The organism is Streptomyces sp. NPDC002619 (assembly GCF_042889305.1).
Classification (GTDB): domain Bacteria; phylum Actinomycetota; class Actinomycetes; order Streptomycetales; family Streptomycetaceae; genus Streptomyces.
Genome location: NZ_JBIAQV010000001.1, coordinates 741,964 through 835,503, shown reverse-complemented (window position 1 = coordinate 835,503; position 93,540 = coordinate 741,964). Strand labels below are relative to the sequence as shown.

The window sequence follows — 93,540 nt, the reverse complement described above, 5'->3', positions numbered from 1 at the left end:
GACCCTCAGCAAGTCCTATCGTTGCAGCTCAGGGGCACTTTCTGCTTTCTCGACCACCTGCCGGACGGAACCCCTCATGAAAGCCCGAGGCTAGAGGCGCATTGGGGATCGAACGTGCCATGGACATACGAACGACGCCTGGTCGGAAGGATCCTGACCAGGCGTCACACGTGTTTCGTTCGTCTCAGTCGTGCCTCAGTCGTTGGGGACCACGGGGTAGCGCGGCTCGTTCTCGGTCATCTGCCGCAGCGCGTCCTTGCGTTCGCGCTTGGAGAGCCGGTCGATGTAGAGGTAGCCGTACAGGTGGTCGGTCTCGTGCTGCAAACACCGGGCGAAGTAGCCGGTGCCGCGCACCTTGATCGGGTTGCCCTTCTCGTCCTGCCCGGTGACCTCGGCGTAGTCGGGGCGGGCGAGCGGCGCGTAGGCCGTCGGCACGGACAGGCAGCCCTCGTTGCTCTCGTCCAGGTGACGCTTGTCGGCGGGCAGTTCGACCAGCCTGGGGTTGCAGACCACGCCGACGTGCCTGGTGCCCTCGTCGTCCTGACAGTCGTAGACGAAGACCTTCAGGTCGACGCCGATCTGATTGGCGGCCAGGCCCACGCCCTCGGCGGTGCGCTGGCTGGCGAACATGTCCGCGATCAGCTGCTCGAGCTCCGCGCCGAACTCGGTGACGTCCTTGCACTCCTTGTGCAGCACCGGGTTGCCGACGACCGTGATCGGCCGCGAGGTGCCCCGCTCGCGCCAGGCGAGCTCGCGCTCGTCCGTGTCCACGATGTCGATGACGAAGCCTTCGTCGTCCACGGGAAGCACGCCCGCGTGCTGCTGATCGGTGTCCTGCTGCGCCATGACCGACGTATGCCTTCCTGCAAGTCTTGGAAAAATCTGCGGGTACAGCCTAGTCGGGGTACCTGCGGGGAGACGGCTCAGCAGACCTCTTCCAGATCCCGCCAGTCCCGGGAATCAGGGCTGTCCGCGACCCACCCGTCCAGCAGTCCCCGCACCAGCGAGGCGGGCGCGGCAACGCCACACTCCCGCTCCGGCACCCACAGCTGCCCGTCGGTGCGGTGACCGAGCGGCCCGGGGTGGCCCGGCTCGCTGTGGTCGTGCGGGTCGAGGTGCACGCCGTCGCCCTCGTCGGACGGCATGCGCGACTCGGAGCACATACGGCACAGCAGCCGCACCGACGACGACCAGTCCTCGGCGGCGAAGCCGGCGTCGGCCGCGAGCTGCTCCAGCGCGTCACGGTCGGCCTCGGTGGCGGCCTCCAGGAGGACCACCCAGGTGGGGACGGGCGAGGGCGCCCACAGCTCGATCTCGTCGAAGACGGGGTAGGCGTGCCCGGCGGCGGTGGTCCGCTCACCGTGGGGCACCCCGTCGTGCAGCACGACCTCGCCCCAGCGTCGCCCGGACGAGGGAAGCGGAATGGACAGCACCTCGATCCGCGCGGGATCGAGCCGCCGGCCCCACACGACCTCGGCCTCGCCCTCCGGTGACATGCGTACGGCCGCGCTGCCCAGCTCCATGCCGGTCGGCTCCCCGGCGGCGGTGGCGCCGCCCGGCACCCGCAGCCCGTAGGCCTGCCAGGCACGACGGGCCAGCGGCCAGTCCTGCAGTGCGGTGGCGGCGATGCCGACGTTCCACCAGTCGGGCGCCCCGGCCTCCCGGTCGAGCAGCGCGACGGCGCGCAGTCCGGCCGCGCGGGCCTGCTCCCAGTCGTGCCGGAACTTGTGCAGCAGCGCGAGGTTGAACCAGGACTCCGACAGCCAGGGCTCCAGGTCGGCGGCGCGTGTCAGCAGCTCGCCGGCGTCCTCGTACCGGCCGTCGCCGATGAGCGTGAACGCCCGGTCGGTGGCCTGCCGCCAGGAGGCGGAGGGCCGGTGCCGTCCCTTGCCGAAGATCCTCACGATTCCCGCCTGCCAGTTCCAGTTCCGCTCAGTGGGCTGGCTTGTGCCCCCGGACACCCTCTCCCTCGCATCCAACCACGTACGGTGGGAAGGCCGCTCATTACCCATGGGTTACCCAGCCAGGGGCAGGCTAAGGCCGCCCCACGACAGGACCCGGGCGAGCGACTCGACGACCTCGGGCGCGTAGTCCCCGGCCGCCCCCAGCCGCAGCTCCTCCAGGGCCTTGAGCGGTCCGCCAGGCCCGGCGTCGCGCGCCTTCTCCTCGTAGGCGTTCACGGCCCGGACGATCCGCGCGGCCAGCGGCTGCTCCGGGTAGGGGTCGGCCAGCCGCTCCACGACCACGGCGACCGCGGCGTCCACCCCGGTCTGCCGTACGACGGCGCCGCCGAGCAGCGCGATACGGCGCTGTTCGCCCAGTGGCAGTACGGCCGTGGCGCCGGCCGGCACCGGGTCGACCAGGCTCAGCTGGCCGATGTCGTGCATCAGGGCGGCGTACTCCAGCACGGTCAGTTCGGGCCCGGACAGCCCGAGGTCGCGGCCGACGGCCTGGCTGAGGGCGGCGACACGGCGGGCGTGCCCGGCCGGGGTGTAGCCGGCGACCTCGGTGGCCCGGGCGAGGGAGGCGATGGTCTGCCGGTAGGTGGCGCGCACGGCGGCGTACCGGCGCAGCGAGAGCTGGGTGAGCAGCAGCGGCAGACAGAACACGGGCAGCGCCCACAGTCCGACGACGGCGACCGCGAGCGCCATCACGGCGCCGGTCGCGCACACCGCGGTCCCGATTCCGATCAGCGCGCGCAGCTCGTCGCGCAGCAGCGGGCCGAACGGCCACCCGGTGCGGGAGTGCGCCAGCGCCGCGGCGAGCACGGCGTCGCACAGGGCGGTGAGGACGAGGAGCGCGAGGAGCATGAGGGCGTAGGCGGGGCCGCTCCACGTCTCGAACACGCCCTCGTTGTGGAGGGGTTGGAAGCAGACGGCGGCGAAGCCGACGGTGAGGACACGCCGTGCCATGTCGTCGGGCGTGGAGGTCCGGCCGTCCCAGATGTGCGGGACGCTGCCGAGCAGGGAGGCGACGAGGACGACGGTGACGACCTGGGCGACTGAGTGGTGGATCGGCCGGCCGGCGTTCTCGCCGAGCAGGGCGTACGACAGCGCCGCGGCGGCGGCCAGCGGTGCGGCCTCCTTGACCTGGGTGCCGCCGGGCCGACGGGCGATCTCACCGGCGGATATCAGAACCCCGAAGGCGAACGCGATGCCCGGTTCGACGAGCCCGGTCCAGAGGGTGACGGCGAGGGACCCGAGGGCGAGCAGCGCGGCACAGCCGTGCACCAGGTGGAGAGCGGTCACCGGCGCACTCCCCGCCCGCAGGAGTCGAAGGCGGCCCAAGCGCGCGCTACCGGCCCGACGCCGACCCGCCCCGAAGGCAGTCGTCCGCGCTCTCCCTCTCCTCCGGCGCGCGGCACGGCGCGCCGTCATCCGCGGGCCCCGGGTCTGCTGGGCACCGGACCCACCGGTCGTGCCGCGTGATCCGTCTCGTCGGCGGTCACGGCGGGGCGCCAGCCGTGCCGTTTCAGGGCATTGACCAGGGCACCGACCATCCGGGGGTCGAACTGCGCGCCCGCGCACCGCTCCAGTTCCGTCAGCGCCGTCGGGACGGGTCTGGCTCTGCTGTAGGAGCGCGTGGAGGTCATCGCGTCGAAGGCGTCGGCGACGGCCACCACCCGTGCGCATTCCGGGATCTGGGTCCCCACCAGGCCGTACGGATACCCGCTGCCGTCGAGTCGTTCGTGGTGGTGCAGGATCGCCGCCCGGGCCTCGCCGAGGAAGGAGATGCCGCGCACCATTTCGTGGCCGTACTCGGGATGCAGCTCGATCACGCGCCGCTCCTCGGGCGTGAGCGGTCCGTCCTTGCGCAGCAGCCGCGTAGGCACGCCCAGTTTGCCGACGTCGTGCAGGATCCCGGCGAACCGCAGCACCTCGACGCGTTCGTCGTCCATGCCCAACTCGCGGGCGATCATCACGGACGCCTGTCCGACGCGTTCGCTGTGCCCACGCGTGTAGCCGTCCTTGATGTCGACGGCCTGCACCAGCGCGCGGATCGTCGCCTGATGGGCCGCCCGCTCCCGGTGGTACTGCGCGAACACCCACCAGGACACACACATCGGCAGCAGCACGAGCAGGGCGGCGACCGGACCGAAGGGGCTGCGCCACAGCACGGCCATCATCAGCCCGGCAAGCCCGTGCGCCCCGATCGGGGCCAGGGACCTCGGCAGCAGCCCGCGCCACGCCCGCCCCGTCGGCACACGCTCGGCGAGCACAAGGACTCCGCCGTCGAGCACGGCGAGCACCAGGCAGAACGCCAGCACCGCGGCCCCGGCGGGCACGAGGGCGTAGGGGAAGTCGGAGGCGACGACCGCGTCCCGGCCGCCCAGCCCCCAGTGCACCCGCGCCGCGGCCCACACGGCCAGCGCCGACTGGGCGGCCCGCCAGATCCGCCGGATCAGCGGCGGCTGTGCGGGCCCGGCGAGCAGGATCCCCGGCAGGGGTACGAGGGCGGCGGCGGGCGGCGGCAGCAGAAACGCGCCGGCGAGCAGCACGGGGTAGAAGGTGCCCCCGAAGCGGCGCCGCACGACGTGCTCGCAGACCGCGTAGAGCGCGGCGAGGAGAGCGACCGCCCACCAGGGGGCGTGGCTGTGGGGCAGCGGCAGCAGACAGAGCAGCGCGAGAAGGCTGACACAGGCGACGTACACGCGGGCCCGCCCCGGTACCGCCTCCATGACGTCCCTCCCCCGACCATGGCATTCCAGGCTCCGGAGCCTAGGACGGCAGTCGGGGGGCGCGGGGGGCTATGTCCTCAGGATTAGCACGTTCGGGTGAAGACCGCGGACAACGAGGAGGTCAGGACTCCTGCGGTGTGGCCGTCACGTCGTGCTCGGGGACCGTCTGGCCGGAGCGGATCAGGTCGATCCGCCCCATGACCTTGGCACGCAGATCCGTCGGTACGTCGTCGTGGCCGCAGCACCGCTTGACCAGCTTCTTCACCGCCTGCTCGAGGCCGTACTTCTCCAGGCACGGCGAGCACTCTTCGAAGTGGTGCTGGAACTTGTCGCGATCGACGTCCGGCATCTCACTGTCGAGGAACTCGTACAAATGATCGAGTACCTCACTGCAGTCCGTCTCGTGCGGCTCTCCGCAGCTCATGAGCCCGAGCCTTTCGCTTCGTTCGACTCTCCGACGCCGGCCGGGACGAGCCCGCGCTCTCGGGCGTAGTCCTCGAGCATGCCGCGCAGTTGACGGCGGCCCCGGTGCAGCCGGGACATCACCGTACCGATGGGTGTCCCCATGATGTCCGCGATCTCCTTGTACGCAAAGCCCTCTACGTCCGCGAGATAGACGGCGATGCGGAACTCCTCGGGGATCGCCTGCAGCGCTTCCTTCACGTCCGAGTCGGGCAGGTGGTCCAGCGCCTGCGACTCGGCGGAGCGCAGACCGGTCGACATGTGCGACTCGGCACGCGCCAGCTGCCAGTCCTCGATCTCCTCGGCCGCGCTGCGCTGCGGTTCGCGCTGCTTCTTGCGGTACGAGTTGATGAAGGTGTTCGTCAGAATCCGGTACAGCCACGCCTTGAGGTTGGTGCCCTCACGGAACTGGTGGAAGGACGCGTACGCCTTCGCATACGTCTCCTGCACCAGATCCTCGGCGTCGGCCGGATTGCGCGTCATACGCAGCGCGGCCGAATACATCTGGTCGAGGAATTCGAGCGCGTCCCGCTCGAAGCGCGCGCTGCGCTCCGTGTTGGACTCAGCGCCGGCGCCCTGGCCCTCGGGCTGCTCCGCCTGGCCGTTGTCGGTCCCTGCGTCGGTCCCAGTGACCGGACCCACCTCCTCAAGATCCCGGGCAGGACCGAAACCGATCCCACTCGTTTCGGAGGATAGAACACGACCCGTGCCTGCCGCCCCTCGAATGGGAGCGGTCTTGGCCGCGTGCAGCACCGTCCACTCCAGGTCAGCGCTGCTACTGCGGCTCGGGCATGCGGTCGAACCCATGCGGCGACTTCCTTCCGACGACGTCGGTGCTGGAGCTTCAGCACTTGTGTGCGGAACAACAGTGCGGCCACCGCCCGCATTCCCGGCCGTTACCCGAGTGACGAGACCCACTGCACGACGCCCTCGGTGACGATCTCCAGCGCCCGGTCCTGTCCGATCTCCGCCCGTTTCGGCACGGCGAACCCGTGATCGCCGTACGGCACCTCGATCAGCTCGTAGTCCCCCTCTGGGAACTCCGCCGGCTTGCCGAAGGGATCGTTCCCGCCCTGCACCACGAGTGTGGGCACACCGGCGCCGAGCAGCTCGTCGGCGCGCGACTTCTCGGGCCTGCCCGGCGGATGCAGGGGGAAGCTGAGGGTGAGTACGGCGTGTGCGCCCAGCTCGGTGGCCGTACGGCAGGCCACGCGGGCGCCCGCGCTGCGCCCACCGGAGATCACGGGCAGTCCGCTCCCGGCCAGCACGGGCCAGACCCCGCGCCACCCCACGTCGAGCGTCTTCGGCGCGGGCGCGACCTTCTTCCCGGCCACCCGCCACGGCTGCTCGACAAGGCCGACGCTCACCCCGTGCCCGGGCAGCACCCCCGCGAGCGCCTGGAGGTCCCGTGTCTCGATCCCGCCGCCGGCGCCATGACTCACGGCCAGCAGGAGCCTGGGCTTCTTCGCCCTGTGCCAGGTGACGCGGGCGTCTCCGGCGTCCGTGGCGATGATCTCTGTCGTCACATCAGAAGAGTGTGCCCTCTTCGGGCCCCGCCAGCTCCTTGAGCAGCTCCGGGCTGTTGTTGCGGACATTGCTGACGGCCGCGGAGACGGCGTACGCGCGCATCAGGCCGGGCGGCGGCGGGGCCAGCAGCGCGCGCAGGTCGTCGGGGTCGGTCCGGGCCGGGTCCAGCCAGGCGTCCCAGCGGTCCGGGGTGAGCATCAGCGGCATCCGGGGGTGGATCTCGGCGAGGGTGTGCGGTCCCTCGGCGGGCGAGACGGCGAGGGGTGTCGTCTCCGCCTCGGTCGTGATCACCGAGCAGGTGACCCACCAGGCCTGCGGGTGGTCGTCGGGCAGGGTCTTGTCGCGCCAGAACTCGTACAGCCCGGCCATCGCGAACACCGACCCGTCGGCGGGCAGCACGAAGTACGGCTGCTTGCGCGGCCGCTTCTTCTTGCCCTCCTCCTCCAGATCCCGCTCCTGCTTGCCGGTGACCCACTCGTAGTAGCCGTCGGCGGGCAGGATGCAGCGCCGGGCGGCGAAGGCACGGCGGTACGACGGCTTCTCGTGCACGGTCTCGGCGCGTGCGTTGATCATCCGGGCACCGCCCTCGGGCGACTTGGCCCATGACGGCACGAGCCCCCACTTCAGTTTGCGCAGCTGGCGAACCGGCCGCGGGTCGTCCGCGTCCTTCACGGCACGGTCCAGGACGGCGTAGACCTCCTTCGTCGGAGCCACGTTGTAGTCGGGCTCCAGGGTCTCCTCGGGCTCCCACTTCTCGACCTCAAAGATTCCTGCGAGATCCTCGGGCCCACGACTCGCCGCATACCGTCCGCACATACGTGCCAGACTGCCAGGCCCACCCGTCGCCCGGCCACCACCCCCCAACGACGGCGCTGCGCGCCGACCCCTATTGAATCCAGGAGAGGGAGCGACCACCGAACATGGACTCCGCCGTCACCGCGCTGCCCGACCTCTGGGACCGGCTGTGGGGCACCCAGCCCGACCCCAACCTGTGGGTGGTCCTCGCCACCCTGGCCGCGGCCCTCGCCGTGGTCGTCCCGCACGCCCCGTGGCGTCTCTCGCGCAACGCCATCACCATCGCGCACGAGGGCGGCCACGGTCTGGTGGCCCTGCTCACCGGCCGCCAACTGACCGGGATTCGCCTGCACTCCGACACCAGCGGCCTCACGGTGAGCCGCGGCAAGCCGCACGGCGTCGGCATGATCCTGACGGCCGCCGCCGGCTACACCGCTCCCCCGCTCCTGGGCCTCGGCGCCGCCGCGCTGCTGGCCGCGGGCCACATCACGCTCCTGCTGTGGCTGGCCACGGCCCTCCTGGTCGCCATGCTGGTGATGATCCGCAACGCGTACGGCGCCCTGACCGTCGTCGTCACCGGCGGCACCTTCCTCCTGGTGTCCTGGCTCACCGGCCCGCAGGTCCAAGCGGCGTTCGCGTACGCGGTGGTGTGGTTCCTGCTGCTGGGCGGAGTCCGCCCGGCCTTCGAACTCCAGGCCAAGCGCAGGAGGGGCGGAGCGGGCGACTCGGACGCGGACCAGCTGTCGCGCCTCACGCACGCACCGGCGGGGTTGTGGCTGTTCCTGTTCCACGCGGTGTCGCTGTGCTCACTGATAGGCGGGGGCCGCTGGCTGCTGGAGGGATGAGGACATGCCTCGAAGGGGCGACGTCCTCAGGGGCGCGGGGCTGTGTCGATCTGCGGCTCCGCCGCGTGGGCGCGACCAGCCCCTACGGCGCCGCACCCGACAACGCAGCCCGAAAAACACGCACCCGCATCCGACAACGGCAGCCCACTAAAGTGGGGCCATGGTCCCGAACAACGCACACATCGCCCTATGGCCCGCCCCGCACGCGAGCGGAGCCGTCGACGCGACGGTCCACGTGCCCGGGTCCAAGTCCGTCACCAACCGCGGCCTCGTGCTCGCCGCCCTCGCCTCCGAACCCGGCTGGCTGCGCCGTCCCCTGCGCTCCCGCGACACCCTGCTGATGGCCGGTGCCCTGCGCGCCATGGGCGTCGACATCGAGGAGGGGGTGGGTCCGGACGGCTCCGGTGAGGCCTGGCGCGTGCTCCCCACGGGCCTGCACGGCCCCGCCACGGTCGATGTCGGCAACGCCGGCACCGTCATGCGCTTCCTCCCCCCGGTCGCCGCGCTGGCCGACGGTCCCGTCCGCTTCGACGGAGACCCGCGGTCGTACGAGCGCCCCCTGAACGGTGTGATCGACGCCCTGCGCGTACTCGGCGCCCGGATCGACGACGACGGCCGGGGCGCGCTGCCGCTGACCGTGCACGGCGGCGGTGCGCTGGACGGCGGACCGGTGTCGATCGACGCGTCCTCGTCGTCGCAGTTCGTGAGCGCCCTGCTCCTGTCCGGACCGCGCTTCAACCAGGGCATCGAGGTCCGCCACACCGGTGCCTCGCTGCCCTCCGTGCCGCACATCCGGATGACCGTGGACATGCTGCGCGCGGTCGGCGCCCAGGTGGACACCCCGGAGTCGGGCGGCGAGCCGAACGTCTGGCGGGTCACGCCGGGCGCCCTGCTCGGCCGGGACCTGACCATCGAGCCGGACCTGTCGAACGCCCAGCCGTTCCTGGCGGCGGCCCTGGTGACCGGCGGCAAGGTGATCGTTCCGGACTGGCCGGCGCGGACGACCCAGCCGGGTGACCGGCTGCGGGAGATCTTCACCGAAATGGGCGGTTCCTGCGCGCTGACCGAGTTCGGCCTGGAGTTCACCGGCTCCGGCGCGATCCACGGCATCGACGTCGACCTGGGTGACGTCGGCGAGCTGACTCCGGGCGTCGCGGCGGTCGCCGCCCTCGCGGACTCCCCCTCGACCCTGCGCGGCGTCTCCCATCTGCGGCTGCACGAGACGGACCGGCTCGCCGCGCTCACCAAGGAGATCAACGAGCTCGGCGGCGACGTCACCGAGACCGCCGACGGCCTGCACATCCGCCCTCGCCGGCTGCACGGCGGGATCTTCCACACGTACGAGGACCACCGCATGGCGACGGCCGGCGCGATCATCGGCCTCGCGGTCGAGGGCGTACAGATCGAGAACGTGGCGACGACGGCGAAGACGCTGCCCGAATTCCCCGACCTGTGGACCGGGATGCTCGGGGCATAGGGCCCCGGGGAGCACGCCATGCGCCGCTACGGCAAGCACACCGACGAGGACGACATCCGCACCCGCCCGAACCGCAAGGGCAACCGACCGCGTACGCATATCCGGCCCAAGCACGACGACGCCGCCGAGGGCATGGTCCTCACCGTCGACCGGGGCCGTCTGACCTGCCTCGTCGACGGCCGAACCGTCATGGCGATGAAGGCCCGAGAACTCGGCCGCAAGGCGGCGGTCGTGGGCGACCGGGTCGCCCTGGTCGGCGACCTGTCCGGCACGAAGGACTCGCTCGCGCGCATCGTCCGTATCGAGGAGCGGGCGTCGGTCCTGCGCCGTACCGCCGACGACGACGATCCGTTCGAGCGCGTGGTCGTCGCGAACGCCGACCAGCTCGCCATCGTCACCGCCCTCGCCGACCCGGAGCCCCGCCCCCGGCTGATCGACCGCTGCCTGGTCGCGGCGTACGACGGCGGCCTCGAGCCCCTCCTGGTCATGACCAAGTCGGACCTGGCCCCGCCGGACAAGCTCCTGGAGCTGTACGGCGACCTGGACATCCCGTACGTCGTCACCAGCCGCGAGGAGTTGGAGAACGGAGACGCGGCGGAGCGGGTCAGGGAACAGCTGGACGGCAAGGTCACCGCCTTCGTGGGCCACTCCGGCGTCGGCAAGACGACGCTGGTCAACGCGCTGGTCCCGCAGGACAGGCGCCGTATCACGGGGCATGTGAACGCGGTGACGGGCCGCGGTCGGCACACGACCACCTCCGCGCTGGCGCTGCCGCTGAGCGACGACGGGGGCTGGGTGATCGACACCCCGGGGGTACGGTCCTTCGGCCTCGCGCACATCGACCCGTTCCGGGTCATCAACGCCTTCCCCGACCTGGAACCCGGCACGGTCAACTGCCCGCGCGGGTGCAGTCACGACGAGCCGGACTGCGCACTGGACGAGTGGGTGGCCGAGGGCCACGCGGACCCGGCGCGGCTGTACTCCCTGCGTCGGCTGCTGCGCACGCGCGATCGGAAGGAAGGCGACTGACCTCAGCGGTGTTTGCGTGAGCAGCAGCATGGCAAGTGCATAATCGCACCGAGCCGCACGTACGGGAGGACACCACATGGCGTGGCTGCTGGTCATCGTGGCCGGACTGCTCGAGACCGGTTTCGCGGTGTGCCTCAAGCTGTCCCACGGCTTCACCCGGCTCTGGCCGACCGTCGCGTTCTGCGCGTTCGCCCTCGGAAGCTTCGGCCTGCTCACCCTGTCCCTGAAGAAGCTCGACGTCGGCCCCGCCTACGCGGTGTGGACCGGCATCGGCGCCGCGGGCACCGCGATCTACGGCATGATCTTCCTCGGCGACCTGGTGTCGACCCTGAAGCTCGTCTCGATCAGCCTGGTCATCATCGGCGTGATCGGTCTCCAGCTGTCGGGCTCGGCCCACTGAGAAGGTGGGCCGGCTGAAGAAGCAGCCGCTCACACCGATTGCCGGCCGAGGGCGCCCCGCACCAGTTCGGCGACCCCGCCCTCCGGCGGCGGAGCGGCCACGCAGGACAGGGCGAGCCGTACGACGAGCTCGCAGGAGCGGGCCAGTTCGGAGCCGTCGTACCGGGTGGCGCCGGGCAGGGAGAGGACGGCGACGGCCCGGTCCCGCACGATCTGCACGAAGTCGCCGGGCGACGGCAGGGGGCCGTCGGCCCGGCGCTGCGCCGGTACGGCGGAGGAGGACGGTACGGCCGAGAGCGTCGGCGACGGCAGCCCCTCGCTCCAGAAGCCGGTGAGCATGGCCCGGACCAGCGCGTTCTCCCGGGCGGCTGAGGCGGTCCACTCGGCGGTGGCGGCCAGCCGGTCACGGGGGTCGATGTACCCGGTCAGGGCCCGCTCGACGCCGGCGAGGTAGCCGTCGGCCTCCCTGCGCACGAGGGCCCGCGCGAGCCCTTCCTTGCTGCCGAACTCGTTGTAGAGGGTCTGCCGGGACACCCCGGCCGCCGCGGCCACGTCCACCATCCGCACGGCGGACCACGGCCGGCGCGTGAGCGCCGTATAGGCGGCGTCCAGAAGGGATTCCCGGGCAGCAGGCATCATCGCCTCCCTGGGGCGAGCGGCTCTGCGCCCAGATTTGACGCGCCCGTCACCACTGTCAAGGGTCTGGGAACCCCCGAAGCGACCCTTTCCGGCCACCAGGAGTTTCCGACGATCACGAGTTCCCGGCCACCAGGGTCCGGGTCGGCGCCGCGCGCCGGGACACACCGCGGCACGGCAGGCCGGATCGCGGCGGGTCGGCACGCGGTGCACGTCCGCGATCAGCGGCCGATCAGATCCGCTGCGCGTTCGGCGATGGCGTAGACCGTGGCATTGGTGTTGCCGGACACGATCGAGGGCATCACGGATCCGTCGGCGATCCACAGCCCACTGAATCCGTGCACTCGCAGATCGGAGTCCACGACGGACATGCCGTCGCTTCCCATCCGGCAGGTGCCCACCGGGTGGTAGGAGGACTCCATCGCAGCCTCGGCGTGGGCCCGTAGAGTCGCGTCATCCGGCGTCCGGTCGTGTGGTGGACGGCGTTGGCGATCGCGGCGGCACCGACCTGTCGGACCTCGCCCACGCCCTGGACGCCCAGCGCATTCGCGACACCGCCCTCGACCTCGACCTCGACCGCTCCGAGGTTCGGCATCGGGCGCATCCGCATGGACGGCGGCCAGGTCCCCGCTCGGCATCCCAGCCCCGTGTAGCCCCACCTCACCCCCGCCGGATACGGTTCATCACATGCCCGACTACCTCGACGACCTCCGCCTCGCGCACGTCCTCGCGGACGCGGCCGACGCCGCCACCATGGCCCGCTTCAAGGCCCTCGACCTCAAGGTCGAGACCAAGCCGGACATGACCCCCGTGAGTGAGGCGGACAAGGCCGCCGAGGAGCTCATCCGCGGCCAACTCCAGCGCGCCAGGCCCCGCGACGCGATCCTCGGCGAGGAGTACGGCATCGAGGGCACCGGCCCCCGCCGCTGGGTGATCGACCCGATCGACGGCACGAAGAACTACGTACGGGGCGTCCCCGTCTGGGCCACGCTGATCTCCCTGATGGAGGCGGGCGAGGGCGGCTACCAGCCCGTCGTCGGCCTCGCCTCCGCCCCCGCCCTCGGCCGCCGCTGGTGGGCGGCGAAGGGTCACGGCGCGTTCACGGGCCGCAGCCTGACCTCCGCCACCCGCATGCACGTCTCCCAGGTCTCCCGCCTCACGGACGCCTCCTTCGCCTACTCCTCGCTCTCCGGCTGGGAGGAGCAGGGCCGGCTGAACGGCTTCCTGGATCTCACCCGCGAGGTCTGGCGCACGCGCGCGTACGGCGACTTCTGGCCGTACATGATGGTCGCCGAGGGCTCGGTGGATCTGTGCGCGGAGCCGGAGCTGTCCCTGTGGGACATGGCCGCCAACGCGATCATCGTCACGGAGGCCGGCGGCACCTTCACCGGCCTCGACGGCCGCCCGGGCCCGCACAGCGGCAACGCGGCGGCGTCCAACGGCCCGCTCCACGACGAGCTGCTGGGATATCTCAACGAACGCTACTGACGCAGCTTGCGGCTTGATCTGCGGGTTTCCACCCTCGTCAGTCCCCCTGGGCCGTCGTGGGGCCGTCATCGGTGTCCGGGCCGCCATCGAAGGCCCGGTTCACCGCCTCCCGCGTGCGCTTCTCGCTGCTGGGCACCAGGTGCGTGTACGTCCGCAGAGTGAAGCCGGGATCGTGGTGCCCGACGTACTCCGACAGAGCCTTGATGCTCTCCCCCGCGTCCAGCAGCACAGACGCGTAGAAGTGCCTCAGGGCGTGCATCCCGTTCTCCCGGCCCCGCGTGATACCCACAGTGTCGAGAGCGGGCCACCACGCCACGCGGTTGAACACGACGCGTTTGACCGCACACCCCTCAATGTTGGCGAAGAGCGGGGAAGCGACCACCGGAGAGCCGTCGACCGACCGCCACGGCAGAGACACAGCCGTCGCTGCATGCCGAGCGATGTGGGCCTCCAGCGACCGCGCAACGCTCTTCAGGCAACGGGACGGTACGGGCCTTACCGCCCTTGGGCAGCGCGAACACCTGTCGTCCGGCGATGAGCTTGACCTGCCGGACGATGTGAACGACTCCTTCGGCGAAGTCCACGTCATCCACGGCCGAGCCGAGCACCTCCCCCTGTCGCATGCCGCACCTGCCGGGCCAAAGTCGCTACGCCGACCTCACGTCATCACCGTGCGTAGCCTGATTCGGCGGGCATGGACGACTCACCGCTGGGACGAACGCCCGAACCGCCGCCCCTGACCACACGCCTGTCCGCGCGGCCCCTCAATCACCTGAGATGTCTTTCCTCCGGGCCGTGACTCCTGGATGTACTGGTCGGCCCAGGCGCTGATGATGTGGGCGGTTCGTTGCGCTTGTCCTCGTACGGTCAGGAGATGGTCTGCTCCTTCGAGCGCGACGAAGCTTCGCGGGTGTCGTGCCTCGCGGAAGATCTCCCCGGCGTTGGCGATGTCGACGGTGCTGTCGGTAGGCGAATGCAGGACGAGTAGTGGCAGGTGCAACTCTCGTATCCGGTCGCGCAGGCGAGCATGGTGGACGTTGTCGACGAAAGCACGCTTGAGTACCAGGGTCCTCCCGCCGACGAACCACTCGTGCGACCCTTCACTGAGAACGCGATCCATGACCGCGTCGTACTGTTTCTCGACGTGGCTGGGGTCGACAGGTGCGCCGATCGTGGCGACCGCGCGGACGCCGGTTGCCTCGGCCGCTGCAGCGATGGCGGCGGTGCCTCCCCACGAGTGCCCCACCAGCAGGTCTGCTGGAGTCCCTCGCTCCGCCATCAGAGTTGCTGCACGGACGGTGTCCTGGACCTTGATGGTGAAGGAACCGTCCCCCCAGTCGCCGTCGGAGTCTCCGATCCCGAGGTTGTCGTAGCGCAGCATTCCGATCCCCTCGCGTGCCAGCTGCTTGCTGACGCGCGAGGCGGCCGGCGAGTTCTTGCCGAGTGTGAATCCGTGGACGAAGATTCCCCAGCCTCGGATCTCGCCGTCTGGCAGGTCGATCGCTCCGGCCAGTTCGGGGCCGACGATGCTCTTGAATCTCACTTCTTCAGTCATGTTGTGATCACCCGGCATGGACTGTTCGTGGGGTATTGGAGGTGAGGGCGACACCTGCTGGTGCCACGCGCGTGCTCCGAGCAGGAGAGCAGGGAGCGCGGCGCTTGTCGCTGTCGGCGCGTCAGACGGCCGGCTTCTGGACGGAGGTCGGCTTGGTGGCGAGCAGTGCAGTGATCTCATCGGCGAGATGCGGGCCGAGCTCGCCCCAGCCGTCCTTGTAGCCGTAGACGCCGGCCAGGGCGCGGGCGTCGTAGTCGCCGTGCATGATCTCGATGTCGGTAGCTGTGATGAGTGCCGGGTGGGCGACGCCGACGGCCGCCGAGACCTTCATCAGCTCCTTGCGCAGGGTGCGCAGGTAGACAGCGGCCCGGGTGGCCTTCGAGGTCGGGTCGAGGCCGCGGGCCAGCCACGGCTTCTGGGTGGCGACGCCGGTGGGGCACCTGTCGGTGTGGCACTTCTGCGACTGGATGCAGCCGATCGACAGCATCGCCTCACGGGCCACGTTGATCATGTCGGCACCCAGAGCGAAGGCGACCGCGGCGTTCTCGGGCAGGCCGAGCTTGCCGGAGCCGATGAAGGTCAGGTCGTCGGTCAGCCCCAGCTCGGCGAAGGTGGCGTAGACCCGGGAGAAGCCCATCCGGAACGGCAGCGACACCGAGTCGGTGAAGATCAGCGGCGCCGCCCCGGTGCCGCCCTCGCCGCCGTCGATGGTCACGAAGTCGACACCACGGTCACCACGCGCCATCAGCGTGGCCAGCTCCTGCCAGAAGTCCATCTCTCCCACCGCGCTCTTAACCCCGACCGGCAGACCGGTCTCGGTGGCGAGCAGCTCGACGAAGTCGAGCATCGAGTCGACGTCGCTGAACGCGGTGTGCCGCGACGGGGAGGCGCAGTCCTTGCCGGTCGGAATCCCGCGGATTTCGGCAATCTCCGGGGTCACCTTCGCGCCCGGCAGCATCCCGCCCAGCCCTGGCTTGGCGCCCTGGGAGAGCTTGATCTCTATCGCCTTGACCGGGGCGCCGGCGACCACATCCTTGAGCTTGTCGAGGTTGAAGCTGCCGTCCTCGTTGCGGCAGCCGAAGTACGCCGTACCGATCTGAAAGACGAGGTCGGCGCCGTTGCCGTGGTACGGCGAGAGGCCGCCCTCGCCCGTATTCTGCATCGTGCCCGCCAGCGCCGCCCCTTTGTTGAGCGCCGTGATCGCCGCGCCGGAGAGCGATCCGAAGCTCATCGCCGAGATGTTCACCACGCTCGCCGGTCGGAACGCCTTGGCGCGCCCTCGCGGCCCGCCCAGCACCTTGGCTGAGGGCAGCGGGGCCTGCGGGTCCTGCGCGTCGGGCAGCATGTCGGCGAACGTGCGCTGCTTCACGTATGCGTGCCCCTGCACGTGCTCGACGTCGACGTCGGTTCCGAACCCGAAGTAGTTGTTCTCCTCCTTCGCCGACGCATAGATCCAGGTGCGCTGGTCACGACTGAACGGGCGCTCCTCCTCGTTGGAAGTGACGACGTACTGCCGCAGCTCCGGCCCGATCATCTCCAACAGGTACCGGGCGTGCCCGATCACCGGGAAGTTCCGGAGCAGTGCGTGCTTCTTCTGGATGAGGTCGCGGGCGGCCACCAGCGCCAATGCTGTTGCGGTGGCCGCGCCGATGCTCCGGGCGCGCATGAACGTTCCTCTCCTCGATGCTCGACTCCATCGCCATGCGGTGGACGTCGTCGTGTTGGGCGGTGGGCGGTGGGCACGACCAAGCGGGTGTCGGCGTCCGTCGAAGAATGCGAAATGGAATCAAGAGGCCGCGCGGATAGGCATGTGGTCTGGGTCGGCGGTCCGGGCGTTCGTCCCAGCGGTGAGTTGTCCATGCCCGTCGGATCCGGCTACACACGGTGATGATCGTGTCGGCAAGGTCATTAAGGCTCAGCCACAGCGCTTCCAGCCGGTCGATGCCCTCGATGCTCGGGTCGGCAGCGAAGGCAGCGCCGTTGAGTGCGCCGGCCGAGGACGCCACTACGAGGTCGGGTCTGATCCCCGCCTGGGTGAGCGCCCTCAAGGCGCCGACCTGCGATGCGCACAGGCTGCCACCGCCTTGCAGCACGATCGCCACGGTGCCGGACGGCGCCGGCTCAGCCGTCGCGGGCGCGGCCGGCGCCCCGGCATCCCGTGGAACCTGGCACGGAGTCATCGCCGACCCCCCGGTTTGCACGGTACCCATGTCGCCTCCTTCCTCTTCGAACGACCATTCCGTTTTGCGGATCCCATCCTGCGACGGTGGCCGACCCCACGTCAAGACGAACATTCGTTTTCTTTGCACGATGGTCTCATGCCAAAAGTCACGGAGCAGTACCTCGTCGACCGGCGCCGGCACATCCTGGAGGCCGCCCACCGCTGCTTCCTGCGCAACGGCGGCTTCCAGGCCACCTCAATGCAGGAGCTACGGGCCCAAGCGCGCCAGCGAGCACGGGAATTGCCGATCAGCTCGTAGGCCGCCGGATGGGCCAGCTGACGAGCCGTTGTCTGGGCCGTCCCTGGCGATTGATGCTCGTGCCACAGCCGTGCCAGAAGGAGCGGGAACCACGGGGAGTCCGGGAGTCTGACGGGCGCTCAGGCCGACTGTCGCCAAGGCTAGGATTCTGCAGGTCAGTCACGATGCGGCCCCCACCTCGCCCCTAAAGCGGTGCTCACCCGCCGGCCAGCTCAAAGCGAGGGAGAGAAGCCGGCGGACTGGTCGAGGTGGAACGGTGAGCCCGTTCGAACGGGAACCCAACCCTGTCGTAGGGCGGACTCGATGGCGTCGGCGACATGGGAGGGAAGTACCGGGTTGCCCGGGCGTCCGAGCCAGTTGCCAGCGTGAGGGTGCTTGGTGATGACCACGAGAGTCGCCCCAGGATGATCCGCATGCTCCACGGCGCAAGTACATGGCGACCAGCAGAGGGCCTGACCGTAGGTGGGCCTGCGTCGCAGCCGCCAGCGGTAGATCGTGCCGCCGACGACTATGCGCCGTGATCCCTTGCGGCCCAGTGCCATGTATCCCCCTCGATGCCGACCGACAACGACAGAAGGCCACGGCATCTGAACTGGTCAGAGCCGTGGGCTTCTTCAGCCTCGTTGGTTAGCCAGAAGGCTGATCAGTACGAGCGCTATTGAGCGGCGCGATCCAGCTTTACTGAGCGGCGCGGTCCAGAGTCACCGAACGGCGCGATCCAGCGCTACGGAGCCGTACGGGACACCCGCGCGCACCCTCAGGCACTCACGCGCCCTCTTGTTGACCTCTGCTTTACCTGCCACTCTGAAAGGACCCTCACTTGTGAACTTGTGAATTACTGCACTAGTTCAGGAAAGCGTAGGAGGTGGCACCCGACCATGCTCGTCCGCGACGCCATGAGCACGGTGGTCCTCACCATCGGCCCCGCACATACCCTCCGCCAAGCAGCCGCCCTGATGTCCGCCCGCCGCGTGGGCGCGGCCGTCGTCCTCGACCCCGACGCGGGCGGCATCGGCATTCTGACCGAGCGCGACATCCTCAACTCCGTGGGCCTGGGCCAGAACCCTGACACGGAGCGCACCCATGCCCACACCACCAACGACGTCGTGTTCGCCGCTCCGACCTGGACCCTGGAGGAGGCGGCCCGCGCGATGGCGCACGGCGGCTTCCGGCATCTGATCGTCCTGGACCACGGTGAGCCCGTCGGCATCGTCTCGGTCCGCGACATCATCCGCTGCTGGGCCCCGGCACGTCAGCAGGTGCCGGCCTGAGGACGCCGGTGGGCCGGGCCCCGTGAGGGACCCGGCCCACCCGCCACGACAAACGGTCCAGCGCTGGAGTGTGTCAGCCGCGCGGGGCCCGGACCGCGGCCTCCAGCCGCTTGCCGAAGTCGGCGTCCGCCTTGCGGAAGTTGTCGATCGCGCGCTCGGCGATGTCGTCGCGCGACACCTTGGCGATGAAGCCGGCCAGGTTGTCGATCAGCCGGCCCTTCTCGTCCTCGGACATCAGCCGGTAGAGGTCGCCCGCCTGCACGAAGTCGTTGTCCTCGGCGTGCGCGGGCGCGGCGTGCTCACCGGTCCGACCACTGACCGTAGCGGCCTGCCACAGCGGCAGATCCGTCTGCACCGGCCCGCCGAAACTGTTCGGCTCGTAGTTCTTCGCACCCTTGTGGCGGCCGTCGTACAGGAAGCCGTCACGGGAGTGGGTGCGCGCCTCGGTGGCGTGCGGACGGTTCACCGGGAGGTGGTCGGCGTTGATGCCGACGCGGTAGCGGTGCGCGTCGCCGTACGCGAACAGGCGCCCCTGGAGCATCTTGTCGGGCGAGGGCCCGATGCCGGGCACGAAGTGAGCGGGGCTGAAAATGCTCTGCTCGACCTCGGCGAAGATGTTCTCCGGGTTGCGGTTGAGCTCCAGCTTGCCGATCTCGATGGGCGGGTAGTCCGCGTGCGGCCACACCTTGGTGAGGTCGAACGGGTTGAAGCGGTACGTCGCCGCGTCCGCCGCCGGCATGATCTGCACCTGCACGGTCCACGTCGGGAAGTCACCGCGTTCGATGGCCTCGCGCAGATCGCGCTGGTGGGAGTCGGGGTCCCCACCGGCGAGCCTGTTGGCCTCTTCCTGGGTGAGGTTCTTGATCCCCTGGTCGGTCTTGAAGTGGTACTTGACCCAGAAGACCTCGCCGGCCTCGTTGTTCCACTGGTAGGTGTGCGAGCCGTACCCGTTCATGTGCCGGTACGACGCCGGAATACCGCGGTCACCGAACAACCAGGTCACCTGGTGCGTGGACTCGGGCGAGAGCCCCCAGAAGTCCCAGACGTTGTCGGCTTCCTGGCTGCCCGTGTACGGGTCGCGCTTCTGGGTGTGGATGAAGTCGGGGAACTTGATGGCGTCCTTGATGAAGAACACCGGGGTGTTGTTGCCGACGAGGTCGTAGTTGCCCTCCTCGGTGTAGAACTTCAGCGCGAAGCCGCGGGGGTCGCGCACGGCGTCCGCGGCACCGAGGTTGCCCGCCACGGTGGAGAACCTGAGGAAGGTCTCGGTCTGCTTGCCGATCTCGGAGAGGAATTTGGCGCGCGTGTACGGCGTGACGTCGGCGGTGACCGTGAAGGTGCCGTAGGCGCCGGCGCCGCGGGCGTGCACGACGCGCTCCGGGATGCGCTCGCGGTTGAAGTGCGCCAGCTTCTCCAGGAGGAGCTGGTCCTGAACGAGCACAGGACCGCCGGCGCCCGCGGTCTCGCTGTTCTGATTGTCGGCCACCGGAGCACCGGCCTCCGTGGTGAGCGGTTCCTGCGTCACGTGCGCCTCCTGCGTCGCTTTCGAGCAATCCTGTCGCTTGGCCAAGTCAAACTCGATCCTACATTGGACTTAGTCCAAGTCAAGGAGAGCTCCAAAGTCACACCTGTTCAGAAAATGGTCCTCCTGCTGTTAGGCTTGAATGCATGAGTGACCTTCTGGAACGGCTGCGCGGACGTGGATGGCGGATGACCGCGCAGCGGCGCGTCGTGGCCGAGGTACTCGACGGCGAGCACGTCCATCTGACGGCCGACGAGGTCCACGCACGGGCCGTCGGCAAGCTGCCCGAGATCTCCCGGGCGACCGTCTACAACACGCTGGGTGAGCTGGTCTCCCTCGGTGAGGTTCTCGAGGTCGCCACCGACAAGCGCGCCAAGCGGTACGACCCGAACGCGCACCGGCCGCACCACCACCTGGTCTGCGCCCGCTGCGGCTCCATCCGGGACGTCCACCCGACCGGCAACCCGCTGGCCGACCTCCCCGACTCGGAACGCTTCGGCTTCACGGTCTCGGACGTCGAGGTGACGTACCGCGGCCTGTGCCCAAACTGCGCGAGCGCGTAGCGCACCACTCTTCACCAAGCCCCGGCACCGAAACGGCGCCGGGGCTTGGTGCTGCCCCGACCTGGACCAACACGAAAAACACCAGGGGCCGGAACCCATTCCTGGATTCCGGCCCCTGGCCTTCAGTAGCGGGGACAGGATTTGAACCTGCGACCTCTGGGTTATGAGCCCAGCGAGCTACCGAGCTGCTCCACCCCGCGTCGTTGAACTGAACGTTACGTGAAGGACGAGGACAGAAGCAAATCGGTTATCCGACGACTCCGCCGGAGGCACAGGCGACTCCGTCGCGGGCACAGGGAAGCCCTCGCCGGGGTGCAGTCACAGAGCCCCGCAGGGGTGCTGGGGCGAAGCCCCGCAGGGGCGGAGCCCTCATCGGGGTGGGGGCTAGGCCCCGCAGGGGCGCAGGGGACGCAGTCCCCACCGGCGTCCTGGGGCGGAGCCCCGCAGGGGCGCAGGGGCGCAGGGGACGCCCAGGGTCTGGCGCCGAGCCTCAGGGCGAGGGGACCTTTTCACCTACCGAGTCGGGCGGGTGGGTGGGCAAAGTCACCCGGCACCAACCTCACGCCGACAGTTCCTCCCGCAGAGCGTCCCGCAGCCGCTCCGCCCGCCCCGACACCTCCGCCGGCCCCAGCGACACCGCTCGCTCGGCCCACCGCTGCCCCTCCGCGAGCTCTCCACGCCGCGCGAACAGCAGGGCCAGCCGCAGCGCCGCCCGCCCGTGCCCCGCGTCAGCGGCCCGCTTCCACCACACCGCCGCCTCCGGCTCGCTCCCCTCCCGGGCCAGCAGCAGCCCCAGATTGAATGCCCCGTTCCGCGACCCGGCCTCCGCCGCCTCCCGGTACCACCGCGCCGCCTCCACGACGTCACCGCGCGCGGCGGCGTGCATCCCCACCCGCACTTGCGCCCGCCGGTGCCCCTGGGAGGCCGCCCGCTCGTACCACTCCTCGCACTCGGTCTTCTCGTGCACGGACTCACCAAGACCGTGCTCGGACACCGCGGGCCGCCGCGCGTCGAGCAGGGCGGCCAGCCGGTACGCCGCCTCCGCGTTCCCCGCGCCCGCCGCGCACCGCAGATGCCGCTCGGCCGTCTGCTCGTCGCCCTCTCGCAGCCGTGCCATGCCGACCTGCAACGCCGCCTCGGTGTGCCCGGCGGCCGCCGCACGCTCGTAGTACCGCAGCGCGACGTTGTCCTCGCCCCGCCCGGCGTACAGGATCCCGAGGTTGAACGCGGCGTCCACGCTCCCCGCCTCCGCCGCCTTGGAGAACCACGGCTCGGCCCCGCTGGCGTCGCCGCTGCCCAGCAGCAGGACCGCCAGCGCATTGGCCGCCTCCCGGTGCCCGGCGTACGCCGCCCGCCGGTACCACTGCTCGGCCTGCGCGGTCCGCCCCTGCTCGGCGCAGAGCAGCCCGAGGTTGTACGCCCCGTTGTCGTCCCCGGCGTCCATCGCCTCCCGGTACCACCGCTCGGCGGTCTGCGTCTCGCCGCGCTCGGCGTGCAGCGCGCCCAGCGCGTTCGCCGCGTTGCCGTCCCCCTCCTGCGCGGCCCGCAGCCACCACACGGCCGCGCTCTCGGTGTCCCCGGCGTCCCGCAGCAGGAACCCCAGCGCGCAGGCGGCCCGGGCCTCCCCGTCCTTGGCGGAGGTCAGATACCAGCGCCCGGCCTCCTTGAGCTGACCCCGCTTCTCCAGGATCGCCCCGAGGTGCAGCGCGGCCCGCCGGTGCCCGCGCGCGGCGGCCTGCCGGAACCACTGCTCGGCCTCCTCGACGGCGACCTCGACACCATTGTCGGACCCGGCTTCCCCCTCGGGTCCCACCGCGCGGTCAAGCGCACGCGCCAGCCGGTACGCCGCCTCCCGGTGCCCCCGCTCGGCGGCGGCCCGCATCCACTGCTCGGCGCCCGTGTCCCCGCGGTGTTCGAGCAGGTCGGCGAGCGCGTACGCGCCCAGCACATGTCCCTGCTCGGCGGACTGGCGCAGCCAGTACTCGGCGGCGGGCTCGTCCCCGCGCTCCCGGTGGTGCCGGCCCAGGGCGTGCGCGGCGGCCGCGGACCCGGCGACGGCGGCGATCCGCCACCATCCGGCGGCCTCGTCGGGGTAGCCGCGCTGGTGCAGGAGGACTCCGAGGTTGTTGGCGGCGGCACGGTCACCGGCAGCGGTGGCAGCACGCAGCTGGGGCTCGGCTCCGTCGAGATCGCCGCGGCGGAGCAGCATGGCCCCGAGCACGCTCATCGCCTCGACGTCACCGGCCTCGGCGGCGAGCCGCTGACGCACTTCCTCGGCAGCCTCGCCGGTCTCGTCCCGGTCGGAAGACGACACCAAGCCAGAAGACGGCACCAACCCGGAAGACTGCGCAAAGCCGGAAGGCTGCGCAAAACGCCCTGTCTCCAACAGAGTTGCCTTGTCCCCCATAACGTCCATAGTCGCACCACCTGCAACCTCGGTACACCCGGTATACCGCAGCCCGGGAGGTCACTTCAGCGTTTTGTCGACATGCCCACAGAACGACAAGTCAAACACACATCTCCCAAGTCCCCACGGCGGCACGGCGACCCGCACACCGGTACATCCGTTCGTCGCCCGTCCGCACACCACGAAGGCCCGGATCCAAGAGGATCCGGGCCTTCGACTTCAGTAGCGGGGACAGGATTTGAACCTGCGACCTCTGGGTTATGAGCCCAGCGAGCTACCGAGCTGCTCCACCCCGCGCCGTTGCTCGGCAACCGTATCACGGCACGGGGTGGCCTTGATCAACCGCTACCGGGACTGCCGCTGGGACTCGGGCTGCCGCTCGGGCTGGGACTGCTGCCGGCCCCGGAACCGCTGGTCTTGCTGCCGCCGGCGCCGGCGGCGGCCTGCGCCTCCGCGGCCCGCTTCAGCGCGGCCTCGAGGTCCTTCTGCGCCTTGGCGTACGCCTCCCAGTCGGGCTTCTTCAGCGCTTCCTGCCCGGCGTCGAACGCCTTCTGGGCGTCCTTCAGCGCCTCCTGGACCGTGGGATTGCCGGACGACGGGGGCGGGTTCCCGGTGCCCGTGTCCGGTGGCGGAGTGGTCGAACTACCCGTGCCGAAGACCTTGTTGAGCGCCTGATCGAGGGTGTCCTCGAAGGCGTAGCTGTTGCCGTAGCTCACCAGGACCTTCCGCAGCAGTGGGTACTTGAGTCCACCACCGCGTACGTAGACCGGCTCCACGTACAGCAGTCCTCCGTCGAGCGGCACCGCGAGCAGATTGCCGTACTCGACATCCGAATGACCTCGGCTCAGCAGGCTGATCGTCTCAGCGATGTCCTGCTCGGAGTTGAACTGGCTCTGGACCTGTTTGGGTCCGTTGACCGTCGTGTCCGTGGGCAGTTTCAGGATTCTGATCTTGCCGTAGTCGGACGTGCCCGCCTCGGAGTCGACCGCCATGAACGCGCTGAGGTTGTCCCGGCCGTTGGGCGTGAACGTCGTCGACAGCGAGAACGCCTGCGACGTCTGGTCCGGCATCTTCATGCTCAAGTAGTACGGCGGCACCGCGCTGCCCGACTTGTTGGACGGGTCGTCCGGCACCTGCCACACCTCGCTGCCGCTGAGGAACGTCTGCGCGTCCGTGACGTGGTAGCGGGTGAGCAGTTCGCGCTGGACCTTGAACAGGTCCTGCGGGTACCGGAGATGGGCCATCAGGGAGGCCGAGATGTCGGACCTGGGCTCGACCGTGCCGGGGAAGGCCTTCATCCAGGTCTTCAGGACCGGGTCCTGGGTGTCCCACTGGTAGAGCTTGACGTCGCCCGTGTACGCGTCGACAGTCGCCTTCACCGAGTTGCGGATGTAGTTGACCTGGTTCTGCTGGGCCACCACCGCGCGCGAGTTGTTGGTAGCGGTCAGCGAGTCGGCCGTCGTGTCACCCAGGGTCGTACGCGAGGCGTACGGATAGCCGTTGGTCGTCGTGTAGGCGTCGACGATCCACTGGATGCGGTGGTCCACGACCGCCGGATAGGCGTCCCCGTCGATGGTCAGCCAGGGGGCGACGGCCTCGACGCGCTGCTTGGGCGTGCGATTGTAGAGGATCCGCGAACCCTCGCCGATCGCACCGGAGTAGAGGATCTGCGGCTCGTTGAACGCCACCGCGTACGCCGCCCGGTTGATCGGGCTGGCGAGGTTGACGCCGCTCTTGCCCTGGTAGCTGGTCGTCTTCTCACCGCTGTCGTCGGAGTAGTCGATCTCCTTCTGGGGACCGCCGACGATGGAGTAGGTACTGGTCTTCTCGCCGTAGTAGACACGCTGCTCGTACGTGGGCAGGTCGCCCTTGGACGGCAGGTTGTACTCGGTGAAGACCGGGCGTCCCTCGGAGTCCGCCTCGGTGCCCTTGGCGGCGACCACGCCGTACCCGTGGGTGTAGCGGAAGTGGTCGTTGATCCAGTTGTTCTTCGGGATGCCATCGAGGTTCAGCTCGCGCAGACCGATGACCGTGTCCTGGGCCTTGCCGTCCTTGGCGTACCGGTCGACGTCGAGGTTGGTCGGGAACGCGTAGTAGTTCCGCATCTGCTGGAGCTGCTGGAACGTCGGCGAGACGATGTTCGGGTCCATGATCCGGATGCTCGCCGTGCCGCCGACGTCGCCCCGGAGCTCGGTCTTGTCCTTGGTGTCGCTCGTGCCCGCGTACTCGGTGACCTTCGTGTCGTCGATGCCGTAGGCCTCGCGAGTCGCCTTGAGGTTCTTCTGGACGTACGGCGCTTCCTTGGCCTGCTCGTTGGGCTGGACCTGGAACTTCTGGACGATCGCGGGGTACAGGCCGCCGATGAGGATCGCCGAGAGGACCATCAGGCCGAAGCCGATGACGGGCAGCTGCCAGGTGCGCCGCCACAGGGTGGCGAAGAACAGCAGCGCGCAGATGGCCGCGATGCAGAACAGGATCGTCTTGGCGGGCAGATAGGCGTTGGCGTCGACGTAGCGCAGGCCGGTCCAGTTGCCGGTCGCCTTGAAGTCGCTGGACTTGACGGCCAGTCCGTACCGGTCGAGCCAGTAGGCGACCGCCTTGAGGGCGACGAAGATGCCGATGAGCACCGACAGGTGCCCGGTGGCCGCGGCCGTGGCCCGCGCACCGGGGCTGGTGACGCGCAGCCCGCCGTACAGGTAGTGCGTCATCGCGGCGGCGATCACGGACAGGATCGCGGCGGCGAAGCCGAAGCCGAGCAGGAAGCGGTACCAGGGCAGGTCGAAGGCGTAGAAGGAGACGTCCAGGTGGAACTGGGGGTCCTTCTGGTGGAAGGGCACGCCGTTGACCCACATCAGCCAGGTCCGCCACTGGCTCGACGCGGAGGCACCAGCGATCAGACCCACCAGCGCGGTGACGCCGAACAGCAGCCATCTCTTGTACGGTGCGATGCCCATCCGGTAGCGGTCGAGGCTCTGCTGTTCCACGGACATGGCGCTCAGCGGGGGCCGCAGCCGGTGCGCGAGCCAGATGTTGAAGCCGACCGCGGCCGCCATGAGCAGACCGAAGACGAAGAACAGGCCGATCTTGGTCCACAGCGTGGTGGTGAACACCGACGAGTAGTGCACCGACCGGTACCACAGCCAGTCCGTCCAGAAGCCTGCGAACATGGTGAACGCCATGCCGAGGACGGCAAGAACGCCCAGTGTCATGAGCAGGGTCCGGGCACGCCGTGACGGGCGGCCCGCTCTGATCCGCGGCCCCGTCGGGCCTCCGCCGCGGTCCGGCATCTGGAATGCCAAGGTGCGCACCTCGAAGTTCGGTGATGGTTCGCTGTCGTTACGTCAGGCCCCCGTGTTCACGGGCCGTCCGCTGTGCCCCGTGATCCGGGCCCACACCTATGCAACTTACTCACCGTTTACTCGGTTCCCGATTCCGGCTATGAACGAGGCAGGATTGTGACCATGTCCAACACTCCCATGGCAGCGAGCCCGCTCACCCGGGCCGTACTCGAGATCGACGAGTACGCCTCCGGCCTCGGCTGGGACCAGCCCGCTCGCCTCTTCGCCCTCGTAGACACCGCGCGGCTGCGGACCCAGGAACCCTCGCTCGCGGCCCAGCTCGGCCTGCAGGACGAGCCCGAGACCACCGGTCTCACCCCGATCGAGCAGGACGAGATCCCCGCCGGCAAGGCGCTCGACGAGTTCCTCGGCACCATCGCCTGGCCCGACGCGGTGACCGGCTGCGCGCTCACGGTGGAGCGGCTGATGCTACCGCCGTCCGCCGAGGCCCAGGTCCCGGACGGGCTGAACGAGGCCGGGCTGGCGAAGTGGGTGGCAGACCATCCCGAGCGCCAGGAGGTCCGGATGACCGTCGCGGTCCTGCGCGACGGCACCCGTGAATCGGCCCTGCGGCTGCGTGAGAAGGACAGCCCGACGGAGGTCCTCACCGGCCCGGATCTGGTGCCCGGTCTCGCGGAGGCACTTACGGCGACGTTCGCCGACTGAAGCGTTCCGGCCTGGGTACTGCGATGGGGGCGCCCTCGGGTCCTGAGGGCGCCCCCAGCCACGTCACGGGTGCGGTCAGCCCTTGGTGGTGCACTTCGGCAGGGCGGCGGTGTCGCCGGTGCGGATGTCCTTCAGGGCGTCCAGGGCGTCGTTGATCGTCCTGACCTTGACGAGGGTGAGCCCGCCCGGGGTGTCCTTGGCTGCGGCCGCGCAGTTGTCGGCGGGCGTGAGGAAGTACTGGGCGCCCTTGCTGCGCGCGCCGACGGTCTTCATCTCGATGCCCCCGATCGGGCCGACGGTGCCGTCGTCGTCGATCGTGCCGGTGCCGGCGACGAACTTGCCGCCGGTGAGGTTGCCCGGGGTGAGCTTGTCGTAGATGCCGAGCGCGAACATCAGTCCGGCGCTGGGGCCGCCGACGTCGGCGAGCTTGATGTCGATGGTGAACGGAAACGTGTGATCGGTCCCGGCGGAGATCCCGACGATGGCTCGCTTGGCCCCGCTGTCGTCGGACGTCGCCGTGGTGATCGTCACGTCCTGGGTCTTGGTCGCCGTCCTGTTCGCCTTCTCGGCGGCCATCTGCTCCTTGACCGGGACGATGGTGAAGACGACGTCCTGCCCGGGCTTGTGCTTGGTGACGAGCTTGGCGACGTCGGAGGGCTGCTTCACGGCCGTGCCGTCCACGGCCTTGATGACGTCACCGGCGTGCAGCCGGCCCTGGGCCGGGGAGTCCTTGATGACGGTGGAGACGATCACCCAGGACTTCACCGGGACGTTCAGCTCCTTCAGGGCGGCGACCTTGGCGCTCTCCTGCGACTGGCTGAACTCCTCGGCGTTCTCCTGGGTGGACTGCTCCTCCGTCTTGCCGTCCGGGTAGAGCGTGGCGTGCGGCACGACCTTATTGTCGTGCGCGAGCCAGCCGTACACGGCCTCGACGAGGTTCATCCGGTAGTCCGCGCTGGTGACGCGGACGGTCGTCATGTTGAGGTGCCCGGACGTCGCGTACGTCTTGTGCCCGGAGATCTGCAGCACCGGCTCGCCGCCGTGCTCGCCGAGGGTGTTCACCGTCGGACCCGGGGACATCTCCGAATACGGCACGGGCGTGAGCACTCCCACGCACAGGAGCGCGATCAGCATCAGGGTGGAGGCGAGCATCGTCGCGGTGCGGCGTGGCATGCATCGACAGTACGGGACGGGTCTGTCAGCGCATCGTCAGGGCATCCCTGTCCCGCACGTCACGTGTGCGAGTGGGGCCTCTCCATGGCCTCGCGGAAGCGGGCATAGCCGTCCAGCTCGGGACCGTCACTCCGTACCTTGCGGGTCCGGTTGGCCCAACTGCCCCACAGGCCTGCGCCTATCGCGGCCACAAACGGAATGAGCAACCAGGCGAGTGCCGCCATGCCGACCTCCCAACCTTATGAGCGTCGCCAACTGACTGATCAGCAGATTAACCAGTCGCAGTGACAACGCTCACGGCAGGGGTGCGGTTACGCAACCGGAAAAACGGGTGAACTGTTCAGCAGGCGCCCACCCATTCCTCCGTACCGTCAGAAAATTTCTGATGTTTCCAGATCGGCACTTCGTGCTTGAGGTCGTCGATCAGCTTCCGGCAGGCCTCGAATGCCTCGCCCCGGTGCGGACACGACACCGCGACCACGACGGCGAGATCCCCGACCCGCAGATCCCCCACCCGGTGTACGGCGGCCAGCGCCCGGACCGGGTAGTCCGCGACGACCTTCTCGGCGATCCGACGCATCTCGGCCTCGGCACTGGGGTGACACGAATAGCCGAGCGCGTCGACGTCGGCGCCCGAGTCATGGTTGCGCACGGTCCCCACGAACAGCGCGATGCCGCCCGCCGCGTCGTCGCCCACGGCTTGGAACACCTCGTCGAGGGAGAGCGCGGTCTCCCGGACGGCGATCAGCTTGACGGGATCCTGCGCAGCCTGCTCACCGGGGTGGTCATTCATGGTTGCCATGCGTCCATCGTGCCGCACTTTTCGACCAACCGAGTCGGGTGGTGGGTGGGCGAGGACCGGGGTCCAGGGGGCGGCCACAGCGCCGGGCGTCGTGAAACCCCGGCCCACCTCAGATCCGTCGCCGAGCCTTCCGTGCGCGCCGTACCACCGCCGCCGCCCCCAGCAGCGCGACCGTCGCCCCCGCGGCCCCCGCCGCCGTCGCGTCCTTGCGGCCCAGCCGCCGCCCGGCGACCGTGTGCCGCCCAGACACCTCCTCCAGCAGCTCCGCGAGAACCTCCTCGTTGGTCCACCGCGGCCGCCACCCGGCTTCGTGCAGCCGGCTCCCGCTGACCACCCAGGGGTACATCGTGTAGGCCAGGTCACCCGCGGGCGACGGCGTGAGCCCGATCCGGTGCAGCCGGGCCGCCGCGCCGAGCGCGACCGCGGACGGCAGCTCCATCCGCCGGATCCCGCTGAGCTCCTCGACCTCCTCCTGCTCCAGCCACCCGTCGCACCCGACGGCCAGTTCGCCGTCGGCCTTCTCCAGCACGGCGTACTCCAGCGCACCGCACAGATCCTCGACGTGGCAGAACTGCCAGGCGGGCCGCGACCCGGCGACGACAAGGAGCCGGGGCGATTCGAAATACCTGGTCAGGGCGGTGTCGGTGCCGCCGACGAGCACCGCGGGACGGACGACCGTGACATTGAGGCCGGGATGCGCCCGGGGCGCGCGCCGGGCCAGTCGCTCGATCTCCAGCAGGTCGCCCACGCCCGTGGCCTCGGCCGTGGCCCGCAGCTCGGCGTCCTCCGACAGCGGCAGCTCGTTGTCCGGCAGCGCCCCGTAGACCATCGCGGAGGTGCACAGCACCACCCGGTGCACGCCGGCCGCCGCGGCCGCGGTCAGCACGGTCTGTGTCCCCCGTACGTTGTACGCCGTACGCGCCGCCGGGTCGCTCTCCAGGTCCAGGTCGAGCGCGAGGTGCACGACCACGTCCGCACCCCGCAGCTTCTCCGCGATCGCCGGGTCCCGCACGTCGAGGATGTGCCACTGCGCCGCCGCGCACTCCCCGCGCCGCTCGTCGATGGCGACGACCTGCCTGATCTCCTCGGATGCCGCCAGTCGCTCCGTGAGCAGCGCGCCGATCCCGGTCGCGGCGCCGGTGACCGCGACGACGGGCCCGCGCGCGGCAGGAGTGGTTGACTGGTTTCGCGCTGCGCGAACCTGCGGATCTGGGGAACTCACCGGGCGTCTCCAGCGGTTGTCTTCAGTACGGGCGCGAGCGACGCGTACGTACCAGGTGGCATCCATCCTGCCGCAGGCCAAGAGTCGGCGAAGCATCGAGGCCCGATCGGGTCATGGTGTCTACGCTGGGTGGTGTTGTCGGGCAGCCGTGCCGCCGGAAGAGCCGGTGGCCTTACCAGCCGAGGAACCCCGTGAGTGACACCCCATTCGGATTCGGCCTTCCGCCGGAGGAGCCGGACGACGGCGACGAGGGCAAGAAGAAGGACCAGGAGAGCGGCGGTGGTCAGGACCCGGCCAACCCGTTCGGATTCGGGCTGCCCGGCTTCGGCGGGCCCGGCGGCCCCGGCGGCGACAATCCGCTGGCCGCGATGTTCGGTTCACTGAACCCCACCGACCTGGGCGCCGCCTTCCAGCAGCTGGGCCAGATGCTCTCGTACGAGGGCGGCCCGGTGAACTGGGACATGGCCAAGCAGATCGCCCGCCAGACGGTCTCCCAGGGCACTTCCGACGGCGTCAAGGACGCGAGCATCGGCGCCGCCGAGCGCACCGCGGTCCAGGAGGCCGTCCGCCTGGCCGACCTGTGGCTGGACGACGCGACGTCCCTGCCGTCCGGCTCCGGCTCCGCCCTGGCCTGGTCCCTCGCGGAGTGGGTCGAGGCCACGCTGCCGGCCTGGAAGGAGCTGGTCGATCCGGTCGCCGAGCGCGTCGGCGCGGCCATGGGCGACGTCCTGCCGGAGGAGATGCAGGCCATGGCGGGCCCGCTGATCGGCATGATGCGCTCGATGGGCGGCGCCATGTTCGGCACGCAGATCGGGCAGGCCGTCGGCGTCCTCGCTGGCGAGGTCGTCGGCTCGACGGACATCGGGCTGCCGCTCGGCCCGGCCGGCAAGGCCGCGCTGCTGCCGGTGAACATCGAGGCGTTCGGCAAGGACCTGGGCGTGCCGAAGGAGGAGGTGCGGCTCTACCTCGCCCTGCGCGAGGCCGCCCACCAGCGTCTGTTCGCACACGTGCCGTGGCTGCGCTCGCACCTGTTCGGCGCGGTCGACGGGTACGCGCGCGGGATCAAGGTCGACACGGCCAAGCTCGAGGACGTGGTCGGCCAGTTCGACCCGCAGAACCCCGAGCAGTTGCAGGACGCCCTTCAGCAGGGGATGTTCCAGCCGGAGGACACGCCCGAGCAGAAGGCCGCCCTGGCCCGTCTGGAGACGGCTCTGGCGCTCGTCGAGGGCTGGGTGGACGCGGTGGTCCACGCGGCCGCGAAGCCGCGTCTGTCGTCCGCCGACGCCCTGCGCGAGACGCTGCGCCGCCGGCGCGCCACGGGTGGCCCCGCGGAGCAGACGTTCGCGACGCTGATCGGCCTGGAGCTGCGCCCGCGCCGCCTGCGCGACGCCTCCCGACTGTGGGCCTCGCTCACGGACGCGCGCGGTGTGGACGGCCGGGACGCCCTGTGGGCCCACCCGGACATGCTGCCGACGGCCACCGACCTGGACGACCCGGACGGCTTCGTGCACCGTGAGCAGCTGGACTTCTCCGAGCTGGACAAGATGCTCGGCGAGGCGGCGGGCGGCTCGGGCGAGAAGCCGAACCTGAAGAAGGACGACGAGGCCGAGGGCGACGACAGCGAGTGAGTCTGTACGACGACGCGGTCCTCACGCTGAAGACGTACGAGGGCCAGGACGAGTTGCGCCAGGCCTACCTCGACCACCTCGCGGCGCACCCGGACGGCATATGGAAGTCCTGCCACGCGGGACACGTCACGGCGAGCGCGCTGGTGATCGACCCCGAGCGCGGCCGGGTGCTGCTGACGCTGCACAAGAAGCTGAAGATGTGGCTCCAGATGGGCGGGCACTGCGAGCCGCAGGACGCCTCCCTCGCCGCGGCCGCCCTGCGTGAGGCCACGGAGGAGTCCGGAGTCGCGGGCCTGGCCCTGCTCCCGGGCGGGCCGGTGCGCCTGGACCGGCATCCGATCCCGCCGCCGTGCCACGTCCACCTCGACGTCCAGTACGCGGCCGTGGCCCCGCGGGACGCCGAGCACGCGATCAGCGACGAGTCCCTGGACGTGCGCTGGTTCGCCTACGACGAGGTGGCGGACGTGGCCGACGACTCGGTCGTACGACTGCTCGAGGCGACGCGCGCCCGACTGTGAACGTGTAAGGGGCGCCCGCAAATGGCAGGCGCCCCTTACGTCGGATTCCTGGACGCTCAGCTCCAGACGTTGCCCTGGTTCTGTGCGCGCGCCCCGTGCTGGCCCATGCCGAACTGCGCGGCGACGCCCTGGCCGATCTGGGCGTGCTGCGGCGGCAGCAACTCGCTGGGCTGGACGAGCGCATAACCGCTGCCCATGAAGCTCAGCTCCCAGCCCTCACCGGTGCTGCCGCGGCGCCGCCACACCCCGGAGGAATGCGTCTGGGCCTGCATCTGCACCCGCAGCCCGGTGGACCAGGCGACGATGGCGTCGGCGTCGCAGTTGACGTACTTGTCCGGCGTGACCTGCATCATCAGCGGGGCGCCCGAGGTCATCAGCGCGACCTTGCCGTGGCCGGTGATGTTGAGCTGGTACTTCCCGGACCCCGAGATGCCGTACAGGCTGTCGACGGCGATGACCTCGTGGTGCAGCGAGGAGTCCATGGCGAGGACGTAGCTGCTGTCGACCGTCAGCCCGTCCTGCTCGACGTCGACCACATGGACGTACTGCGCGAGGTTGGCGAAGTAGACCGTGCCCTGCCCGTGGCAGCGCATCAGGTCCAGGCCCTCGCCCGTGTACGCACGCGCGCGTGACTGGCTGTTGCTGCGGTACTCGGCGTCGAACTCGACGAGGCCCTGGTAGGCGACCATGGTGCCCTTGCGGGCGAGGATGTCGTCGTGGCCCCCGAGGGCGACACGGAGCATCTGCTTGTTCTGCAGGCTCCAGCGGTCCTGGGTCTGCGAGTCGTTGAAGGCGAAAAGCGGGCTCTGCATGGCGTTTCTGGCTCCCCCTCAGCCCCGGATCCGGAGGCGGTCGGTGCTGTCCTCGCTGGGCTGGACGACGACGATGCCCTGGCCGGAGAAGGCCATCTGGTAGGCCTCGCCGCTGCCCCGGCCGATCAACGACTGGGCCTTGAAGCTGCGCTTGCCCTTCACCTTGAGGTTCGGGGACCAGGCGACGAGCGCGTCCGGGTCCACGTACGTCTCGTCCTCGCCGCCGCCGCAGTCGACGACGATCGGCTTGCCCCGGGAGGTCAGCGCGACCCAGCCCTGTCCGGAGATCTTGGTGTTCCACAGGCCCTGGCCGGCGAACTTCGCCAGCCCCTTGACCCGCTCCACGCCCCAGGTGAGGTGGGCGTCGAAGGCGAGCAGGTTGGTGGCGTTGACGGAGATGCCGTCGCCGTTGAGGTTGATCACGACGACGTTCGCGCCGTAGTCGGCGAGGTAGAGCAGGCCGTCGCCGGAACACTTCATCAGCGGTGCGCCCTCGCCGGTGACCCAGTCGCGGGCGATCTGGCGCACGGCCGGCGGGTTGGGCTCGTACTGGACGAAGCCTTCGTAGGCGACCATCGAGCCCACGCGCGCGAGGAGGTCGTTTCCGGTCTGCATGGCGACCTTCAGCATGTGGTCGCCGTGGTTGTCCATGCGGGCGGCGACGGGTGCGGGGGCATAGCCCGCGAGCTGCTGGTTCATGACGGGCTCCCTCAGACCTCGTACGGCTGGACGACGATGAAGTTGCCGGGCGCGCCCCGGAACTGCAGGTTGATGCTCTCGCCGGTGTCGCCCGGGTAGGCGTTGCGGCGCATGCGGACCTGGCTGGAGACGATCACCTGGGAGGCCGCCGACCAGGCGACGACCGCGTTGCAGTCGGCGAACGTGGTGGGCGTGACGGGCAGGACGACGGGCGTGCCGTGCGTCTTGACGACGATGGTGCCGGTGCCCTGGAACTGCATCGTGAACAGGGCGCCTCCGGGGATGCCGTGTCCCTCGATGCGGCGGACCTCGTACTGGAGGCTCTCGTCGAAGGCGAGGACGTTCTCGGCGGAGACGCAGATCGCGTCGCCCTGGAGCTCGACGGGGTGCAGATGCGTGGCCTCTTCGGCGAGGAACACCTGGCCCTGGCCGGTGCAGCGCATCAGCTGCATCTCCTGGCCGGTCGCGTTGCCCACGATCCGGCCGGCGAAGCCCGCGCCCTTGTAGCCGAAGTCGACCTTGCCCTGGTAGAGCACCATGCTGCCCTGGCGCGCGAGGACGGGCTGGCCGCCGATGCCGAGGTCGACGCGGATGAGCTTGGAGTTCTGCTGCGTCCAGCGCTGCCCGGTGGGCGTCTCCTTGAACTTCTGGAGCGCGGCGCTCACACCGGCACCCTGGGGCGCGCCCTGCGGCATCCCGTAGGGGGCGGCCTGCTGGCCGGGGACCTGTCCGAACGGCGGCTGCTGGCCGTAGCCCGGAGGCGCGGTCGGCTGCCCGTAACCGGGGGGTGGCGTCGGGGCCTGCGGGGGCTGGCCGTAGCCCGGAGGCGCGGTCGGCTGCCCGTAACCGGGGGGTGGCGTCGGGGCCTGCGGGGGCTGGCCGTAGCCGGGAGGCATGGGGGCGCTCGGGGCGGCGGGCTGGCCGCCGTACGACTGCTGGGGCTGGCCGTAGGGCGCGGGGGCGGGAGCCGGGGGCGGCACCGTGCTGCCCGGGGGCGGGGTCAGCGGCGCGATGACGGTCGGCGCGGCGTGCACGTTGGGCACGGGCGCCGGCGTGGGGGCGGGGGGCGGCGTGAAGCCCTGCGGAGCGGGAGCGGGTACGGGGGCCGGAGCCGGTGCTGCCGGGGCGCCGAACGCGGGCGGGGCGAAGCCCGGAGTCGCGCCCGTCTGCGGCTGCTGCGGGGCCGGAGCGGGTGCCTCCTCCTCGAGCACCTCACCGCCGAAGTTCTTCAGCAGCGCATCGAGACCCCCGTCGAAGCCCTGGCCGACCGCGGCGAACCGCCACACGTCCTTCAGGTAGAAGTCGCCCAGCATCACGGCACGTTCGGTGGTGAACTCCGAGCCGTTGAAGGAGTACCGGGCCACTTCCTCGCCGCCGGCCACGATCCGGACGTATCCGGGGCTGATCTGCGACATCTGCCCGGCGCCGTCGAGGGTCGCCGTGAACGACAACTTGTGGATCTGCGGCGGGATCCGGTCCAGCGTGATCCGGAAGGACTCGGTGTCGCCCGCCTGGGCACCCAGCAACTGGACGGACTCCTCAGGGGACTTCGGCTGGTTGAAGAAGACGAAGTACCGGTCGTCCGAGAGACGTTCGTCGGCGTCGAGGCCGAAGCAGCTGATGTCGAAGGTCAGTCCGGGGCCGGAGATCTGTACACCTACGTACAGATCCGTACCCGCGGTGAGGTCACTGATCCTGGCCTTGTGGCCGCGTTGGAATTCCCTGGCCATGCGTAACGACCGTCCCCCATCCCGAATGTAAGTGCGTCGCGCCAGGCTAACGGCAAACCAGGACATCGGACGATGTCGGTACAGACCCGGTACACAACCGCGTTCCGCGTCGAGCGCGACTCTGCCCGGCGAGCGGGTCACTCGGTACGCGCACCGGGCAGATGGGGCAGACGATCGGCGGCGACCACTCCTTCGAGGTAGCCGCGGGCCCGCTCGGTGCGCGGGTACGCCTCCAGGAGTCGCCAGAAACGGGGGCCGTGTCCGGGCACCAGCAGATGCGCGAGTTCATGGCACAGCACATAGTCGACGACGTACTCGGGCATGCCCTGCAGCCGGTGCGAGAGCCGGATACTGCCCTCGGCCGGTGTGCACGAACCCCAGCGCGTGTTCTGGTTGGTGACCCAGCGCACCGAGGTGGGCCTGGCCCGGCCGCCGAAGTACTGGTCCGACAGCTGCTCCGCGCGCTCGGCCAGTTCTCTGTCGCCCAACACCCGCTTGCTCTCCTGGGCGGCCAGTTTGTCGAGCATGACGGTCACCCAGCGCTGCTCCTCCGCCTCGGACATCCGGGCGGGGATGAGCACGACGGTGCGATCGCCCTCGCGGTACGCGGAGACCGTCCGGCGTCGCCGGGCACTCCTGCGGACCTCGATCGCGCTCGCCCCCGAGCCGCTCGGCGGCTGGCTCGTCGTGCTGCGCTGTGGTTTTCCGGCGCGGTGCAGGGGTTCGGCGGGCACGCCCCGACGTTACCCGCTGCACATGGGGGAAGTCCCGGGTCCGGGACGGTTCGATGCCGATCCCCCACCATGCGCTTGATTTGTACGACAATTTCCCCCTGCCTGTGGACAACTTTCGGCAGCCGGCTCTCGCGCCGGGCATGCTGGCAGTCGTCGAGGGGACGTGACCGATTCCTCCGGCAAACACCGATGTTCCAGGACTTGCCCAGATCGAAGGGGGGACTGTCATGCATCCACTGGTGAAGCCGGCGCTCAGGCGCGGCTGGCGCGACCTCAACACCGTGCAGTTCGGGATGACTCCGGCGCACGCGATGACGCTCGGCCCGATGGACACGGCGACGGGCAGTTTCCTGGATCTGCTCGACGGCGCGCGGGGACTTCCGCTCCTGCGCGAGGAGGGGCGCCGCATGGACCTGCCCGACGGCCACGTCGACGCCCTGGTGGAGCGGCTGAGCCGGGCGGGACTGCTCGACGACACACTCGGCGGCGGTCCGGCCGCCGATGCCCTCCGCGAGAAGAAGGACACCCTCGACCGGCTGCGCCCCGACCTGGCGTCCCTCTCACTGATCTCACCCGAACCCGGCGGCGCGATCGGCCGCCTGGCGGCTCGCCGCGCCCTGCGCGTCCAGGTGAAAGGTGCGGGCCGCGTCGGCGCGCTGCTGGCCTCGCTGCTGTCGGGCGCGGGGGTGGGCGAGGTCGACGTGCGCGACGTCGGCCGTGTCGAGCCGTGGGACGTCGCGCCGGGCGGACTGCCCGTCGAGTCGGTCGGCGAGCGCAGGGACGAGGCCGCCCGCCAGGCCGTCCGCCGGGCGGCACCGGGCCGCCCTGCGCGCCGCGGCCGCTCCTCGACGCCGGATTCCGATGACCCCGGCTTCTCGCTGGTGATCTTCGCCCCGCGCGACGATGTCAGCGTGCACGCCCCGGACCCGTTCGCCGCCACCCCGCTCATCAGCTCCGGAACGCCGCATCTCTACGTCGGTGTCGTGGAGGGAACCGGAGTCGTGGGCCCCCTCGTCCTGCCGGGCGAGACGGGCTGCGCCGACTGTCTCCACCAGGACCGCACGGACCGGGACCCGGCGTGGCCGCGGCTGGTCACGCAGTGGCGTTCCGGGAAGGCGCGTCCGGTGCCACCCTGCGATCTCGCACTGGCGACGGCCGTCGCCGGGCTGGCGGCCGCCCATGCCCTCGCCTTCCTCGACGGAGAGTACCCGTCGAGCGTCGGCGCACGCTGGGAGGTATCCGTGCCTGGTCTGCACTGGCACGCGCGGCCCGTGTGGCCCCACCCGGCATGCCCGTGCGGCGCCGCGGAGAAAGGTGAGGAGGAACACTCCTCCACGGACGGGGAGCCACACGAGACAATGGCGGGGCAACGGCCGTCGACGGAGCTACCACGCACGGCGTACACGGCGCGGCCGGCTGGGACTTGGAGGGCGCATGTCTGATCTTCCCCGGAAGGCGGTCACCCGGACCGCCAAGCTCGCCGCGCTGCCGCTCGGCTTCGCCGGCCGGGCTACCTGGGGCCTGGGCAAGCGGATCGTGGGCGAGTCCGCGGAGATCGTCGGCCGCGAGCTGCAACAGCGCACCGCGGAGCAGTTGTTCAAGGTCCTCGGCGAGCTGAAGGGCGGTGCGATGAAGTTCGGGCAGGCCCTGTCCGTCTTCGAGTCGGCCCTGCCCGAGGAGGTCGCCGGCCCCTACCGTGCCGCGCTGACCAAGCTCCAGGACGCGGCACCGCCGATGCCGACCCGCACTGTGCACTCCGTGCTGGAGGAGCGGCTGGGGCCGGACTGGCGCGAGCTGTTCCTGGAGTTCGAGGACAAGCCCGCCGCAGCCGCCTCGATCGGACAGGTGCACCGGGCGGTGTGGCAGGACGGCCGTGAGGTGGCGGTCAAGGTGCAGTACCCCGGGGCGGGCGATGCCCTCCTGTCCGACCTCAGCCAACTGAGCCGCTTCGCCCGCCTGTTGGGGCCGCTCATTCCGGGAATAGACGTCAAACCACTGATCGCCGAGCTCCGCGACCGCGTCTCGGAGGAACTGGACTACGGGCTGGAGGCCCAGGCCCAGCAGGCGCACGCGGAGGAGTTCGCGGGCGATCCCGACGTCGTGGTCCCGGCGGTGGTGCACCAGTGCGAGCAGGTGCTGGTCACGGAGTGGATCGACGGGATCCCGCTCTCCGAGGTCATCACGGACGGCACCACCGGGCAGCGCGACCGCGCCGGCCAGCTCCTGGCCCGCTTCCTCTTCTCGGGCCCGGCCCGCACCGGCCTCCTGCACGCCGACCCGCACCCGGGCAACTTCCGCCTGCTGCCCGGCGACCCGGACGACGAGGACGACTGGCGCCTGGGCGTCCTGGACTTCGGCACCGTCGACCGCCTCCCCGGTGGCCTGCCGACACCGATCGGCGAGTCCCTGCGCATGACGCTGGACGGCGAGGCCGAGGCGGTCTACGAGATGCTTCGCGCCGAGGGCTTCGTCAAGGAGTCGATAGAGCTCGACCCGGAAACGGTCCTCGACTACCTGCTGCCGATCATCGAACCGGCCAGAGTGGACGAGTTCACCTTCTCCCGCACCTGGATGCGCAGCCAGGCGGCACGCATTGCCGACCCGCGCTCCCCTGCCTACCAGCTCGGCAAGCAGCTCAACCTGCCTCCGGCGTACCTCCTGATACACCGGGTGACCCTGAGCACCATCGGTGTCCTGTGCCAGCTGGGCGCGAGCGTACGGCTGCGGCAGGAGCTGGAGGAGTGGCTGCCGGGCTTCGTTCTGGAGGACGACCTGGACCTGGAGGACGAGGCACCGGCGGCGCAGGCATGACGGCGCGCGGGCAACCGCCGGATACCCGGCGTCTGTCCGCGCGGTTCACCACCAGGCCGAGTCCAGCCGCCCCTCGATCGCTCTGAGGTTTTCCCGGGCGCAGGTGTCGCAGAAGTAGTGAAGGACGCCGTTCTCCATGGAGCAGATCCAGGTGGGCCGTGGGCCCTCGGCCCGGACGCCGCAGCGGGCGCACACGAAGGGCTGGGGCTCGGTGGTGGAGCCGCCGTGGTCACTGTCTCCGGAAAGACTCGTCACTCGGTGACGATATCCCCGGGCCCGGTGGTTCGGCGGCACAACGCACCGCGGGGGCCGGTCCGTTCGGACGGACCGGCCCCCGCGGGGAAGTCATCGCCTCCCGAGGCCGGGAGGCCACCGCTTCAGGTGTGGTCGGCTACTGCATGACCGCCATGGCGAGCGCGCGGCGGGCACGCATCGAAGCGCGCTCCGCTCGGCGCTGCATCCGGCGGGCGGTTGCCAGGCGCACGGCCCGGCGTTCCCGCTCGGCCTCATGCAGCCGCTCGTGCATATGCGCACGAGCCAGGGCTTCTGGGATGAGTTGCATCTCGCGGGTCCTGTTCTGACGCGAGTCGGTCGCGCCGGTGGTGGTGACGTCTGGAGTCGCGGAGCCCGCGGGCTCGCTGGTGGACGGCTTCATCGGTGCCTGCTTCTTGGGGTCGTGCGTGACGGGACGGTCGATCGTTCCTGCGGTGTTCATGCCGTGACCGGGTTCTTGCGCGGGCGACCACGCGGCCGCTTCCGGGCGACGACGACACCCTGGACGAACAGCTCGCCACCCCAGACGCCCCAGGGCTCACGCCGCTCCTTGGCGCCCAGGAGGCAGGCCTCCATCAGCGGGCAGGTGCGGCAGAGGGACTTGGCGTACTCGACGTCTGCCGGCGACTCGGCGAAGAAGACCTCCGGGTCGTAGGAACGGCAGGGGACGGGTACGCCGAGGTTCTCGATGGCGTCGTCGAGCGCGGTGAGCGCGGTGAGCGGAGTCAAGGTGGAGTCCTCCGTGAGGCCGGGCGGGGGGATCGTTTCGGAAGGCGGTACGGACGGGACGTGCGCTTCGAGTTGCACGGTTCGTCTTCCTCGTCTGGTCGTTCCGGTCGGGTTGGACCGGGTGGCGGCTGGTACCGGGTTCTTTTCTTGTCCCGAGGCCCCTTCGCCCGTCGTCCAAGTTCTCTTGGACAAACAGAAGGGCCGCGGATCCCGGATGGGGTTCCGCGGCCCTGAAGGCGCCGGCCTGATCGATCAGGCTGGATCACTCCAGGGTTCTGGCCCACGGAAGGCCCACATCAGGTGGTGCTGCGTCGTCTGCTTCCGGAATCCGGCACCGGCTGCCGCAAAGGCATAGGCCTTGGCCCGTGCCACTACTGCTTCCAGCGCCTCGGTCGGTCGCTCATTGCGCTCACGGACGGGAAGACCCGCGAGAGACACGGAGGACGCCGGACGCACGGCACGAATGCCGGACAGACCGGTGCCCGGGTTCGAGGCGCCGAGCATGCACAGGGAGACGGCCGAGCGATCGCTCATTTTGGCCGCGCTGATGACGCTGGTCTTGATGCTGATCACTGAACTCGCCTCCTCTCGGCGTCTTGGGGACTGGGGTGAGCCAGCCCGCTCGGATATGCAAGTACAACACGGAATCAGGGCCTCCGAGAAGGCCCCCGTTTCCGTGCTTAGAACCTATGGGGATCGCTGGGGCATGCGCAAACTATTTTTTCGACGAGTTCGTATCAGTCGCCCTCGTCGGCTGCTGCAAGATCCCGGCCTGCGCAGATGGCCAGAACATCGGCCCCGTACCGGTTGAGTTTGCGCACTCCGACGCCCGGGATCCTGGCCAGTTCGGCGTCGTCCTCCGGGGCCGCCTCGGCAATGGCGATCAGGGTCTTGTCGGTGAAGACGCAGAAGGCCGGCTGGCCACTGCGCCCGGCCTGATCCGCACGCCACTCACGCAACCGCTCGTACAGGCCCTCGTCCATGTCGGACGGGCAGTCCTCACAGCGCATCAGCTTCATCTCACCGGCGTCGGTGAGCGTGCGACCGCACACCCGGCAGCGGGCCGGGGTGCGCTGGGTACGCCGCGGAGCGGCGGTGCCGCTGCTCACCTGGCCGCGCTCGACACCACCGGCGGCACCGGTGGCGGAGCGGCCGGCGGTGGCCGTGGAGCCGGGGCGCAGTCCGTCGAGGAAACGGCTGGGACGGCGGCTGGGACGGCCGCCCGGGGATCGAGCGAGCGCCCACGAGACATGAAGCCGTTCTCTGGCGCGGGTCACCCCGACGTAGAGGAGACGGCGCTCCTCCTCGACCTGCTCATCGGTCTTCGCGTAGGTGATCGGCATCATGCCCTCGGCGACACCGACCAGGAAGACGACGTCCCACTCCAGGCCCTTGGCCGAGTGCAGTGAGACGAGGGTGACGCCCTGGACGGTGGGGGCGTGCTGGGCGTTCGCCCGCTCGTCGAGCTCGGCGACGAAGTCGCTCAGCGTGGCACCGGCTCGAGCGGCGGAGAAGTCATGGGCGAGGCCGACCAGGGCGGCCAGGGATTCCCAGCGCTCTCTGACCGCGCCGGACCCGGCCGGGGGCACGCTGGTCCAGCCCTCCCCCGACAGGACCGCGCGCACCTGGGACGGCAGGTCCACGACGTCGTCCAGAAGGGAGTCGTTGCCTCCGAAGCGGGCCGCGCCGCGCAGGGCCATGCCGGCCTTGCGGACCTCGGGCCGGTCGAAGAACCGCTCGGCGCCGCGCAGCTGGTAGGGGACGCCGGCGTCGGCCAGGGCCTGCTCGTAGGTTTCGGACTGGGAGTTGGTGCGGAACAGGATCGCGATCTCACTGGCCGGCACCCCGGCGTCGATGAGCTCGCGGATGCGGCGGGCGGCACCCTCGGCTTCGGCGGGCTCGTCGGTGTACTCGGTGTAGACGGGTTCGGGGCCCGCGTCGCGCTGGGAGATCAGCTCGAGGCGGTGATCGGCGGCGCGGCCGTGGGCCTGGGCGAGCAGGCCGTTGGCGAGGCGCACGACCTGGGGGGTGGAGCGGTAGTCGCGGACCAGCTTGACGACCGTGGCGCCGGGGTGGCGGGTGCGGAAGTCGAGGAGATGGTCCGGGGTTGCTCCGGTGAACGAGTAGATCGTCTGGCTGGCGTCGCCGACGACGCACAGGCTGTCCCGCTCCCCGAGCCACAGCTCCAGCAGGCGCTGCTGGAGCGGGCTGACGTCCTGGTACTCGTCGACCACGAAGTGCTGGTACTGGGCGCGGATCTGCTCGGCGATGTCGTGCCGGTCCTGGAGGACCGCGACGGTGAGCAGCAGGACGTCCTCGAAGTCGATGACGGCGCGGTCGCGCTTGAGGTCCTCGTACACCGAGTAGATCTGGGCGATCTCGGCCGGATCGCGGGGGGCTTCGCGGCCGGCCTTGACGCCGGCGAGCGGATAGTCGGCGGGGACGGTCTGGGTGACCTTGGACCACTCGATCTCGGCGGTGACATCGCGTAGCTCACCACGGTCGAGGCGGATGCGGCAGGCGGCGGCTGCGTCCGCCACGAGCTGGATCTTGCGGTCGACGAGCCGGGGCATGGAGCCACCGATCGCTTTCGGCCAGAAGTACTGGAGCTGGCGCAGGGCCGCGGAGTGGAAGGTGCGGGCCTGTACGCCGTGGGCGCCGAGCTGACGCAGCCGTCCGCGCATCTCGCCGGCGGCTCGGTTGGTGAAGGTGACGGCGAGCACCGTAGCGGGCTGGAGGATGCCGGCGTGCACCCCGTAGGCGATGCGGTGGGTGATCGCCCGCGTCTTGCCCGTCCCGGCTCCGGCCAGCACGCACACCGGGCCGTGCAGGGCGGTGGCCACTTCGCGCTGCTCGGGGTCGAGCCCTTCGAGCACCGCGTCGGCCGAGTCCGGTGCCTGCGGGAAGAGGGGGGAGTGCGTTGCTGCTGTCACACCGCCATGCTGCCAGGTCGCCCGAGACGGCTGTGCCGGTTGTCCACAGGGAGACCCTCGCAGTCGTACTAATGCGGCAGGCGTCACGTCCCATGCGGCGGGCGTCATGTCCGACCGCATACCCCGGGTGGGAATGACGGCCCCATCGCGTACGTTCCCACCTTGGATCACCTTCCCCGAGCTGCCAGAGGAGCGCGAGCGAGATGCAGGGCACTGTGACGATGTACAGCACCACGTGGTGCGGCTACTGCCGCCGGCTGAAGACCCAGCTGGACCGCGAAGGCATCGCGTACACCGAGATCAACATCGAGCAGGACCCGGATTCCGCGGCGTTCGTGGAGAAGGCGAATGGCGGAAACCAGACGGTTCCGACCGTTCAGGTAGTTCCCTCCAACGGTGGTACTGAGGTCGTCATGACGAACCCGAGCCTTGCCCAGGTGAAGCAGGCGCTGGGCGCCTGACCCTCGCGATGCGCAACCCCCGACCAGCCTGACGCTGATCGGGGGTTTTGTGTGCCCTGGGGACCCCAGCAGCAGGACAAGGCCCGCCCTCGGCACGCCCGGTATCGGCTACCGCCGCGGTCGACAGGAGACCGTCATCACCCGAACTCCTGCACGTGTCCCACAGGGGCGCAAGAGACTGAGCACTCCACCTGGCGGCCGTCGCCAACAGAAGCTCTCAGCGCGCGAAAGCAGAGCCGCAGGTTCAGAGCGTGAGCACAGGCCGGGTGGAGAAATCCTCGCAAAGGTCTTCACCGTCCGGGCCATACACGAACTCGACCATGGATGGGTTGCGATTGGCGGTGGCCAGGGGCAGCCATGCCAGCATGCGACCGTAGCCGCCGCACACCGACTCGCCACCGTCCCCGCCGTGGACCGCAGTGGCGTCGCTCGTCAGCTCCGTACGGTAGGTGTCGTAGGCGATGCGTAGACCGAAGGCGCTCAGCTGGTTCTGCGGGCCTGTGCGGTCCCCGTAGGGGATGCGGTCGAGGGGGCAGTCGTTTCCCCACCGGAACAGGGTCTCTGCTCCAGCTCCGCAAGCGTGCTCCCACTCGTCGGAGCTCGGCATCCGCAGGCCCCGAGCCGCGAGAACAGCTGGCATGTCAGCAGGCAACTCGGTCAGGTTCTCGTCCTCCGCAGCCATGAGCACAGTGGCCAAAACGACGCTCCGGCGGGGGCTGAGCACCTGCGCGAGGTGGGCCCGCAGGTCGGATCCGTAGCCGAAGCCCTGTTCCAGGCTCTCGGCGTAGTCGGCAGTCTGCTGCAGGGTCGGCTGCCAGCTGTCCAGGTCGAAGCCGAGGGACACCGGCCCTCCGGGTATCAGAGCGAATTCCTGCTCGTTCCGCTCGATCCGGACGCGATGCAGCGGGGCACCGAGGTGCTCCGTGGTCTCGATGAGGGTCACCCGGCCATCCACCAAGCCAGCGGCCTGCTCGGCGACGCGGCGTGCGGTAGGCAGTTCGAAGGACCGCCACTGGTCGAGAGTGAGATCAGCGAGAGACATGGACCGCAGTGTTGCACGCAGGTCTGACACCCCTCGCGACCACCGCACTCCGGAGCTGGGCTGCGGTCGCGGAAGCCTCAGAGAGCGAGCAGCGGACGCCGGCGGCGGGCCGTCGCTGCCTTTCCTGATTCGGGATGCACCTGTGTACGCCTGCCTCAGGCGCTCTCGCCGAGGTGGCGGTACAGGGTGGCTCGTGACACCCCGAGAGCCTTGGCGATGGCGCTCACACTCTCGCCCTTCGCCTTCCTGGCGCGGGCCACAGTGAGTACGCCCTCATCGACCACGGTCGGCCGTCCGCCGGTACGCCCCTGTGCCTTGGCTGCGTCCAGTCCTGCGCGGGTGCGCTCCTTGATGAGGCTGCGCTCAAACTCCGCCATGGCTCCGACCACCTGAAGCATGAGGCGGCCGTCGGCCGTACCGGGGTCGATGTTGGCCAGCGCACCCGTGAGCACCTTGAACCCGATGCCGCGCTCTCGAAGGGTGTCGACCATGGTCACAAGGTCGATGAGCGACCGGGCGAAGCGGTCGAGCTTCCACACGCACAGAGTGTCGCCGGGTCTGGCGTAGTCCAGTGCGGCCGTGAGCTCTGGCCGGTTGGTGTTCTTCCCGCTGGCCTTGTCCTCGAAGATCCGGGCGCAGCCTGCGGCCGTCAGTCCGTCGTGCTGAAGCTGCGCTTCCTGGTCGTCGGTGGAGACGCGGGCGTAACCGATGAGCTGGCCAGTGATCGTGTTCGTCGTCATGGCCAGACCGTCTCAGAACTCGTCTCAATACGTCAAGCCCGAGGCGGAAGTTTCGAGACGGGTTTTGAACAGTGCTGCGCCCCCTTGCGGGGGCGCCTGCCGTCTCGTCTCACAAACCTTGGTTTTCGAGACGCCCGTTACTGGTTACGCTGCGCCACGGTCGGGCACTGCGCTCTGCCCTGTGATCGCAAGCGCTGCGCCCAGTGGATGGTGTCCCGCCGAATGGTGTAGCAGCGATCCCCTCTCATGACCCCCGGGCACCAAGCCGCTGAACAGCGGGGGGCATCAGGCGCTGCCGCGCCACTACACCGCTCTGCGGGACATGACCGAAGGAGGGGATGTTCGCGGCCCCTCAGTCGATGCAGAACTCGTTGCCCTCGATGTCCAGCATCGGGATGCACGAATCATTGCCGTCATACAGCGTTCGCACGTGTACCGCCCCGAGCGGGACCAGCCGTGCGCACTCGGCCTCAAGTGCTGCGAGGCGCTCTTCACCCACGAGTCCGGTGCCGACCCGCACGTCAAGATGCAGTCGGTTCTTGGCGGCCTTCCCTTCGGGGACGCGCTGGAAGTACAGTCGCGGACCCACGCCTGAGGGGTCAATGCAGGCAAACCATGCGTCCTGCTGCTCAGGTGGCTGTGAGCGCTTGAAATCGTCCCACGTGGCAAACCCCTCGGGTGGCGGCGGTACGACGTACCCCAACGCCTCGCACCAGAAACGGGCGAGGCGCTCAGGTTCTGCGCAGTCGAAGGTGACTTGGAACTTCTTGATCGACGTCACCGGGCCACCGTATTGGCGCGTGCTCTTCAGCGAAACCCCCAGGGTGCCATCGCCGCGCAGGCCGAGCGCCTTTCGTCAGCCGTCTTCCTGAAGGGCGGTCCACCGACAGCTACACCAACACACGGGACATGACCGCCCAGTGCGTTGCAGCAACGGGCGTGCGCCTGTCTGCCTGCCTGTCGCTGTGCTCCCGCGCGGCCTGCCAGTGGTGCGGCCTGCCAGCTGCTCACGCGGGCGCACAGCCGTTCGTGTGCCACGACGCGGGCCAGCCTGGCGACGGCGGAAGGGGTGGGGTATGACCCCTTGAGCCAGCCAAGAGGGACCGCCAGGTCTTACCGGCCAAGATTGCGCACGGTTTGAGGGGCGATTGAAGGGTGGTCAGTGCCGTCATGCGCCTGCAAAAGCGCAGGTCAACGACCGTGTGACGGAGTCATTCAGCGTCATACCACTGCTTCAAAGTGTTCCTCGCATCGCTGCTTCGAAGTGCTCATCGGTCAGTGCGTCGTACCCGTGCTCGGCGGCGAAGGCACGGATGCGGGCGAGTGGGGTGTCCGGGGCTGGTGGTTCGGTGGCCAGCTCGAAGCCGGTCACCTGGAGAGCGAACGCGAGGTCGTAGTCAGGGGTGCTGTCTGGATGGCTCATCGCGCCAGCGTAGCGAGGATGAGCCTGTGCGCGGCCTCATTTTGGGAGACGCCCCACATGCAGTGACCTGCGCTTTTCCCTTCCACGCCCTGTACATTTGCGGGTTCCCCGCCACGATCGCGGGGCCGATGTTGTCTCCGAGGAAGGGAAGCCCGAGATACAGGAACACGTATGGCGTCGTGCGCTGGTGCGCTCGAACATGAAGCACGCAGAGAAGTTGGTCGGCGTCGCCATGGCGTTGTACGCGCACTACGAGACGGGCGAGAACGTGTGCCCGTCGAACGGGACGATTGCCAGGGAACTCGGCTACGGCGGGAAGGCTCCAGAGCAGACGGTCAACAAGATCGTTGGCAGGCTGCGTAGGGCTGGCTGACTCACGAAGACAGGCAAGGTGCCGGACGGTCCGGTGATCTACCGGCTCACGTTGCCGAAGCAGGGGGGTATGGCTGAGGAGCCATACAACCTACCTACCTTCAAGAGCGACGGCGGTAGGAGTGAGGAGCCAACGGCGAAGAGCAAGCCGGTAGGCGAAGAGCGGCCCCCGGCAGGGGGCCGACAGGGCGAAGACGAAGAGCTCAAGCAGCCGGCGAAGGTGGGCCGCGGGAGCGGCCCCCAGAAGGAAGACGAAGGGGCTGGCTCCCTTGGGGGGCCTTCGGCCCCCTCCTTCTCCTTCGTAGACGTGGAGACGGTCAAGCAGAAGGAGCGCCGTCGACGCTGGTTTGGAGAGCCATACGCAGCTCCCTCGCCGGTGGACTTCAACTACAACGGCTTGACCGACCGGCTTCAAGAAGCAGGGCATGAGCCGCCGCCCTTCTGATCGGAAGACAGAAGGCCCCCAGGTCGGGGGCCTTCCTCAGTTGCTCAGCCTGCATCAGGCAGAGATCGCAACCATCTCGGTTCCCTCTGCTCCCTTGGCTTCCTCCTCAGCCTTCGCCCGCTGCGCTGCCCGTTCCGCATCGAAGTCCTCCCAGCGGCTGACGATCTCCCACTCCACACCCGTGAGCGGCTTCGGCTTCTCGTACGGCTTTCCGTGCAACGAGATCGGCATGATCGGTGAGAGCACCTGAGACGACTTGGAGGGCAGGTCCCAGTACGAGATGCCCTGTTGCTTGATGTTCTCGATCAGGTCGCCGGGATCGATGGCCAGGACGTCATGTCCGAAGTACGCCTTGACCTTGTGCTTCTTCAACCATTCACGCCGTTCGTCGACGCTCGACCGCTCCCACCACTCTGCGTAGCTCTCGCCCGTACCGGTCCACACGGTCACCGGCTTCGGCCCCTCCTGGTTGGTGACCTTCTCTCGGTCCTGGGCAAGGCCGGCGACCTGCGAGGCGTACGCGACGGCGCTGATCTCGTCCTGCTGGAGTTCCTTCAGGAGCTGGTTCATCTTGCCGTCGATCACGGCGAGCTTCGCCGCACGGCTGTCGTCGATCGTCGTCTTCGACTCCATGCGTTCCAGGTGGCCGATCTCACCCAACAGGGCTGACTCCAGCCAGGGGTACAAGTCCTCTGCCCAGAACCTCTGCTTCGGGCACGCCTGGATGCCTTTGGTCTTGCTGCCGTGGCAGCGGTATCGCTCCCGCTTGCCCTTGGCCGGGTCGCCCTTCACGAAGTACAGAGAGCTGCCGCACAGCATGCAAAACGTCACGCCCACCGTCGGCGACGTGGAGCCCTTCTGCTTCTTGTACGGCACCCGGGCAGCAGCTGGAGCGCGGCCCGCCGTACCTCGCCCCAGTGCAGTGCCGGGTCTTCCATGGGTATGCCCGCCGGACCGCGCTTCCCGCCACGCAGCAGCGCGAGAAGTCGGCTCGCGGGCAGACCGCATCCGCTGATCAGCCGGTCCAGGAGGGTCCGGTCGCGGGCCAGGCCCACGATCACCAGGCGGCCGCCGGGCGCCAGCAGCCGTACGCGGTGTTCCACCGCGTCCTCGAAACGGGTGTGGTGCACGACGGCGACCGCGCTGACGAGCTCGTACGCTCCCTCGTCGAGGGCGGTGGGGTCGAGGTAGTCCGCTTCCAGAAAGGTGACGTTCCGGGCCCGTCCCGCCCGGGCCGGCCGGATCATCTCCGTTGAGCGGTCCACGCCCGTCACGGCCCCCGTCCTGGTCGCGAGCTTGCCGGCCAGCAACCCGTCCCCGCAGCCGACGTCCAGGGCCCTGCGGCAGCCGTCCGGTACGGCGGCGACCACCGCGGGGTGGTAGTGGACGTTGTGGTTCCAGTACGGATCGGCGCTCACCGGCGCCGCCTCAGAAGGAGCTCCGTGTCGGCAGCGGCTTGCCGTACCAGAGCTCGATCAGGCGGGCCGCGATGGAGATGCCGTACGGGGGCAGGACCTCGCCGGACTCGAAGGCCGCGTGCAGCTCTTCTCTGGAGAACCAGCGGGCTTCGTGGATCTCGTCGCCGTCCACCTCGATGTCGGTCGAGGTGGCCTGTGCCATGAAGCCCAGCATGAGGCTGGACGGGAACGGCCAGGGCTGGCTGGCGACGTACTCGACCTGGCCGACGCTGATGCCGACCTCTTCGAAGACCTCGCGGCGCACCGTCTGCTCGATGGACTCGCCGGGTTCGACGAAGCCGGCGAGCGTCGAGAAGCGGCCCTCGGGCCAGTGGACCTGGCGGCCGAGCAGGATGCGGTCGTCCGCGTCGGTGACGGCCATGATCACGGCGGGGTCGGTGCGCGGGTAGTGCTCGGCACCGCAGGCGGGGCAGCGGCGGATGTGTCCGGCGGCGGCGATGACCGTGCGCTCGCCGCAGCGGGAGCAGAAACGGTGGGTGCGCTGCCAGTTCTCCAGGCCGACGGCGTGCACCATCAGGCCGACGTCCCGTGCCGACAGGAGCAGGCCCGCCTCGCGCAGGCCCGCCGCTCGGGCGGACTGGTCGATGCGGCCGGGCAGGGAGTCCTTCTGGAGCGCGAAGTAGCTGACGCCGTCCTCGTCGGTGCCCAGGAAGTAGCGGTGCGCCTCGGTGAGGGGGGCCTCGAAGGAGGGGGTCATGACGAGTTCGGTACGGCCGTCCGCCGTCTCGTCGATGAGGACCTGGCCGCCGGAGACCACGAAGCAGCGGGTTGTGGGGTGGCTCCAGGCCGCCGCGAGCCAGGCCTCGTCGAGCCGGTGGTGGGCGGCCCGGTCGATGCCGCTCGGGGCGGTGAGCGAAATGGGGCGATCGGCGGTGTGGTCGGTCCAGGTGGTCACGGGTGCTTCCAACTCCCCCATTGCAACGGTTTGTTTCGGCGGGTGGTTCAGCGGGACGTAGGGCGGGAGGGGACCGGGTCGGGCGCGGGCGGACCGTGCGGGGTAGTTCTTCCAGTGTGCCCCGCGCGCGGTGCCGCTCCGGACGGCGCCGGATCAGGGTGCATGGCGCCAGTTCTCGGCGAGGTCGGCCCACAGGTACGCGGTGGTCTCGACACCCTTGAGGAGCAGGCCGAGCTCGACCTTCTCGTTCGGTGCGTGCCAGCCGTCGGAGGGGACGGAGATGCCGAGGAAGAGGACGGGTGCGCCGAGGACCTCCTGGAGGTCGGCGGCCGGTCCGGAGCCGCCCTCGCGGGTGAAGCGGACCGGTGTCTGGAAGGCGCGGCCCATGGCACGGGTCACGGACTGGAGGGCGGGGTGGTCTAGCGGGGTCAGGCACGGGCGCGTGGCCGCGCCGAACACGATCTCGCAGCGGATGCCGGCGGGTACCTGGTCGGCGGCCCAGGCACGGACGGCCTTCTCGATGTGGTCGGGGTCCTGGTCGGCGACCAGCCGGAAGGACAGCTTCACCATCGCCGAGGACGGGATGATGGTCTTGCTGCCAGGCCCCTGGTAGCCGCCGCCGATGCCGTTGACCTCGGCGGTGGGGCGGGCCCAGATGCGCTCCAGGGTGGTGTGCCCGGCCTCGCCGTGGGTGGCGTGCGACTTGGCGGTGTTCAGCCACTGCTGCTCGTCGAAGGGCAGTTCGGCGAAGAGGGCTCGTTCGCGGTCGGTGAGTTCGACGATGCCGTCGTAGAAGCCGGGGATCGCCACGCGTGCGTGCTCGTCGTGCAGGGCGGCGACGAGGCGGGCGGCGGCGGTCGCCGGGTTGGGCACGGCGCCGCCGAAGGAGCCGGAGTGGATGTCCTGGTCTGGGCCGTGCAGCCGGATCTCGCACTCGGCGAGGCCGCGCATGCCGGTGCACACCGTGGGCGTGTTCTCGGACCACATGCCGGTGTCGGAGACGATCACGGCGTCGGCGGTGAGGCGGTCGGCGTGCTCCTCGACGAGGGCCCGGAAGTGCGGGGAGCCGGACTCCTCCTCGCCCTCGACGATCAGTTTCAGGTGGACGGCGGGGGCGGTGCGACCCGTGGCGGCGAGGTGGGCGCGGACGCCGAGTGTGTGGAAGAACACCTGGCCCTTGTCGTCGGCCGCCCCGCGCGCGTAGAGGCGGTTCTCCCGGACGACGGGCTCGAAGGGTTCGCTGTCCCAGCCGTCCTCGCGGGTGGCGGGCTGGACGTCGTGGTGGCCGTAGACGAGGACCGTGGGTGCCTCGGGGTCGTCGGCGGGCCACTCGGCGAAGATGGCCGGGGCGCCCGGGGTCTCCCAGACCTCGGTGGTCGGGAAGCCGGTCTCGGCGAGCTTGGCGGCGAGCCAGTCGGCGCTGCGTCGTACGTCGGGCGCGTGGTCGGGCTGGGCCGAAACGGAGGGAATGCGCAGCCACTCGGCGAGGTCGTCGAGGAAGGCGGCACGGTGCTGCTCGATGTACGCGCGGACAGCGCTGTCCGGGGTCTGGCTCATGGCATCGAGCCTATCGGCCCGTACCGACATCTTGATCGGGCGTTCGTCACACCTGGGCTTCGCCTGTGAGCAGCCTTTCGAGCGCGGTCCGGTCCGGGAGACCTTCGGGGCGTACGACCTCTCCGGTGCGCACGTACAGGAAGGCGACCGAGACCGACTCCGGTGGCACGCCCTGCTGCTCGGCCCAGCCGAGCCGGTAGATCCCGAGCTGGAGCGGGTCGGCGGTGCGGGTGCGGCTGGTCTTCCAGTCGACGATCTCGTACGTCGCCGCGTCGCCGTCGCCGTTCTTGTAGACGGCATCGATACGGCCCCGTACGACACGGCCGGCGAGGGTGAGCTGGAAGGGGACCTCGACGCGGTAGGGCGTGCGGTGGGCGTACTCGGTGCGTTCGAAGGCCTCCTTGAGGGCTTCGAGGTCGCGTTCGTCGGCGATCTCGGCCTCGCTGCCGGGCAGGTCCTCCGGCTCCAGCATCGGGAGCGTCAACTCTTCGAAGCGGGCCTCCACCCAGGCGTGGAACCGGGTGCCCCGGCGCGCGCCGGGTTGCGGAGGGCGCGGCAGGGGGCGCGCGAGTTCCTGCGCGAGTCCGTCCGGGTCCTCGGCCAGGCGCAGCAGCTGGGTGGCGGTGAGCGTGGTCGGCAGCGGTACGTCTGCGACGCTCTGCCGGGCGCGCAGGAGTTCGCCGGTGAGTGCGTCCAGGTCGCGGTCCCAGGAGGCGAGGGTGCGGGCCTCCTCGGGGGTGAGGGGGTCGCGCTCCGGCTCGGCGGGGTGAGGGCGCGCGGCGGGCGGCACGGTGGGGGCGGTTGCCTGGTGCGGGACGGTCGGTCGATCGGTGGTCCAGGTGTCCCAGTCGGCGGCGTCGTCGGCGAAAAATGCCTCTTCGGTGCCGGTCGGGTCGTGATCCAGGTGGGCCTCGTCGAAGGGGGGCATCTCGTCGTCCGGTGGCGGGGGCCAGTCCGGATCGTCGTGGCTGTCGGGGTCGTGGGTGGCTGACGGGTGGGTGTCCGCGTGGGAGGCGAGGTTCTCCAGATGGGCGAGGACCGTTTCGGCGGCGGCACGGCGGCGGGCCAGGGCGTCCGCGTCGAGGGGCAGCGGCCAGGCCTGCTCGGCGGTCGCCCAGTGCAGGGCGGGGTTCTCCTCGTCCTCCTCCGGGGCGTCCGCCCAGGCCTCGATCTCGCCGTACCCGGCGGCGCAGTGCTCGTACAGGGCGAGCAGGAAGTCGGAGGGGCCGCGGGGTTTCTTCTGGGTGGGCCCCCACCAGTGGCCGGAGCCCAGGAGCAGCGAGCGGGGGCGGGTGAAGGTGACGTAGCCGAGGCGCAGTTCCTCGGTGTGCTGGTGGTCCTTCATGGCCTCGTGGAAGGCCTTCATGCCCCGCGAGTCCCAGGCCTCGATGTCGGGCAGGGTGTCGGTGTCGCCGCGCAGGGCGTGCGGCAGCACCTTGGCCTGGGAGGTCCACTTCTCGCGGCCCTGGGTGCTGGGGAAGGTGCCGGTGACCAGGCCGGGGACGGCGACGATGTCCCACTCCAGGCCCTTCGACTTGTGCGCGGTGAGCACCTTGACGGTGTTCTCGCCGCCGGGGAGGGCGTTGTCGAGGCCCTTCTCGTACTGGGCGGCGGTGCGCAGGAAGCCGAGAAAGGCCAGCAGGGTGGCCTCGCCGTCGCCCGCGGCGAAGGAGGCGGCGACGTCCAGGAAGTTGGACAGTGTCTCGCGGCGGCGGGCGGCGAGCGCGTGCGGGGACGCCGAGAGTTCGACCTCGAGGCCGGTGACGGCGAGGACGCGGTACAGGACGTCCATCAGCGGGTCGGACAGGGAGCGGCGCAGTTCGCGCAGTTCGGCCGCCAGGCGGGCGAAGCGCACACGCGCGTCCGGGGAGAAGGGCAGCCCGTCGTCGTCCCCGTCGCCCTCCAGGGGGCTTTCCAGGAACGTGTCGAGGGCGTCCGCGAGCGAGATCACCTCGGACGGGTCGACCCCTTCCACGGCCTGGGCGAGTCGGTGGTCCGGGTCGTCGTCGGCCACGCGCGCGTGGGCCACGAGCAGGCGGGCGCGTCGGCCCAGCAGGGCGAGGTCGCGAGGTCCGATGCGCCAGCGCGGGCCGGTCAGCAGGCGGACCAGGGAGGCGTTGGCTCCGGGGTCCTGCAGAACTTCGCAGACGGCGACGAGGTCGGCGACCTCGGGCAGGTGCAGCAGCCCGGACAGTCCGACCACCTCGACGGGGACGTCCCGGGCGACCAGCGCTCCCTGGATCTCGGCGAAGTCGGTGGCCGTACGGCACAGAACGGCGATCTCACCGGGTGCCTTGCCGGTGCTCACCAGGTGCGCGACCGAGTCGGCGATCCAGTCGATCTCCTCGGAGTGGGTGCGCAACAGGGCGCAGCGGACCGTGCCGTCGCGCTCGGCGCCCGGGGCCGGGCGGAGTGCCTCCACGCCCGCGTGCATGGCGCGCAGGGGCTCGGCGAGGCCGTTGGCGAGGTCGAGGAGACGGCCGCCGCTGCGGCGGTTCTCGCTGAGGGCCTGGCGGGCGGCGGGGCTGCCGTCGGCGTGGGCGAAGTGCTCGGGGAAGTCGTCGAGGTTGGCGACGGAGGCGCCGCGCCAGCCGTAGATGGCCTGGCAGGGGTCGCCGACGGCGGTGACCGCATGGCCCGTGCCGCCGCCGAACAGGCCGGCCAAAAGGACGCGCTGCGCCACCGACGTGTCCTGGTACTCGTCGAGGAGGACGACGCGGAACTCGTCGCGCAGGATGCGGCCCACTTCGGGGATCCGGGCGAGCGTGGCGGAGAGGGCGATCTGGTCGCCGAAGTCGAGGAGGTCGCGTTCGCGCTTGACCGCGCGGTAGCGCAGCACCAGCTCGGCGAGTTCCCGACGGGCGGCGGCGATGTCGGGGACCTTGCGCAGGTCGGCGTTGCTGAGCCGGGTGCTCTCCAGGCTGTGCAGTAGATCGGCGTCCCAGGCGCGCAGGTCCTCGGGGCGTACGAGGTGTTCGGAGAGATCGGCGTCGAGGGCGAGCAGATCGCTGACCAGGTCGGCGAAGGAGCGTGTGAGGGCCGGGTAGGGGCCGGGGGCCTCGCGCAGCACGCGCGCGGCGAGCTGGTAGCGGGTGGCGTCGGCGAGCAGGCGGGAGGCCGGTTCGAGTCCGATGCGCAGGCCGTGGTCGGTGAGCAGGCGGCCCGCGAAGGCGTGGTAGGTGGAGATGACCGGTTCGCCCGGCGGGTTGTCCGGGTCGATGACGTCGGGGTCGGTGACGCCTGCCTTGATCAGCGCCTTGCGGACGCGCTCGGCGAGTTCACCGGCAGCCTTGTTGGTGAAGGTCAGGCCGAGGACCTGTTCGGGGGCGACCTGTCCGGTGCCGACCAGCCACACCACGCGCGCCGCCATCACCGTGGTCTTGCCCGAGCCGGCTCCGGCCACGATCACCTGCGGGGCGGGCGGCGCGGTGATGCAGGCCGTCTGCTCCGGGGTGAACGGGATACCGAGGAGCTCCTTGAGCTGCTCGGGGTCGGTGATGCGGGCAGGCATGTCGCAGAGGCTAGCTGCGGCCACTGACAGCGGGTGCCGGATCGTCGGCCGGGCCGGGAGAAGTACAGGTCAGCGCGAGTGGTGCGATGCGTCACGCGGGTCACTCGACCACGTGCTTGCCTTCCGGTCTGGCGCTGCACGAGGCCCGGAAGGCGCAGTGCGCGCAGTGCTGGCCCGCGGTGGGCGTGAACCGTTCGTCGAGGACCTTGCCGGCGGCGGTGGCCAGCAGGTCGCCGACCCACTCCCCCTCCAGCGGCTGCTGGGTCTGCACCTTGGGCATGGTCTCGCCGCCGTCGCGCTGGGCGGCGCCCTGCCTGAGGTGGACGAGTTCGGCGCCGCCGGGCTCGGGGCGTACGCCGTCGAAGGCGTCGTCGACGGCGCCCTCGCTGACGGCGAGCTGGTAGACGGCCAGTTGGGGATGGCGGGCCACCTCGGTCGCGCTGGGCGCCTGTTTGCCGGTCTTGAAGTCGACGACGTACGCGCGGCCCTCGCCGTCCTCCTCGACGCGGTCCATCTGGCCGCGGATGCGCACCTCGTAGTCGCCCGCTTCGAGGGTGACGTCGAAGTCGTGCTCACTCGCCACCGGCGTGCGCCCCGCGCGGGCCAGATTGGAGTCGACGTGCCACTTCAGGAAGCGTTCGAGCGCCACGCGCGCGTGTTCCTTCTCCTGCGCCGACTTCCAGGGCGCGTCGAAGGCGAGCGCGTTCCACACCGAGTCCAGGCGCTCCATCAGCACGGCGAGGTCGGCGGGGGTCCGACCGGAGGCGACCTCGTCGGCGAGGACGTGGACGACGTTGCCGAAGCCCTGGGCGGTGGTGGCGGGCGCGTCGGCCTTCACCTCGCGGCCCAGGAACCACTGCAGTGCGCAGGTGTTGGCGAGCTGGTCGAGGGCGCTGCCGGACAGCACGACGGGCTGGTCGCGGTTACGCAGGGGCACCTTGCTCTCGGTCGGCTCGAACATGCCCCACCAGCGGTAGGGGTGCGCGGACGGCACCAGGGGGCGGCCGTCCTCGTCGGCGAGTGCGGCCAGCCGGGCCAGGCGGTGGGCGGCGGCCTCCCGGAGCGGGGCGGACGCGCGCGGGTCGACGGTCGTGGCGCGCAGTTCGGCGACCAGCGCGGCCACGGACAGGGGGCGGCGGGGGCGGCCGGTGACGTCCTGGGGTTCGACGCCCAGTTCGGTGAGGAACCGGGAGGGCTGGTCGCCGTCGTCCGCGGGAGCCTTCACGGCGGTGACGACGAGGCGTTCACGCGCGCGTGTGGCGGCGACGTAGAAGAGGCGGCGTTCCTCGGCGAGCAGCGCGCCCGGGGTGAGCGGTTCGGCGAGTCCGTCGCGGCCGATACGGTCGGCCTCGAGCAGGGAACCGCGGCGGCGCAGGTCGGGCCACAGTCCCTCCTGGACGCCGGCGACGACGACCAGGCGCCACTCCAGGCCCTTGGCGCGATGCGCGGTCATGAGGCGTACGGCGTCGGGGCGTACGGCCCGCCCGGCGAGCGTGTCGGCGGCGATGTCCTCGGCGTCGATCTCCTCGAGGAAGTTGAGGGCGCCTCGGCCTCCGGTGCGCTCCTCCGCGCGCGCGGCGGTCGCGAACAGCGCGCACACGGCGTCCAGATCGCGGTCGGCGTTGCGGCCGGCCGCGCCGCCGCGCCGGGCGAGCCGCTCCAGGCGCCCGGGCCACGGTGTGCCGTTCCACAGGTCCCAGAGCGCCTCCTCGGCCGTACCGCCGTTCGCGAGGCGCTGTCGGGCCTTGCGCAGGAGGGCGCCGAGGCGCTGGGCTCCGCGCGCGTGGGCGGGGTCGTGCGTGACCAGCCGTTCCGGTTCGGCAAGCGCCCGTGTGAGCAGTTCGTCCGAGGGGGGCGGGAGCGCGTTGCCGCCGGCGCGCTCCTCCTCGCGCAGGGCGCGGCCGAGGCGGCGCAGATCGGCGGCGTCCATGCCGGCGAGGGGCGAGGTGAGCAGGGTGAGCGCGGTCTCGGTGTCGAGCCACGGCGGGGTGTCCGGGGCGGGCTCCGTATCGGCGGGGCGGCGTGCGGCTTCCGCCGTCGCGACCGCTCTGAGTGCGGTCAGCAGCGGTGCCACCGCCGGTTCGTGGCGCAGGGGCAGGTCGTCGCCGTCGATGTCCAGAGGCACGCCCGCCGCCGTGAGGGCGCGGCGGACCGCGGGGATGGTGTGGGCTCCGGCGCGCACCAGGACGGCCATTTCGCGCCAGGGGACGCCGTCCTCCAGGTGCGCCCTGCGGACGATGTCCGCGATGTTGTCGAGCTCCGTACCCGGGGTGGGGTAGGTGTGGACGTCGACGCGGCCACCGTCCCGTACCGGGGTGAGTTCGCGGTGGGCGCGGACCTTGTCGGCGGGCAGCCGGGTCAGGGGCATGCGCTGGGTCAGCAGGCGGGTCGCGGCCAGCAGGGCGGCGCCGGAGCGGCGTGAGGTGCGCAGGACCTCGACGGGGGCCGGACGGCCGTCCGCGCGCGGGAAGGCAGCCGGGAAGTCGAGGATGCCGTTCACGTCGGCGCCGCGGAACGTGTAGATCGACTGGTCGGGGTCGCCGAAGGCGACGAGGGTACGGCCGCCGCCCGCCAGGGCGTGCAGAAGCCGCACCTGGGCCGGGTCGGTGTCCTGGTACTCGTCGACGAACACGGCGTCGTACTGGCCGGCCAGCCGGTCGGCGACCTCCCGGCGGTGGGCCAGCAGCACCGCCCGGTGGACGAGTTCCGCGTAGTCGAGCACGCCCTGCATGTCGAGCACGTCCAGGTACTCGGCGAGGAACGCGGCCGCGGCCCGCCAGTCGGGGCGGCCGATCCGGCGGGCGAAGGAGTTCAGGGAGTCGGGACCGAGCCCCAGTTCGCGGCTGCGGGCGAGGACCGCCCGGACCTCGTCGGCGAACCCCCGGGTGGTCAGGCACGCGCGCAGTTCGTCCGGCCAGCGCACATGGGTCAGGCCGAGCCGCTCCAGGTCCGGCTGGCCCGCGAGCAGTTCGCGGACGGTGACGTCCTGCTCGGGGCCGGAGAGCAGGCGCAACGGCTCCACGAACAGCTCGCTGTCCTGGTGGGCGCGGACGAGGGCGTAGCAGTACGAATGGAAGGTGGTCGCCCGGGGCGCGCGGGCCGCACCGACGCGCAGGGCCATGCGGTCGCGGAGTTCGACGGCAGCCTTGCGGCTGAAGGTCAGCACCAGGATCCGCTCGGGGTCGGCACCGCGGGCGATCCGCGCGGCCACGGACTCGACGAGCGTGGTGGTCTTGCCGGTGCCGGGACCCGCGAGCACGAGAAGAGGTCCGGACCGGTGGTCAACCACCGCGCGCTGGGCAGCGTCCAGACGAGGGGGATCGGGTTCGGCCGGCGCAGTACGGACCAGTCGGTAAGCGACACGGTTCCCCTGCCGCACCTGGGGGTGCGGCAGGTGCCCGGTGGAGGAAGAGGAGCTCACGTGGTTCGCCGGTCCTGGTGCTTGTACTCGGGGCTGTCTCTGTCGGCGCCGTGCGCCGCCGTCGAGGGATGGTCGGGTGTTGCGTGGGCGGGCCCCGCTCGGGGAAGGCGGTGACCGCGAGGTGAACGGGACACGTGCAGCCGACGCTACGCCGACACCCGGGACGGAAGCAGGGCTTCCGCTTCTTCCCTCGCGGCGCTCGCGACACACGCGCCCCACGCGCCCCACGCGCCCCACGCCTCTCGAACGTACGGCATCTCCCGGACGTCCCCCGTGTCCCTCGTACGGGCCACAGGTTCCCCTCCTGGGCGTCCGATGGCGGAAGCTGTCAGGTGTGACCCTCCGCGCTCTCGCCGCCGTCCCATCTGGCCCGTTTCATGTCGACCCGGGGCAGATGGCCCTCGGCGGCTCTACTCGCCTCCTTCAGCGGGGTGCCCTCCGCGCGGTAGTGGCCGAGCGCCCGCAGCTCGTGCCCCGGGAGCAGGACCCCGTCGGCACGCACCACGCGCCACCACGGGACGGGGCCCCCGTAGAGGGCCATCACACGGCCGACCTGGCGCGGGCCTCCCTGCTCCAGCCACTCCGCGACATCGCCGTACGTCATGACCCGCCCGGGCGGGATCCGCTCGGCGACGTCGAGGACCCGCTCGGCATACTCCGGCAGCCCGTCCGCGTCCCCCTCCCGGGTTTCCTCCGGAAGCCTCTCCTCGCTCATTCGCCCCATCCTGCCGCACCCCACCGACAACGCGACGCCCGCGGCACCACGCCTCTCCCTCGCCCTTCAGCGGCGCTTGGGGCAGACTGTGCGCCCCCGCATGTGCACCCTGACACCCCCGCGTGTCGGTGGGGCATGCCACCATCGTGCGGGCGGTGACTGGTGATACGAGACCAAGAAGAGACGATGAAGCAGCAGGGCGTGCACCCCGAAGGTGCGGAGGGCACGTCCGACGCCGCGGCGCGCCCGGACACCGCCGACACGCACGCGAAGGACACCACCGAGAAGGACCCCGGCACCGAGGCCGCCGCGCCGGAGACGGACTGCGCGCAGGACCCGCACATCGACGAGGTCGAGGGCGACGAACCGCTCCTCCCCGCGCGCGTGCACCGTCCCTCCGACCTGATGCGGCTCCTGGTGGGCGTGCTCGCCATCGCAGTACTGCTGGCCATCGCGGCCTTCGCCCACGGCACCACCTCGGGCCTCGAACAGGACATCAACAAGGGCACCGGCCAGGCGCCCGACCTGCTGATCAAGATCGCGGGGCTGGCGTCCAGCATCGCGATCCTGCTGGTGCCGGTCGCGTTCGCCATCGAGCGGCTCATCAAGCGGGACGGGCTGCGTATCGCCGACGGCGTGCTCGCGGCCGTCCTCGCGCACGGAGTGACCCTCGCCACCGATCTGTGGGTCGCCAGAGCCGCCCCGGACTCGATCCAGGAGGCCCTCACCCAGCCCTCCCCCGGTGACATCCACGCCCTGACCGACCCGGTGCACGGCTACCTCGCGCCCGTCATCGCGTACATGACGGCCGTGGGGATGTCCCGCAGGCCACGCTGGCGTGCCGTGCTGTGGATCGTGCTGATGCTCGACGCGTTCTCCATGCTGGTCACCGGTTACACCACACCGTTCTCGATCATCCTGACGGTGCTCATCGGCTGGACCGTGGCCTACGGCACGCTGTATGCGGTCGGCTCCCCCAATGTCCGGCCCACGGGGCAGACCCTGCTGGCGGGCCTGCGGCACGTCGGCTTCCATCCAGTCGGCGCGGCCCGCGAGGAGGCCGCCGACAGCGAGAACGGCGACCGCGGGCGGCGCTACTTCGTCACCCTGGAGGACGGCCCGCCGCTGGACGTCACCGTGGTCGACCGGGAGCAGCAGGCCCAGGGCTTCTTCTACCGCGCGTGGCGCAACCTCACCCTGCGCGGCTTCGCCACCCGCAGCAGTCTCCAGTCCCTGCGCCAGGCGCTGGAGCAGGAGGCGCTGCTGGCGTACGCGGCGATCGCGGCCGGCGCCAACGCGCCCAAGCTGATCGCCACCTCCGAACTGGGCCCCGACGCCGTGATTCTCGTCTACGAGCACACCGGCGGGCGCACCCTGGACTCGCTGGCCGACGAGGACATCACCGACGAACTGCTGCACAACACCTGGCGCCAGGTGCGGGCCCTGCAGTCCCGGCGGATCGCGCACCGCAGGCTGGCAGGCGACGCAATTCTGGTGGATCGTTCCGGCGCGGTGATCCTCACCGACCTGCGCGGCGGCGAGATCGCGGCCGGTGATCTGCTGCTGCGCATGGACGTCGCCCAGCTGGTCACCACGCTGGGCCTGCGGGTCGGCGCCGAGCGCGCGGTGGCCTCCGCCGTCGGTGTCCTCGGCCCGGACGCCGTCGCCGGCTGCCTGCCGATGCTCCAGCCGATCGCCCTGACGCGCTCCACGCGCGCGACGCTGCGCAAACTAGCCCGGGAGCGGGCGCAGCGCGAGCGTGAGGCCGTACTGGAGGCCTCCCGGCAGGCGAAGCTCGCCCGGCTCGAGGAAGCGTCGGAGGACACGAGGCCCGCCCTCGAAAATCCCGACAAGAAGACGGTGCGCGCCGAACAGCGGGCCGAGAAGCGGGCCATCGACGAGGCTCTGGAGGAGGCCCGCGAGGAGGATCTGCTCACCCAGATCCGGCACCAGGTGCTGCGGATCAGGCCACAGGCCCCCGTGGAGCCGGCCCGCCTGGAGCGGGTGCGGCCGCGCACGCTGATCAGCTTCATCGCGGGCGCCATCGGCGCGTACTTCCTTCTGACGCAGCTCACGCACATCGAGTTCGGCACGCTGTTCGCTCAGGCCCAGTGGGGCTGGCTCATCGCGGCGGTGCTCTTCTCGGCGCTCAGCTATGTGGCGGCGGCCATGGCCCTGCTGGGCTTCGTGCCCGAGCGAGTGCCGTTCCTGCGGACCGTGGCCGCGCAGGTCGCCGGGTCGTTCGTGAAGATCGTGGCACCCGCCGCCGTCGGCGGTGTCGCCCTCAACACCCGCTTCCTGCAGCGCGCGGGCGTACGTCCCGGGCTCGCGGTGGCGAGCGTCGGCGCCTCACAGCTGTTCGGGCTCGGCTGCCACATCCTGATGCTGCTGTCGTTCGGCTATCTGACCGGCACGGAGAAGACGCCGTCGCTGTCGCCGTCCCGCACGGTCATCGCGGGTCTGCTGACGGTGGCCGTCCTGGTGCTCGTGGTGACCTCGGTGCCGTTCCTGCGGAAATTCCTCGTCACGCGCGTGCGGTCGCTGTTCGCGGGTGTCGTCCCGCGCATGCTCGACGTGCTCCAGCGGCCGCAGAAGCTGATCACCGGCATCGGCGGCATGCTGCTGCTCACCGCCTGCTTCGTGATGTGCCTGGACGCGTCGATCCGCGCGTTCGGCGACGACTCGACCTCCCTGAGCATCGCCAGCGTCGCGGTCGTCTTCCTCGCCGGCAACGCCCTGGGATCCGCTGCGCCGACCCCGGGCGGCGTGGGCGCGGTGGAGGCGACCCTGACGGTCGGCCTGATCGCCGTCGGCCTCCCCAAAGAGGTCGCCGCACCGGCCGTCCTGCTGTTCCGACTGCTCACCCTGTGGCTGCCGGTGCTGCCGGGCTGGCTGGCCTTCAACCACCTCTCGCGCAAGGGCGCCCTGTAGAGCCGTACCCCGTACGGCCCGCGCCCCGAGCGGCCCGCCGCGCGCGACCGCAGGATGGGATCATGCCGAACCCCTTCCGGATCCGCGCCGCCCTGACCGCCGCCGTCCTGCTGCCCTCCCTGCTCGCGGGCTGCGGCGACGGTGCCACGCACGGGGATCTGACAGCGCAGAAGCTGGACTGGAAGGACTGCCCGGCCCCGTCCGAGGCGGAGGGCAGCGGCAGCGCCCCGTCCCCGCTGCCGGGCGGCACCCCCTGGCAGTGCGCCACCCTGAAGGTGCCGCGCGACTGGAGCGACCCCAAGGGCGACACCATCGGCATCGCCCTGATCCGGGCCAGGGCGAGCGGCCCCGCGAGCAAGCGGATCGGCTCGCTCTTCTTCAACTTCGGCGGCCCCGGCGGCAGCGGGGTCACCACACTGCCCGCCTTCAGCGAGGACTACGCGAAGCTGCGTACCCGCTACGACCTGGTGAGCTTCGACCCGCGAGGGGTCGGCCGCAGTTCACCCGTCGAGTGCTTGAGCGACGCACAGCTCGACGTGTACTTCCAGCAGGACGCGACGCCCGACGACAGCGCCGAGCGCACCCAGCTCCTGGATCGCACCAAGAAGTTCAACTCGGCCTGCGAGAAGAACTCCGAGAAGATCCTGCCGCACGTACGGACCACCGACGCGGCCCGTGACATGGACCTGATGCGCCAGGTTCTGGGCGACTCCAAGCTGCATTACTTCGGCATCTCCTACGGCACCGAACTGGGCGGTGTCTACGCGCACTTGTTCCCCAAGAACGTCGGCCGGGCCGTGTTCGACGGCGTCGTCGACCCCACGCAGAACCCCGAGCAGGTCTCGCTCGAGCAGGCCAGGGGCTTTCAGCTCGCGCTCGACAACTTCGCCGAGGACTGCACGTCGAAGACCACCGAATGCCCGATCGGCGACACCCCGCAGGACGTCAAGGACCGCATCGCCAAACTGCTCGCGGATCTCGAGAAGAAGCCGATCCCTGGCATCTTCCCGCGCGAGCTCACGCAGACCGTCGCGACCAACGGGATCGCTCAGTCGCTCTACTCCAAGGACTTCTGGGAGTACCTCACCGAGGGCCTGCAGGAGGCGTACGACGGCGACGGCAAGATCCTGATGCTGCTGTCCGACTCGTTGAACGGCCGCAGCGCGAACGGCGAGTACAGCAACATCACCGCGGCGAACGTGGCCATCAACTGCTCGGACGAGAAGCAGCGGTACAGCGCAGGCTTCGTCCAGCAGAAGCTGCCCGAGTTCCGCGCCGCCTCCCCGCTGTTCGGTGACTATCTGGCCTGGGGCATGGTCACCTGCACCGACTGGGCGGTGCCCGGCGCCGCCGACCACCCCGACGTGAGCGCGCCGGGATCGGCGCCGATCCTGGTCGTGGGCAACACCGGCGATCCGGCGACGCCTTACGAGGGCGCGCGCAAGATGGTGGACGCCCTCGGCAAGGGCGTCGGCGTCGAGCTGACGTTCAAGGGGCAGGGGCACGGCTCCTACGACAGCAAGAACAAGTGCGTGCAGGGTGTGGTGAACGGCTATCTGCTGGACGGGAAGGTGCCCGCGGCCGGAACGGTCTGCTCCTGACCCGCTACGGATTTCCGGAAAAATCGCAGGTCAAAGGGTTATCCACAGGCCGCCACCGGCGCGGCTTGATCCGCCTACTATGGCCTGACCGCTCTCCGCGACCGATGTGCTGAGAGCTTGCGAGGGGGGTGCGCATGTCGCGTTTCGTACGGTGGGCGGCCGTGGTCGCCGCAGCGGCGCTGGTGGCCGGGTGCGGTGGCGGCTCGTCAGGTGGGGGCGGGGACAAGGGGAAGGACACGTCCGGCGCTCCGTCGGCGCCGCAGGCCGGCACGTCCGCCGTCGCCCTGCCCTCCTCACTCACGTCGCAGAAGCCCGACTGGGGCCGCTGCAAGGGCACGACGGACTCCGCCGCGCCGAGCGGCGACTGGCAGTGCGCGACGCTCAAGGTCCCGCTGGACTGGGCCAGGCCGGACGGCGCGACCATCGGCCTCGCGTTGATCCGGGCCCGCGCCACCGGGGGGGACCGCATCGGCTCGCTCCTCTTCAACTTCGGCGGGCCGGGCGGCTCGGGCGTGTCGACGATGTCGTACTACGCGGCCACGGTCTCCGAACTGCGCAAGCGGTACGACCTCGTGAGCTGGGACCCGCGCGGGGTCGGGGCCAGCGAGGGCATCCGCTGCCGCGCCGACCGGGACATCAGGGCGGCCGAGACGATCGACGCCACCCCGGACACCCCGGCCGAGGAGAAGGCGTACTTCCAGGACGCGACCGACTTCGGCAAGGGCTGTGAGCGGGCCGCCGGCAAGCTGATGGCCCACGTCTCGACGACCGACACGGCCCGCGACATGGACCTGATGCGCCAGGTCCTCGGCGACGCGCGGATGCACTACTTCGGCATCTCGTACGGCACCGAACTGGGCGGCGTCTACGCCCACTTGTTCCCGAAGAACGTGGGGCGGCTGATCCTCGACGCCGTGGTCGACCCGAGCGCCGACTCGGTGGGCCACGCCGAGAACCAGGCCAGGGGGTTCCAGCGGGCCCTCGACGACTACCTCAAGTCCACCGGCCAGGACCCGAAGCAGGGCTCACGGAAGATCGCCGCCCTGCTGAAGCGGATCGACGCCGAGCCCCTGCCCACCTCGTCCGGCCGGAAGCTGACCCAGAGCCTCGCGGTGACCGGCATCGTCCTGCCCCTGTACAGCAAGGCCGGCTGGCCGACGCTGACCAGCGCCCTGAACTCGGCGGAGCAGGGGGACGGTTCGCGACTGCTGTCGCTGGCCGACGAATACAACGACCGTGACTCCTCGGGTCACTACGGCACGACGACCCACGCGCAACGGGTCATATCGTGCTTGGACGACAAGCAGCGGCCCACGCTCGAGAAGACGAAAGGGCTGCTGCCGGAGTTCGAGAAGATCTCGCCGGTGTTCGGGGACTTCCTCGGCTGGGACACGGCCGGGTGGTGTCACGACTGGCCGGTGGCCGGGCAGTACGACACCCCGGAGGTGAGCGCACCGGGCGCGGCGCCGATCCTGCTGGTCGGCAACACCGGCGACCCGGCGACGCCGTACGAGGGTGCCCGCAGGATGGCCGACGAACTGGGCAAGGGCGTCGGTGTGGAGCTGACCTGGAAGGGCGAGGGACACGGGGCGTACGGCAACGGGAACGAGTGCGTGGACTCGACGGTGAACGCGTACCTGCTCAGCGGCACGGTGCCGAAGGACGGCAAGGTCTGCTCGTAGCGCCCGAGGCCCGCGCGGCACTCGGGGCAGCGGAAAGGGGCCCGGCACACCAGGTGCCGAGCCCCTCCGGGACCGGGGATGACTCGCGTCTAGTAGACCGGCTTGCTCGGCTCGATCTGGTTGACCCAGCCGATCACGCCGCCGCCGACGTGCACGGCGTCCGCGAAGCCCGCGGACTTCAGCACGGCGAGGACCTCGGCGCTGCGGACACCCGTCTTGCAGTGCAGGACGATCTTCTTGTCCTGCGGGAGGGTCTCCAGGGCGCTGCCCAGGAGGAACTCGTTCTTCGGGATCAGCTTGGCGCCCGGGATGGAGACGATCTCGTACTCGTTCTGCTCACGGACGTCGATGATCTCGATGTTCTCGCCGTCGTCGATCCACTCCTTGAGCTGCTTGGGAGTGATCGTGGAGCCGGCGGCCGCCGCCTGGGCCTCCTCGGACACGACGCCGCAGAAGGCCTCGTAGTCGATGAGTTCGGTGACGGTCGGGTTCTCGCCACAGACCGCGCAGTTGGGGTCCTTGCGGACCTTGACCTGGCGGTACTGCATCTCCAGGGCGTCGTAGATCATCAGTCGGCCGACCAGCGGCTCGCCGGTGCCTGTGAGGACCTTGATCGCCTCGGTGACCTGGATGGAGCCGATGGACGCGCACAGCACGCCCAGGACGCCGCCCTCGGCGCAGGAGGGGACCATGCCCGGGGGCGGGGGCTCCGGGTAGAGGCAGCGGTAGCAGGGGCCGTGCTCGGACCAGAAGACCGAGGCCTGGCCGTCGAAGCGGTAGATCGAGCCCCACACGTAGGGCTTGTTGAGCAGCACGCAGGCGTCGTTGACCAGGTAGCGGGTCGCGAAGTTGTCCGTACCGTCGACGATCAGGTCGTACTGGCTGAAGATGTCCATCACGTTGTCGGCCTCGAGCCGCTCCTCGTGAAGGATCACGTTCACGTAAGGGTTGATGCCCTTGACACTGTCGCGCGCCGACTCGGCCTTGGAGCGGCCGATGTCGGACTGACTGTGGATGATCTGGCGCTGCAGGTTCGACTCGTCGACCTCGTCGAACTCCACGATGCCGAGCGTACCGACGCCCGCCGCGGCCAGGTACATCAGCGCCGGCGAGCCCAGGCCGCCCGCGCCCACACAGAGCACCTTGGCGTTCTTCAGCCGCTTCTGCCCGTCCATCCCCACGTCGGGGATGATCAGGTGGCGGGAGTACCTGCGGACCTCGTCTACGGTGAGCTCAGAAGCTGGCTCGACCAGGGGTGGCAGCGACACGGGGACTCCGTTGGTCGGTCAATCACTACGTTTGTTCTCTCTGTAACACTGCCATGGCCTTCTTCATTCCGAGACACCCGTTCCGATCCGCGAGACGATTTCGTCCCAGTAACCGGGCATCGTCTCCCAGGGGTCGGTGCGGTCGGTGCGGTCGGTGCGGTCGGTGCGGTCGGTGCGGTCGGTGAAGTAGATCGTGGCGGCTCCCTGCCAGCGTGCGATGCGCAGTGCCTCGTCCAGGTGGCCGCGGGGAACGCCGTGCACGAAGTGGCAGAAGCGGTCGGGCGGATAGTCGGCGGTCCACTCGGCGACCTGCGACCAGCGGTACTCGGTCCAGGGGCCGGAGAAGGTCACCAACTGGTCGGCGTTCTCGGCGTAGCCCGCGTGGGGATGGCTGCCGTGGCCGAGGACGATGTGGGCGTCGTCCCGCAGCGCCCGCAGGGCGGTGACGGCCCGCCGGACCTCGGGGAGCGCCGTCCGTTCGGTGGGACAGCGGTCCAGGAGGAAGCCGTCGACCCGGTACCAGTCGACGTAGAGCCGCGCGTCGGTGAGGAGGTCGCCCACGGGCCGGGCGCCGTACGCCGTGTCGAGATGGCCGAGCACGCGGACGCCCGCGTTGCTCAGTCTGCCGGCCGCCTCCAGGCAGTGCGGGTCGGGGCGGCTGCCGGGTCCGCCCGCGACATTGAGGACGACCCAGTGCAGGGGTGTGCCGGGCCGGGTGAGTTCGGCCCACTCGGCAGGAGCGACGAGGGGGTGGGCGTAGCCGGGGATACCGAACGCGGTGCTGAAACCTGTGCTCGTGGTGCCCGGTTCGGCGCTGGTCAGATGCGGCATGCCGCCTCCATCCAGATGTCTGCGAGGGACTCTTCGAGGTTGATCCGGGGCCGCCAGCCGAGCCGGTCGCGTGCGGTGCGCACGTCGGCCTGCTGCCAGCTGCCGCAGCCGTCGGGGTACGGGTACGCGATCGGGGCCGCATGGTCGGATTCGCCGCGGGGGTGGCCGATGGATGTCCGTAGGGGGCCGGGAGGTCCGTCGAGTTCGTGCAGGGTGCCGCCGTATCCGGCGACGCGGGCGAGGACTGCGGCGGCGTCCCGGAGGCGGACGGCACGGCCCGAGCCGATGTTGATGACCCCCTGTGCGGCGGAGAGGGAGGCCGCGTGCACGGCGCGGGCCACGTCGCGAACGTCGATGAAGTCGCGCTGGGCGCCCAGGCCGGCGAGCTTGAGTTCGCCGTCGCCGGACTGCATGGCGCGGCGCATCGCCTCGGCGAGCCGGCCGAGCGGGGAGCCGGCCGGGGTGCCGGGTCCGGCGGGTGAGAACACCCTCAGGACGACGGCGTCCAGGCCGGCGCCCAGGACGAGTTCGGTGGCGGCGAGTTTACTGACGCCGTACGGGCCGCCGGGGCGGGGGACGGCGTCCTCGGCCGTGGAGGAGCCGGGCTGGCTCGGGCCGTACTCGGCGCTGCACCCGATCTGCACCAGACGGGCGCCGCAGCCGCTGCGGCGCAGGGCCTCGCAGACGGTGGCCACGGCGACGGTGTTGTGCCGGGTGAGTTCGCGGGCGCCGCCGCGGGTGGCGCCGGCGCAGTTGATGACGACGCCGGGGTGGACCGCGTCCAGGAAGCGGGTGAGCGCGCCGGGGCTGCCGCTGGCGAGGTCGAAGCGGACGTCGGCGTCGTCGCCGCGGCCGAGTGCGGTGAGCTGGACGGCCGGGTCGGCGAGCAGGCGGTCGGCGACGAAGCGGCCGAGGTAGCCGTTGGCTCCGATCAGCAGGACCCTCATCGGGCGGCTCCCGGGGTGTGCGCACCGGCTGCTCCGGTGGCTCCGGATGCTCCGGGTCGGGAGGTGGTCATCTGGTCTTCTCCTTCAAAGGGGTGATGCGGTTGCCTCCGGCGGTGGGGCCGAGCGCCTGCGGCAGGGGGCGGAAGCGGCCCTGAGCAGGGCTGCTGTGCGGCGGGGGCGGGTGCCACGGCGTGGGTGCGGTCCGGGCGGGTGCGGGCGGGTTCACGTCTGCTCTCCCGTCGGCGCGTGGGCCGAGGCCCGGGTCAGGGTGCGGGTCGCGTGGAACAGCAAAGTCAGGGCGGCTGCGGTGCAGGCGAGCGTCGGGACGCTGCCGGTGCCCCGGTTGTCCACGAGGGCCCGGACCGGTGCGGCGAGGAAGGAGCAGCCAGGGAGGTGGCCGGCGAGGACCAGGGCGGGCGCCAGTGCCTCGGCAGTGGCGGCCGCGGCGAGAGCGAGGGTGGCCGAGTGGGCCCGGTGGTGGACGGTGAGGAGGCGGGCGAGCAGGAGCAGGGCACCCAGGGCGAGGGTCTCGGGGTAGGCCGCGGGCTCGTCCAGGGCCGCGGCGGACAGGGCGGCGAGGGCCGCGAGGGCGCACAGGAACAAGGCGAACGCGCCGAGCAGCAACGGTTGTACGGCGGCGGAGAACTCCTCCAGGCCGCGGCTGGCCGTGAGCCTGCGGCGGGCGTGGGTGGCGAAGAGGTGGGCGCTCCAGGCCGCCGGGGGGCAGGAAAGGGTGAGGGCCAGGACGGGTGCGGCGGCCATGGGCCAGGGGCCGTCCGGGGTGCCGTTCGGCAGGGCGTCGGGGCCGCCCCCGACGGCGGCACCGAGCAGGCCGTCGCCGAGGAGGGCGTATCCGAGGAGCCACCAGGTCCATGCGTGTGTCGGCGTGGTGTGCCGCCACACGCGCGTGCCGGGGGGTGTGCCGAGCGGGCCCCGCCGGAGCGCCGCGCGCACGCCGAGACTCACGGCGAGGACACCGGTGGCGGCCACCAGGAAGCGGGTCCGGCCGTGGGTGAGATGCAAGCCGGCCACGGTTGCTGCGCACAGCACGCCTGGCAGGAGGGCGAGCAGGGCCCAGTCGGCGCGGGCCCGGGGAGCTTCGGTGGCTGTGGGCCGGGGGCGGGGTTCGCCGTCGTGGGGGACGCGCGCGTACATCTCCTCGGCGAGGGAGAAGACGTCGCGGTGGCGGAAGCGGGCGGCGGTGCGGTCGCTGACGCCGTGCGCCTCGAGTCCGGCCGCGATCTCCAGCGGGTCCACGGCGTGTTCGCACAGCTCGCGGTGACGGTGCATCAGCGACTTCACGGGGTCGGCAGCACCGCGTCGGCCGGCGGGCCTGCGGCCCTTGCCGTCCTCCGGGTCGGCCGTGAGCCTCGTCCGGACCGCAGCTCCGGCCTCGCTGGGGAGGCCGGGTTCGCAGGGGGACTCCGGTTTTCCGTGCGGCCCGTCGGCGAATTCCGGACCGTCGGCGAGTTCAGGACCATCGGTGGGTTCCGGACCATCCGCGAGTTCCCGGCCGTCCGTGAGCTCCGGACCGCCCGCGAGATCCCGGCCACCCGCAAGCCCCGAGCCGTCCACGAGATCCCGGCCACCCGCAAGCTCCGGACCGCCCGCAAGCCCCGGACCGCCCGCGAGATCCCGGCCACTCGCAAGCCCCGAGCCGTCCACGAGATCCCGGCCGCCCGCGAGTCCTGGGCCACCCGCGAACCCTGGGCCGTCCGCGAGTTCCGCGTCGCCCTCGACGGCCGACCGGCCTTCCGACTGCGCGTCCCACGCGTCGGGGCTGTCCAGGGTGTCCGAACGGTCGAGTTTTCCCAGGCCGCTCATCGCGCGCCCTCCGAGGTCGCGAGGCGTGTGGCCCGTACGGGGGTGTCTGAGGCTGCCCAGGTGGGGCCGCCGCGGGCGACGACGCGTGTCGGGGATCCGGTCCAGCGCCCCGGGATGTGGGCCTCGGCGGGGGTGGCAAACGGCAGGGGTTCGCCGGCGTCGTCGAGGACGACACGGCGAACGGGGCAGTGGGCGACGATCTCGAGGTAAATGCCGTGAAATGCCGTGATGTTCTGCTCGACGGTGAACAGTTCGAGCGCGCGGGCGCGGGCGGCCGCGCCCAGGCGCTCGCGGCGCTCCGGGTCGCGCAGCAGCGCCACGCACGACTCCGCGAGTGCCCGTGGATTGCGCGGGGGCACGACGAGGCCGGTGCCGCCGATGACCTCGACCACCGCGCCGACGTCCGTGGACACGGTCGCGCGGCCACAGAACATCGCCTCGACCAGGCTGATCGGGAAGCCCTCGACGACACTGGACAGGACGACCACGGCGCCCGAGGCGTAGGCGTCGGCGAGGGTCGGGGCCTCCGGGCCGCCGATCTCATCGAAGCTCACGGGGTTGTCGCCGACCGCGTGGACGCCCTCGGCCTCGTCCGGGAAGAGCTGTGCGGCGAGCGCCCTGCAGTGGCCCAGGTAGACGCGCCCCTCGGCGCCGGTCGGGGCGCCCAGGATCCGCAGCCGGGCCTTGGGTTCGGCCTTGCGCACCTCTGCGAAGGCGTGCAGCAGCGACACCAGGTCCTTGGCGGGCTCGACCCGGCCGACCCACACGAGCATGTCCGGGTCCCCGCCGTCCGGGGACTCGCCGGCCTCCGTGAAGCGGGACGCCTCCATGCCCGGGTGGACGGTGCGGATCTTGGTGCGGTCGGCGCCGCAGCGCTCCTGCCAGCGCCGGGCGTGCGCGTTGCCGGGCGTGACGATCGCGGCGCGCCGGTAGACCTCGCCGGCGAGTCCTCGGTGGAAGGCGGCGAGCAGGGCCCGTACGGACGGGGCGTCCTGGCCGGCACCGGCGGCGAGGTAGTGCGAGCGCAGTTGCACGCCGTACTCGGTCACCAGCAGGGGCACGCCGCAGAAGTGGCGGGCGAGCAGCCCGGGCAGGGCCGCCGGACCGCCGGCTGTCGCGTGGCACAGGTCGGCCGCGCCGAGGGCGTCGTCCGCGTACCAGTCGAGGGAGAGGGGGCGCAGGACGCGTTCGAGATGGGCGGCGACGGTGAGCAGTTCGGGTACGCGGGCCTCACGCGCGGCGCGCAGGGCACCGGGTGCGCGGCAGGCGCGCTCCAGGGCTCGTACGGCGGTTTCGGAGCGGAGCGCTCCCACCAGTCCGCCTTCGTCGCGGGCCAGTTCGGCGAGTCCGTACAACGCGCCGGCGAAACGGTCCGCCTGGTCGTCCGACCCGGCACACACGGCCCCGGCGAGCTCCGTATAGCACTCGGTGAAACGCCGTCGCGCACGGCGCCCGTAGCCGGCGCTGTCGGCCTCGGCGGTCCACAGCGGCGCCGTACGCACCCGGCTGACGTGCGGCGGGAGCGGAATCCAGCCCTCGTCCTCCTGTCGCCGGGTGCGGCTGAGCGCGTAGATGTCGAACTCGTGCTGCCCAAGCCCGCGTACGAGCCGGTCGCACCAGAGTCTGGCGTCACCGCTCACATACGGATAGCCACCCTCCGTAAGCAGTCCGATGCGCACGTGTGCACCCCCGATCTCCTGTATGGGGAGCCGCCGTTGTCCCGGCGGCTCGCAGCGGGACGAACGTAAGCGGACGGGGCGGTGGCGCGATGGACGGTTGTCCATCGCGCCACCAAAAGGGGTGAACGGTCGTAACTTTCCCGTGCGGGTCGCGTTCTGTCGCGCTAGGAGATCAGGCGCGTACGGATCGTCACATCCGGATGCTCTCCAGGCCTATGCCGCGGACAGTTCCCGCCGCACGGCCCGCCGTTGGGCCGCGACCTCGGGGTCGAGGGCGGGCACGGCGGCCAGGAGCTGCTTGCTGTAGGGGTCCTGCGGGGAGTCGTACACCTCGTCGGCGGGGCCGGACTCGACAATCCGGCCCCGGCGCATCACGGCGACCCGGTCACTGACCTGGCGGACGACGGCGAGGTCGTGCGCGACGAAGACCAGCGCCAGTCCGAGTTCCTGCTGCAACTCGCCGAGCAGGGCCACCACCTGGGCCTGCGTGGTGACGTCCAGCGCGGAGACGGGCTCGTCGCAGACAATGACGCGCGGGTCGGCCGCGAGCGCCCGCGCGATGCCCACGCGCTGGCGCTGTCCGCCGCTGAACTCGTGGGGGTAGCGGTCGTAGTGCGCCCCCTCGAGCCCCACGCGCTCCAGCAGTTCCGTCACGCGCCCCCTGATGCGCCCCTCGTCCCTCCACTCTCGGTTTTGCTCGAGCGGGGGGACCCCCATCCCCCGCGCGCGAAGCGGGTCGGCGATGGATTCACCCACGCTGCGGCGGGGGTTGAGGGAGGAGACGGGGTCCTGGAAGACCATCTGCACGGCCGGGTTCACGCCGGTGTGCGGGCGGCCCTCGTAGCGGATCGCGCCCGCCGTCGGCTCCAGCAGTCCGACCAGCATGCGGCCCAGGGTCGTCTTGCCGCTGCCGCTCTCGCCGACGATGCCGAGGGTCTCGCCGCGGCGGATCGTCAGCGACACGTCGTCCACGGCCGCGAACGCCCGCTTCCCGCGCCCGAATTCGCGTCTCAGGCCGGTGGCCTCCAGAACGACCTCGTCGGTCGCCCGTGAGGCGCTGCGTGGCGCGTCCACGCGCGGGACGGCGCCGAGCAGTTCGCGGGTGTACGCGTGCGTGGGCGAGCCGAGTACGGCGGACACCGGGCCGTGTTCGACCGCCTGACCGTGCCGCATGACCAGCACCTCGTCGACGCTCTCGGCGGCGACGCCCACGTCGTGGGTGACGAGCAGCAGGCCCGTGCCGGTCTCCTCGCGCAAGGTGTGCAGCAGGTCGAGGATCTGGGCCTGGACGGTCACGTCCAGTGCGGTGGTCGGTTCGTCGGCGATCAGCAGGTCCGGCTCGCAGGCGAGCGCCATGGCGATCAGGGCGCGCTGGCGCATGCCGCCGCTGAACTCGTGCGGGCGGGCACGGGACCGCCGCCGTGCGTCCGGAATTCCAACCCGGTCGAGAACCTCGACGGCACGCGCGCGTGCCGCCCGTCGCGAGGCGCGCGTGTGCACGCGGTACACCTCGGCGATCTGGTCGCCGATCGCGTAGTACGGGTCGAGCGACGACAGCGGGTCCTGGAAGACCATGGCGGCCCGTCCGCCGCGCAGCCGCCGCAACTCCTGGTCGGACGCCCGCTGTACGTCGGTGCCGGCGACGTGGACCGAGCCGCCGACCCGGGCTCCCGTGCCGTGGTGCAGTCCGAGCAGCGCGGCGGCGACCGTGGACTTGCCGGAGCCGGACTCGCCGACCAGGGCCAGGGCGGCGCCGCGCTCGAGCCGGAACGACAGCCCGTCCACGGCCCGCAGGGTCCCGAACTCGACCGTCAGGTCCGTGACTTCCACCAGGCTCATACGAGTACCACCCGTCGGTCGGCCACCGCGTACAGCACGTCCGCGACGGCGTTGGCGATGACCACGAAGAATCCGATGACCAGGACCATGCCGACGACCACCGGAAGGTCGACGACGGTCACCGCGTGGACCAGTTCCTGGCCGATGCCGGGCAGTCCGAAGAGGGTCTCGGTGAGGACGGCGCCGCCCACGGCCGCTCCGAAGTCGTTGGCGTTCAGGGCGATGACCGGGGCCAGTGCGCCCCGCAGGGCGTGCCGGCCGACGATCGACCGCTCGCCGACGCCGTAGGCCCGGAAGGTGCGGATGTGGTCCTCCGCGAGCGTCTCCAGCATCGATGCCCGGGTCAGCCGGGCGAAGAAGGCGGCCTCACTGAGGGCGAGCGTGAGCCACGGCAGCAGGAGGTTCCAGGCCCACTGCTCGGGGTCGTCGGTGAAGGCGACGTACTGCGGGAAGGGCAGCAGTTCCAGCTGTCCGCAGATCACGATCATCAGGACGAGGCCGATGACGAACACAGGCGTGGCGATGCCCGCGAGGGTGACACCGGTCAGCGCGCGCTCGCTGAACCGGCCGCGCCGCCAGGCGGAGAGCACGCCGGTGCCGACGCCCAGCACGAGCCAGAGCACCATCGCGCCGGCCACCAGCGACAGGCTGACGGGCAGCTTCGTGAGGATGATCTGCGTGACCTGCTGGTCGCTCTGGTACGACAGTCCCAGGCAGGGCGCCGAGCAGTGCCCGACGGACGTGCCGGTCGAGTAGTCCTGGCCGACAACGATGCCCTCCAGGAAGTGCCAGTAGCGCAGGTACAGCGGGTCGTCGAGCCGCAGCTGCTGGGCGACCTGGTGCACCTGTTCCGGCGAGCAGCGCGGGCCACAGGTGATCTGGGCGACGTTGCCGGGTGTGGCGTAGAAGACGATGTAGATGATCACCGAGATGGCGAACAGGGTGAGTACGGCGCCGAGGACACGGCGCAGGGCGAAACCGCCGAAGCCGGTCATGCGGCGCCCTCCTTCCGTACCGGAGCCACGGTCGCGGCATCGGCCTCGCGCCTGCGGCCCGTGCCGACGCGCAGGCGGGAGGCCGCGCGCGGGTCGAGGGCGGTGCGCACTCCGTCGCCGAGGACGGTGAGGGCGAGCACGGTCACGAACAGGGCGCTCGCGGGGAGCAGCAAATACTGCGGCGCCGCCGCGTACCAGACGTCGGCCGAGGTGAGCATCTCTCCCCAGGACGGTGTCGGCGGCTTCACGCCGACACCGAGGAAGGACAGGGCGGCCTCGATGGCGATGTTGCTGGGCACCATGAGCGCGGCGTAGGTGATGACGGGCGCGGCGAGGCCGGGCAGCAGTTCCCGGCGGGCGATCCGCCAGGTACTCCAGCCGCTGAGCCGGGCGGCGGCGACGTAGTCGAGTTCCTTGAGGGTGAGGGTCTGGGCGCGGGTGATCTTGGCGATGGTGCCCCAGGCGACCAGGCCGATGACGAGCGAGACGAGCACCGGGCGCGGGAAGCTGCTGGGCACGATCGCCAGCAGCGCCAGCGCCATGATCATCAGCGGCATGGCGACGATGATGTCGGTGACCCGGCTCAACAGTTGATCAACCCATCGGTTGCCGAGTCCGGCCGCGACGCCGACGACGACGCCGATGAGGACCTGCACCAGGGTCGCCGCCAGGGCGACGCCCAGCGAGACCCGCGCGCCGTACGCGAGGCGCGCGAACAGGTCGCGGCCCGTCTGCGGTTCGACGCCGAGCCAGTGGTGGGCACCGAGGCCGCCGAACGAGCCGATGGGCACGCCGCCGCGCGCGGAGTCGACGAGGGCAGGGTGGTACGTGGTCGGGTCCTGGCCCTCGATCGCGGTGAGCAGCGGCGCGGCGAGCGCGACCAGGACGAGCAGCGCGACGACGCCCGCCGCGACGAGGGCGGCGGGCTGCGCGCGCAGCCGCCGCCAGAACTGACGAGCCCCGGAGGCCGCCGGGACGGAGGTGTCCGTCCCGGCGGCCTGGGAGGCCACAAGGGCATCGCTCATGACTGGTTGACCGCCATGACTGGCATGACTGTGTGGTTGATCGTCATGACTACTTGACCGCGACCTGCGAGATGTCGAGCACACCGGTCCAGTCGCTGATCACGATGTTCTTGACGTCCTTGCCGTACAGACGCTTGTAGACGGGGTGGAACAGCGGCACGGTCAGGGCCTGCTCGCCGATCTTCTTGTCCAGTGCACCCCACCGCTTGGCGGCAGCGTCAAGGTCGGTCAACTTGTTGATCGCGTCTATCTCGTCATTGACGGACTTGTCGTTCAGCAGGCCGGTGTTGAAGTTCGCACCGTCCTTGACGATCTGCCGGCCGTCGAAGATCGGGGCGAGGAACGGACCACCGGAGGGCCAGTCGGCACCCCAGTGGGCGAGGAAGAAGCCGGGCTCGGTCTTGACGTTGTGGATCTTGTCCGAGTAGTCGTTCTCCTCCAGACCCTGGAGCTTGACCGTGATGCCGGCCTTCTTGAGCGCGTCCTGGATCGCGGTCGCGATCTCCGGGCTGGTCTCGAAGTCCTTGCTGTTGGAGTGGGTCAGGGTCACCGTGAGCCCGTTCTTGTAACCGGCCTCCGTCAGCAGTTCCTTGGCCTTGACCGCGTTGCCGGCCTTGCCCGCCGGGAACAGGTCGTACGGCGTGTAGCCGAAGGACTTCTGGTTCGGCAGGTAGGTGGTGGCGGGCTCGGCGAGGGCCGAACCGCCCGCCGCGTTGATCACGGACGACCGGTCGATGGCGTACGAGATCGCCTGCCGCACCTTGACGTTGTTGAACGGCTTGACCGTCGGGTTGAACGCGATGTAGTTCGTGTAGCCGAAGTGACCGGTGCCGACACGCATGGCCAGCTCCTTGTCGCCCGTCACCTTGGCGAGTTCGGCCGGACCGAGGTTGGTGTCCGTGGTGACCGCCGCGGCGTCCGCACCCTGGGACGCTGACAGCCGCTGGTTGATCACCGAGGAGTCGAGGCCGGAGCGCACGTCGATGGTGTCCGGGTAGGCCTTGCGCTCGGCGTCGACGGACGCCGACCAGTAGGTGTTGCGCTCCAGGACGAGGTGCTCGCCGTCGTTCTCGTTCTTGACGACCTTGTACGGGCCGGACGAGACCGGGTGCTCCTCGTACTTGGTGCCGGTGTCCTCGGCCTTCGGGACAGGCGTGAACTGGGTCTGCGTGGCCAGGTACGGGAACTCGCCCTCGGGCTTGTTCAGGTGGAAGACGATGGTCCGCTCGTCCGGCGTCTCGATCGCCGACAGGGCCTTCTTGTCCTTGTACGGCCCCTGGTAGTCCGCCGCACCGACCAGCCAGTCCCTCAGATAGGGGGCGCCGCCGGAGAGTTCGGGGGCGAACGAACGCTCGATGCCGTACTTGATGTCGGCCGTGGTGATCGGGGTGCCGTCCTCGTACTTGAGGCCCTGCTTCAAGGTGTACGTCCACACGGTCGCGTCCTTGTTGGGGCGCCCGGTGTCGGTGGCGAGGTCGGGGACGACCTCGGCGCCGGCCGCGCCGTTCTCGCGGTTGCGGGTGGTGAGCGTGCGGAAGACCAGGGACGGCACGTTGCCGCCGCCGGACGTGTACAGGCGGGCGGGGTCGAAGTCCTGCTGCGGGTTGGAGTTCAGGACCGTGAGCGTGCCGCCCTTCTGGGGCGCGGAGCCGCTGCCCGAGCCCTTGGCATCGTTGTCCTTCGGCCCGCAGGCGGCAGTGCCCGCTGCCACGACCAGGCCGACGGATGCCGCTGCCACGCGGCGGGCTATGACGGACGATTGACGCATGGGAATGACGACCTCTCGGGGTAGCTCTAGAGTCCGATGTCTCGCGGCATCTTGAATAGCGAGACAAGTGGACGAGGGGTGAGACGAACGTGAACAGACGTCTGCCCCGGCGCCGGGTCGTCGATAAGCCGTGACAGGGCCACGGTGAGGGTGGTGAAGGGTCGCGACGCGAACGTCAGGGGCGGGCGTCAGCGACAGTGGATGTCGGCCACGCAGAGTGCGGTCACGCCGATCAGCGCCAGCTCGATGGCGGCGCGCTTCGTGACGGCATGACGGGACCACATGGGCAGAAATATGAACGAACATTCTGCTCATGTCAACGTGACCCCTGTGCCGCCCGTCAACTCCCGGGATAGGGCCAGGGGTTGGGTAGACAGTGGATTCCGTCGTGGTCGAGGAACTTGGTCTGCTGCTGCATGACCGGGGCGAGTCCGCCGTCCTTCTCGCAGGTGACGTGGCCGTAGCCAAGGCGGTGGCCGACCTCGTGGTTGATCAGCATCTGCCGGTACGCGTGAATCTCGTCACCATAGGTCTTCGCACCCTGTGCCCACCGGTACGCGTTGATCATCACGCGCTCGGTGGAGGCCGAGTCGCACGACACGTTGTCCTCGGTGGTGTCGAGGCCCGACTTGGCGCACCAGTCGGCGGTGGTGCCGGGGCTGGCGAGCGTGATGACGAAGTCGGGCTTGCCGGAGTCGACGCGCTCGAAGGTGCGGGCGCCGTCGTGGGCCCAGCTACGGCGGTCGTTGAGCGTCTTCTGCACGGCCTGGGCGAAGAGCTCCCCGTCCAGGCCGAGTCCCCGCTCCACGTCCACGCGGTAGGTGTACTTGCGTCCATTGCCGGGCGCCCTGGCGGTGCCCGGGACCGCGTCGAACTTTCCCGAGCCCTTCAGCTTGGGCCCGAGGGCGTACTTCTCGGCCATCTTCTGGTCGTACGTCAGCGTGACCGCGCCTGGCGCCGCCGACGGTGTCGTACGGCCGTCACCGCGCGAGGCGGAGCCGTGGGCGTCGCGGCCCTGGTCGTTGGCGGACTGCGCCCGCACGTCGGTGCCGTCGTGCTCGTCGGTGACGTGCCCGGCGACGATCACCGCGAGCACGGTGGTGACAGCGGCGGCAGCCATCCCGGTGAATGCCCGCCCCTTGCCGCCCTTGGCCTGCACGGGCACGCTCGTGGGTGGTACGTCTTCGTCGGCGCCGGTCTCGTCCGTCGCGGGGGCGGCGTCGGGGTCGTACGACTCGACACGCTGGGCGCCGATCTTGGGCCGGGGCGCGAAGACGTCAATGTCATCGTCGGAGCCGCCGGAACCGTCGGCATCGCCGGCGTCGAAGGCGTCGATGTAGTCCTGTCGGGGCATCCCCGCCCGGCGCTGCCGCGGTAGGGCCACCCCGGGCCCCGCACCCGACCCCGGCACCACCCCCGCCCGCCCCCTGAACTCGCCCCGGCCACCCCCGGTTTCACGCACCTCGGGGTGCTCACCACGGGCCTGCGGGATGCCGCGAGCGGGGGTGCCGTCGGGCAACCGGGGGACGCCATGGGCGGGAGTGCCATCAGGCAGCCGGGGCACCCCACGCGCGGGCGTGCCATCGGGAAGACGCGGCATGCCACGCGCGGGCGTACCGTCGGCGAACCGCGGCACGCCACGCGCAGGCGTGCCGTCGCGGAACCCCGGGCCCCCGCCCACTGGCGACGGCCCAGCCACCGGCGACGGCCGCTGCCCGGGCAACGATCCCGGCCGCCCGTCAACCGGCCCCGGCGTCTCCCCCGGTCGCCCGGCCCGCATCGCGCCCGGCGCGGCCTGGGCCTCGGGTACGCCGGAGTCCTGCGCTCCTCGTCCTGCGGTTATTTCCGCGGCGTCGCCCTTGGCGGCAGGCCCGCGGCGGCTGTGGCGTCCCACGTCGCCCCTCAGCTCCCCGCGCCCGCACCGGGACCGGCGCCTGGACCGGTGCCTGATCCAGTGGCCCCGGCATCGTTGCCGGCCACAACGGAACGCCCCACACCCGGAGTCCGAGCCGCCCCCAACTGCCCTGCATCCGCGAGGAGTTCCCGGAACGCCCCGGCCACCGTCTCCGGGTACTCCATCATCGCGACGTGCCCGGCGTCCGGCAGGGAGAGGAGGCGGGACTCGCGGAAGGAGCGTGCCGCCTTCTGGGCCATGCGGTAGCCGATGAGCCGGTCGCGGCCGCCGTAGATCAGGAGGGTCGGGGCGAGGACGCGCTCGGCCTGGCGCCACAGCCCGTGCTGGCCGCCCAGCGTGTACGCGTTCACCAGCCCGCGCGCGGACCGTGCCATCGCGTCCCAGAAGTACGGCAGTTGAAGCCGTCGCTCCAGTTCCTCCACCGCGTGCTGGAACGCCTCCGGCGTGACCCGCCCGGGGTCGCCGTAGCACAGCCCCAGGACACCGCGGACGCGCTGTTCGGCCGTCCACTCCCGGCTGACGCGGGTGAACAGGGAGGCCACTCCGGGCATGCCCAGCAGCGCCGTCGGCATGGCCGTGCGCTGCACGCGCAGCTCCGGGAGTGCGGGAGAGACGAGGGTGAGGGTCCGTACGAGATCCGGACGCACCGCGGACACGCACGTGGTGACCGCGCCGCCCAGCGAGTTGCCGAACAGGTGCACCGGGCCGCGCCCGGCCGCGTCGAGATAGCGGATCACCGCGCGCGCGTGCCCGGTGACCGAGTAGTTCCCGTCGTCCGGCGGCGGGGAGTCGCCGAAGCCGGGCAGGTCGACCGCCTCGCCGTGGACGACGCCGTCGAGCTCGCGCATCAGCGCCGACCAGTTCTGCGACGAACCGCCGAGCCCGTGGACGTACAACGCGGGCGGCAGGCCCTCGCGCGCGGGTGGCCTCGACCGGATCGACAGCGTGACCCCCGGCAGCCCCACCGACCGCAGCCGCTCGCCCTTCGCGACCCTTACGCGCGCTGCCTTCGGAAGGACACTGGTGGCCGGCACGGACGGCAGCTCGGTCGAAGACATGCGGCAATGTTACGAGACGATCACGCCGTGATTCGTGTGTTCGCCATCACAGATCGGCGCCGTCGTCGCGCGCGTGTCACCGCGCGAGCCATCACGGGCCACCACGGGTTACGCGGTGAACGAGGGCCGATGCCATGGCGTCCGCATCGGCTGTCTCCTACGCTCGTACAGAGGGCACCGGTATGTGGCCCCTGCTTCTTCCAGGGATGTTCGTAGGAAGGGAGCCCACCATGGCCTATGACCCCAGCGATCCCGAGACGATCGAGGACCTCCAGGTCGAGGGTGTTCTCGAGGCCCCGGAGATCGACGTCGAGGCCCCCGAGGGCGACGCCGCCGAGCAGCTCGCGGATGTCTCCCAGGACCACGACGACCCCCTGACCGGCGTCCAAGCGGACCGCGCGAACGAGGCCGACCTCATCGAACAGGCGCGTGTCGTGTCCCTCGACGAGGACGACTACCGCTGACATCGGTGAGGACACGGGGAGTGACCTGCCCCAGTTCAGGGACCTCTGTACGGCTTTCGCCACCGTCCACCACGTGAAATTCTGCGCTCGCACCGCGCACACCACGGTTACCGAAAAGTACGATGGCCGCGCGGCGCACACCGCACGTGGACGATTTTGGGAGGCGGCGTGACAGCCATCGAGCAGACAGAGGCGGCGCGCCCGCGGGGCACTCGCCTGCCGCGCCGAGCCCGACGCAACCAGTTGCTGGGCGCCGCCCAGGAGGTCTTCGTGGCCCAGGGCTACCACGCGGCCGCCATGGACGACATCGCCGAGCGCGCGGGCGTCAGCAAGCCGGTGCTCTACCAGCACTTCCCGGGCAAGCTCGACCTCTACCTGGCACTGCTGGACCAGCACTGCGAGGCGCTGATCCAGTCCGTACAGCACGCGCTCGCGTCGACGACCGACAACAAGCAGCGCGTCCGGGCGACCATGGACGCCTACTTCGCGTACGTCGAGGACGACGGCGGCGCCTTCCGTCTGGTCTTCGAGTCCGACCTGACGAACGAGCCCGCGGTGCGCGAGCGCGTCGACAAGGTCACCAACGACTGCGCCGAGGCGATCTGCGACGTCATCGCCGAGGACACGGGCCTGTCCCGGGCCGAGTCGATGCTGCTCGCCTCCGGCCTCGGCGGACTCGCCCAGGTCGTCGCGCGCTCCTGGCTGCACAGCGACCGCAGTGTGCCGCGCGACCAGGCGGTGCAGCTGCTGACGTCGCTGGCCTGGCGGGGCATCGCGGGATTCCCGTTGCACGGGATCGAGCAGTCCCACTGACGCCCGGGCAACCGGCCGGCCCCGGCCGCCTGGCGCCTGCCGCGTTTTGTTCCCGGCCCCTGTTCGCTCCTGGCGTTCTCGCGCGGAGCGTGTACGTCCTCTCACCGGGCTAATGTGTGCTGGGTACGGCGCGGAAGTTCGCGCACTTCACTGACCGTCGGAGGGACATAGCCGTGGAGGTCAAGATCGGCGTGCAGCACGCGCCCCGCGAGATCGTTCTGGAGAGCGGTCAGAGTGCGGAGGACATCGAGCGCGTGGTGGCCGAGGCGCTGGCCGGAAAGACGCAGCTGCTGAGCCTCGAGGACGAGCGCGGCCGCAAGATCCTGGTCCCCGCGGACCGGCTGGCGTACGTCGAGCTCGGCGAGCCGACCGTCCGCAAGGTGGGCTTCAGCGCGCTGTAGTCCGCTGTAGCCCGTACGAAGGACGTCGTCCGCGCGTGGACGCGGAGCGGAAGGGCCCCGTGGCGACCGGCCACGGGGCCCTTCCGCGTGCGTCCGCGCTTCACATCCGGGACACAAGTCGCGCACAGGGGAGGATTGCATTCCGCAGGTCACGGGTATGACGCGCTACGACCGCGAAGCGCGGGCCGGCCGTGTGGGAGGGACCCCGTCATGATCCTGGAAGCTCTCGGCTCGGCGCTGCTCGGAGTGCTGCTGGCCTGGGCCGCGGTGCACCGTCTGGCGCACCGGCTGCCCGCCCGGGTCCTCGTCTTCGGCACGGGTGTGGCCGGAGCCCTCTTCGGTGACTTCGTCACCCACAGCGCCCTGGGCCCCGGCTCGGCCGCAGTGAACCTCCTCGGCGCGGCGGTGGTCTCCGCGGCCTCGCTGTCGCTGCTGCTCCGCCCGGCGGGCCGCCGGCTGCGCCGACGATCAGCCCCGGCGTGAGCCCGAAGGCTCCGCCGGACCGCTACCAGGACAGCACCGGACCGTCGACCAATCAGGCCGCGAGGCCCAGCGCCGCCATCCGCTTGGTGTGCGCCTCGGTGATGCGGGAGAACATCCTGCCGACCTCGGCGAGGTCGAAGCCGTCCGCCACGCCGCCGACGATCATCGTGGACAGGGCGTCCCGGTCGGCGACGACCCGCTGGGACTGCGACAGCGCCTCGCCCATCAGACGTCGGGCCCACAGGGCGAGCCGGCCGCCCACGCGTGGGTCGGCGTCGATCGCCGCGCGCACCTTCTCCACGGCGAAGCCCGCGTGCCCGGTGTCGTCGAGGACGGCCAGCACGAGTTCGCGCGTGTCGGCGTCGAGGCGGGCGGCGACCTCCCGATAGAAGTCGCTGGCGATCGAGTCGCCGACGTACGCCTTGACCAGGCCCTCCAGCCAGTCCGAGGGCGCCGTCTGCTTGTGGAAGCTGTCGTAGGCCGCGACGAACGGCTCCATCGACTGGGTCGGCTCCGCGCCGATCTCCGTGAGCCGGTCCCGCAGACGCTCGAAGTGATGGAACTCGGCCGACGCCATCTTGGCCAGCTCCGCCTTGTCCGACAGCGTCGGCGCCAGCTTGGCGTCCTCCGCGAGCCGCTCGAACGCCGCCAGCTCGCCGTACGCGAGCGCGCCGAGGAGGTCCACCACCGCGGCACGGTACTGCGGGTCGGCGGAGGCCTTGGCCCAGTCCTGGGCGGCTACACCGGTGGGCCCGGCAGGGGCGGCGGAGGCGGCTGAGGCGTTGTCAGGCTTGTCAGAGCTCGTCATGAAGCGCACAATAGCCCGCTCGTCGCGCCGTGGAAGCCCCTGGTCAACCACTGTGACGACGACTACGTGACCAAATCGGCCATCACGTGTGCGCGATTCCGGGGTATGGTGGTAATGCGCCTGCTGGTACGTAGCCGTACCTCGACAGGCCGCACGTATGAGGATGCCCGGTCGGTGGCCCGATCGGCTCCGACCCGACAGCCCTCCTGGACCGTACGGCACTGTGCGTACGACAACCGGAGGGACCCTCAGCGGTTCGAGCGCTAGAGCGTTGGCAGTGGTCCCGTGTCTTACGGCCCGCCCGTAGGGGCGGCCGACGTCCCCCGGCACGGTTCGACACGACCCCCGCGCTCGCCTCGCACCGCACACACAGAAGAGGCAGCACCCTGACTACGACGTTTCGAGAACTCGGAATCCTTCCCGAGACCGCCGAGGCCCTGGAGGCCGTCGGCATCATCAACCCCTTCCCCATCCAGGAGATGACGCTCCCGGTCGCCCTCTCGGGCACGGACGTCATCGGCCAGGCCAAGACCGGCACGGGCAAGACCCTCGGTTTCGGCCTCCCGCTCCTCGAGCGCGTCACCGTCCCCGCCGACGTCGAGGCCGGACGCGCCGCTCCCGAGGCCCTCACCGACGCCCCGCAGGCGCTCGTCGTCGTCCCCACGCGCGAGCTGTGCACGCAGGTCACCAACGACCTGCTGACCGCGGGCAAGGTGCGCAACGTGCGCGTCACCGCGATCTACGGCGGCCGGGCCTACGAGCCGCAGGTCGAGGCCCTGAAGAAGGGCGTCGACGTCGTCGTCGGCACCCCGGGCCGGCTGCTCGACCTCGCGGGCCAGAAGAAGCTCGACCTCAAGCACGTCAAGTGCCTGGTCCTCGACGAGGCCGACGAGATGCTCGACCTGGGCTTCCTGCCCGACGTCGAGAAGATCATCGACATGCTCCCGGCCAAGCGCCAGACGATGCTGTTCTCGGCCACGATGCCGGGCGCGGTCATCGGCCTCGCGCGCCGCTACATGTCCCGGCCCACGCACATCCGCGCCACGGCGCCGGACGACCAGGGCGCGACGGTCGCGAACATCAAGCAGTTCGTCTACCGCGGGCACTCCATGGACAAGCCGGAGATGATCGCCCGCATCTTGCAGGCCGACGGCCGCGGACTCGCGATGATCTTCTGCCGTACGAAGCGCACGGCCGCCGACATCGCCGAGCAGCTCCAGCACCGCGGGTTCGCCTCCGGCGCGGTCCACGGCGACCTCGGCCAGGGCGCACGCGAGCAGGCGCTGCGCGCGTTCCGCAACGGCAAGGTGGACGTCCTCGTCTGCACCGACGTCGCCGCGCGCGGCATCGACGTCGAGGGCGTGACCCACGTCATCAACTACCAGTCCCCCGAGGACGAGAAGACATACCTGCACCGCGTCGGCCGTACGGGCCGCGCGGGCGCCAAGGGTACGGCGATCACGTTCGTCGACTGGGACGACATCCCGCGCTGGCAGCTGATCAACAAGGCGCTGGAGCTGGACTTCAACGACCCGGTGGAGACGTATTCCACCTCGCCGCACCTCTTCGAGGACCTCGGCATCCCGGCGGGCACCAAGGGTGTGCTGCCGCGCTCGGAGCGCACGCGCGCCGGGCTGGAGGCGGAGGAAATGGAGGACCTGGGCGAGACCGGTGGCCGCGGTGCGCGCGGTCGAGGTGGCCGGGGTGGTCGCGGTGGCCACGACGAGGCTCGGTCCGCCGAGCGTGAGCGTCCGGAGCGTTCGCAGCGCCGTCGCCGCCGTACGCGTGGCGGGACTTCGCTCGGCTCCGAGTCGGTGGAGGCGCCGGTCGCCGAGGTCATGACCGAGGAGGAGGCGACGGCGACCCGTACGCCGCGCCGCCGTCGCCGCACCCGTGCCGGGGCGTCCGAGTCGGTGCCGGCGGCCACGCCGGTAACCGCGTCGGCCGAGGCGGCCGTGGAGACGGCGGAGGGTCCGGCCACGCTGGACGCCCCCGAGAAGCCGCGCCGCCGCCGCACCCGCAAGTCGGCGGAACAGGCGGTGACGCCGGCCGAGACCCCGATCGTCGAAACCCCGGTGGTGGAGACCGCGGTGGTCGAGCCCACGGTGGCCGAGGAACCGGCGGAGGCGAAGCCGCGCCGCCGTACGCGCAAGGCCACGGAGGCGGCCGAGACGGCCGTCGCCACGGCCGAGGGCACCGACGAGGCTCCGGCGACGAAGCCCCGCCGCACCCGCAAGACGGCGGCTGCCGCCGAGGCGGCGGTCGACACGGCCGAGGCCACGGAGCCGACGCCGCGCCGCCGTACGCGCAAGGTTGCGGCTGCCGCCGAGACCGCGGTGGACACGACCGAGGCCGCCGAGGCCAAACCCGGTCGGACGCGCAAGACCGCCGCTGCCGCCGAAGCCGCGGTGGACACCGCCGAGGCCGTCGAAGCCAAGCCCCGCCGCACGCGCAGGGTGACCGCTGCCGTGGACACGGCGGAGAGTGCCGAGGCCAAGCCGCGGCGGACGCGCAAGACCGCCGCTGCCGCCGAGGCCGCCGTGGACAGCGCCGAAGGTGCCGAGGCCAAGCCCCGCCGCACCCGTAAGACGGCGGCCGCCGCCGAGGCCGTTGTCGATGTCGACGGTGTCGAGGTCGAGGCCAAGCCCAAGGTCCGGCGGACCCGCAAGGCCGTTGCCGAGGCCGTGATCGCCGAGATCCCGGCGCAGGCCACCGGCGAGCCGGAGGTCAAGCCGCGGCGTCGTACGCGCAAGGCGACCACCACCGTCGCCGAGGCCCCGGGCGAAGCGGTCGAGGCGAAGCCGAAGACGCGCCGCACCCGTAAGACCGCGGCGGCCGTGGAGGCCCCGGAGGCCTGATCCGCACCTGCAATGCCCGGACGGCCCGGCCCACTTCATGTGGGACCGGGCCGTCGGTGTTCTCCCCCACGACGACGAGCCGCCATCCACGCCGGATAGCCTCTGCACATGAGCAGGCCTCCCAGCTTCGTCCCGCCCCCCGGCACCCGCGCCTACGCGCTGCGTACCGGGCGCGGTGAGTTCGCCGTCGTCGACGCTCCCGTGGCCGACGGGGTCGAGCCCAGGGGCGTGGCGCTGCTCCTGCCCGGGTTCACCGGGAGCAAGGAGGACTTCAATTCGCTGATCCCGCCGCTGACGGAGCGCGGGTACCGGACGGTCGCCGTGGACGGGCGGGGCCAGTTCGAGTCGGGCGGCCCGGAGCACGACGAATCCGCTTACGCACAGGAGGAGTTGGCGAGGGACGTACTCGCGCAGGCGGAGGCACTCGGCACGTCCGTGCATCTGCTGGGCCACTCCCTCGGCGGGCAGATCTCGCGCGCGGCCGTGCTCCTCGGCCACTCACCGTTCCGTTCCCTGACCCTGATGTCCTCGGGACCGGCGCAGATCTCCGTCCCCCAGCAGCAGCGTGTGAAGCTCCTGCGGGACGCGCTCCGCGTGATGTCGATGGCCGAGGTGTGGGACACGATCCAGGCCATGGAGCCGCCGGAGGAGACGGAGACCGGCGCACTCGACGCCGGGCTCGACGACCGGGCGGATCTGCGGCGGCGCTGGCTCGGCAACAAGCCCGCCCAACTCCTCGCCACCGGCCGACAGTTGTGCACGGAGCCGGACCGCGTCGCCGAACTCGCCGCCGTACCGCTGCCGTTCCACGTCCTGTCGGGCTCGCGCGACGACACCTGGCCGGTGCCCCTGCTGGACGACATGGCCGTACGGCTCGGGGCCCGCCGGACGATCGTCGAGGACGCCGAGCACTCGCCGAACACCGATCAGCCGCTCGCCACGGCCCGTGCGCTGGCCGACTTCTGGGACGCGGCAAACGGCAGGGCCTAGTACTGCGTCTGCACGTGCTCCCAGAAGCCGTCCCGCAGCGCGCGGCGCAGGTCGGCCTGGCCGCGCAGGGAGTACTGGAGCAGACCCTCGGCCTCGACGAGGAGGTCCTGGTCGACCGGGCCGGGCAGGTAGGGGTGGCCCGGCAGCAGTTCCGCGAGGGCTTCGCGGCCCCGGGCGGACAGCCACTTCGCCGCGATCTGGGCGCCGACGAAGCGGACGTCCTCGCGGGTGGGCCGGCTCGTCGTGGCGTCGTAGGCGGGGACGGTGGTGCGCCGGGAGACGTACGGCTTGAAGAAGTCGAGGTCGAAGGTGCGCTGGCTGTCGACCTCCCAGAGCAGCGGTTCCGCCTGGTTACGGCCTTCGGGTGCCTCGATGCCCCAGAGGTGGACGCGGGCGCCGTACCCCTGCGCCGCCTCCACCGCCGACACGAGGTCCTCGTCACCGCCGATGAGCGCCGCGTCACTGATGGCGCGGTGGCGGGCCAGGGACTCCAGATCGGTGCGGATGAGCGAATCGACGCCCTTCTGCTGGTTGTTGGCGTTGAGGTTGCCGAGACGGACCTTGACGTCGGGGAGTTCGGCGATGGACTGCTGCTCGGCGGTGTGGATGCGGCGCCGGGCGCCGTCGTACCAGTAGACCCTGAGCAGTCTGCTGTCCGCGAAGATCGTGCGGGCGCGGTCGATCAGCGCTTCGATCAGGCCCTCCGCGTCGAGGTCGAAGGCGCGGCGGTCCTCCGTCCCGGCGACCAGCCTGCCCGCCGCCGCGTACAGATAGCCCGCGTCGACGAAGATCGCATGGGTCGAGGGCGTCTTCGCCACTTCGGCGAGCATGCGTGTCAGCAGCTCGTTCGTGCGGTCGATGCGGGCCTGGAGGGCCGAGAGGTCGTCGTTCATCGACTCCATTGTCCTGGTGGTCACGCTGCGAACACAACCGGTCCCGGTCAGTCTTCCGATGACCTCTAACCGGTCGGTAATTAGACGTGCGAAAAATTTCCTTAGCGTAGGGAATGTTTGTAACACGCAGCTCGTTGACTAAGTCAGAACCACGAGACGAAGGGAGAAGCCATGCGCTTCGAAATCATGCGACTCGACGAGGTCGACGGCACGACCGTGGACAGCACCGTCGTGGACGCCGCCTCCGTCAACCGGATCGTTCAGCAGGCCGCCGCCATCGGGCAGCGGCTCTGGATCCGTCCGGCCGAGAACACCGCCTCGTAACAGACGCGACATCGACGACAGAGACCGACGACAGACGACAAAGACCACGGACACGACTGACGCAGAACGCGGATCACCGCAGAAGCTTCGGAGCCCCCGTACGGCAGCGACGCCGTGCGGGGGCTCTGTCCGTTCCGGACCCGGCGGGGCCTCAGGCGCCCCTGATCACCTGGGTGATCCCGTTGATGATCTGCTGCACGGCGATCGCGGAGAGCATCATGCCCGCGAGCCTCGTCACCAGGACCACGCCGCCGTCCTTGATGACCCGGATGATCAGTAGCGAATAGCGCATCACCAGCCACAGCACGACGTGGATCGCGAGGATCGCGGACCACACCGACACCTGGGTGGCGACAGTGTCGGCCTTCTGCACGGCCAGGATGACCGACACGATGGCGCCGGGACCGGCCAGCAGCGGCATGCCCAGCGGGACGAGGGCGACGTTGACGTCCTTGGTCTGCTTCGGCTCGTCGGTCTTGCCGGTGAGCAGGTCGAGCGCGATCAGCAGGAGCAGCAGTCCGCCCGCGATCATCAGCGCGGGGACCGAGACGTGCAGGTAGCTCAGGATCTGGTGGCCGAGCAGCCCGAACACGGTTATCACCCCGCCGGCCACGCAGACGGCCTGGAATGCCATCCGCTTCTGCACCTTGGCCGGGCGTCCGGCGGTCAGCGCGAGGAAGATCGGGGTGATCCCAGGGGGATCCATGATGACGAAAAGGGTCAGGAACAGGGAGCCGAAGACGGCGACGTCGAACATGGGTGATGAGGCCTTGGGGAGCGAGGGTGAAGGTGGGCGGGCGGGGGTGAGCCTCAGGCTCCGCCGCTTCCCGGCACCGGGAACGCCCCTGTGGCCCGCCGCGTGATCTCCCCGTACACCTCGGGGTCCGTCGTGTACTCGCCCAGCGACACCGTCTTACGGCTGCCGTGGTAGTCCGAGGACCCCGTGACCAGCAATCCCAGCTCGGCGGCGAGTCCGCGCAGCCGGACCCGGGTGTCGGCGTCGTGGTCGGTGTGGTCGACCTCGATGCCGTCGAGGCCGGCCGCGGCCATCTCGGCGATCGCTGACTCGGGCACCGTACGGCCCCGCTTCGCGGCGGCCGGGTGCGCGAAGACGCTGACGCCGCCGGCGGCTTTGACCAGCCGGATCGCCTCGAAGGGGTCGGTCTCGTGCTTGTCCACGTGAGCCCGGCCGCCGTCGGCCAGCCAGTCCTTGGTGAACGCGTCGTCCACCGTCGGCACAACCCCGAGCTCGACAAGCGCGGTGGCGACGTGCGGGCGCCCGACGGAGCCGCCGGCGGCGATCCGCTCGACCTGCTCCCAGGTCGCGGGCACGCCCAGCTCGTTCAGCTTGGCGATCATGCCCTTGGCCCGCGGCACCCGGTCGTCCCGGACCAGCTCGCGCTCGGCGAGCAGGGCGGACTCCTCGGGGTCGAAGAGGTAGGCCAGCATGTGCATGGAGATGCCGTCGATACGACAGGACAGCTCGGCGCCGGTGACGAGCGTGAGCCCCTCGGGCACCGCAGCGACGGCCTCGGCGTACCCGCGGGTGGTGTCGTGATCGGTCAGCGCGACGACGTCCAGCCCGGCCGCGGCAGCGTGACGCACCAGCTCGGCCGGGGTGTCCGTACCGTCGGAGGCAGTGGAGTGGCAGTGCAGATCGATGCGCACGAGGCGAACTCCAGGCCAGGACGGAACGGTAGGGACACCCAAGGATAGCGGCCGCACAAGGGTTCCCTGTCACACCCAAAGCCACCAGGCACCCCCTACAGGCACGAAGCGCCTGCCAGGGGCACGGAAGCGCCCCTTAGGGGCGCGGGGCTGTATCGATATGCGGCTCCGCCGCGCGGGCGCGACCAGCCCCCACAAACCAGCAGCCGAATGAAGACGCCGCACCAACCGGGCCGACTCACCCCACCCGCACCCCTCAAGTCCCCCAAACTCGACAAACACCTATGGCTTGAGCAAGCGCGGCGACAACGCCCCGCAGGGCACCAGATCCACCTCCGCCCCCGCGTCCCGCAGATCCGTCAGCACCAGCTCGTCGTACATGAGCAGTCCCGTCTGCTCGGGCCACACCACCGCCCACAGCCACAGCCCGAGCGCCTCGCCGGCGAAGACGGCGCGATCGTCGGGGGCACCGGTCACGTGCCAGAGCGGGGTGGGGCGGCCGGCGGCGAGGACCTTGGCCTGGGGCGGCTTCTCCACGTTCATGTACGGCCCCGGATCCGGACCGTCGATGCCCGCATAGCGCGCGCCCAGGCCGACGCCGAGCTCCTCGGCGACCAGAATCAGCTCACCCATCCCGCCGAGCGGGCCGGGGCCCGAGCAGGCCACGGCGGTCGCGCGGCCCCCGCTGCGGTCGTCGCCCGCGCAGACCACCCCGGTGAACAGCCAGCCGACCGGCAGCGGCCATGGCATCCACACCGGTACCTGCGTGCGATGCACCACGACACTGAGGGCCTCGACGCTGGGCGGGATCACGGGCTGCAGCGGATGCACCGTCCCGTGCACATCGCACTGCCAGGAATCGGCGAAGAGTCCGGGAGCCCTGACCCGGCCACCACACTTCGGGCAACTGGGTTCGCCCCTCATAGGGCTCCACGGTCCTACCCGCGCTCCGCCACGTCAAGGACGATCACCCGTCCGGGCGGTATCACCTGACCAGGAACACTAGATGTATCTTGCACTAATTAGCTACCCTAACTTACTGTGTGCATATACCAACCATCCCCTCGCGGGGATCCCCGTCCGGATTGGAGCACCACATGGACCCCTTCGACGCGGGCGCCGGCGGCATCCTGCGGCAGCCCAAGGCCGTCTGGGCGACGGCCGGCGCTTCCGTCGTCGGCTTCATGGGCCTCGGCCTGGTCGATCCGATCCTGCCGTCCATCGCCCACGGCCTTGACGCCACCCCCAGCCAGGTCTCCCTGCTGTTCACCTCGTACTTCCTGATCACCGCCGTGGCGATGCTGTTCACCGGCTTCGTCTCCAGCCGGATCGGCGGCCGCAAGACCCTGCTGCTCGGTCTCGCGTTCGTCGTGGTCTTCGCGGCCCTCGCCGGCACGTCGGGCACGGTCGGTGAGCTCGTCGGCTTCCGTGCGGGCTGGGGTCTGGGCAACGCGCTGTTCGTGTCCACCGCCCTCGCGGTCATCGTCGGCGCGGCATCGGGCGGAAGCGCTGCCGCGATCCTGCTGTACGAGTCCGCCCTGGGCCTCGGCCTGGCTTGCGGCCCCCTGCTGGGCGCGCTGCTCGGCAACACCAGCTGGCGCTACCCGTTCTTCGGCACGGCCGTCCTCATGGTGATCGGCTTCCTGTGCATCGCGGTGTTCCTGAAGGAACAGCCGAAGCCGGCGCGCAAGACCTCGATCCTCGACCCCGTCAAGGCACTCGGGCACGGCGGTCTGGCCTCGGCGGCGGCCTCGGCGTTCTTCTACAACTACACGTTCTTCACCGTGCTGGCCTTCACCCCGTTCGTACTGAACATGACCCCGTACCGCTCGGGCGCCGTGTTCTTCGCCTGGGGTGTGCTGCTCGCCGTCTTCTCGGTGATCGTGGCCCCGCGGCTGCAGAAGCGCTTCGGCTCGCTGCAGGTGCTCGTCGGCTCGCTGGTGCTGCTGGCCGTCGACGTATTCGTCCTCGGCTCCGGCAGCCACACCGCGGCCGTCGTGTGCACGATCCTGTCCGGCGCGTTCATCGGCGTGAACAACACGGTCTACACCGAGCTGGCCCTGGGCGTCTCGGACGCGCCGCGCCCCGTGGCGAGCGCGGGCTACAACTTCGTGCGCTGGTTCGCGGCCGCGGCTGCGCCGTACTTCGCGCCGAAGATCGAGGAGTGGACCAACGTGCACATCCCGTTCGTGGTGGCGGCGGTCACCGCACTGCTGGGTGCCGTCGTGGTCCTCGTACGGCGAGGCGCCCTCACCCACGAGGCCGAGGAACTGGAGCCGAGGCACGCCACCGAGGACAGCGTCACGGTGTTCGCCAACTGACCCGTCACTGAGCGGCGTTGGTGAGATCGGTCACTCTCCGCTCAGTCGAGCGGGACGGACGTACGGGCAGGATCCCGCAGGTCCGTCCCGTTCGTGAGCCAGCGCTCCTGGAGTGCCTGCGCGCCGTGCACACGCTTCCAGGCGGCCTCGTTCGGCGTCATCGGGAGCAGCGGCAGGAACCGTACGGGATCCATCGGATCGTCGAGCTCCAGGTCCTCGACCAGCCCGCCCGGCTCGGCGACCAGGACCGAGGTGAAGGGCGCTCCGGGCCACAGCGGCTCACCCACGTCCAGGGATGCGCCGGGGGCCACGACGACACCCTCCACCTGCGGGGACGCGCCGAGCACGGCCAGCGGGCGGAGGACCTTGTCGGTGTCGGCGCGACCGGCCCGGACGGAGAGGACCAGTTCGACGCGAGGGCCCTTGACGGGGTCGGCGAGCACCGCCGTGGGATCCGTCATGGGGTGCGCGGACATGCCGAGCGTGGCGTAACGAACGATGTCCCCCTCCTGGAAACGGAGCACCTCGATGCGGTCCGTACCGAGGAAGGTGACCGCGGCGCGCGCGTCCGGCCGGCCCAGCGCGGTGCTCAACCGAGCCTCGACAAGAGGAAGAACATCAACCATGCGGTGAGCATAGAACTCGTCAGTAGCGGGCAAAGGAGGGCCTTGACACTTAGGGCGGCTGCTACTCTGGGCCGGTGGTTCGGGACGGCACGCTGGGGGTACCCCCAGGCCCTTAAGGCACTGGGGAGTTGCGATCGGGTCCCGACGCCGATGAACTTCCCCCTCGGGGAATGGAACGTCCCTTACGAGGGACCGGCTGGAGGAGGTGGGGCTGCGATGGATCGAAGTCGACCCGGCAGTACCACCCGCTCTTCCGGCCGCTGATG

At 70.6% G+C, this 93,540-nt stretch carries 86 protein-coding genes, 2 tRNA genes and 2 pseudogenes; 27 read left to right on the top strand and 63 right to left on the bottom strand.

Features of this window, described 5'->3' with window-relative positions; translation table 11 throughout:
- Positions 1 to 195 precede the first annotated feature (195 nt).
- The 8 genes from def to ACFYXB_RS04055 all read right to left on the bottom strand — a co-directional run bounded on the left by def (position 196) and on the right by ACFYXB_RS04055 (position 7,483).
- Positions 196 to 846 (bottom strand): peptide deformylase, encoded by a 651-nt coding sequence (gene def, locus ACFYXB_RS04090; protein ID WP_389577398.1) that lies wholly within the window; start codon positions 844 to 846, stop codon positions 196 to 198.
- A gap of 77 nt (positions 847 to 923) precedes the next feature.
- On the bottom strand, positions 924 to 1,904 hold the full coding sequence (locus tag ACFYXB_RS04085) for a tetratricopeptide repeat protein (RefSeq protein ID WP_389577459.1): 981 nt from the start codon (positions 1,902 to 1,904) through the stop codon (positions 924 to 926).
- Positions 1,905 to 2,015: 111 nt separating this feature from the next.
- Positions 2,016 to 3,248, bottom strand: a complete 1,233-nt coding sequence (locus ACFYXB_RS04080) for an HD-GYP domain-containing protein (RefSeq protein ID WP_389577396.1) — start codon at positions 3,246 to 3,248, stop codon at positions 2,016 to 2,018.
- A 125-nt stretch (positions 3,249 to 3,373) separates the two neighbouring features.
- Positions 3,374 to 4,678 (bottom strand): HD-GYP domain-containing protein, encoded by a 1,305-nt coding sequence (locus ACFYXB_RS04075; RefSeq protein WP_389577394.1) that lies wholly within the window; start codon positions 4,676 to 4,678, stop codon positions 3,374 to 3,376.
- Between the two features lie 121 nt (positions 4,679 to 4,799).
- Positions 4,800 to 5,102 carry a mycothiol system anti-sigma-R factor gene (gene rsrA, locus ACFYXB_RS04070; RefSeq protein WP_351343730.1) on the bottom strand — a complete coding sequence of 101 codons (303 nt, stop codon included), beginning with the start codon at positions 5,100 to 5,102 and terminating at the stop codon, positions 4,800 to 4,802.
- Positions 5,099 to 5,782 (bottom strand): RNA polymerase sigma factor SigR, encoded by a 684-nt coding sequence (gene sigR, locus ACFYXB_RS04065; protein WP_389577392.1) that lies wholly within the window; start codon positions 5,780 to 5,782, stop codon positions 5,099 to 5,101. Before sigR ends, rsrA begins: the two co-directional genes overlap by 4 nt.
- Before the next feature lie 254 nt (positions 5,783 to 6,036).
- Entirely contained in the window at positions 6,037 to 6,666 is a 630-nt protein-coding gene (locus ACFYXB_RS04060) for an alpha/beta family hydrolase (RefSeq protein WP_389577390.1), read from the bottom strand.
- A gap of 1 nt (position 6,667) precedes the next feature.
- Positions 6,668 to 7,483 carry an SOS response-associated peptidase gene (locus tag ACFYXB_RS04055; RefSeq protein ID WP_389577388.1) on the bottom strand — a complete coding sequence of 272 codons (816 nt, stop codon included), beginning with the start codon at positions 7,481 to 7,483 and terminating at the stop codon, positions 6,668 to 6,670.
- 104 nt (positions 7,484 to 7,587) lie between these two features.
- On the opposite strand from ACFYXB_RS04055, the gene ACFYXB_RS04050 reads away from it, so the two are divergent.
- From ACFYXB_RS04050 to ACFYXB_RS04035, 4 genes are all read left to right on the top strand, one after another.
- Positions 7,588 to 8,307, top strand: a complete 720-nt coding sequence (locus ACFYXB_RS04050) for a M50 family metallopeptidase (RefSeq protein WP_389577386.1) — start codon at positions 7,588 to 7,590, stop codon at positions 8,305 to 8,307.
- A gap of 160 nt (positions 8,308 to 8,467) precedes the next feature.
- Positions 8,468 to 9,784 (top strand): 3-phosphoshikimate 1-carboxyvinyltransferase, encoded by a 1,317-nt coding sequence (gene aroA, locus ACFYXB_RS04045; RefSeq protein ID WP_389577384.1) that lies wholly within the window; start codon positions 8,468 to 8,470, stop codon positions 9,782 to 9,784.
- 18 nt (positions 9,785 to 9,802) lie between these two features.
- Positions 9,803 to 10,813 (top strand): ribosome small subunit-dependent GTPase A, encoded by a 1,011-nt coding sequence (gene rsgA, locus ACFYXB_RS04040; RefSeq protein ID WP_389577382.1) that lies wholly within the window; start codon positions 9,803 to 9,805, stop codon positions 10,811 to 10,813.
- Between the two features lie 76 nt (positions 10,814 to 10,889).
- Positions 10,890 to 11,213: a DMT family transporter gene (locus ACFYXB_RS04035; protein WP_389577381.1), complete on the top strand. Its 324-nt coding sequence runs from the start codon at positions 10,890 to 10,892 to the stop codon at positions 11,211 to 11,213.
- 29 nt (positions 11,214 to 11,242) lie between these two features.
- Here ACFYXB_RS04035 and ACFYXB_RS04030 read toward each other — a convergent pair whose 3' ends face one another.
- Both ACFYXB_RS04030 and ACFYXB_RS04025 read right to left on the bottom strand, forming a co-directional pair.
- Complete coding sequence (locus ACFYXB_RS04030; RefSeq protein ID WP_389577379.1) at positions 11,243 to 11,851, bottom strand: TetR/AcrR family transcriptional regulator; 609 nt, start codon at positions 11,849 to 11,851, stop codon at positions 11,243 to 11,245.
- A gap of 218 nt (positions 11,852 to 12,069) precedes the next feature.
- Positions 12,070 to 12,270, bottom strand: a complete 201-nt coding sequence (locus ACFYXB_RS04025) for a GMC oxidoreductase (RefSeq protein WP_389577377.1) — start codon at positions 12,268 to 12,270, stop codon at positions 12,070 to 12,072.
- A 265-nt stretch (positions 12,271 to 12,535) separates the two neighbouring features.
- Between ACFYXB_RS04025 and hisN the strand changes: the two genes are divergently transcribed.
- Positions 12,536 to 13,336: a histidinol-phosphatase gene (gene hisN / locus ACFYXB_RS04020; RefSeq protein ID WP_389577375.1), complete on the top strand. Its 801-nt coding sequence runs from the start codon at positions 12,536 to 12,538 to the stop codon at positions 13,334 to 13,336.
- A 37-nt stretch (positions 13,337 to 13,373) separates the two neighbouring features.
- Here the strand turns inward: hisN and ACFYXB_RS04015 are convergent, their stop codons facing one another.
- From ACFYXB_RS04015 to ACFYXB_RS04000, 4 genes and pseudogenes are all read right to left on the bottom strand, one after another.
- A complete protein-coding gene (locus ACFYXB_RS04015) occupies positions 13,374 to 13,595 on the bottom strand; it encodes an integrase (RefSeq protein WP_389577373.1) in 222 nt (73 codons plus the stop codon).
- Positions 13,596 to 14,210: 615 nt separating this feature from the next.
- Positions 14,211 to 14,891 (bottom strand): annotated as a pseudogene (locus ACFYXB_RS04010) (alpha/beta hydrolase family protein); the annotation flags it as partial.
- 121 nt (positions 14,892 to 15,012) lie between these two features.
- Positions 15,013 to 16,557, bottom strand: coding sequence for an FMN-binding glutamate synthase family protein (locus ACFYXB_RS04005; RefSeq protein ID WP_389577371.1), 1,545 nt, complete (start codon positions 16,555 to 16,557; stop codon positions 15,013 to 15,015).
- Between the two features lie 151 nt (positions 16,558 to 16,708).
- Positions 16,709 to 17,071, bottom strand: a pseudogene (locus tag ACFYXB_RS04000) (patatin-like phospholipase family protein); the annotation flags it as partial.
- A 138-nt stretch (positions 17,072 to 17,209) separates the two neighbouring features.
- On the opposite strand from ACFYXB_RS04000, the gene ACFYXB_RS03995 reads away from it, so the two are divergent.
- Positions 17,210 to 17,371 carry a hypothetical protein gene (locus ACFYXB_RS03995; RefSeq protein ID WP_351343769.1) on the top strand — a complete coding sequence of 54 codons (162 nt, stop codon included), beginning with the start codon at positions 17,210 to 17,212 and terminating at the stop codon, positions 17,369 to 17,371.
- A 212-nt stretch (positions 17,372 to 17,583) separates the two neighbouring features.
- Here ACFYXB_RS03995 and ACFYXB_RS03990 read toward each other — a convergent pair whose 3' ends face one another.
- Positions 17,584 to 17,913 (bottom strand): hypothetical protein, encoded by a 330-nt coding sequence (locus ACFYXB_RS03990; RefSeq protein WP_389577369.1) that lies wholly within the window; start codon positions 17,911 to 17,913, stop codon positions 17,584 to 17,586.
- 336 nt (positions 17,914 to 18,249) lie between these two features.
- Between ACFYXB_RS03990 and ACFYXB_RS03985 the strand changes: the two genes are divergently transcribed.
- Positions 18,250 to 18,642, top strand: coding sequence for a cyclic nucleotide-binding/CBS domain-containing protein (locus tag ACFYXB_RS03985; protein ID WP_389577367.1), 393 nt, complete (start codon positions 18,250 to 18,252; stop codon positions 18,640 to 18,642).
- Between the two features lie 73 nt (positions 18,643 to 18,715).
- Here the strand turns inward: ACFYXB_RS03985 and ACFYXB_RS03980 are convergent, their stop codons facing one another.
- Entirely contained in the window at positions 18,716 to 20,167 is a 1,452-nt protein-coding gene (locus ACFYXB_RS03980; RefSeq protein ID WP_389577366.1) for a catalase, read from the bottom strand.
- A gap of 143 nt (positions 20,168 to 20,310) precedes the next feature.
- On the opposite strand from ACFYXB_RS03980, the gene ACFYXB_RS03975 reads away from it, so the two are divergent.
- Positions 20,311 to 20,727 (top strand): Fur family transcriptional regulator, encoded by a 417-nt coding sequence (locus tag ACFYXB_RS03975; RefSeq protein WP_389577364.1) that lies wholly within the window; start codon positions 20,311 to 20,313, stop codon positions 20,725 to 20,727.
- A gap of 126 nt (positions 20,728 to 20,853) precedes the next feature.
- Here ACFYXB_RS03975 and ACFYXB_RS03970 read toward each other — a convergent pair.
- The 4 genes from ACFYXB_RS03970 to ACFYXB_RS03955 form a co-directional block, all read right to left on the bottom strand.
- Positions 20,854 to 20,927 (bottom strand) — tRNA-Met (locus tag ACFYXB_RS03970).
- Positions 20,928 to 21,286: 359 nt separating this feature from the next.
- Complete coding sequence (locus tag ACFYXB_RS03965) at positions 21,287 to 23,143, bottom strand: tetratricopeptide repeat protein (RefSeq protein WP_389577362.1); 1,857 nt, start codon at positions 23,141 to 23,143, stop codon at positions 21,287 to 21,289.
- Positions 23,144 to 23,357: 214 nt separating this feature from the next.
- Positions 23,358 to 23,431: transfer RNA gene (locus ACFYXB_RS03960), tRNA-Met, on the bottom strand.
- A gap of 41 nt (positions 23,432 to 23,472) precedes the next feature.
- Positions 23,473 to 26,421, bottom strand: a complete 2,949-nt coding sequence (locus ACFYXB_RS03955; protein WP_389577457.1) for a UPF0182 family protein — start codon at positions 26,419 to 26,421, stop codon at positions 23,473 to 23,475.
- A gap of 174 nt (positions 26,422 to 26,595) precedes the next feature.
- Here ACFYXB_RS03955 and ACFYXB_RS03950 point away from each other — a divergent pair, with 174 nt between their 5' ends.
- Positions 26,596 to 27,138 (top strand): PPA1309 family protein, encoded by a 543-nt coding sequence (locus ACFYXB_RS03950; protein ID WP_351343787.1) that lies wholly within the window; start codon positions 26,596 to 26,598, stop codon positions 27,136 to 27,138.
- A 75-nt stretch (positions 27,139 to 27,213) separates the two neighbouring features.
- Here the strand turns inward: ACFYXB_RS03950 and ACFYXB_RS03945 are convergent, their stop codons facing one another.
- From ACFYXB_RS03945 to ACFYXB_RS03930, 4 genes are all read right to left on the bottom strand, one after another.
- On the bottom strand, positions 27,214 to 28,311 hold the full coding sequence (locus tag ACFYXB_RS03945; protein ID WP_351343790.1) for a PDZ domain-containing protein: 1,098 nt from the start codon (positions 28,309 to 28,311) through the stop codon (positions 27,214 to 27,216).
- 59 nt (positions 28,312 to 28,370) lie between these two features.
- Positions 28,371 to 28,535, bottom strand: coding sequence for a hypothetical protein (locus ACFYXB_RS03940; RefSeq protein WP_351343793.1), 165 nt, complete (start codon positions 28,533 to 28,535; stop codon positions 28,371 to 28,373).
- A gap of 116 nt (positions 28,536 to 28,651) precedes the next feature.
- Entirely contained in the window at positions 28,652 to 29,113 is a 462-nt protein-coding gene (locus ACFYXB_RS03935; protein WP_389577359.1) for a molybdenum cofactor biosynthesis protein MoaE, read from the bottom strand.
- A gap of 109 nt (positions 29,114 to 29,222) precedes the next feature.
- The gene (locus ACFYXB_RS03930; RefSeq protein ID WP_351343799.1) at positions 29,223 to 30,335 is read right to left on the bottom strand and encodes an SDR family oxidoreductase; all 1,113 of its coding nucleotides are present in this window, start codon (positions 30,333 to 30,335) and stop codon (positions 29,223 to 29,225) included.
- Positions 30,336 to 30,526: 191 nt separating this feature from the next.
- On the opposite strand from ACFYXB_RS03930, the gene ACFYXB_RS03925 reads away from it, so the two are divergent.
- Positions 30,527 to 31,963, top strand: a complete 1,437-nt coding sequence (locus tag ACFYXB_RS03925; RefSeq protein WP_389577357.1) for a zinc-dependent metalloprotease — start codon at positions 30,527 to 30,529, stop codon at positions 31,961 to 31,963.
- Positions 31,960 to 32,481, top strand: a complete 522-nt coding sequence (locus ACFYXB_RS03920) for an NUDIX hydrolase (RefSeq protein WP_389577355.1) — start codon at positions 31,960 to 31,962, stop codon at positions 32,479 to 32,481. Before ACFYXB_RS03925 ends, ACFYXB_RS03920 begins: the two co-directional genes overlap by 4 nt.
- A 56-nt stretch (positions 32,482 to 32,537) precedes the next feature.
- Here the strand turns inward: ACFYXB_RS03920 and ACFYXB_RS03915 are convergent, their stop codons facing one another.
- The 4 genes from ACFYXB_RS03915 to ACFYXB_RS03900 form a co-directional block, all read right to left on the bottom strand.
- Positions 32,538 to 33,293: an AIM24 family protein gene (locus ACFYXB_RS03915; protein WP_389577353.1), complete on the bottom strand. Its 756-nt coding sequence runs from the start codon at positions 33,291 to 33,293 to the stop codon at positions 32,538 to 32,540.
- An 18-nt stretch (positions 33,294 to 33,311) separates the two neighbouring features.
- Positions 33,312 to 33,992, bottom strand: coding sequence for an AIM24 family protein (locus ACFYXB_RS03910; RefSeq protein WP_389577351.1), 681 nt, complete (start codon positions 33,990 to 33,992; stop codon positions 33,312 to 33,314).
- A gap of 11 nt (positions 33,993 to 34,003) precedes the next feature.
- Positions 34,004 to 35,722 (bottom strand): TerD family protein, encoded by a 1,719-nt coding sequence (locus tag ACFYXB_RS03905; RefSeq protein ID WP_389577349.1) that lies wholly within the window; start codon positions 35,720 to 35,722, stop codon positions 34,004 to 34,006.
- A gap of 137 nt (positions 35,723 to 35,859) precedes the next feature.
- Positions 35,860 to 36,456 carry a M48 family metallopeptidase gene (locus ACFYXB_RS03900; RefSeq protein WP_389577347.1) on the bottom strand — a complete coding sequence of 199 codons (597 nt, stop codon included), beginning with the start codon at positions 36,454 to 36,456 and terminating at the stop codon, positions 35,860 to 35,862.
- Between the two features lie 227 nt (positions 36,457 to 36,683).
- Between ACFYXB_RS03900 and ACFYXB_RS03895 the strand changes: the two genes are divergently transcribed.
- Both ACFYXB_RS03895 and ACFYXB_RS03890 read left to right on the top strand, forming a co-directional pair.
- Positions 36,684 to 37,898, top strand: a complete 1,215-nt coding sequence (locus ACFYXB_RS03895; RefSeq protein ID WP_389577345.1) for a TOMM precursor leader peptide-binding protein — start codon at positions 36,684 to 36,686, stop codon at positions 37,896 to 37,898.
- On the top strand, positions 37,891 to 39,267 hold the full coding sequence (locus tag ACFYXB_RS03890; RefSeq protein ID WP_389577343.1) for an ABC1 kinase family protein: 1,377 nt from the start codon (positions 37,891 to 37,893) through the stop codon (positions 39,265 to 39,267). Before ACFYXB_RS03895 ends, ACFYXB_RS03890 begins: the two co-directional genes overlap by 8 nt.
- A 45-nt stretch (positions 39,268 to 39,312) precedes the next feature.
- On the opposite strand, the gene ACFYXB_RS03885 is transcribed toward ACFYXB_RS03890, so the two are convergent.
- From ACFYXB_RS03885 to ACFYXB_RS03865, 5 genes are all read right to left on the bottom strand, one after another.
- A complete protein-coding gene (locus tag ACFYXB_RS03885) occupies positions 39,313 to 39,522 on the bottom strand; it encodes a hypothetical protein (RefSeq protein WP_389577341.1) in 210 nt (69 codons plus the stop codon).
- Between the two features lie 136 nt (positions 39,523 to 39,658).
- The gene (locus ACFYXB_RS03880; RefSeq protein ID WP_389577339.1) at positions 39,659 to 39,982 is read right to left on the bottom strand and encodes a hypothetical protein; all 324 of its coding nucleotides are present in this window, start codon (positions 39,980 to 39,982) and stop codon (positions 39,659 to 39,661) included.
- On the bottom strand, positions 39,979 to 40,347 hold the full coding sequence (locus tag ACFYXB_RS03875; protein WP_389577337.1) for a WhiB family transcriptional regulator: 369 nt from the start codon (positions 40,345 to 40,347) through the stop codon (positions 39,979 to 39,981). Before ACFYXB_RS03875 ends, ACFYXB_RS03880 begins: the two co-directional genes overlap by 4 nt.
- A gap of 174 nt (positions 40,348 to 40,521) precedes the next feature.
- Positions 40,522 to 40,842 (bottom strand): hypothetical protein, encoded by a 321-nt coding sequence (locus tag ACFYXB_RS03870; RefSeq protein WP_389577335.1) that lies wholly within the window; start codon positions 40,840 to 40,842, stop codon positions 40,522 to 40,524.
- 164 nt (positions 40,843 to 41,006) lie between these two features.
- Complete coding sequence (locus ACFYXB_RS03865; protein WP_389577333.1) at positions 41,007 to 43,202, bottom strand: ATP-dependent DNA helicase UvrD2; 2,196 nt, start codon at positions 43,200 to 43,202, stop codon at positions 41,007 to 41,009.
- Between the two features lie 203 nt (positions 43,203 to 43,405).
- Here ACFYXB_RS03865 and ACFYXB_RS03860 point away from each other — a divergent pair, with 203 nt between their 5' ends.
- Positions 43,406 to 43,663, top strand: a complete 258-nt coding sequence (locus tag ACFYXB_RS03860) for a mycoredoxin (RefSeq protein ID WP_388501148.1) — start codon at positions 43,406 to 43,408, stop codon at positions 43,661 to 43,663.
- Between the two features lie 244 nt (positions 43,664 to 43,907).
- Here the strand turns inward: ACFYXB_RS03860 and ACFYXB_RS03855 are convergent, their stop codons facing one another.
- The 4 genes from ACFYXB_RS03855 to ACFYXB_RS03840 all read right to left on the bottom strand — a co-directional run bounded on the left by ACFYXB_RS03855 (position 43,908) and on the right by ACFYXB_RS03840 (position 46,868).
- A complete protein-coding gene (locus ACFYXB_RS03855; protein WP_389577331.1) occupies positions 43,908 to 44,705 on the bottom strand; it encodes a hypothetical protein in 798 nt (265 codons plus the stop codon).
- A 155-nt stretch (positions 44,706 to 44,860) separates the two neighbouring features.
- A complete protein-coding gene (locus tag ACFYXB_RS03850) occupies positions 44,861 to 45,445 on the bottom strand; it encodes a recombinase family protein (RefSeq protein ID WP_389577329.1) in 585 nt (194 codons plus the stop codon).
- Positions 45,446 to 45,797: 352 nt separating this feature from the next.
- The gene (locus tag ACFYXB_RS03845) at positions 45,798 to 46,226 is read right to left on the bottom strand and encodes a VOC family protein (protein WP_389577327.1); all 429 of its coding nucleotides are present in this window, start codon (positions 46,224 to 46,226) and stop codon (positions 45,798 to 45,800) included.
- 453 nt (positions 46,227 to 46,679) lie between these two features.
- A complete protein-coding gene (locus tag ACFYXB_RS03840; RefSeq protein ID WP_389577325.1) occupies positions 46,680 to 46,868 on the bottom strand; it encodes a hypothetical protein in 189 nt (62 codons plus the stop codon).
- A 199-nt stretch (positions 46,869 to 47,067) separates the two neighbouring features.
- Here ACFYXB_RS03840 and ACFYXB_RS03835 point away from each other — a divergent pair, with 199 nt between their 5' ends.
- Complete coding sequence (locus ACFYXB_RS03835) at positions 47,068 to 47,241, top strand: hypothetical protein (RefSeq protein WP_389577324.1); 174 nt, start codon at positions 47,068 to 47,070, stop codon at positions 47,239 to 47,241.
- 33 nt (positions 47,242 to 47,274) lie between these two features.
- Positions 47,275 to 47,685, top strand: coding sequence for a hypothetical protein (locus ACFYXB_RS03830; RefSeq protein WP_389577322.1), 411 nt, complete (start codon positions 47,275 to 47,277; stop codon positions 47,683 to 47,685).
- 54 nt (positions 47,686 to 47,739) lie between these two features.
- Here ACFYXB_RS03830 and ACFYXB_RS03825 read toward each other — a convergent pair whose 3' ends face one another.
- From ACFYXB_RS03825 to ACFYXB_RS03795, 7 genes are all read right to left on the bottom strand, one after another.
- Positions 47,740 to 48,561 carry a recombinase zinc beta ribbon domain-containing protein gene (locus ACFYXB_RS03825; RefSeq protein WP_389577320.1) on the bottom strand — a complete coding sequence of 274 codons (822 nt, stop codon included), beginning with the start codon at positions 48,559 to 48,561 and terminating at the stop codon, positions 47,740 to 47,742.
- Positions 48,513 to 49,103, bottom strand: a complete 591-nt coding sequence (locus ACFYXB_RS03820; RefSeq protein ID WP_389577318.1) for a class I SAM-dependent methyltransferase — start codon at positions 49,101 to 49,103, stop codon at positions 48,513 to 48,515. The genes ACFYXB_RS03825 and ACFYXB_RS03820 overlap by 49 nt, the downstream gene beginning before the upstream one ends.
- A gap of 10 nt (positions 49,104 to 49,113) precedes the next feature.
- The gene (gene nudC / locus ACFYXB_RS03815; RefSeq protein ID WP_351343847.1) at positions 49,114 to 50,058 is read right to left on the bottom strand and encodes an NAD(+) diphosphatase; all 945 of its coding nucleotides are present in this window, start codon (positions 50,056 to 50,058) and stop codon (positions 49,114 to 49,116) included.
- Between the two features lie 153 nt (positions 50,059 to 50,211).
- Positions 50,212 to 51,615 (bottom strand): dipeptidase, encoded by a 1,404-nt coding sequence (locus ACFYXB_RS03810; RefSeq protein ID WP_389577315.1) that lies wholly within the window; start codon positions 51,613 to 51,615, stop codon positions 50,212 to 50,214.
- 46 nt (positions 51,616 to 51,661) lie between these two features.
- Complete coding sequence (locus ACFYXB_RS03805) at positions 51,662 to 55,126, bottom strand: UvrD-helicase domain-containing protein (protein WP_389577313.1); 3,465 nt, start codon at positions 55,124 to 55,126, stop codon at positions 51,662 to 51,664.
- A gap of 100 nt (positions 55,127 to 55,226) precedes the next feature.
- Positions 55,227 to 58,547 (bottom strand): ATP-dependent helicase, encoded by a 3,321-nt coding sequence (locus ACFYXB_RS03800; RefSeq protein ID WP_389577311.1) that lies wholly within the window; start codon positions 58,545 to 58,547, stop codon positions 55,227 to 55,229.
- A gap of 328 nt (positions 58,548 to 58,875) precedes the next feature.
- Positions 58,876 to 59,262 carry an MGMT family protein gene (locus ACFYXB_RS03795; protein ID WP_389577309.1) on the bottom strand — a complete coding sequence of 129 codons (387 nt, stop codon included), beginning with the start codon at positions 59,260 to 59,262 and terminating at the stop codon, positions 58,876 to 58,878.
- Between the two features lie 186 nt (positions 59,263 to 59,448).
- Here ACFYXB_RS03795 and ACFYXB_RS03790 point away from each other — a divergent pair, with 186 nt between their 5' ends.
- The 3 genes from ACFYXB_RS03790 (at position 59,449) to ACFYXB_RS03780 (ending at position 65,476) form a co-directional block, all read left to right on the top strand.
- Positions 59,449 to 62,193, top strand: coding sequence for a lysylphosphatidylglycerol synthase domain-containing protein (locus tag ACFYXB_RS03790; RefSeq protein ID WP_389577307.1), 2,745 nt, complete (start codon positions 59,449 to 59,451; stop codon positions 62,191 to 62,193).
- Between the two features lie 62 nt (positions 62,194 to 62,255).
- A complete protein-coding gene (locus ACFYXB_RS03785; protein ID WP_389577305.1) occupies positions 62,256 to 63,794 on the top strand; it encodes an alpha/beta hydrolase in 1,539 nt (512 codons plus the stop codon).
- A 134-nt stretch (positions 63,795 to 63,928) separates the two neighbouring features.
- Positions 63,929 to 65,476, top strand: a complete 1,548-nt coding sequence (locus ACFYXB_RS03780) for an alpha/beta hydrolase (RefSeq protein WP_389577303.1) — start codon at positions 63,929 to 63,931, stop codon at positions 65,474 to 65,476.
- Between the two features lie 89 nt (positions 65,477 to 65,565).
- Here the strand turns inward: ACFYXB_RS03780 and moeZ are convergent, their stop codons facing one another.
- The 13 genes from moeZ to ACFYXB_RS03715 form a co-directional block, all read right to left on the bottom strand.
- A complete protein-coding gene (moeZ, locus tag ACFYXB_RS03775; protein WP_351343871.1) occupies positions 65,566 to 66,744 on the bottom strand; it encodes an adenylyltransferase/sulfurtransferase MoeZ in 1,179 nt (392 codons plus the stop codon).
- Between the two features lie 63 nt (positions 66,745 to 66,807).
- On the bottom strand, positions 66,808 to 67,575 hold the full coding sequence (locus tag ACFYXB_RS03770; RefSeq protein ID WP_389577301.1) for a spherulation-specific family 4 protein: 768 nt from the start codon (positions 67,573 to 67,575) through the stop codon (positions 66,808 to 66,810).
- Positions 67,563 to 68,522 carry an NAD-dependent epimerase/dehydratase family protein gene (locus ACFYXB_RS03765; RefSeq protein WP_389577299.1) on the bottom strand — a complete coding sequence of 320 codons (960 nt, stop codon included), beginning with the start codon at positions 68,520 to 68,522 and terminating at the stop codon, positions 67,563 to 67,565. Before ACFYXB_RS03765 ends, ACFYXB_RS03770 begins: the two co-directional genes overlap by 13 nt.
- A gap of 67 nt (positions 68,523 to 68,589) precedes the next feature.
- Entirely contained in the window at positions 68,590 to 68,748 is a 159-nt protein-coding gene (locus ACFYXB_RS03760) for a hypothetical protein (RefSeq protein ID WP_389577297.1), read from the bottom strand.
- Positions 68,745 to 70,097, bottom strand: a complete 1,353-nt coding sequence (locus ACFYXB_RS03755; protein ID WP_389577455.1) for a hypothetical protein — start codon at positions 70,095 to 70,097, stop codon at positions 68,745 to 68,747. Before ACFYXB_RS03755 ends, ACFYXB_RS03760 begins: the two co-directional genes overlap by 4 nt.
- 245 nt (positions 70,098 to 70,342) lie before the next feature.
- Positions 70,343 to 72,025 carry a DUF3492 domain-containing protein gene (locus ACFYXB_RS03750; RefSeq protein ID WP_389577295.1) on the bottom strand — a complete coding sequence of 561 codons (1,683 nt, stop codon included), beginning with the start codon at positions 72,023 to 72,025 and terminating at the stop codon, positions 70,343 to 70,345.
- Positions 72,026 to 72,238: 213 nt separating this feature from the next.
- The gene (locus ACFYXB_RS03745) at positions 72,239 to 73,864 is read right to left on the bottom strand and encodes a dipeptide ABC transporter ATP-binding protein (RefSeq protein ID WP_389577293.1); all 1,626 of its coding nucleotides are present in this window, start codon (positions 73,862 to 73,864) and stop codon (positions 72,239 to 72,241) included.
- Positions 73,861 to 74,859, bottom strand: coding sequence for an ABC transporter permease (locus ACFYXB_RS03740; protein ID WP_388497540.1), 999 nt, complete (start codon positions 74,857 to 74,859; stop codon positions 73,861 to 73,863). The genes ACFYXB_RS03745 and ACFYXB_RS03740 overlap by 4 nt, the downstream gene beginning before the upstream one ends.
- Positions 74,856 to 75,884 (bottom strand): ABC transporter permease, encoded by a 1,029-nt coding sequence (locus ACFYXB_RS03735; protein WP_351343892.1) that lies wholly within the window; start codon positions 75,882 to 75,884, stop codon positions 74,856 to 74,858. The genes ACFYXB_RS03740 and ACFYXB_RS03735 overlap by 4 nt, the downstream gene beginning before the upstream one ends.
- Before the next feature lie 49 nt (positions 75,885 to 75,933).
- A complete protein-coding gene (locus tag ACFYXB_RS03730; protein WP_389577290.1) occupies positions 75,934 to 77,652 on the bottom strand; it encodes an ABC transporter substrate-binding protein in 1,719 nt (572 codons plus the stop codon).
- A 188-nt stretch (positions 77,653 to 77,840) separates the two neighbouring features.
- Positions 77,841 to 77,936, bottom strand: coding sequence for an Ms4533A family Cys-rich leader peptide (locus tag ACFYXB_RS03725; protein ID WP_351343896.1), 96 nt, complete (start codon positions 77,934 to 77,936; stop codon positions 77,841 to 77,843).
- Between the two features lie 56 nt (positions 77,937 to 77,992).
- Positions 77,993 to 79,546, bottom strand: a complete 1,554-nt coding sequence (locus ACFYXB_RS03720; RefSeq protein ID WP_389577288.1) for a DUF3152 domain-containing protein — start codon at positions 79,544 to 79,546, stop codon at positions 77,993 to 77,995.
- Positions 79,547 to 79,554: 8 nt separating this feature from the next.
- Complete coding sequence (locus ACFYXB_RS03715; RefSeq protein ID WP_389577286.1) at positions 79,555 to 80,625, bottom strand: alpha/beta fold hydrolase; 1,071 nt, start codon at positions 80,623 to 80,625, stop codon at positions 79,555 to 79,557.
- 230 nt (positions 80,626 to 80,855) lie between these two features.
- Here ACFYXB_RS03715 and ACFYXB_RS03710 point away from each other — a divergent pair, with 230 nt between their 5' ends.
- The 4 genes from ACFYXB_RS03710 to ACFYXB_RS03695 all read left to right on the top strand — a co-directional run bounded on the left by ACFYXB_RS03710 (position 80,856) and on the right by ACFYXB_RS03695 (position 82,786).
- A complete protein-coding gene (locus ACFYXB_RS03710) occupies positions 80,856 to 81,089 on the top strand; it encodes a hypothetical protein (RefSeq protein WP_351343905.1) in 234 nt (77 codons plus the stop codon).
- A gap of 168 nt (positions 81,090 to 81,257) precedes the next feature.
- Entirely contained in the window at positions 81,258 to 81,902 is a 645-nt protein-coding gene (locus ACFYXB_RS03705) for a TetR/AcrR family transcriptional regulator (protein ID WP_351343908.1), read from the top strand.
- A 173-nt stretch (positions 81,903 to 82,075) separates the two neighbouring features.
- Complete coding sequence (locus ACFYXB_RS03700) at positions 82,076 to 82,303, top strand: DUF3107 domain-containing protein (protein ID WP_351343911.1); 228 nt, start codon at positions 82,076 to 82,078, stop codon at positions 82,301 to 82,303.
- 210 nt (positions 82,304 to 82,513) lie between these two features.
- Positions 82,514 to 82,786 (top strand): hypothetical protein, encoded by a 273-nt coding sequence (locus ACFYXB_RS03695; RefSeq protein ID WP_389577283.1) that lies wholly within the window; start codon positions 82,514 to 82,516, stop codon positions 82,784 to 82,786.
- Positions 82,787 to 82,838: 52 nt separating this feature from the next.
- On the opposite strand, the gene ACFYXB_RS03690 is transcribed toward ACFYXB_RS03695, so the two are convergent.
- Positions 82,839 to 83,594 carry a ferritin-like domain-containing protein gene (locus tag ACFYXB_RS03690; RefSeq protein WP_351343917.1) on the bottom strand — a complete coding sequence of 252 codons (756 nt, stop codon included), beginning with the start codon at positions 83,592 to 83,594 and terminating at the stop codon, positions 82,839 to 82,841.
- A 479-nt stretch (positions 83,595 to 84,073) separates the two neighbouring features.
- Here ACFYXB_RS03690 and ACFYXB_RS03685 point away from each other — a divergent pair, with 479 nt between their 5' ends.
- Together ACFYXB_RS03685 and ACFYXB_RS03680 are read left to right on the top strand one after the other, a co-directional pair.
- Positions 84,074 to 86,452: a DEAD/DEAH box helicase gene (locus ACFYXB_RS03685; RefSeq protein WP_389577281.1), complete on the top strand. Its 2,379-nt coding sequence runs from the start codon at positions 84,074 to 84,076 to the stop codon at positions 86,450 to 86,452.
- Positions 86,453 to 86,560: 108 nt separating this feature from the next.
- Positions 86,561 to 87,442, top strand: coding sequence for an alpha/beta fold hydrolase (locus tag ACFYXB_RS03680; protein ID WP_389577279.1), 882 nt, complete (start codon positions 86,561 to 86,563; stop codon positions 87,440 to 87,442).
- On the opposite strand, the gene ACFYXB_RS03675 is transcribed toward ACFYXB_RS03680, so the two are convergent.
- Positions 87,439 to 88,335, bottom strand: a complete 897-nt coding sequence (locus ACFYXB_RS03675; RefSeq protein ID WP_351344467.1) for an NYN domain-containing protein — start codon at positions 88,333 to 88,335, stop codon at positions 87,439 to 87,441. The two genes, ACFYXB_RS03680 and ACFYXB_RS03675, sit on opposite strands and share 4 nt — an antisense overlap.
- A gap of 171 nt (positions 88,336 to 88,506) precedes the next feature.
- Between ACFYXB_RS03675 and ACFYXB_RS03670 the strand changes: the two genes are divergently transcribed.
- Positions 88,507 to 88,659, top strand: a complete 153-nt coding sequence (locus tag ACFYXB_RS03670; RefSeq protein ID WP_351343926.1) for a hypothetical protein — start codon at positions 88,507 to 88,509, stop codon at positions 88,657 to 88,659.
- Positions 88,660 to 88,810: 151 nt separating this feature from the next.
- Here the strand turns inward: ACFYXB_RS03670 and ACFYXB_RS03665 are convergent, their stop codons facing one another.
- From ACFYXB_RS03665 to ACFYXB_RS03655, 3 genes are all read right to left on the bottom strand, one after another.
- On the bottom strand, positions 88,811 to 89,416 hold the full coding sequence (locus tag ACFYXB_RS03665; protein ID WP_389577277.1) for a MarC family protein: 606 nt from the start codon (positions 89,414 to 89,416) through the stop codon (positions 88,811 to 88,813).
- Positions 89,417 to 89,469: 53 nt separating this feature from the next.
- Entirely contained in the window at positions 89,470 to 90,327 is an 858-nt protein-coding gene (locus ACFYXB_RS03660) for a PHP domain-containing protein (protein ID WP_389577275.1), read from the bottom strand.
- A 282-nt stretch (positions 90,328 to 90,609) separates the two neighbouring features.
- The gene (locus tag ACFYXB_RS03655) at positions 90,610 to 91,251 is read right to left on the bottom strand and encodes a DUF6758 family protein (RefSeq protein ID WP_351343935.1); all 642 of its coding nucleotides are present in this window, start codon (positions 91,249 to 91,251) and stop codon (positions 90,610 to 90,612) included.
- Between the two features lie 173 nt (positions 91,252 to 91,424).
- Between ACFYXB_RS03655 and ACFYXB_RS03650 the strand changes: the two genes are divergently transcribed.
- The gene (locus tag ACFYXB_RS03650; RefSeq protein WP_389577273.1) at positions 91,425 to 92,648 is read left to right on the top strand and encodes an MFS transporter; all 1,224 of its coding nucleotides are present in this window, start codon (positions 91,425 to 91,427) and stop codon (positions 92,646 to 92,648) included.
- 41 nt (positions 92,649 to 92,689) lie between these two features.
- Here the strand turns inward: ACFYXB_RS03650 and ACFYXB_RS03645 are convergent, their stop codons facing one another.
- On the bottom strand, positions 92,690 to 93,274 hold the full coding sequence (locus ACFYXB_RS03645; protein ID WP_351343941.1) for a suppressor of fused domain protein: 585 nt from the start codon (positions 93,272 to 93,274) through the stop codon (positions 92,690 to 92,692).
- Between the last annotated feature and the right edge of the window lie 266 nt (positions 93,275 to 93,540).

Excerpts from the sequence above, each read along its gene's own strand:
- ACFYXB_RS03670 (WP_351343926.1), top strand. The coding sequence starts at position 88,507 with ATGCGCTTCGAAATCATGCGACTCGACGAGGTCGACGGCACGACCGTG.
- hisN (WP_389577375.1), top strand. The coding sequence starts at position 12,536 with ATGCCCGACTACCTCGACGACCTCCGCCTCGCGCACGTCCTCGCGGAC.
- ACFYXB_RS03675 (WP_351344467.1), bottom strand. The coding sequence starts at position 88,335 with ATGAACGACGACCTCTCGGCCCTCCAGGCCCGCATCGACCGCACGAAC.
- ACFYXB_RS03895 (WP_389577345.1), top strand. The coding sequence starts at position 36,684 with ATGCATCCACTGGTGAAGCCGGCGCTCAGGCGCGGCTGGCGCGACCTC.
- ACFYXB_RS03850 (WP_389577329.1), bottom strand. The coding sequence starts at position 45,445 with ATGACGACGAACACGATCACTGGCCAGCTCATCGGTTACGCCCGCGTC.
- ACFYXB_RS04035 (WP_389577381.1), top strand. The coding sequence starts at position 10,890 with ATGGCGTGGCTGCTGGTCATCGTGGCCGGACTGCTCGAGACCGGTTTC.
- ACFYXB_RS03940 (WP_351343793.1), bottom strand. The coding sequence starts at position 28,535 with ATGGCGGCACTCGCCTGGTTGCTCATTCCGTTTGTGGCCGCGATAGGC.
- ACFYXB_RS04025 (WP_389577377.1), bottom strand. The coding sequence starts at position 12,270 with ATGGAGTCCTCCTACCACCCGGTGGGCACCTGCCGGATGGGAAGCGAC.
- ACFYXB_RS03680 (WP_389577279.1), top strand. The coding sequence starts at position 86,561 with ATGAGCAGGCCTCCCAGCTTCGTCCCGCCCCCCGGCACCCGCGCCTAC.
- ACFYXB_RS03950 (WP_351343787.1), top strand. The coding sequence starts at position 26,596 with ATGTCCAACACTCCCATGGCAGCGAGCCCGCTCACCCGGGCCGTACTC.
- rsgA (WP_389577382.1), top strand. The coding sequence starts at position 9,803 with ATGCGCCGCTACGGCAAGCACACCGACGAGGACGACATCCGCACCCGC.
- ACFYXB_RS03690 (WP_351343917.1), bottom strand. The coding sequence starts at position 83,594 with ATGACGAGCTCTGACAAGCCTGACAACGCCTCAGCCGCCTCCGCCGCC.
- ACFYXB_RS03945 (WP_351343790.1), bottom strand. The coding sequence starts at position 28,311 with ATGCCACGCCGCACCGCGACGATGCTCGCCTCCACCCTGATGCTGATC.
- ACFYXB_RS03805 (WP_389577313.1), bottom strand. The coding sequence starts at position 55,126 with ATGCCTGCCCGCATCACCGACCCCGAGCAGCTCAAGGAGCTCCTCGGT.
- ACFYXB_RS03785 (WP_389577305.1), top strand. The coding sequence starts at position 62,256 with ATGCCGAACCCCTTCCGGATCCGCGCCGCCCTGACCGCCGCCGTCCTG.
- ACFYXB_RS03935 (WP_389577359.1), bottom strand. The coding sequence starts at position 29,113 with ATGGCAACCATGAATGACCACCCCGGTGAGCAGGCTGCGCAGGATCCC.
- ACFYXB_RS03645 (WP_351343941.1), bottom strand. The coding sequence starts at position 93,274 with ATGGTTGATGTTCTTCCTCTTGTCGAGGCTCGGTTGAGCACCGCGCTG.
- ACFYXB_RS03730 (WP_389577290.1), bottom strand. The coding sequence starts at position 77,652 with ATGCGTCAATCGTCCGTCATAGCCCGCCGCGTGGCAGCGGCATCCGTC.
- ACFYXB_RS03740 (WP_388497540.1), bottom strand. The coding sequence starts at position 74,859 with ATGACCGGCTTCGGCGGTTTCGCCCTGCGCCGTGTCCTCGGCGCCGTA.
- ACFYXB_RS03655 (WP_351343935.1), bottom strand. The coding sequence starts at position 91,251 with ATGAGGGGCGAACCCAGTTGCCCGAAGTGTGGTGGCCGGGTCAGGGCT.
- def (WP_389577398.1), bottom strand. The coding sequence starts at position 846 with ATGGCGCAGCAGGACACCGATCAGCAGCACGCGGGCGTGCTTCCCGTG.
- ACFYXB_RS03790 (WP_389577307.1), top strand. The coding sequence starts at position 59,449 with ATGAAGCAGCAGGGCGTGCACCCCGAAGGTGCGGAGGGCACGTCCGAC.
- ACFYXB_RS03710 (WP_351343905.1), top strand. The coding sequence starts at position 80,856 with ATGGCCTATGACCCCAGCGATCCCGAGACGATCGAGGACCTCCAGGTC.
- ACFYXB_RS03915 (WP_389577353.1), bottom strand. The coding sequence starts at position 33,293 with ATGCAGAGCCCGCTTTTCGCCTTCAACGACTCGCAGACCCAGGACCGC.
- ACFYXB_RS03910 (WP_389577351.1), bottom strand. The coding sequence starts at position 33,992 with ATGAACCAGCAGCTCGCGGGCTATGCCCCCGCACCCGTCGCCGCCCGC.
- ACFYXB_RS04055 (WP_389577388.1), bottom strand. The coding sequence starts at position 7,483 with ATGTGCGGACGGTATGCGGCGAGTCGTGGGCCCGAGGATCTCGCAGGA.
- ACFYXB_RS03905 (WP_389577349.1), bottom strand. The coding sequence starts at position 35,722 with ATGGCCAGGGAATTCCAACGCGGCCACAAGGCCAGGATCAGTGACCTC.
- ACFYXB_RS03745 (WP_389577293.1), bottom strand. The coding sequence starts at position 73,864 with ATGAGCCTGGTGGAAGTCACGGACCTGACGGTCGAGTTCGGGACCCTG.
- ACFYXB_RS03840 (WP_389577325.1), bottom strand. The coding sequence starts at position 46,868 with ATGAGCCATCCAGACAGCACCCCTGACTACGACCTCGCGTTCGCTCTC.
- ACFYXB_RS03695 (WP_389577283.1), top strand. The coding sequence starts at position 82,514 with ATGATCCTGGAAGCTCTCGGCTCGGCGCTGCTCGGAGTGCTGCTGGCC.
- ACFYXB_RS03810 (WP_389577315.1), bottom strand. The coding sequence starts at position 51,615 with ATGAGCCAGACCCCGGACAGCGCTGTCCGCGCGTACATCGAGCAGCAC.
- ACFYXB_RS03765 (WP_389577299.1), bottom strand. The coding sequence starts at position 68,522 with ATGAGGGTCCTGCTGATCGGAGCCAACGGCTACCTCGGCCGCTTCGTC.
- ACFYXB_RS03975 (WP_389577364.1), top strand. The coding sequence starts at position 20,311 with ATGAGTGACCTTCTGGAACGGCTGCGCGGACGTGGATGGCGGATGACC.
- ACFYXB_RS03985 (WP_389577367.1), top strand. The coding sequence starts at position 18,250 with ATGCTCGTCCGCGACGCCATGAGCACGGTGGTCCTCACCATCGGCCCC.
- ACFYXB_RS04005 (WP_389577371.1), bottom strand. The coding sequence starts at position 16,557 with ATGCGCGCCCGGAGCATCGGCGCGGCCACCGCAACAGCATTGGCGCTG.
- ACFYXB_RS03795 (WP_389577309.1), bottom strand. The coding sequence starts at position 59,262 with ATGAGCGAGGAGAGGCTTCCGGAGGAAACCCGGGAGGGGGACGCGGAC.
- ACFYXB_RS03735 (WP_351343892.1), bottom strand. The coding sequence starts at position 75,884 with ATGAGCGATGCCCTTGTGGCCTCCCAGGCCGCCGGGACGGACACCTCC.
- ACFYXB_RS04015 (WP_389577373.1), bottom strand. The coding sequence starts at position 13,595 with ATGCACGCCCTGAGGCACTTCTACGCGTCTGTGCTGCTGGACGCGGGG.
- ACFYXB_RS03860 (WP_388501148.1), top strand. The coding sequence starts at position 43,406 with ATGCAGGGCACTGTGACGATGTACAGCACCACGTGGTGCGGCTACTGC.
- ACFYXB_RS03650 (WP_389577273.1), top strand. The coding sequence starts at position 91,425 with ATGGACCCCTTCGACGCGGGCGCCGGCGGCATCCTGCGGCAGCCCAAG.
- ACFYXB_RS03770 (WP_389577301.1), bottom strand. The coding sequence starts at position 67,575 with ATGCCGCATCTGACCAGCGCCGAACCGGGCACCACGAGCACAGGTTTC.
- ACFYXB_RS04050 (WP_389577386.1), top strand. The coding sequence starts at position 7,588 with ATGGACTCCGCCGTCACCGCGCTGCCCGACCTCTGGGACCGGCTGTGG.
- ACFYXB_RS03855 (WP_389577331.1), bottom strand. The coding sequence starts at position 44,705 with ATGTCTCTCGCTGATCTCACTCTCGACCAGTGGCGGTCCTTCGAACTG.
- ACFYXB_RS03955 (WP_389577457.1), bottom strand. The coding sequence starts at position 26,421 with ATGCCGGACCGCGGCGGAGGCCCGACGGGGCCGCGGATCAGAGCGGGC.
- rsrA (WP_351343730.1), bottom strand. The coding sequence starts at position 5,102 with ATGAGCTGCGGAGAGCCGCACGAGACGGACTGCAGTGAGGTACTCGAT.
- ACFYXB_RS03890 (WP_389577343.1), top strand. The coding sequence starts at position 37,891 with ATGTCTGATCTTCCCCGGAAGGCGGTCACCCGGACCGCCAAGCTCGCC.
- ACFYXB_RS03835 (WP_389577324.1), top strand. The coding sequence starts at position 47,068 with ATGAAGCACGCAGAGAAGTTGGTCGGCGTCGCCATGGCGTTGTACGCG.
- ACFYXB_RS03780 (WP_389577303.1), top strand. The coding sequence starts at position 63,929 with ATGTCGCGTTTCGTACGGTGGGCGGCCGTGGTCGCCGCAGCGGCGCTG.
- ACFYXB_RS03880 (WP_389577339.1), bottom strand. The coding sequence starts at position 39,982 with ATGAACACCGCAGGAACGATCGACCGTCCCGTCACGCACGACCCCAAG.
- ACFYXB_RS03685 (WP_389577281.1), top strand. The coding sequence starts at position 84,074 with ATGACGCTCCCGGTCGCCCTCTCGGGCACGGACGTCATCGGCCAGGCC.
- ACFYXB_RS03725 (WP_351343896.1), bottom strand. The coding sequence starts at position 77,936 with ATGTGGTCCCGTCATGCCGTCACGAAGCGCGCCGCCATCGAGCTGGCG.
- ACFYXB_RS03715 (WP_389577286.1), bottom strand. The coding sequence starts at position 80,625 with ATGTCTTCGACCGAGCTGCCGTCCGTGCCGGCCACCAGTGTCCTTCCG.
- aroA (WP_389577384.1), top strand. The coding sequence starts at position 8,468 with ATGGTCCCGAACAACGCACACATCGCCCTATGGCCCGCCCCGCACGCG.
- ACFYXB_RS04075 (WP_389577394.1), bottom strand. The coding sequence starts at position 4,678 with ATGGAGGCGGTACCGGGGCGGGCCCGCGTGTACGTCGCCTGTGTCAGC.
- ACFYXB_RS04030 (WP_389577379.1), bottom strand. The coding sequence starts at position 11,851 with ATGATGCCTGCTGCCCGGGAATCCCTTCTGGACGCCGCCTATACGGCG.
- ACFYXB_RS03965 (WP_389577362.1), bottom strand. The coding sequence starts at position 23,143 with ATGGACGTTATGGGGGACAAGGCAACTCTGTTGGAGACAGGGCGTTTT.
- ACFYXB_RS03995 (WP_351343769.1), top strand. The coding sequence starts at position 17,210 with ATGCCAAAAGTCACGGAGCAGTACCTCGTCGACCGGCGCCGGCACATC.
- ACFYXB_RS03990 (WP_389577369.1), bottom strand. The coding sequence starts at position 17,913 with ATGGCACTGGGCCGCAAGGGATCACGGCGCATAGTCGTCGGCGGCACG.
- ACFYXB_RS03665 (WP_389577277.1), bottom strand. The coding sequence starts at position 89,416 with ATGTTCGACGTCGCCGTCTTCGGCTCCCTGTTCCTGACCCTTTTCGTC.